Raw genomic sequence first — 113,731 nt, 5'->3', positions numbered from 1 at the left:
CCCGCATGGTGTGGGGGTGCCGGATTTTCCGGGTGACGGGGCTCCGTGGTGCCGGTCGACCGGCCCGGCTCGGCAGCGAGTGTCCGAGCAGGATACGACGCACGCGAGTGATGCGCGCAGGTGTCCGGACAACATGACTGCGGCGAACGGGCGAGCGGCAGGCGGGCCGCGGTGAACGGTCCCTACGCGTCCCGGGCGCGTCGGCGGGTGTGGCCGGAAGCGGCCGTGGCCCGGCGCTGATACCCTGGTACCCCGTGGACCGGTGGCCGTCCCGATACGAGAAGGCCACGAAACCGCAGCGACGGCACCCCCGAATCCGGGTCGGACGCCGGCACGCACCTCACCTCGCGACCACGGGAGCCCCCTCTTGGCGATGCCGCCCAAATCCATGACGACCAAGCACATCTTCGTCACCGGGGGTGTCGCCTCCTCCCTCGGCAAGGGCCTCACGGCCTCCAGCCTGGGCGCGCTGCTCAAGGCACGGGGCCTGCGGGTCACCATGCAGAAGCTCGACCCGTACCTGAACGTCGACCCGGGCACCATGAACCCGTTCCAGCACGGTGAGGTGTTCGTCACCAACGACGGCGCCGAGACCGACCTGGACATCGGCCACTACGAGCGCTTCCTCGACGTCGATCTCGACGGCTCGGCCAACGTCACCACCGGCCAGGTCTACTCGCAGGTCATCGCCAAGGAGCGGCGCGGCGAGTACCTCGGCGACACCGTGCAGGTCATCCCGCACATCACCAACGAGATCAAGTCGCGCATCCGCCGCATGGCCACCGACGACGTCGACGTGGTGATCACCGAGGTCGGCGGCACCGTCGGCGACATCGAGTCGCTGCCGTTCCTGGAGACCGTCCGCCAGGTCCGTCACGAGGTCGGCCGGGACAACGTCTTCGTGGTGCACATCTCACTGCTGCCCTACATCGGCCCGTCCGGCGAGCTGAAGACCAAGCCGACGCAGCACTCGGTCGCCGCGCTGCGCAACATCGGTATCCAGCCGGACGCGATCGTGCTGCGCGCGGACCGTGACGTGCCGACCGCGATCAAGCGCAAGATCTCGCTCATGTGCGACGTCGACGAGGCCGCGGTCGTCGCCGCCATCGACGCCAAGTCGATCTACGACATCCCGAAGGTGCTGCACACCGAGGGCCTGGACGCGTACGTCGTGCGCAAGCTGGACCTGCCGTTCCGCGACGTCGACTGGACCACGTGGGACGACCTGCTGGACCGTGTCCACAACCCCGACCACGAGGTCAGCGTCGCGCTGGTGGGCAAGTACATCGACCTGCCCGACGCCTATCTGTCGGTCACCGAGGCGATGCGCGCCGGCGGCTTCGCGAACAAGGCCCGCGTCAAGGTCAAGTGGGTCACCTCCGACGACTGCAAGACGCAGGCGGGCGCGCAGAAGCAGCTCGGCGACGTCGACGCGATCGTGATCCCCGGCGGATTCGGCGAGCGCGGTGTCGACGGCAAGGTCGGCGCCATCCGCTGGGCCCGCGAGAACAAGGTCCCGCTGCTCGGCCTGTGCCTGGGCCTGCAGTGCATCGTGATCGAGGCCGCGCGCAACCTCGCCGAGATCCCCGACGCGAACTCCACCGAGTTCGACGCGGCCACCGCGCACCCGGTGATCTCCACCATGGAGGAGCAGCTGGCGTACGTGGAGGGCGCGGGCGACCTGGGCGGCACCATGCGGCTCGGCCTGTACCCGGCCAAGCTCGCCGAGGGCTCGATCGTGCGCGAGGTCTACGCGGACCAGCCGTACGTCGAGGAGCGCCACCGCCACCGCTACGAGGTGAACAACGCCTACCGCGCGGAGCTGGAGAAGAAGGCGGGCATCCTCTTCTCGGGCACGTCCCCCGACAACAAGCTCGTCGAGTACGTCGAGTACCCGCGCGAGGTGCACCCCTACCTGGTCGCCACTCAGGCCCACCCCGAGCTGCGCTCGCGCCCCACGCGTCCGCACCCGCTGTTCGCCGGTCTGGTGAAGGCGGCCGTGGAGCGGCAGCAGGCTGCGCGCACGTCGGGCGAGTAACCGCAGGCGATACGGTTGACCGGGGTACGGACCTTGCCGGTCCGTGCCCCGGTTTCCGTTTGTGCGTGGTGGAAGGACGCTTTTGATGACCATCAAGGACACGCCCGAGGTGTGGCGGGTCACCGCGACCGAGACGCCGTTCCGGGGCAACAAGACGAGCGTCCGCACCGACGACGTGGTCATGCCCGACGGATCGGTCGTCAAGCGGGACTACCAGGTCCACCCGGGATCGGTCGCCGTCCTCGCCCTCGACGACGAGGGGCGGGTGCTGGTGCTGCGCCAGTACCGGCACCCCGTCCGCCACAAGCTGTGGGAGATCCCGGCCGGCCTGCTGGACGTGCCCGGCGAGAACCCGCTGCACGCGGCCCAGCGGGAGCTGTACGAGGAGGCGCACGTCAAGGCCGAGGACTGGCGGGTGCTGACCGACGTCTACACCACCCCGGGCGGCTGCGACGAGGCCGTGCGGATCTTCCTGGCGCGCGACCTGTCGGCGGCGGACGGCGAACGCTTCGAGGTCGCCGAGGAGGAGGCGGACATGGAGCTGGCACGGGTGCCGCTGGAGGAGCTGGTCCGCGGGGTGCTCGCCGGGGACCTGCACAACACGTGCCTGGTCGTCGGTGTCCTGTCGGCGGTGGCGGCGAGCGCGGGCGAGGGCTTCGACGCGCTGCGCGAGGCGCAGGCCCCGTGGCCGGCCCGCCCGTTCGAGGCGTGACGCGGCCTCCGTACCGGCCGGGCCGGGGCTGACGGGTACTCAACCCGTCCCATATGAAGATCCGTTGATCCGATCGAGCGATCGCGGCGTCGTCCCCGGCCGCTCCGCACGGTTCGTCGCAGAGCGTGAACTACGCTCGAACCGCCCGTGCGGAACCCGGCGGGCTCGGCTCGTGCGCGGACGGACTGGAGCGTGACCCGTGACGGATCAGGCGCTGGACTTGGGCGGCCCCGACCGGGCGGATGCCGTTCGCTCCGGCCGCGGTGACCGGTTCTTCGGCCGCCAGCGGGAACTGAAGTCACTGCACGCCGACATCGAACACGCCGGACTCGACACCCTCGCGGGCCGCAAGGCCGCCCGTGCCCGCGTCCTCCTCATCGCCGGGCGGCCCGGTTCCGGGCGCACCGCGCTCGCCGAGGAGCTCGCCCGGCAGCTCGCGGACCGGTACCCGGACGGCGTTCTGCGGGTCCGGCTGGCCGAGCCCGGCGGCCGGCCCGTACCCCTCGAGGAAGCCGCCCGGCACCTGCTCGGTGACCTCGGCATCGCCTCACCGCCCGGCGCCGGTGACGACGAACTGACCGAGATGGTCCGCGACGCCCTCTCCGTACGCCGTGCGCTGCTCCTCGTCGACGAGGCCCACGACGCCGAGCACGTCGACCTGCTGCTGCCCCACAACCCCGACTGTCTGGTCGTCGCCGTCTCCGACGGCCCGCTCACCGGCATCCCCGGCGTACGCCCCTGCACCGTCGGCGGCATGGACGCCAAGGCCGCCATCGAGCTGCTCACCGCCTTCACCGGCGAGGTCCGCATCACGGTGGACCCGCAGGCCGCCGAGGCGGTCGCCGAGGAGTGCGGCGGGCTGCCCGCCGCACTGGTCCTGGTCGGCGGCTGGCTGGCCGCCCGGCCCCGGGCGTCGGTCGCCGACGCCGCCAAGCGGCTGCGGGCCCTGCCGGACGACGGCGAGCAGCCACGCGGCGGACGGCCGCTGGCCCGCGCGTTCCGCCTGGTCTACGAGTCCCTGCCGCAGCCCGCCGCGCGGATACTGCGACTGCTCGCCCTGGCCCCCGCCGGTTTCGCCGACGCCCACACCGCCTCCGCCCTGGCCGGCTGCTCGGTGGCCGCCGCCCGGACCACCCTCGACGGTCTCGCCACACTCGGTCTGCTGCGCACCGCCGGGGACGGCTTCGAGGTGCCCGGCTGTCTCACCCCCCTGCTGCGCACGCTGTACGAGGTGAGCGACCGGCCCGCCGAGGTGCAGCTCGCCAGGGCCCGCATGCTGGAGCGGACCGTGCGCCGTCTCCAGGCCTGCCGCGCGATCACCGAGCCCGAGGGGTCACCGGCCCGCAAGAAGCTGGCGGGCCTTCCCCGCGCGCTGCGTTTCACCTCCGTCGGCGAGGCCGACGCGTGGCTGCGGGCGCACCGGTCCGCGCTGCTGGCCTGCGCGCGGCTCGCCGTCGACGACGGCGAGCTGGACACGCTGGCCCGCAGGCTGGTCGCGGCCCTGGTCAGAGCCCTTGCCGCGCACCAGGGCACGGAGGCCGCCGCGTCCGACCTGTACGGACTGCACCGGCTGGTGCTCGACGTCGCCGAGCGCCGCGGCCTGCGCCGGGAGCAGGCCGCGGCGCTGCTGAACCTCGCCGACCTGGACGCCAGGACCGGCCGCACCGAGGACGCACTCGCCCGCTACCGGGCCGCGCTGGACGCGGGCCGGGCCGCGAACGACCCCTATGCGACCGGCCGCGCGATGGAATCCGTCGGCGGTGCCTACCAGGAGCTGGGGGACTGGCAGCGGGCGGCCGACTGGTACGGGCGCGCACTCGCGCAACGCCAGGCGCGCGGCGAGCAGGCCGACGCGGCACGGCTGTACGGACGCCTCGGCACGGCCCACACCTACGCGGGCCGCTACGGAGAGGCGCTGCGCAGCTGGCGGGCGGCGGCGGCCGGATATCGCAGGCTCGGCGACGTCCCGGCCCAGGCACGGGCGCTGAGCGAGGCGGCCCGGATCCAGGAGTACGCGGGACGGCCCGAGGAGTCGCTGCACACCTGCCGCGAGGCCGTGGAATGGGCGCGGCGCGCCGGGGACGTACGCCTGCAGGCCGCGCTGCAGCTCAGACTGGCCGACACACTCGACCGTCTCGGTGATCCGGCCGCGGCGCGGCTGCACCGGCTCACTGCGGAAAGACTGCTTGGAACCGAGGCTTCCACCTACGAAATCCGTAGTGGTCCCGAGGAAGATTGATGCTTTGTAAGGCTAGACAGCGAGAAATCCTTCATTAGACTGGCTGCACCACGTGGTCTCGTGGTGTGTCCCGGTGCGCGCTGTGTGCCTGGGTATCAATGGCATTGACCGAAACATCCCCTGAGTCAAGGACCGTGATCGACGTGAAGGTCGGTATCCCCCGCGAGGTCAAGAACAACGAGTTCCGGGTGGCCATCACCCCCGCCGGCGTGCACGAGCTCGTGCGCTACGGCCACCAGGTGTTCGTCGAGCAGAACGCCGGTGTCGGCTCCTCGATCACGGACGACGAGTACGTCGCCGCCGGTGCGCAGATCCTCCCCACCGCCGACGAGGTCTGGGCCACCGCCGACCTGCTGCTGAAGGTCAAGGAGCCCATCGCCGAGGAGTACCACCGCCTCCGCAAGGACCAGACCCTCTTCACCTACCTGCACCTCGCCGCGTCCCGCGCGTGCACGGACGCCCTCCTGGAGTCCGGCACCACCGCCATCGCCTACGAGACGGTGGAGACCGCGAACCGCGCACTGCCGCTGCTCGCCCCGATGTCCGAGGTCGCGGGCCGTCTGGCCCCGCAGGTCGGCGCCTACCACCTGATGCGCTCGGCCGGCGGCCGCGGCGTGCTCCCCGGCGGCGTCCCCGGTACCCACGCCGGCAGGGCCGTCGTCATCGGCGGCGGCGTCTCCGGCTGGAACGCCACGCAGATCGCCGTCGGCATGGGCTTCCACGTCACCCTGCTCGACAAGGACATCAACAAGCTGCGCGAGGCCGACAGGATCTTCGGCACCAAGGTGCAGACGATCGTCTCCAACACCTACGAGCTGGAGAAGGCGGTCATCGAGGCCGACCTCGTCATCGGCGCCGTCCTCATCCCCGGCGCGAAGGCCCCGAAGCTGGTCACCAACGAGCTCGTCGCCAAGATGAAGCCCGGAAGTGTCCTTGTCGACATTGCGATCGACCAGGGCGGCTGCTTCGAGGACTCCCGTCCGACCACCCACGCCGAGCCGACCTTCCAGGTCCACAACTCGGTCTTCTACTGCGTCGCCAACATGCCCGGCGCGGTGCCCAACACCTCCACCTACGCGCTGACCAACGCCACGCTCCCGTACATCGTGTCGCTGGCCAACAACGGCTGGGTCGAGGCGCTCCGCCGCGACGCCGCGCTCGCCAAGGGCCTCAACACCCATGACGGCAAGGTGGTTTACAAGGAGGTCGCCGAGGCGCACGGCCTCGAGAGCATCGAGCTGAGCGCGCTGCTCGGCTGACGAGTCAACCGACGTCGTCAACGTCACGCATCCGGCCGGACCTTGCCGCAAGGTCCGGCCGGACGCGTGTTCCGACCCGGTTCGCCGCGCTCGCTCAACTCGCCTCGAACGTAACCCTTTAACCGTTTCGCCCGCCGACGAAACCTGTGCTCGGGAGCACGCGGAAAGGGCTCTGCGCCCTTGACAGCGGGGTGTTCGATTGCCGACACATCGGGCCGGGTCCGGCGGATTGTGTTGCTGCGGACCGGTGACACGCCATAGAGTCGCCAACCGTCGGCATGGTGCCACGCTGACCTATCGATAAGTTTCCTGGTCACGTCCAAGGAGGTAAGACGACTTGTGAATGAGTCGATATTTACTCCCGGGGGTGGTCAACCAGGAACGGCTTCTGCGGGCCAGGACCCGTCGAACGGTTTCGAGGCTGTCGGCTCCGTCGCTGTCCGCCCCTTCGCGACGCACCAGCACACGACGCACATGACGACACCCCACACGATGAAGATGATGGACGGCCAACACGTGAACGCCATGGCCGGCAACGAGAGTGGCCGAGAGTCCACCCACTTCGCCGCCTACGAGGAAGTCCCCGAAGGGCACTTCTACGACCCCGACGCCGAGTACGAGCCCGATCCCGAATACGCGGCCACCCTCGCGCCCGACGCTGCCCGCCAGCGCCGCGAGCGGATCGGCCCCACCGGTCGCCCCCTGCCGTACTTCCCGATCCCGGGCCCGCTGACCGATCACGGTCCCGCCAAGATCATCGCGATGTGCAACCAGAAGGGCGGCGTCGGCAAGACGACATCGACCATCAACCTGGGCGCGGCACTCGCTGAGTACGGACGCCGGGTGCTGCTCGTCGACTTCGACCCGCAGGGCGCGCTGTCCGTGGGCCTCGGAGTCAACCCCATGGAGCTCGACCTGACGGTCTACAACCTCCTGATGGAGCGCGGCATGTCCGCGGACGAGGTGCTGCTCAAGACCGCCGTGCCCAACATGGACCTGCTGCCGAGCAACATCGATCTCTCGGCCGCGGAAGTGCAGTTGGTGAGCGAGGTCGCACGGGAGTCGACGCTGCAGCGTGCGCTGAAGCCGCTGATGTCCGACTACGACTACATCGTGATCGACTGCCAGCCCTCGCTCGGCCTGCTGACCGTCAACGCGCTCACGGCGGCTCACAAGGTGATCGTGCCGCTCGAGTGCGAGTTCTTCGCGCTGCGCGGTGTCGCGCTGCTGACCGAGACCATCGAGAAGGTCCAGGAGCGGCTCAACCCCGAGCTGGAGCTCGACGGCATCCTCGCCACGATGTACGACTCCCGGACCGTGCACAGCCGCGAGGTGCTGGCGCGTGTCGTCGAGGCCTTCGACGACCACGTCTACCACACGGTGATCGGCCGGACCGTGCGCTTCCCGGAGACCACGGTCGCCGGTGAGCCGATCACCACGTACGCGTCCAACTCCGTCGGTGCCGCCGCCTACCGCCAGCTCGCCAGGGAGGTGCTCGCCCGGTGTCACGCCGAGTGAGTCTGCCCGGGGCCGACGAGCTGTTCCGTACGACCGGGGGCACGGCGCTGCAGGCGTCGACCCCGCGCAGGCAGGCGAACGGTGAGCCGCGGGTGCCGGCGCCGGCGGGGGAGAGCGACCCGGCGGCGGACGGCACCCCGTCGTCCCGTTCGCAGGAGCACTCCGCGGCTGCCGAGGCGGAGGCTCCCGTCGAGGAACGCAGCCGGGGCACGGAGGTCGCGGAAGCGGCGCCGGGCGCGGCCAAGGGCCGCCGGGCGCCGGCGGGCGAGGAGCCGGCGGCCGGTGCGACGCGCCGACGTGGGCGCGGCGCCAACCGCCGGCCCAGTGGCCGTGAACGGCACGACGAGAAGATCACGGTCTACGTCTCGGCCGAGGAACTGATGGACCTGGAGCACGCGCGGCTCGTGCTGCGCGGCGAGCACGGCCTGGCCGTCGACCGCGGGCGCATCGTCCGCGAGGCGGTGGCGGTGGTGCTGGCCGACCTGGAGCAGCGCGGCGACGCGAGCATCCTCGTGCGGCGTCTGCGCGGACGCTGACGCGGTAGCCTGCGGGCCTGCCCGCCTGCGCCGCTCCCCGTCCTGGACCACGATGCCCCCGACCGACGAAACGTCCCGCCCGTCGCGCCGCCGCGCGCTGGGCCGCGGTCCGGGCACGGGGCCCGCGCCGCGTGACGTGAGCGAGCCCGCGGCGGAGGCTCCGGCCGGGGCGGATCCCGCGGGCGAGTCCCCGGCGTGTGCGCTGCGTGAGGTGGGGGAGCGTGCGGCGGGGGTGGTTGCCCCCACCCCGCCCCTTCCCGAAACCGGGGGCGAGCCCCCGGCGCCCCAGACGCGTGCGCCGCGTGACGCGGGCGAGCCCGCGGCGGAGGGCGTGGCTCCCGGTGGTGCCGCTGAGGCGGAGGGTCCCGACGGGGCGGTCAGGGAGGCGCCGGCCGAGCGGGGCGGTGACGGGCGGTTCACCGTGCGGCTTGCGAACTTCGAAGGGCCCTTCGACCTCCTCCTTCAGCTCATCGCCAAGCACAAGCTCGACGTCACCGAGGTCGCCCTCTCCAAGGTCACCGACGAGTTCATGGCGTACATCCGGGCCATGGGCGCCGACTGGGACCTCGATCAGACCACCGAGTTCCTCGTCGTCGCCGCGACGCTCCTCGACCTCAAGGCCGCCCGGCTGCTCCCCGCCGCCGAGGTCGAGGACGAGGCCGACCTCGCGCTGCTCGAAGCGCGGGACCTCCTCTTCGCGCGGCTGCTCCAGTACCGCGCGTACAAGCAGATCGCCGAGATCTTCGACCGCAGGCTCGACGACGAGGCCCGGCGGTTCCCACGGACCGTGGGGCTGGAGCCGCACCACGCGGAGCTGCTGCCCGACGTCGTCATCAGCATCGGGGCCGAGGGCTTCGCGAGGCTCGCCGTCAAGGCGATGCAGCCGAAGCCCAAGCCGCAGGTGTACGTCGACCACATCCACGCGCCCCTCGTCAGCGTCCGCGAGCAGGCCGAGGTGGTCGTCGCCCTGCTCAGGGAGCGCGGCAGAGCCACCTTCCGCGAGCTGACCGAGGGCGTCGACGACACCCTGACCGTCGTGGCGCGCTTCCTGGCGCTGCTGGAGCTGTACCGCGAGAAGGCCCTCGTCCTGGATCAGGAGGAGGCGCTCGGGGAGCTCACGGTCACGTGGGCGGCCGGGGACGGGGCCGCGGCGGTGACCGTCACCGACGAGTTCGACCAGGTTGTGGAGGAGAAGGAGTGAGCGAGCTCAAGCCCGCGCTGGAGGCCGTCCTCATGGTCGTCGACGAGCCGGCCACCGAGGAGCACCTCGCGAAGGTGCTGGAGCAGCCCCGCAGGGCCGTCGCGGACGCCCTGCGGGAGCTCGCGGACGAGTACACGGTGCAGGGGCGCGGATTCGAGCTGCGGCTCGTCGCGGGCGGCTGGCGGTTCTACAGCCGCCCCGAGCACGCCGCGGCCGTCGAGCGCTTCGTCCTCGACGGCCAGCACGCCCGGCTCACGCAGGCCGCCCTGGAGACGCTCGCGGTCGTCGCGTACCGCCAACCCGTCAGCCGTTCACGGGTCTCCGCGGTGCGCGGAGTGAACTGCGACGGCGTCATGCGCACCCTCCTCCAGCGGGGTCTGGTCGAGGAGGCGGGCACGGAACCCGAAACAGGTGCGATCCTGTACAGGACGACGAACTACTTCCTGGAGCGGATGGGCCTGCGCGGCCTGGACGAGCTCCCGGAGCTCGCGCCCTTCCTCCCCGAGGCGGACGCGATCGAGGCGGAGACGCAGGAAGGGCTCCCGTCGTTCGATCCGGATGCACCGGATCGTGAGGACGCAGACGACAAGACGGAACTTTGATGCGAAGCAGCAGCGGCAGGAACAGCAGCGGAAACAACGGCGGGAGCCGTGGTGGCAACAGCGGCAGCCGCGGCGGCAGCAGCGGCGGGCGCGGCAACCCCCGGGGTGCCGGCAACAACCGCGACGACAAGCAGGGCAGGCCCCGCAAGCCCCGTCCCGAGGAGCGCCGCTACGACGTGGGCACGCCTTCCGAGGGCCCGAAGAAGGGCCGCGGCGGCGCGGCCCGCGGCGGCGCCAAGGGCGGCCCGAAGCAGTCCCCCCAGCGCGGCGGCGGCCGCACCGCTCCGGCGCGCTCGCGCGAGTACGAGGCCCGCGCCGAGCAGCGCAACCGCGAGCGGTACGAGAACAAGCCGCAGATCAAGACCCCCAAGACCTTCGAGGACCAGGAGGGCGAGCGGCTGCAGAAGGTGCTCGCGCGCGCCGGCATGGGCTCCCGCCGTGCCTGCGAGGAGCTGATCGACGCCGGCCGTGTCGAGGTCAACGGCGAGATCGTGATCGAGCAGGGCGTCCGCGTCGACCCCGAGAAGGACGAGATCAAGGTCGACGGCCTGACCGTCGCGACCCAGTCGTACCTGTTCTTCGCGCTGAACAAGCCCGCCGGTGTCGTCTCCACGATGGAGGACCCTGACGGCCGGCAGTGCCTCGGCGACTACGTGACCAACCGTGAGACGCGGCTGTTCCACGTCGGCCGCCTCGACACGGAGACCGAGGGCATCATCCTGCTCACCAACCACGGCGAGCTGGCCCACCGCCTCACCCACCCCAAGTACGGCGTGAAGAAGACGTACCTCGCCGCCATCCAGGGCCCCCTGCCCCGCGAGGTCGGAAAGCGCCTCAAGGACGGCATCCAGCTCGAGGACGGCTACGCCCGGGCGGACCACTTCCGGGTCGTCGAGCAGACCGGCAAGAACTACCTGGTCGAGGTGGTCCTCCACGAGGGGCGCAAGCACATCGTGCGCCGCATGCTGGCCGAGGCGGGCTTCCCGGTGGAGAAGCTCGTGCGGACCGCCTTCGGGCCGATCACCCTCGGCGACCAGAAGTCGGGCTGGCTGCGCCGCCTGACCAACACCGAGGTCGGCATGCTGATGAAGGAAGTCGGTCTGTAACAGCGCAAACCGCCGCAAGGGCCCGCGACCGTTCTCGGTCGCGGGCTCTTGCCGTCTTGTGGCGCGTACCGCGAGACGTTTATAGTCATGATGACCATTAAGGGGGTGGGCATGAGGCTTCCTGCGGACGTCGTCGAACTCGGCTTCGGCAGCGGCGCGCTCTGCGTCTCGCTCGTCGCCCGGCAGCACGCGAACGGGCCGATCGGCATCGCCGGCGGCGGGTGGACCTGGACCCACGGGGGTGGATCAGGTTCCGGCACGCTGCCCGTGCGACGCACACCGATCGGCGAGGGCCGGCACCTTGCCGGTCCTCCCCCCACGCCCTGCGGGCGTGGGGGGACCCCCATGCCGGAGCGGCGCTGATGCAGGGCTACGACCCGGCCGCCTTCCCGCCCTTCGCCGTCACCGTCGACCTCGCCGTCTTCACCGTCCGCGAGGGCGAGTTGCACGTCCTGCTCGTCGAACGGGGGCAGGAGCCCTACCGCGGCGCCTGGGCGCTGCCCGGGGGATTCCTCCTGCCCGACGAGTCCGCCGAGGCGGCCGCCCGCCGCGAACTGGCCGAGGAGACCGGCCTGTCCCGGCACACGGCGGCCGGACTGCACCTGGAACAGCTGCGCACCTACAGCGAACCGGACCGCGACCCGCGGATGCGCGTCGTCTCCGTCGCGTTCACCGCACTCGTACCGGGCCTGCCCGAACCGCGCGGCGGCGGCGACGCCGCCCACGCCCGCTGGACGCCCCTCGGCCGGGCCGGGCCGCTCGCCTTCGACCACGACCGCATCCTCGCCGACGCCCATGACCGGATCGGCGCCAAGCTCGAGTACACCTGCCTGGCCACGGCCTTCTGCCCACCGCAGTTCACGCTCGGCGAACTGCAGCAGGTGTACGAGACGGTCTGGGGCGTCGAGCTCGACCGGCCCAACTTCCGGCGCAAGGTCCTCGCCACCCCCGGCTTCGTCGAGGCCGTCGAGGGCGGACCGCGCCGCACCGGCGGCCGGGGGAAGCCGGCCGCCCTCTACCGGACGGGCACCGCCTGTGCGCTGCACCCACCACTCCTGCGACCGGAAGGACGGCAGCCATGACCACCGCCAAGCGGGCCGCCACGGGATCACTCGTCGGCCTGGCTCTCGGGGACGCGCTGGGCTTCCCCACCGAGTTCAATGACGTGCCCTCGATCCTGGCCAAGTGCGGCCCGTGGCGGGAGATGGCACTGCCGAAGCCCGCCGTCGTGACCGACGACACCCAGATGACGCTCGCGCTCGGCCGGGCCCTGCGCAGCGCCACGGAGCGCGGGCTGCTGGTCGCCTCCCGTCTGCAGCGCCCGCTGCGCGAGGAGTTCGTCGACTGGTACCACTCGCCGGAGAACAACCGGGCCCCCGGCCGGACCTGCCTGGTGGCCTGCCGGAAGCTGGACGGCGACGGCCCCTGGCAGGCGGCGAGCGAGATCGGCTCCAAGGGCTGCGGCGCCAACATGCGCGTCGCGCCGATCGGCCTCGTACCCGGCCTCGACGAGGACCAGCGCGCGGGGGCCGCGCAACTGCAGTCCGGGCTCACGCACGGGCACCCGACGGCACTCGCGGCGAGCGACCTCACGGCACGCGCGGTGCACCTGCTGGCGCAGGGCGCGGAGCCGACCGGCCTGGTCGGACAGCTGCGCTCGTACGCGTACGAGAACCGCGGGCGCTACCACGAGCGCTGGCTCGGCGACCTGTGGACGTACTCCCACGACCCGACACCCGAGGCCTTCATCGCCCGCGGCTGGGACGAGTGCCTGCAGATCCTGGAACGGCTGGCGGCCGCGCTGCGCTCCGCCGAGCCGGAGCTGGACCCGTGCCTGGCGACCGGCGACGGCTGGATCGCGGAGGAAGCCCTGGCGACATCGCTGCTGTGCTTCCTGATGTTCCCCGAGGACCCCCTGACGGCCCTCCGCCGCGCGGCCTGCACCAGGGGCGACTCGGACTCGCTCGCCTGCCTGACGGGCGCCTTCGCGGGCGCGCACCTGGGAGCGGACGCGTGGCCGGACGAGTGGGCGGAGCGCATCGAGTACGGGGAGGAGCTGCTGGCTCTGGGGGCGCTCTGGGACGCTTGATCCATGACCGATCAGCTCGACCTGACCGACCTCGCCACGGCCGTGCCGCCGCAGCCCGGCCACCTCGTCTTCGCCACGGTCTCCGGGGCGCATCTGTACGGATTCCCGTCCCGGGACTCGGACGTGGATCTGCGGGGTGCGCATCTGCTGCCCATCGCCGATCTCGTCGGACTGCACGAGCCGGACGAGACGACCACGCGGATGTGGGAGCGCGACGGCGTCGAGATGGACCTGGTCACGCACGACCTGCGCAAGTTCGTCCGGCTGATGCTGCGGCGCAACGGCTATGTGCTGGAGCAGCTGCTGTCGCCGCTCGTCGTCGTGACGACCGAGGCGCACGCGGAGCTCGTGTCGCTGGCACCCGGTGTACTGACACGTCACCACGCGCATCACTACCGCGGCTTCGCGGGGACACAGTGGCGGCTGTTCGAGAAGACCGGCGAGCTCAAGCCGCTGCTGTACACGTTCCGCGCGCTGCTGACCGGCATTCACGCGATGCGCAGCGGCGAGGTCGAGGCCCATCTGCCCACACTGCTCGGCCATGTGCGCGCGCCGGGGTACGTGCCGGAGCTGATCGCCGCGAAGTCCGAGGCCGAGCACGGCTCGGCCGCCGGCGTCGACGAGGCACGGGTCCGGACGGACGTCGAGGCGCTCCACGCGACGCTGGACGCATCGCAGGACAGGACGGAGCTCCCGGACGAGCCGTCCGCGTTCGCAGCCCTGAGCCGGCTCGTGACCAGGACGCGCATGGCGAACGACCCCGACATCACCATGGAGGTCCTTCGGCGGGTGCGCAGCGGCACCGAGGGCACACCGCTCACGGGCGCCTTGGCGGCCCAGCGGGCCGAAGAGACGTACTGACGCGCCGCCTCACCCGGTCGACGCTCTTCGCGCCCGCACCAGGAAGTCCTCCACCCGGGCGCGGTCCGGTTCCGGTGGGAGCGGGGTGGTGGGGGCCGCCGAGTCGGCCTCCTCGGACAGGCGGGTCATCCACGACTCGACCCGCTCCCACGGCACCTCGCCCCGCCTGACCTCCAGGAGCCGGTCGCGGTCGGCGCCGACGTCGATCACCAGCTCGCCCGTGCGCAGCAGGTCGCGGCAGCTGGTGAGCAGGCGGAGGAGGTGCATGGCGTGCTTCCAGCGGGGCGTGCCGTACTGCCGTACGTCGGCCTCCAGCTTTCTGCGCTGCCCGTCCGCGTACCGCACGAACGTCTCGTGCGCCCGGCGGGAAAGGAACGCTCCGCGCAGGGAGAGCAGTTCGCGGCCCGTGTCGTCGACGTGCTCGACGAGCGGGGAGTGCAGGCACTCCAGGATGTTCGGGTTGGCGCGCAGGGCAAGTTCGAGGAACCTCTCCAGCTCCCACGAGAACTGCTCCTCCGCCGGGCCCTCCACGTGCGTCGGCGGCTTGGCGAACCGCCAGTACAGCGCGGTCGGGGCCAGGAAGACCCCGCGGCGGTCCGTGTCGCTCGACTCCGTCGCCAGTCCGAACGCCCGCGACCCCATGACACAGGAGTAGATCGTGTGATCGCGGACGAGAGCCTCTGGAGTCATGCGCGCGAGGCTACGACACCGCGCCGGCGGTCACATGAGCAGGATGGAGTCCCCCTCGACGGTGATCTGCTTCGCCGGCAGCGGCCGCGTCGCCGGGCCCGCCGCGACCGAGGCGTCCTCGATGCGGAACTTGCTGTTGTGACAGGGGCAGTTGATGAGACCGTCGCTGACCGAGCCCACGGTGCACCGCTGATGCGTGCAGATCGCGGAGAACGCCTTGAACTGCCCGGCCGCCGGCTGAGTCACCACGACCTCCTGCTCCTTGAAGACGGTTCCGCCGCCGACCGGGATGTCCGCGGTCCTGGCCAGTTCCTCGCCGGCCGGCGCCGGAGCCGACGCGCCGTCCGTCGGTGTCGTGGCCCCCTCCGCGGGGTCCTGGGGCGTGGACGCGTCGCCCCCGTCTCCCTCCCCGCAGCCCGTCACCAGCGCGACGGCTCCCGCCGCTCCCGCCGCCAGGACCGACCTTCGGCGCGTGTCCATGTCACTCTCCCTCGGTTCGGAACGCTTCTCGCCCCGACCACCGGGGCACCAGCATCCTTGCGCTCCCGGCACCTGTGGTGAAGCAACCGCGCAGGCATGTCCGTCCGCCGGCCCACCGAAGAGCGCCGGGCGTTCAGACCCAGGGCGTCAGTTCCCGGGCGTGGCCGTCCTCGTCCCGCCGTACGGCGAGCACCCCGGTCACGGCCGCCCGCTCGACCGGGCCGTACACATGCGGGAAGAGCATGTCCCGGGAGCCCTCCCAGCGGACCTCGGCGGTGAGCAGCGACTCGTCGATGACCAGCACCAGCAGGTCCGCCACGTCGCGGTACGGGCCGTCCGCGACGGCGAGCGCGGCGGACTCGTCCGCGGAGCAGTGCACGAAGCCCTCGGACGTGAGGGAGGCCGGGGCGTACGGGCCGGCGACGTCGGCAGTCCACTCGTCCACCGGCACGACATGAAAGAGCATGCGCCAGTTGTAGCGCAGGCGCCGGGGCGCGGGCGTCTCGGGGAGCGGTCGTCGCGGCCCGGCCCGGACGCGCTGACTAGGCTGAACGCAGCAGCCGCCCCCAGACGCCGCACCCCGCTCCGCGTCACCCAGGCAAGGACACCGCAAGGACATGGCCCAGTGAGAACCGCGCTCGTCATCGGAACAGGACTGATCGGCACGTCCGCCGCGCTCGCTCTCGCGGGGCGCGGCGTCGAGGTGCACCTCGTCGACCACGACGCGGCGCAGGCCCGCACGGCCGCCGCGCTGGGCGCGGGCACGGACGAGCCGCCCGAGGGGCCTGTGGACCTCGCCGTCGTCGCGGTGCCGCCCGCGCACGTCGCCACCGCGCTCGCCGAGGCGATGCGCGCGGGCGTCGCGCGCGGCTACCTCGACGTCGCCAGCGTCAAGGGCGGGCCCCGCCGCGAGCTGGAGGCGCTGGGCGCGGACCTGTCGGCGTACATCGGTACGCACCCGATGTCCGGCAAGGAGCGCTCCGGGCCCCTGGCGGCCACCGCCGACCTCTTCGAGGGCCGCCCCTGGGTGCTCACGCCCACACGCGACACCCACACCGAGGTGCTGAACCTCGCACTGGAACTGGTCGCGCTGTGCCGGGCCGTCCCCGTCGTGATGGACGCGGACGCCCACGACCGCGCCGTCGCCCTCGTCTCGCACACCCCACAGCTCATCTCCTCGATGGTCGCGGCCCGCCTGGAGGACGCCGACGACACCGCCGTACGGCTGTGCGGGCAGGGCATCCGGGACGTGACCCGGATCGCGGCGTCCGACCCCCGGATGTGGCTGGACATCCTGTCCGCGAACCCCGGACCGGTGGCCGACGTGCTGGCCGGCGTCGCCGCGGACCTGGACGAGACGGTCCAGTCGCTGCGGGCGCTGCAGGCCGCCGACGAGTCCAAGCGGCGCACCGGTGCGGAGGGCATCGAGGACGTGCTGCGGCGCGGCAACGCCGGCCGCGCCCGCGTCCCCGGCAAGCACGGCGCGGCACCGGCGGCGTACGAGACCGTCGCGGTCCTCATCAGCGACAAGCCCGGCGAGCTTGCCCGCATCTTCGCGGACGCGGGCCGGGTGGGCGTGAACATCGAGGACGTCCGCATCGAACACGCGACGGGCCAGCAGGCGGGCGTCGTGCAACTGATGGTGCAACCGGCGGCGGCCCAGGTCCTCAGCGCCTCCCTCCGCGAGCGCGGCTGGGCACTCCGCCAGTAGCGCGGTCCGCCCGGGCCGCCCAGGCCGCCCCCATCCCGGGCCCGGGGCGGGGGCGGGCAAAGGCGCCGCCCGGTAAAGACGTCGCCCGGCACTCGGTAACCTTGTGGCGGGGCCTTCGGCACTCCCGCCGCCCTCTCCCGCGAACCCGAAAGGTGTCCGACACCGTGGAATCCGTGATCGTCGCCATCGATGGCCCCTCCGGCACGGGCAAGTCGAGCACCTCCAAGGCCGTCGCCTCAACGCTGGGCCTGAGCTACCTGGACACCGGCGCCCAGTACCGGGCGATCACCTGGTGGATGATCAGCAACGGCATCGACGTCGCCGACCCGGCCGCCGTCGCCGCCGTCGCCGACAAGCCCGTCATCGAGTCCGGCACCGATCCGGCCGCGCCGACCATCACCGTCGACGGCTTCGACGCCGCCGGCCCCATCCGTACGCAGGACGTCACCTCCAAGGTCAGCGCCGTGAGCGCCGTGCCCGAGGTGCGCACCCGGATCACCGAGCTGCAGCGGTCCATCGCCGCGGCCGCCGAGAAGGGCATCGTCGTCGAGGGACGCGACATCGGCACCACCGTCCTCCCCGACGCCGACCTGAAGATCTTCCTGACCGCCTCGCCCGAGGCGCGGGCCGCCCGCCGCAGCGGCGAGATCAAGGGCTCCGACGTCGCCGCCACCCGCGAGGCTCTCATCAAGCGCGACACGGCCGACTCCAGCCGCAAGACCTCCCCCCTCGCCAAGGCGGACGACGCGGTCGAGGTCGACACCACCGACCTCACCCTCCAGCAGGTCATCGAGTGCGTCGTGACCCTCGTCGAGGAGAAGCGGGCCGCCAGGTGACCGTCCCCTCGGAGAAGGGCGCGGCCGTCGGGCGGGGCATCGGCATCGGCCTGATGTACGGACTGTGGAGGCCGCGCGTCCTGGGCGCCTGGCGGGTCCCGGCGGCCGGCCCGGTCATCCTCGCGGTGAACCACGCGCACAACATCGACGGGCCGATGCTCATGGGCACCGCCCCCCGGCCCGTGCACTTCCTGATCAAGAAAGAGGCGTTCGTCGGCCCCCTGGACCCGTTCCTGACCGGAATCGGGCAGCTCAAGGTGGACCGTACGGCAGCCGACCGCACCGCCATCGCGGGCGCCTTGGGCGTCCTGGAGAACGGCGGCGTCCTCGGCATCTTCCCCGAGGGCACCAGGGGCGAGGGCGACTTCGCCTCGCTGCGCGCGGGCCTCGCGTACTTCGCCGTCCGCAGCGGCGCGCCCATCGTGCCCGTCGCCGTACTGGGAAGCACGGAGCGCCGCGGACGGTTGATACGGGCACTCCCGCCGCTGCGCAGCAAGGTCGACGTCGTCTTCGGCGACGCCTTCGAGGCCGGGGACAGCGGTGGACGGCGTACGCGCAAGGCGCTGGACGAGGCCACCGTACGCATCCAGGAGCGGCTGACCGCCCACCTGGAAAACGCAAAGCGCCTGACCGGGCGCTAGGCCAGACTTGAGTAATGGGCTGCGGAGCTCGCGGCCCAGTGACGAACGAGGAACGGACTTCATGAACGACCAGCACGACCACGGAGCGCTCGGCGACGCCGAGTACGCGGAGTTCATGGAGCTCGCCGCGGAAGAGGGCTTCGACGTCGAGGACGTCGAGGGCGCGATCGAGGAGGCGGGCCACGGCCCGCTGCCCGTCCTCGCCGTCGTCGGCCGCCCCAATGTCGGCAAGTCGACCCTGGTGAACCGCATCATCGGCCGCCGTGAGGCCGTCGTCGAGGACAAGCCCGGCGTCACCCGCGACCGCGTCACCTACGAGGCCGAGTGGGCGGGGCACCGTTTCAAGGTCGTCGACACCGGCGGCTGGGAGCAGGACGTCCTCGGCATCGACGCGTCCGTCGCCGCCCAGGCCGAGTACGCCATCGAGGCCGCCGACGCGGTCGTCTTCGTCGTCGACGCCACGGTCGGCGCCACGGACACCGACGAGGCCGTCGTCAAGCTTCTGCGCCGCGCGGGCAAGCCCGTCGTGCTGTGCGCCAACAAGGTCGACGGACCGAGCGGCGAGGCCGACGCCACCGCCCTGTGGTCGCTGGGCCTCGGCGAGCCGCACCCCGTCTCCGCGCTGCACGGCCGCGGCACGGGCGACATGCTCGACGCCGTTCTGGAGGCCCTGCCGGACGCCCCGGCGCAGACCTTCGGCAACGTGGTCGGCGGCCCGCGCCGCATCGCCCTCATCGGCCGCCCGAACGTGGGCAAGTCCTCCCTGCTGAACAAGGTCGCGCGCGAGGAGCGCGTCGTCGTCAACGAGCTGGCGGGCACCACCCGTGACCCGGTCGACGAGCTGATCGAACTCGGCGGTGTCACCTGGAAGTTCGTCGACACGGCCGGCATCCGCCGCCGCGTCCACCTCCAGGAGGGCGCGGACTACTACGCCTCCCTGCGCACCGCCGCCGCCGTGGAGAAGGCGGAGGTCGCCGTCGTCCTGATCGACGCGAGCGAGTCGATCAGCGTCCAGGACCAGCGCATCATCACCATGGCCGTCGAGGCGGGCCGGGCCATGGTCATCGCGTACAACAAGTGGGACACCCTCGACGAGGAGCGCCGCTACTACCTGGAGCGGGAGATCGAGACCGAGCTCGGCCAGGTCGCCTGGGCGCCGCGGGTCAACGTCTCGGCTCTCACCGGCCGCCACATGGAGAAGCTGGTCCCGGCGATCGAGACCGCGCTCGCCGGCTGGGAGACCCGTGTCCCCACGGGCCGGCTGAACGCCTTCCTCGGCGAGCTCGTCGCCGCCCACCCGCACCCGATCCGCGGCGGCAAGCAGCCCCGCATCCTGTTCGGTACGCAGGCGGGCACCAAGCCGCCCCGGTTCGTCCTCTTCGCCTCCGGCTTCCTGGAGCACGGCTACCGGCGCTTCGTCGAGCGCCGCCTGCGCGAGGAGTTCGGCTTCGAGGGCACGCCGATCCACATCTCGGTGCGGGTGCGCGAGAAGCGCGGCCGCAAGAAGTGACCTGACACGTCGAAGGGTGCCGTCGCCAGGCGACGGCACCCTTCGACGTGTCGCGGGCCGGGTCACATCCCCCGGCGCGGTGCCGGCGGCAGAGCGGCGGGCTGGGCGCTGTGCCGGCCGACCTGGTAGTACGGCTGCCAATTGCCCTGCTGCGCGGAGGTGTTGCGATGCTCCGTGTGGTCGCCGTCTCCGCTGAAGCCGCCCCGGCCGCTGTGCAGTCCCATCGCCCCGAAGGCCCGGAATCGGAGGTCCTCCTCGCCGCTGCGGTCACCCGGGAGCGCCTTGAACGCCCTCAGGTACTCCGAGTACAGCGCGTCGTAGATCGGGGTGGCCGAGTGGCCCGCCGATCCGTCACGCGCCGGGCGCATCGCGGGAATCTGGCTCTGGTACGGCTGGCGGGAGGGGTCGTATGAGTGCACGTACCCTGCAACGACGCGGGGGTCCTGCGGATGCGGGCTGGGAGCAGCTGCATTCTTCCGGGGGACGAAGGCCCTTGCGGCCGTGCCCGGGCACACGGACGCGCGCCCGGGCGGGATCTCCTCCGGGCGTACGTCCGCGTGCCCGGGCTCGGCCGAGTCGCGGCCTGGCGGGCGGCATGCCGACCGGGGGATCGGCGCCGAACGGTCAGGTGCCCGCGAGCGGCATCGCGGCGGCCACCAGGCGCCCGTTGGCCGCGGCCTTCTCCAGGGCGTCGCGCAGCAGGTCCTCGCGCGGCTGCTGACCGATGGAGCCGACCGGTGCGGCGAACACCAGCACCGTGTGCGTCTTGTTGGCCGCCGTACGCCAGCCGTCCGTGACCTGGAGCGGCTGATGGGCCTGCCACCAGGCGACCTGGCCGCCGCCTCCCGTACCGGGCTGGAGCACGGCGTGCAGTTGCCCCATGGCGACCAGCACCGACCAGCCGGGCAGCTGCCCCGGCACCTGGTTCACGTCGGAGACCGGCTGGAATCCCTGCTCGAGGAGGAGCGGGAGGAACTCGTCTCCGGCCGCGCCCGAGGTGCCGGGACGGGCGATGGGTGCGGTCGGCTCGACCACGAGCGCGGGATGCAGCTCCCCGTTGATCAGGATCAGACCGCTGGTGACACCGAGCACCGCCTGCTCGGGGGCTGTGCCCGCAGTCCGGGGCTCCTCGCCGGTGATGGACCGGACGGCGCCCTGGAGCTGGTCCTCGGCGACCTGGACGACCTGAGAGGGGATGCAGGTGGCGTGGGCGAAGGCGAGAACGGCGGTCTCCTCCCCGACGAACAGCACCGTGCTGGTGCGTTCCTGCTCGGAGTCGCCCGGGGTGCGGCAGGAGGTGCAGTCGTAGCTGCCCGGGGCGTTGTGGCCGGCGAGCAGCCGGTCGGCTTCTTCGTCGCCGATCTCGGCGCGTACGTCCTCGCTGACGTCGAGCATGCGCGGCACGGGAGGCTCCTCGGACTTGATCACGTGTGCCGGGCGGGTCCCGGCTCATAACGGGTCAACGGGTGATATGCGGCAGGGGTCACGCGTGAAGCGGCACCGAATCGCCACCGGACGGGCGCGGCGCGGGCCACCGCCGCACGGCGCCCCGGTTCCTGTACCGGCCCTGACCGGCCAGTACAGTTCAGCCGGGGCCCCCACCGACCCGGGGGAGCGAAGAACATCAGGGGGACGTGGCGCCGTATGCGTTTGTCATTTCTGCTTCACAATGCCTACGGCATCGGGGGAACGATCCGCACGACGTTCAATCTCGCCGAGGCGCTGGCCGAACGGCACGACGTCGAGATCGTCTCCGTCTTCCGCCACCGCGACGAGCCGACGATGGGCGCTCCGGCGGGCGTGACCATGAAGCACCTCGTCGACCTGCGCAGAAAGAGCCCCGGCTACGACGGCGACGACCCGCTCGCGAAGCGGCCCGCGAAGGTCTTCCCGCGCGGCGACGGCCGGCACAAGCAGTACAGCCGCCTCACCGACCTGCGGATCGGGGCGCACCTCGAGTCGCTGGACGCCGACGTCGTGATCGGCACCAGACCCGGCCTCAACGTGCACATCGCCCGGCAGGCGCCGCGCGGTGTCGTGCGGATCGCCCAGGAGCACCTGACACTGGACAGCCACGGTTACCGGCTGCGCCGGGAGATCGGCCACCGCTACGCGGTCCTGGACGCGATCACCACCGTCACCGAGGCCGATGCCCGCGCCTACCGCGAGCGGCTCGACCTCCCGGGCGTCCGTGTCGAGGCGGTGCCCAACAGCGTGCCCGCACCGAAGGTCCCACCCGCGGACTCCCGCGCCAAGTGGGTCGTGGCGGCCGGCCGGCTCACCCGCGTCAAGCGCTACGACGTGCTCGTCGAGGCCTTCGCCAAGGTGGTCGCCGTCCGCCCGGACTGGCGGCTGCGGATCTACGGCAGCGGGGACGCGACCGGCAACGAGAAGAAGGCGCTGCGCGCCCTGATCGAGGAGCGCGGGCTGCACAACCATGTCTTCCTCATGGGCACGGTGAACCCGCTGGAGCCCGAGTGGGTCAAGGGCTCCGTCGCGGCCGTCACGTCCACCCTGGAGTCCTTCGGCATGACCATCGTGGAGGCCATGCGCTGCGGGCTCCCGGTCGTGTCGACCGACTGCCCGCACGGGCCGGGCGAGATCATCGACGACCGTGCCGACGGCCTGCTCGTGCCGGTCGGCGACGTCGACGCCTTCGCCGCCGCGCTGCTCGAACTCATCCAGGACGACGAGCTCCGGCGGCGTACCGGACAGGCGGCGCTCGCCGCCTCCGCGCGGTTCGACCCGGTGCGGATCGCCGAGCGGCACGAGGCGCTGTTCGCCGAACTCGTCGCCCGCGGCGCCCGGCGCAGGGGCAGCGGCGCGGTGCGCGAGGCGCTGCACCGCGGCAGAAGCGCGCTCTATGACGGGGCCTACTCCCTGCGTTATGTTGCCGCGGACGTGATCCGCCGAGGGAAGAAGAGCACATGAGCACGTCCAGCACGGCCGGCGGACGGCGGACCCCGCGGGCGGACTGCGTTGCCGAGGCATCGGGCGACATCGTCTTCGAGGCGGTGGCAGCGGGCGCCGCGCTCGTCCTGCGGCTCACCGGCGGGGGCGGCTCCGGCGACGAGGTGCGGCTGCCGCTGACCGACGCGGGCGACGGCACGGCGCGGGCGGTGCTGGCGGCCGCGACCGAGCTGGCCGAGGGCCGGTGGGAGGTTCTCACCGCCTCCGGGGAGCCCGTCGAGTCCGGTGTCCGCGACCTGCGGGCCCTCGTCGACCTGGTCCCCGAGGCGGACCGGATCGCCGTGCGGGTCCCGTATCCGACGGCCCAGGGCGGGCTCGCGGTCCGCTGCTGGGTCCGCGCCCCGCACGCGGAGGCCGGCGACATCGGCCTCACTCCCGGGCAGGGCACGGTGTCCGTGGAGGGACTGCTGTACGGGGCCTCGCTCGGTGAGGGTGCGGTGGCCGAGGCCCGCCTGAGCTCGGGCGGCCGGGTCCACGAGGTACCCGTGACCGGCCAGGGCCGCGCGTTCGGCTTCACGCTGCCGTACGCGCCGATCGCCGGCTCACCGGGCGGCAAGGAGCAGCTGTGGGAGCTGTGGCTGCGGCCCGCGGCGGACGCCGAGGGCATAAGGATCTCCCGCATACTCGACGACGTCTGGGACAAGAAGGGCATCTTCGTCTATCCGAAGCAGCGGACGCAGAGCCGTCTGGCCGCGCCCTGCTACACGGGTGACAACGACCTCTGCGTGCGCGTCACCGCAGCGGGCTGACGTCCTCGCGCCGGGCGCGCACGCAGAGTCACCGCGGACAGGACCTGTCCGCAAGGGCTGGCAGACTCGGCCGCATGTTGGAGACCTCGGCACGACTCCTGCGCCTGCTCTCTCTGCTGCAGGCCCATCGCGAATGGTCGGGCGCCGACCTCGCCGAACGGCTCGGCGTCACGCCGCGCACCGTGCGCCGTGACGTGGACCGGCTGCGCGAACTCGGCTATCCCGTCAACGCCAGCCCCGGCACGGGCGGCGGCTACCAGCTGGGGGCGGGCGCCGAGCTGCCGCCGCTGCTGCTCGACGACGACGAGGCGGTGGCCGTCGCCGTGGGCCTGCGCACGGCGGCCGGCCAGGGCATCGAGGGCATCGGCGAGACGTCCGTACGTGCCCTCGCCAAACTGGAGCAGGTGCTGCCGGGCCGGCTGCGCCGCCGGGTGAGCGCGCTCAACGCCTTCACGGTGCCGATGCTGCGGACGCCGCAGGCCCGGCTCGACCCGTCCGTCCTGACGGAGCTCGCGAACGCCTGCCGCGACAGCGAACGGCTGCGGTTCGAGTACCTCGACCACGCCGGCTCCGCGACCCGCCGCACGGTCGAGCCGCACCGGCTGGTGTGCACCGAACGGCGCTGGTACCTGGTGGCCTGGGACGTCGACCGGGAGGACTGGCGCACGTTCCGCGCGGACCGGATCACGCCGAAGCCGCCGCACGGCCCGCGCTTCACCCCGCGCACGCCGCCTGCCGACGACCTGGCCGCCTATGTCTCCCGGGGCGTCTCCACCAAGGCGTACGCGGCCCGCGCGGTCATCAGACTCCACACCTCCGCCGAGCGGGCGGCGCAGACGATCGGGCCGTCCGACGGGGTGCTGGAGCCCGTCGACGCGTCGCACTGCCTGCTGCGCACCGGTGCCACCGGCCTGGACGTGCTGGTGATCCACGTGATGCTGATGGGCGTGGACTTCGAGGTGGTGGAGCCGCCGGAGCTGACCGATCGCGTCCGGGAGGTACGCGACCGCCTCTCGCGTGCTCTGGCGTACGAGGCGGATCGCGGCCTGGGAACGGATGATGGGGATTCTGTGAGGGAGTCGTGAATTCTCCCTGCCGTGTCAATTCGGACCGCCGGTGGCTCCGGTAATTCCGCGAGGAAATTCCGCTTGATCGTCAATGGCTCGGTTGAATTATCAGGAGAACGCGCGAGGAGCGCCCGTTCGGGTGAACGGGGTCACGCGGAAGCCCTTCCGGGCAGGTGTCGAGATCCTGTGACAGAAGCGTGACCGGTGAGGTACCCGGGGCTGCTGGGGTGATCGACTTCCCGCCTTCCGTCACCGTCCGCTGCCGCCTACGGTGGAGTGCATGGCACCCATACCGACACCTCCCGAGCAGCCCGACGACGCGCCCGATTCCTATGTCGGCCTCGGCGCGCGGGCGGCCGAGCAGCAGGCCCGCGAGCGCGGCTGGACGACCGTCAGAGCGCTGCCCCCCGGCTCGATCATCACGATGGAGTACGTGGCGGGCCGGCTCAACTTCGAGGTGCGCGACGACGTGGTCATCCGCTGCTGGAAGGGCTGACCGGCGCCCCGGGGCAGACGCGCGAAAGGCCCCGGCACCGATGTGCCGGGACCTTTCCCGTGGCCGTCCCCGCTCAGCCGCCCGTGACGGACCGCGAGTGCGGCGGGCGTCTGCTGCCCGACGCGGTGACCGGCGAGCGCTCGGAGCGCACCGTGTGCGGGCGCTGCGGATGCGTCGCCGTCGGATGCGCCGTGGCCGGGTGTGTCGTCGTCCTCGTACCGGCCGGTGAACCGGGCCGGCTCCCGCCGACAACGGCCACCGGCTCCCGTGACGGATCGTCCGCCGCGGGTGCGGGCACCCGGAGCGGGAACACCGCCTGCCGCGGGCCGCCCGCCGCGACGGGCCGGGAGGGCGACAGCGTCCGGCGCGAGCGCCACTGGTCCCGCAGGCCCAGGACGAACCGCTCGGCGCGGACGATGACCGGCTCGCACCAGGGCAGTCCCAGCAGGATCAGCAGTCCCGCGGCCCAGCCGAGCAGGACGTCGCTCAGCCAGTGCGTACCGAGGTACACGGTGGTCAGCCCCACGCCCAGGGAGACCACGGCCGACAGGGCCGACAGATACCGGCGGGCCCTGGGCGTGGTGGCGAGATAGGCCAGAATGCCCCAGGTCACCACGGCATTGGCGGTATGTCCGGAAGGAAATATATCGCCGCCGGCGAAGAGCTCGGCCGAGCCGATCTGCGTCGCGTAGTGGGGGCCGAGCCGGCCGAGTCCGATCTTGACCGCGCCCACGGTGACGTTCAGCAGCAGCAGGGCCGCGCCGAGCGCCAGCAGGGGCCGGAGGGTGTGCTGACGCCAGGAGCGCCAGCCCAGCCAGGCCGCGACCATGACGGCCGTCGGGCCGCGCTGGCCGAGTACGACGAAGTAGTCGAGAAACGCGTGCTGCTCGGGCCACTGCTCGTAGGGACGGAAGAGCATGAGCTTCCAGTCCAGGGCGACGAGCCACGTCGACGCCAGTACGGCGACCACGATGGCCACGTAGAACGCGGACGTCCCGCCGAAGAGCGCGAGACGTGTGCGGCTCATCCGCGGGATCTCAATCTTCGGCGGTTCCGGCTCCCGGTCCAGCCGGGCAAAGATGTCGGTACGCACCCAATCGACGTTACAGGGAGTGAGTGGCCGGATAGGCCGATCCACTCCTTTCGTGATGCCTATGTGATGTGGAGTTTGTCTCAGATCCCGTTCAATTCACGGCCCGCCAGGAAAGACCGGTGGCCTTGTTCCCTATTTATCGGACGGTCTTCCCGCAGGCATTCCCGGCGGGTGCCGGAAATGGTTCACCGGGGCAGTGCGTGGAATTTCCGTGCCGTTCAGAACGGCTCCGTATCCGCTCCGGGCGCCGGAGCGAGTGGCGTACGCCACACCCGGCCCCGAGCGGAGGTGAGAGATCGGCCACGCGCACCGCGCGGGAACTCGCGTACGCTGGCGCCACTCGCCCGTCGATGCCGGGCCGCCCTGCGGGACCAGCCACCATCACCGTCCCCGGCCGGTCCACCGAGCGCGAGGCTTCACTGGGAGGTTCGTACATGTCCGTGACGACCACGGCCGGGGCACGCCTGCGCGCTGCCGGCGGCGGTGCCAACCGCTGGGTCGTCCTGATAGTCCTCTGCGTCAGCCTGCTGCTGGTCGCCCTGGACGCGACCGTCCTGCACGTCGCCGTCCCCGCGGTCACGGAGGACCTGCGTCCGAGCGGCGTCGAGCTGCTGTGGGTCGTGGACGCCTATCCCCTCGTCTGCGCCTCGCTGCTGATCATGTTCGGCACGCTGGGCGACCGGGTCGGACGCAGACGGCTGCTGCTCATCGGCTACGGCCTCTTCGGCCTGGCCTCCGCCGTCGCCGCCTTCGCGCCCAGCCCCGAGGTGCTGATCGGCGCCCGCGCGTTGCTGGGCGTCGGCGGCGCGATGATCATGCCCGCGACGCTCTCGATCCTGCGGGCCGTCTTCCCCGACCGGCGCGAGCGGGCTACGGCCATCGGCATCTGGACCGCGGTCGCCGCGGTGGGCGCCGCCACCGGACCGGTGCTCGGCGGCTTCCTCGTCGAGAACTTCTGGTGGGGCTCGGTCTTCCTCGTCAACATTCCGCTGATGGCCCTGATCCTGCCCGTCGGCCGCTGGCTCCTGCCCGAGTCCCGCGGCGGGCACGACGGTCCCTGGGACGTGCTCGGCGCGCTGATGGCCGCGGCCGGCGTGCTGGGAATGGTCCTCGGGGTCAAGCGGCTGGGCGCCGGCGAGGGACTGCTCGACATCAGGACCGTGGGGCCGCTGCTCGTCGGCGCCGTCCTGCTCGTGGTCTTCGTGCGCCGCCAGAAGCGGCGCGAGCACCCGCTCATCGACATGCGCATGTTCGCCCGGCCCGCCTTCTCGACCTCCGTCGGCTGCATCGTCCTCGCGATGCTGGCGCTCGTCGGCCTGGAGCTGATAGCGGTCCAGTACCTTCAGCTGGTCCTCGGGCTCAGCCCCCTGGAGACCGGGCTGCGCCTGCTGCCGCTGACCTTCGCGGCGATGGCCGCGGGCGCCACGGGCTCGTACACCCTGCGCCGCGTCGGGCCGCGCCGGATGGTCGGCTGGGGCTTCGTCCTCACGGCCGCCGCCGTACTGCTGCTCGTCCTGATGGGGCAGCACGACCGGCCGCTGCTGCTCACCGGGGGCTTCGTCCTGCTCGGCTTCGGTCTGCAGACCACGCTCTTCGCCGCGTACGAGTCGATGCTCAGCGAGGCGCCGCCCGAGCAGGCCGGGGGAGCGGCCGCCATCGGCGAGACCTCCTACCAGCTCGGCGCCGGCATGGGCATCGCGCTGCTCGGCAGCGTGATGAACGCGGCGTACGGACCGTCCGTGGCCTCCCTCGCCGGGGTGCCCGCGTCCGCGAGTTCCGCCGCCGCGCACTCGCTCGGCGAGGCCTACCAGGAGGCCGAGCGCATCGGCGGCCCCGTCGGTGACCTGCTGCGCACCACCGCGCGGCACTCCTTCGTGAACGGTCTGCACGTCACGCTCCTGGTCAGCGCAGGTCTCCTGCTCATCGGCGCGTTCGCCGCACTGCGGCTGCCGCGGGTGATGGAGTGTGCGCCGGAGGGCCGCCGCGAAGCGGACGTCCCGGCGGCCCGCCGCCCGGAGGTGCCCGCCGCGCGCCGCACGATCGCGACCGCCGAGCCCGTCCCGGCCGGTCGCAGGCCCGAGAGCCCGGCCTGACCCGGCCCGTTCCCGGGTGCGTCGGTGCTGCGGATTTCGTCGGCTTCGGACAGGGGCACGCCGTGGGGGCCGGTGGCTCTGGACGCGCGGGAGACTGGGCCGTAACGTCGCTCCCGTCGTAACTAGCATTGCTAGTTTTCGAGATCCGTCACCAGTGTTCCGCAGCGCCGAGCTGCGGGAGAGCCGCCGGAGGCCACCTCATGTCCGCATCCTCGAAGCTTCCGCCCTTCGACCCGGCCGACCCGCTCGGCATCGACGATCTGCTCGACGCCGAGGACCTCGCTGTCCGCGACACCGTCCGCTCCTGGGCGGCCGACCGCGTCCTGCCGCACATCGCCGACTGGTACGAGCGCGGCGAGCTGCCCGGTATCCGCGAACTGGCCCGGGAGCTCGGCTCCATCGGCGCGCTCGGCATGTCCCTCGACGGATACGGGTGCGCGGGCGCGACGGCCGTCCAGTACGGACTGGCCTGCCTGGAACTGGAGGCCGCCGACTCCGGCATCCGCTCCCTCGTGTCCGTCCAGGGTTCCCTGGCCATGTACGCGATCCACCGCTACGGCTCCGAGGAGCAGAAGCAGCGCTGGCTGCCGGGCATGGCCGCGGGCGAGACCATCGGCTGCTTCGGCCTGACCGAGCCCGACCACGGCTCCGACCCGGCCGCCATGCGCACGTACGCCAAGCGCGACGGCTCCGACTGGGTGCTCACCGGCCGCAAGATGTGGATCACCAACGGCTCCGTCGCCGGCGTCGCGGTCGTGTGGGCACAGACGGACGAGGGCATCCGCGGTTTCGCCGTGCCCACCGACAGCCCCGGCTTCTCCGCGCCCGAGATCAAGCACAAGTGGTCGCTGCGCGCGAGCGTGACGAGCGAACTCGTCATGGACGACGTGCGCCTGCCCGCCGACGCGGTGCTGCCGGAGGTCACCGGCCTGCGCGGACCGCTCAGCTGTCTGAGCCACGCCCGCTACGGGATCGTGTGGGGTGCGATGGGTGCCGCGCGCTCCAGCTTCGAGGCGGCGGTGGAGTACGCGAAGACGCGCGAACAGTTCGGCCGGCCGATCGGCGGCTTCCAGCTCACCCAGGCCAAGCTCGCCGACATGGCCGTCGAGCTGCACAAGGGCATCCTGCTCGCCCACCACCTGGGCAGGCGGATGGACGCCGGGCGGCTCCGGCCGGAGCAGGTCAGTTTCGGAAAGCTCAACAACGTGCGCGAGGCGATCGAGATCTGCCGCACCTCGCGCACCATCCTCGGCGCGAACGGGATCTCCCTGGAGTACCCCGTCATGCGGCACGCGACCAACCTCGAGTCGGTGCTCACCTACGAGGGCACCGTCGAGATGCATCAGCTCGTGCTGGGCAAGGCGCTCACCGGCCTCGACGCCTTCCGGTAGACCGGACACCGGAGAGGGCCGACCGGCGAGTCCCGCGGCTACCGCTGGGTGGGGGTGCCCCTGGACGAGGTCTGGGGGAGCCCCCACGCTCAGCTCTGGTTGAAGAAACCGTCCTGCGAACGACCCGAGGGATCCCCGCTGACGATCAGCGTGTCGGCGGGGGTCAGCAGGAAGACCCGCGTCGCCACGCGCTCGATCGAGCCGCGCAGGCCGAAGGCGAGGCCCGCGGCGAAGTCCACGACGCGCTTGGCGTCGGCGGACTCCATCGCCGTGAGGTTCACGATGACGGGAACGCCGTCACGGAAGAGCTCACCGATGCCCCGTGCGTCCCGGAAGCCGTCCGGGGAGACCGTGGCGATCCGACGGCCCTCCTGCTGGGCGGATTCGGAGGCCACGCGCACCCGCGGGTCGGTGACCCATGCGTCACCCGTCTCCGCGCCCTCGGTGTACTCGTCGTCGTAGTAACGCCCGTCGTTGTCCTCGACGAGTCCCAGCCAGGCGCTCGCCTTGCGTACCGAACCCATGGACGCCTCCTTCCGCTGCTGCAGTGGTCTCACTGCGGTCTCTGTCGTTTCCGCACCCCTATGGTCGTCCATCATGCGGATCGCGCGCCAAGTCGATAGCCGCCGCGCAGAGGATTCGTGACGGTACTGGTGCAGAAGATGTGGCGATTCGTCAAGGTTCCTGCTGCACAGGGGCCATGAGGGGATCAAAATATAAAAGTCGGACCAGACGGGTGACGTTGGGGACGTACGGGTGAACGGCCCGTCGGTACGATTGCCCCCGATCTGTCGAACGACTCCCGGGGGACCTTCTTGTTCGGAATAGTCCGGCCGTGCTCGCACCGGCTCGGTGACGCGCTGAAGACCGAGTGGATGGCGCATCTGTGCGGGCTGTGCCTGGCGCTTCGCGCCGACCACGGCCAGTTCGCCCGCATCGTGACGAACTATGACGGCCTGATCGTCTCGGTCCTGACGGAGGCTCAGACCCAGCGCACCCCCGCACAGCGCCGCACCGCCGGGCCCTGCCCGCTGCGCGCCATGCGCACCGCGCCCGTCGCCCGGGGCGAGGGCGCGAGGCTCGCCGCGGCCGTCTCCCTCGTGCTCGCCTCGGCGAAGGTCCGCGACCACGTCGCCGACAGGGACGGCGTGTTGGCCCGCAGGCCGGTGGCCGCTGCCGCCCGGCGCGTCGCCGCGGGCTGGGACAGGGCGGGCGCACGCTCGGGCGCCGCACTCGGCTTCGACACGGCCGTCCTCGTCGACGCCGTCGACCGGCAGACCGGGATCGAGGCGCTGGCAGGCCCGGGCACCTCGCTGCTCACCGTCACCGAGCCGACCGAGACGGCGACTGCGGAGGCGTTCGCCCACACCGCGGTGCTCGCGGGCCGACCGCAGAACAAGGAGCCGCTCGCCGAGGCCGGCCGGCTCTTCGGACGGCTCGCGCATCTGCTGGACGCCGTGGAGGACAAGGAGGCTGACGATGCGTCGGGCGCCTGGAACCCGCTGACGGCCACGGGCACCTCGCACGCCGAGGCCCGCCGCCTCGCCGACGACGCCGTGCACGGCATCCGGCTCGCCCTGCGCGACGCCGACTTCGTCGACGACAAGCTCGTGCATGTGCTGCTCGCGCACGAACTGCGCAACTCCGTCGACCGGTCCTTCGGCACCACGACCTGCTCGCACCAGCCCGGTCCGTACGCGCCGGGCACCGGCAGTCCGTATGGCCCCGGCAATCCGTACGCCCCCGGCCCCGGCGGCCCGGGCGGCCCCGGCGGACCGCTGCCGCCCGAGCCGCCGCGGCGCGACCGCCGGGGGCTCATAGCCGGCTGCCTGGTGTGGGCCGGTCTGGCCTGCACCTGCCAGATGTGCTGTGGCACCTTCGAGGACCCGTGGAGCCGGGAGCGGCGAGAGGGGCTGTGCAATCAGTGCGACTGCAGCAATTGCGGTGACTGCTGCAGCTGCTGTGACTGCTGCAGCAACTGCGGAGACAGCTGCTGCTGCGACGGGTGCGGCTGCGACTGCTGAACGCACCCGTCGGCCGGCCGGTAGTCGGTGGCCGGCCGACGCATGCCCGGCAGGAGGGGGCCGGGGGCGGAGGAGGGGGTGCCCGGACGTAGAGCGCTGGAACTCGCGCGAAGCGCGGTGAAGTGCGTCCGGGTCCCCGGAGGACCCGGCCCCCCCGCCCGGAGCGGGTCACCTGGTCTCGGGCGGCGAGATCCGCGACCGCTCGATCGCCGCCTCGGCCGTGCCCCACTTCTCCGGGATCCGGTCGTACGTGCCGTTCTGCGGCACGGCGACCCCTTCGAGACCGCGGCCAGGTGGCGGCCCTGTCCGAGTCCAGGGGCCTGTCGATCCGGCAGACGGTCATCGAGACGACGAGCCGGCGGTCGTTCATCGGCACCCCGCGGAGCGTGGCGGCGGCGATGGAGCGGTTCGTGGCCGAGGACGCGGCCGACGGCTTCATCCGAGCACAGCCGGCACGACGATCAGCGGGAGCGGGACTGGCGTACCTGGCACGAACAGTGCGTCGCCCTGGTCTTCGGGCCGTACGGTCCGCTGTCCCTCACGACCCTCCCCTGCCCTCGGCGGAGGCGCCCCCAGGCTTTCCGACCACCCGGAGGGTCGAATTCCGGCCGTGCCGGGGACATGGGCGCAGGACGGGGACGAAGTGGTGCTCATCGCCACCGCCAGAGGACGCTCTCACCGTCGACGGCCGGCCGTTCACCGGCAGCGTCCGGCTCGCCGCCGACCACGCGCCCGACCGCGGGAACCGGGTGGCGCACGGCGACCGGCGTCTGGCCGTCAGGCGCCGCGAAGGGCTGGGGGCCGTACGGGACTTCGGGCCGGACGCGCCCGCCCGCACGGCGTTCCGGGGCATCGAGGCCACCGCGTACGACCCGCGCTGGGTACTGCCCGGGCGCTTGCGTCCGTACGAGGAGCACACCGGCGTCCGGCTCGAGAACGCGGACGGACGCGAGCGCGGCCCCGGCACCGGCGGCGAAATCCTTCCCGCCGCCTGGCAACACCCTGCCCGTGGCGATCGAGGCCGGTGAACGGAACCTCGGGTGCGGCTGACCCGTCCTAGGGGGCGACCCGAGCACAGCAGAGCAGGACCAGCCCCGGCGGCAGACCGCCGGGGCCGGCCGCCGTGCATGTGCACGGCGGCCGAAAGCCGCCCTTGTGCCGTTGGTTGACCCCGCGAATACTCCCGAGCAGCGCTTGTCAGGAGCACGGCATGTTCGGCTTTCGAACGGGCCGCCGCGCTTCATGGCTGCGCCTCACCGGGCCCCGACCCCACGAAAGGGCCCCCTTTCCCCTCGGGAGGAACGACAAGTGAGGATCAAGCGCACCATCCCCCGCACCGCCACCGGCAGACGCACCCGCCTGCTCGCCGTGTCGACCGGCCTGATCGCGGCCGCGGCACTGGCCGTCCCCACCGCCACCGCCAGCGCCGACCAGGCGCAGACCTACAGCACGAGCCAGCTCTCCGCCGCGAGCGACGCCGTACTCGAAGCGGACGTGGCCGGCACCGCCTGGCACGTCGACAAGGCGACGAACACCCTTGTCGTCACCGCCGACAGCACCGTCTCCCCGGCCGAGATCGCCCGGATCAAGCGCGAGGCCGGAAACAACGCCGGCGCCCTGCGCATCGAACGCACCCCGGGCACCTTCTCCAAGCTCATCTCGGGCGGCGACGCCATCTACGCCTCCAGCTGGCGCTGCTCCCTCGGCTTCAACGTCCGCAGCGGCAGCGGCACCTACTACCTCCTGACCGCCGGTCACTGCACCGACGGGGCGGGCACCTGGTACACCAACTCCTCGCGGACGACCACCATCGGCCCGACGGCCGGATCCAGCTTCCCCGGCAACGACTACGGCATCGTCCGCTACTCCAACACCTCGCTGTCCCACCCGGGCACCGTCGGCAGCGTCGACATCACCAGCGCCGCCAACGCCACGGTCGGGATGTCCGTCACCCGTCGCGGCTCCACCACGGGCACTCACAGCGGCAGCGTGACCGGGCTCAACGCTACGGTCAACTACGGCGGCGGAGACATCGTCTACGGCATGATCCGCACCAACGTCTGCGCCGAACCGGGCGACAGCGGCGGACCGCTCTACTCCGGCAGCCGGGCCATCGGCCTGACCTCCGGCGGCAGCGGCAACTGCACCACCGGCGGCACGACGTTCTTCCAGCCGGTCACCGAGGCGCTCAGCGCCTATGGAGTCAGCGTCTACTGACTCGGGTGATCCTGCCAGGGGCAGAAGTCTGAGCCCCCGCTCGGATTTCGGGGCGGGGGCTCGTCCTGTCGCCCGGCCGCCCGCGGTCATGTCATGCCGCGGGCGGCGCCGCGTCCAGGATGCGGCGCCGCCCATCGCGGGCGTGGCGGTGACCATCCCGGCCGACGACGTGGATGCGGAGCAGCGCGGGCGCATCGCCGAACAGGTCGCGCGCACGCGCGCACGGCCGGCGAGCTGAGCCGACGGGTGGGCGGGGTACCGCCCCTGTGAAGAGGCTGTGAAATCACGTGAGTTGTCGTGTGCCCGTCCAAGAGTCGGCCTTGTGTGCGAGTGCGACGCCTCGGAATAGTGGGCGCCCCATCCTCCGTGTCCGGGCACCCCACTTGTCCGGGCGCGGCCCCCACAGGAGGTCATGTCGTGAAGCACCGGCGTATACCCAGGAGAAAAGCGGCAGTTGCGGGCGGCGCGGTCGTCGCCCTGGTCGCCGCGGCCGTCACGTTCCAGAGTGCGAACGCCAGTGACAGCACCGAGCAGCACGCCCTCAAGTCCCTGACGGCACCGGCGGCGGGGACACTCGCCCTCTCGCTGACGGAGGACCTGGGTGCCGACGGTGCCGGGGCCTACTACGACGCCGACGCCAAGGCGCTCGTGGTGAACGTGGTCTCCGAGGACGCGGCGCAGACCGTGCGCGAGGCGGGCGGAAAGGCCCGGATCGTCGAGAACACACTCGCCGAACTGACGGGCGCCCGGCAGACACTGGCCGACAAGGCGCGCATCCCGGGCACCTCCTGGGCGACCGACCCGGTCACGAACAAGCTGGTGGTCACGGCGGACCGCACGGTCGAGGGCGCGGAGCTGACCAAGCTGCGGGAGGTCGTCGAGGGGCTCGGCGCGAAGGCCGAACTCAAGCGGACGGCGGGCGAGTTCAAGCCGTTCGTCGCCGGTGGTGACGCGATCCATTCGGGCGGCGGACGCTGCTCCCTCGGCTTCAACGTCGTCAAGGACGGCGAGCCGCACTTCATCACCGCCGGCCACTGCGGTCAGTCCGGCAGCGAGTGGTCGGACTCGGCGGGCGGCGCGGCCATCGGCACGATGGTCGACTCGCAGTTCCCGGGCAACGACTTCGCGCTGGTGAAGTACAACGGGGACACCGCGCACCCGAGCGAGGTCAACCTCTACAACGGCAGCGCACAGGCCATCGCCAAGGCGGGTGACGCGACCGTCGGCATGCAGGTGCAGCGCAGCGGCTCCACGACGCAGGTCCACGACGGTGAGGTCACCGCACTCGATGCGACCGTGAACTACGGCAACGGCGACATCGTCGAGGGCCTCATCCAGACCACGGTCTGCGCCGAGCCGGGCGACAGCGGCGGTTCGCTCTCCGCGGGCGACACGGCGATCGGTCTGACGTCGGGCGGCAGCGGTGACTGCTCGTCGGGCGGCGAGACGTTCTTCCAGCCGGTGACGGAGGCGCTGTCGACGTTCGGCGCGGAAATCGGCTGACCCCGGTGTGACCAGGGGCCCGGGGGCGCTGCCCCCGGGCCCCTTGCGCTTGAGCCCCACGCCGGCTCCTTGCGCGCGCCCCCTCGTCGGGCTCTGCCCCGGGGCCCGCGCCTCAAGCGCCGACGGGGCTGGAGGTGTCCGTCGTCTGGGGTCGCCTGTGTGTGGTGGCCCCCCCGCGCGGTTCCCCCGTGCCCAGCGCCTCAATCCCGGCGGGGCTGGGAGTGTCCGTCGTCGGGGCCGCTCCCGACTGCGGTCGTCGGGGCTGGCCGGCGTCTTGCACGCGTGTGGTGGCCTCGTGCCCCGCGCCCCTCTTGTCGGGGCGCTGCCCCGAGCCCGCGTCTGCATCGCGCGGCAGGGCTGGAAGTGCCCCTCGTAAGGGCCGCCCCGACAGTGGCGTCGGCACCCGACTCCCTGCGAGAAGCGCGGTGCCGGGCCGCGCCCGCCAGCACCCAGGGGCCATGGGGTCCGGGGCGGAGGCCCGGTTCGGGAAGGGGCGGGGTGGGGGAGAGACTCCCGTACCCCCACAGGCCCACCGCGCCGTTCCCCCGGAAGTGCGCGACCGAGCGCGCGCTCGCGCCCGGAGAGCCCTCGCCGGGTGGTCCGTCGCCCGTCCATGCCATGGCCCGACGCCCGGCGGGGCCCGGTGTTCCCGCAGGTGGGACGGTGTCGAACGACTGAGGGACGGCCCGGGGCGGGCACGGTCGGCACGTGTCGTACGACTGTCGTACGGGTGTTCGAAATTTGGTCTATGGTGGAAAGGACAGGGGAGGTGAGACGGGCTGATCCAGGAGGTGCGGATGCCGGGCTTCACGCATCTGCACACCGTTTCCGGGTTCTCCGTGCGCTACGGGGCCTCCCACCCGGAGCGGCTTGCCGAGTGTGCTGCCGAGCGGGGCATGGACGCCCTCGCGCTGACGGACCGCGACACCCTCGCGGGGACGGTCCGCTTCGCCGAGGCGTGCTCCGGCGCGGGCGTACGGCCGCTGTTCGGTGTGGACCTCGCGGTGGGGGAGCGCGAACACCGGGAGGGGCCCGCCGAACGCCGCCGTACACCGGTCCGCGGAGGCGCGTTCATCGACGAATCCGCGCCCCGGACCGTCTTCCTCGCCCGCTCCCGCCAGGGCTGGGCCGACCTGTGCCGGATGATCACCGCCGCTCATGCGGCCGACCGGGAGAGCCCGCTGCTGCCGTGGCAGGACAACCACGGCGACGGACTGACCGTGCTCCTCGGCCCCTCCTCCGAGGTCGGACGCGCGCTCGCCGCCGGCCGCCCCGACCGCGCCGCCGGGCTGCTCGGCCCCTGGCGGGAGCGGTACGGCGACCGGCTGTGCCTGGAGGTCGTCCACCACGGCCGCACCGGCACCGGCCCCGGCTCGCTGCGGCACGCCGCCCGTGCCCTCGGCCTCGCCGCCGACCAGGGCGTACGGGCCGTCCTGACCAACGCCGTCCGGTACGCGGACCCCGGCCAGGGCCCGGTCGCCGACGTCCTCGACTCGGCCCGCCGGCTCGTGCCCGTGGACCCGCGCAAAGAACTCGACAGCGGCGAGCGCTGGCTCAAGGACCCGACCGCCATGGCCCGTGCCGCCGAGCGGGTCGCCGAGGCCGCCGGCTTCCGGCGTGACACCGCGCACCGGCTGCTCGCCATGACCGAGGAGACGGCCGCGGCCTGCCTGGTCGACCCCGAGGACGACCTGGGGATCGGCAGCGTGCACTTCCCGGAGCCCCGCCTCGTCGGCGCGGAGCACCGCACCGCACAGCGGGTGCTCGCCTCCCGTGCCGCGGCCGGCATGGTGCTGCGCGGCTACGAGGGCCGGCGCGCCTACTGGGAGCGGATGCACCACGAGCTGGACATCATCGCCCACCACGGATTCGCCTCCTACTTCCTGACCGTCGCCCAGGTGGTCGACGACGTGAAGCGGATGGGTGTCCGGGTCGCCGCGCGCGGCTCCGGGGCCGGGTCCCTCGTCAACCACCTCATCGGCATCGCGCACGCCGACCCGGTAGAGCACGGGCTGCTGATGGAGCGCTTCCTGTCCAAGCGCCGGCGGGTGCTGCCGGACATCGACATCGACGTCGAGTCCGCCCGCCGCCTCGACGTCTACCGCGCGATCATCGGCCGCTTCGGCGAGGAGCGGGTCGCGACCGTCGCCATGCCCGAGACCTACCGGGTGCGCCATGCCGTACGGGACGTGGGCGCGGCCCTGTCGATGGACCCGGCCGAGATCGACCGGATCGCCAAGTCCTTCCCGCACATCCGGGCCCGCGACGCGCGCGCCGCGCTCGACGAGCTGCCCGAACTCCAGCCGGTCGCGAAGGAGTTGAAGCGGCACGGACGGCTGTGGGAGCTGGTCGAGGCGCTGGACGCGCTGCCGCGCGGTGTCGCCATGCACCCGTGCGGTGTGCTGCTCTCCGACTCCTCGCTGCTCGCCCGTACCCCCGTGGTGCCCACGAGCGGCGAGGGCTTCCCCATGTCGCAGTTCGACAAGGACGACGTGGAGAGGCTCGGGCTGCTCAAGCTCGACGTCCTCGGCGTGCGGATGCAGTCGGCGATGGCGCACGCGGTCGCCGAGGTGCGCCGGGTCTCGGGGGAGGAGGTCGATCTCGACTCCCTGCCGCCGGGGGACCCGGACACCTACCGGCTCATCAGGTCCACCGAGACGCTGGGCTGCTTCCAGATCGAGTCCCCGGGCCAGCGCGACCTGGTCGGACGGCTGCAGCCGGAGAACTTCCACGACCTGGTCGTGGACATCTCGCTGTTCCGCCCGGGGCCGGTCGCGGCCGACATGGTCCGGCCGTTCATCGAGGCCCGGCACGGCCGCGCGCCCGTCCGCTACCCGCATCCCGATCTGGAGGGGCCGCTGAAGGAGACGTACGGGGTGGTCGTCTTCCACGAGCAGATCATCGAGATCGTGAACATCATGACCGGCTGCGGCCGGGACGAGGCCGACCGGGTGCGGCGCGGGCTCTCCGATCCCGAGTCGCAGGGCAGGATCAAGGTCTGGTTCGCGCAGCGCGCCGGGGTCAAGGGGTACGGGCCCGAAGTGGTCGCCCGCACCTGGGAGATCGTCGAGGCGTTCGGCTCGTACGGCTTCTGCAAGGCGCACGCGGTCGCCTTCGCGGTGCCCACGTACCAGTCGGCCTGGCTCAAGGCGCACCACCCGGCGGCCTTCTTCGCCGGGCTGCTCACGCACGACCCCGGGATGTACCCGAAGCGGCTGCTGCTGGCGGACGCGCGGCGGCGCGGGGTGCCCGTGCTGCCGTTGGACGTCAACCGGTCGGGCGCCGCCCATCGAATCGAACTGGTGTCTGGTGGTGAGGGCGGTGCGGCGTCCGGGAGGTGGGGCCTGCGGCTCGCCCTCGCGGACGTCCACGGCATCAGCGAGGCCGAGAAGTCCCGCATCGAGTCCGGGCAGCCCTACTCCTCGCTCCTGGACTTCTGGCAGCGCGCCCGCCCCGGCCGGCCCGTCGCCGAACGGCTCGCCCAGGTCGGCGCCCTCGACGCCTTCGGCGCCAATCGCCGCGACCTGCTGCTGCACCTCGCCGAACTCCACCGCGGCGGACGCGGAGCGGCGTCGTACGGCAGCCAGCTCCCGCTCGCCCACGGGCGGGAGACCGCTTCCGTCGGCCTGCCCGATCTCGGTGACGCGGAACGCCTCAGCGCCGAGCTGGGCGTGCTCGGCATGGACGCCTCCCGCCACCTGATGGAGGATCACCACGCCTTCCTGGCCGAGCTGGGCGTGCTCTCCGCCCAGCGGCTGCGCGGTGCACGGCACGGCCAGACGGTGCTCGTCGCGGGCGCCAAGGCGGCCACCCAGACGCCGCCGATCCGGTCCGGCAAGCGGGTCATCTTCACCACGCTCGACGACGGCACCGGCCTGGTCGACCTCGCCTTCTTCGACGACAGCCACGCCGCCTGCGCCCACACCGTCTTCCACTCCTGGCTGCTGCTGGTACGCGGAGTGGTGCAGCGGCGCGGACCGCGCAGCCTCAGCGTGGTGGGCGCGGCGGCCTGGAACCTGGCCGAACTGGCGGAGCTGCGCCGCACCGGCGGCCTCGACGCGGTCGCGGCCCGGCTGGCGGCCCCGGCCGCGCACCCGGACGGCGACGCCGCGGGCGGCCGCCGGATCCAGCTTCCGACGGGCTACGAGATGAACCCGTGGGCCGACCTGCGGCCGGCCGGTGACACGGCCGCCACCGGAAGGAAGCTGTGGCACCAGAGCCCGGGGAGCGCCGGATGATCCTCCATGTACGTTTCCTGCTGCCCCCGGCGTCCGAAGAGGCCGGGGCCGAGGCGATGCTGACCGCCCTGCTCGGGGTGGCCGGGAACATCAGTCCTGTCGTCCAGGCGCTGCCGCCCGACGCCGCGCTCGTCGACGTCCGGGGCGCGGAACGGTACTTCGGCCGGGACACGGCCGAGCTCGCCTCGCTGCTGCGGGTGCGGGCGCTGGCGCACTGCGGGGTGGACTGCGTCATCGGCGCCGGCCCCGGCCCGATGCTCGCCCGGATGGCGGCGAGGGAGGCCGTGCCCGGTACGACCCTGGTGGTCGCGGAGGGCGAGACCGCCGCCTTCCTGGCGGACAAGCCGGTCGCCGCGCTCGACGGCGTGGGGCGCGCGACGGCCCGCACCCTGTGCGCCTACGGCCTCGACTCCGCAGGACGCGTCGCCGACGCGCCGCTCGCCGTGATCCAGCGGATCCTGGGCGCGCGGGCGGGTCGTGAGGTGTGGGAGCGGGCGCGCGGCATCGACCGTACGACGGTCGTCCCGGGCGCCCTCTCCTCTTCGGTCGCCGCCGAACGGAGATTTCCTCTCGACGAGTTGGACCAGACGCGGCACCGCAGGGCGCTGCTCTCGCTCGCCGAGGAGCTCGGCACGCGGATGCGCGGCGAGCACGAGGCGTGCCGTTCCCTGACCCTCACCGTGCGCTACGCCGACCGGTCCACGACCGTCCGCACCCGCACCCTGGGCGAGCCGACCGCTCACTCCGCGGCACTCACCGGCGCCGCGTACGCGCTGTACGCGTCGCTGGGACTGCAGCGGGCCAGGGTGCGCGGGCTGTCGCTGCGCGCCGAGGGCCTGATGCCGGCCGAACGCGCCGCCCGGCAGCTGTCGTTCGACCCGGCCGACGAACGGGCGCGCCGGATCGAGGCCGTGGCGGACCGGGCCCGCGCCAGGTTCGGTCCGAGGGCGGTCGTGCCGGGGTCGCTGGCCGCATAGGACACCGGGCCGCACAGGCGACGGGCGGCGGTGATCGGCGGCGACGGACGTGGTGCCGACCGCTATTGACGAAGAGTCAGTCTTTACCGACGCGTCACTTCCCTGTGCGGTTACCCGTCCGTAAGTTGTTGTGTGCACGGCAAGCACATTCAGCCATCGCAACTCCCTTGAGCCGCAAGGAGACCGATCGATGCTGCCTTGGAAACGTGCGCTCCGACCACTGTCAGCCTTCCTGCTGGCCGTCGCCGTCGCTCTCGTCCCCACTGCCACCGCAACCGCCGACACCACCGCCACTGCCCCCACCAGTGGCTGGAACGACGACACCTGCAAGCCCTCCGCCGCCCATCCCCGCCCCGTTGTCCTCGTCCACGGAACCCTCGGCAACTCCGTCGACAACTGGCTCGCCCTCGCCCCGTACCTGGTGAAGCGCGGCTACTGCGTCTTCTCCCTCGACTACGGTCAGCTCCCCGGCGTGCCCTTCTTCCACGGCCTCGGTCCTGTCGACAGGTCGGCAGAGCAACTCGACGCCTACGTCGACCGGGTGCTGGCCGCCACCGGCGCCCCCGAGGCCGACATCGTCGGCCACTCCCAGGGCGGCATGATGCCGCGCTACTACCTCAAGTACCTCGGCGGAGCGGACAAGGTGAACGCCCTCGTCGGCATCGCGCCGAGCAACCACGGCACCACCCTGGGCGGGCTCACCAAGCTCCTGCCGTACTTCCCGGGCGCCGCCGACCTCCTGAACGAGCACACCCCCGCACTCGCCGACCAGGTCGCCGGATCCGCCTTCCTCACCAAGCTCAACGCGGGCGGTGACACCGTCCCCGGCGTGCGCTACACGGTCATCGCCACCCGCTACGACCAGGTCGTCACGCCCTACAGGTCGCAGTACCTCAGCGGGCCGAACGTCCGCAACGTCCTGCTCCAGGACCTGTGTCCCGTCGACCTGTCCGAGCACGTCGCGATCGGCGTGTTCGACCTGATCGCCTACCACGAGGTGGCGAACGCGCTCGATCCCGCGCACGCCAAGCCCACCACCTGCGCCTCCGTCTTCGGCTGACCCACCGGACGAGGCGGCCGTCCGCTCGCGGGAGCGGACGGCCGCCTCGGGCCTCGGGAAGTGTCAGCGGCTGTGGCGTCCGCCCGACGCCGCGGGCCGGTGACGGCCCAGCCCGAACAGTGCCGTGGCGCCGACGGCGAGAGCGGCGGCGCCGCCGATCGCGATGTACGTGGTGCTGCTGTCACCGCCCGTCTCGGCGAGGTTCTCGCCCGAGGGCCCCGGGGCGGCGGACGGCGTACCGGCGCCCTTCGCCTCGGGGGCGTTGTCGGCGGGCTCGGGCGACGGCGCCGCGTCGGGCTTCTCGGCGGGAGCGGCCGCACCCGCCGCCTGCGCGTGGTCGTCACCGCCGTGACCGCCGTGGTCCACCGTCGACTTGTCCGCGCCCTGTGCGATCTCCTGGTCCGAGGGCGCGGAGGCTGCCGGCGCGGGAACACCGCCGCTGTCCTTGCCGAACACCACGTCGGAGCACGTGTAGAACGCCTCCGGGGAGTCCGAGCGCTGCCAGATCGAGTAGACCAGGTGCCGTCCCGACCGGTTCGGCACGACGCCGTCGAAGACGTACGCGCCGTTCTCCAGCTTCGGGTTCGTGACCTTCGCGAACGGCTTCTCCTCCAGGTCGGACCACTTCAGCGGCTTCGTCGGGTCGTAGCCGTCCTTCGTCAGGTACAACTCGAAGGCGCCCTTGTGCGGAGCGGTCGCCTTGTACCGGAAGGTGTGGTTCCCCGAGGCGAGCGGCGAGGAGGGCCAGTCGGCGCGGGGCAGGTCGAGCCCCTGGTACTTGTCACGGCCCGCGCTGCACAGCTCGCCGTCCGGGATCAGCTGCCGGTGGTTGCCCGCGGCGTTGGCGATGTTGACCTCGTTCCAGTCGTAGAACGCCTGCGTGCCGCTCGCCGCGACCGCCGCCTTGCACGCCTGCGACACCGGACTCTCCGGCCCCTCGGCGAAACAGGCGGACACCCGGCTGACCGGATCCGTCATCGACCCGTGGGCGGCCGCCGGACCGGCGGCCAGGCCGGCCAGCGCGACCGGGGCGAGACCGAGTGCGGCGACCGTGGCGGCCCTGCGGCGAGCGGTCATGGTGACGTTCTCCTTCGAATGGCGGCGGAGGCGTGAGGGGCGGGGCCCGGCTCGAACCGGCGGTGCGGCCCCCCGTAGGACTACGGCGCCGACTGCTCGAACCGGCCCCGGCGATCAGCAAGCTAGCCCCTGATCACCGCGAAATCGCCTGCTGGGAGCGGGGAATGGCGATCCTTATGCTCCGTTTAAGGTGACGCTAAGAAGGGGCACAGGAACCGGGCCGCTTCGGCTCGTCTGACCACTCGTATCGAGCGCGTCTCGTCCGCGTTCGTCCATGGAGAGTCACCTCGTGTCGCCTCGGGTGGCTCCCCACGTGGCCCCCGCTGGCACCTGCCCTCTGAGGGCGCGTGCTCAGACGCAGGTGATGCGCAGACCTCTGCCTCCGGCGCCGTCGTTCAGTCGGCGATGTCGACCCCGTATCCGCGTACCAGGACATCGAGGCCGTGGTCGTAGCCCTGGCCGACGGCGCGTAGGCGCCAGACCGGACCCCTGCGGTAGATCTCCGCGAGCAGCATGGTGCGCTCGGTGGTGGCGGCATCCAGGGTGGCCCGGGCAAGAGGGGCCCCGCTGCTGCCGGGAGCCGCGCCGATCTGGATCGCCCCGACCGACCCGAAGGTGGCGGCGCCGTCGATGGCCGCAGCGACGACGACTTTGTGCGTCGCGGGCGGCAGGGAAGCCAGGTCGAGGGCGATGGTCTGTTCGGCCGGGCCGCCGGTCAGCAGCCGCACAGTCCCGGCCGGGCTCTCCGGAGCTCCGTAGAAGATGAAGTCTCCGTCGAAGGCGACCTGTTCGTCCTCGTCGAGGAGGAAGGCGACGACGTCGATTTCGTAGCCGGACTGCGGGGCCCAGCCGGCGGTGACATACCACTCCGGCGCGGGTCTGCCGTGCGGCATGGGCAGGTCGATGACCCCGCCTCTCGGCATTACGTGCGGCTGCTGAAGCCGGAGAGCCGCCTCGGCCGGGGAAGCGGCGGTCGGAGCGGTGAGCCAGTGGAGGTCGTGCACGGGGAGCCCGAGGGCGGTGATGCGGCTCATGCGCCGGTCATCCTCCCCTCCCGGCAGGAGCACGACGTCGGTGACGCTGGCGGACAGGTTGACCGCTGCGGACCCGCCCAGCCCGACGATGCCGGTACGAGTCGCCGCGGCATCGGCATGGGCACCACCGAGGACCAGCACGCGGCGCCCCGCCAGAGGCTTGTCCAAGGTGCCGACGGAGGGCTCCGCTTGGCGCGGAGCGGGTACTGACACATCGGGGGCGGCCGTAGGGAGGGGTGCTGCTTCCGGAACGGGTGCGGCAGAGGTTGCGGTCGGGACCCGGTCCACGGGTCCGACGACTGGTTCTGCTTCCGGCTCAGCCACTGGGACGACAGCGACGGCCGTCGCCTCATGCGCTGTCCCCGGCCGTACGTCGGCCAACAGCCGTAGGAAGGTGTGCTCGTCGATGACCGGCACGCCTTCGGCGAGCGCGCGTCGGGCCTTCGCCGAATCGGACTCCGGTTCATTGGTGACCAGCAGGCTGGTGTGCCGGCTCACGGAGGTCATCATGTTCAGCCCAGTGGCAACCGCCCGCCCGACCAGCTCCGCTCGGGCATGGGCGGTCTCACCGGTGATCGCGACCTTCATCCCCTGCTGGAGAGGTCCGCCGGGAGCCAGCCGTCCCGGATTGCGGTACGCGCAGGGAGTCTTCGGCGGCTTCGGCGTGAACTGGGACTCTGCCCGGGGCGGGCAGGTCACCAGCGGTAGGGGAAGATCGAGCCGCGCTGCCTCGCGCAGTGATGCGCACAGGATCCCGGCCAGCACACGGGTGTCGTCCAGCGCATCGTGAGCACGCTGCTGGGGGACGCCGTAATGGGCGGCGATGGTGCCGAGCTTCATGTCCTCCGCCGGCGGATCCACCTGGCGATTCAGCGCCAGTGTGCACAGCCGCTGCGACACCGGCAGCCACATCCGCGCACGGGCGAACTCGTAGGCCAGGAAGTCGTAGTCGAACTGGGCGTTGTGGGCGACCAGGACCCGGTCCTGGAGCATCGCTCCGATTCGCCCGGCGACCTGGTCGAAGGTCGGCGCCCCATGCAGTCGCTCGACGGTCAGCCCGTGCACCTCCACCGGCCCCGGATCGCACCCCGGATTGAGCAGCGTCGAGAACTCGCCGGTCTGCTCGCCGTCCGGACCGATCGTGATCACTGCTACGGACAGTACGCGGTCTCGCCGAGCTATGAGCCCCGAGGTCTCCACATCGACCAGGGCCCAGTCGTAGGCGTAGTCGCCCATGAAGGGCACGTCCAAGGAGGTGGAGACAAGACTCATGGTGGCAAGGATGATCTGATATGCGGCCCTCCTTCAACCTGCATGACGATTTGTCATCCTCTGGGTGCTCAGTCTTCGTCGTCGCATCGTTCCAAGACCAGCCCGATGGATCCATCGCTCAGACCATTGCTGTCCTCAAGGTGCAGATGGCTCCCGTCGGGGACGCCGTCCTTGGCGAGGGTGGGTAGGTGACCGGCCGGCGCCCTGCGCGACACCATCAGTCTCAACCGTGACCTGTGTGGTCTCGGCAGGGGCGCTGCCGGGTTCGGTGCTCGGGAGAGCTGCCTCGTGCCGCCCGGTGTGGCTCCCTGCTCGCAGAGAGCGGGTCCCCGAGAGCCACAGGCCGGAGTGGACGAGCACGTCGACGTGCGACTGGGCGCGCTCGTAGGGACGGTCACCGGCCTGCTGTTCCCACCGTCAACCATGCGGCTCAACCGGCGTCATTCGGTCAGCTCATCAGAAGTGGAAGGGATCGGTTGCCCGCAAAGAATGGAACGGTACCCCGGAAGTCTCCGGGGCCAATCGACAAGGGAGCGTTATATGCATGCTCGAGGCAGAGCCGTATCGCCGCCGCTGCGCCGTTCGCGGTGGGCGACGCGGCTGGCAATGGGCGCGGGCACCTCGCTGGCCGCCGTCGCGCTGGTTGGGACGATGGGTACGGTACCGGCGGCAGCTCAGGGCCTGGGCGCCGAACCTGTGCCGACCTTTGCCACCGGGTTGGAAGCCTTCTACACGACGGCCCCCGAACCCGGCAGTGACAGGGACAAGGACAAGGACAAGGACAAGGACAAGGACAAGGACAAGGACAAGGACAAGGACAAGGACAAGGACAGGCCCGGCGACGGTGACGGGTGCTTCGAGATCGACACCGTCCGCCAGGAAGCAGGCGAAGGGTTCTACGCGGCGACCAGTGGCGGAATCGCCTACGTCGGAGACGAGATCACCCCCCTCGGGACCATCGACTGGGACGACCTCTCCGATGAGGGAGGAGACGTACCCGAGGGCGCCTGCGGAGTGTCCATCGGCGTCGGCCCCGTCGATGGCAGTGACATCGTCATCGACGTGATCACCACAGCCGGGACCGTGCACACCATTGTCTGCGAGCGCACTGGCGGTGTGATCGACGAGTGCGGCACCTGGGAGGAGCGCGACGCGCCGACGCCTGGCGCCACGTCGTTCCCGTAAACCGGAAGCTCCCCCCTCAGGGACGTGAGGTGCCGTGCCCGGCGAGAGCCGGGCACGGCACCTCAAGCGCTCCAGCCACCGGCGGCGTCCGGCGGAACAACCACGGATCAGCCCACACGGCGGTAGCGGCGTTCCGGGCGGCCCGTGCCCCCGTAACGCAGCGTCACCTCGGCGCGGCCCGTCTCCGCGAAGTACTCCAGGTAGCGGCGGGCGCTCACACGGGACAGCGAGCCCGCCTCGGCGCACTCCGAGGCCGACAGGTCGCCCGGGTGGTCGCGCAGGATGCGTTCGACCAACTCCGCCGTGTGCAGGGCGAGCCCCTTCGGCAGCTCGCGCGACCCCGGCGGGCGGGTGCCGAAGATCTGGTCCACGTCCTCCTGGCGTGCCTCGTCCAGCCGCTCCAGCCGAGAACGCAGTGACGCCACGTGCCGCAGCTGTTCCTGGAGCGCCGCCTGGTTGAACGGCTTGATCAGGTAGTGCAGCGCCCCCGCCCGCAGCGCGGACCGCACCACCGCCGCATCCCGTGCGGCCGTGATGAACAGTGCGTCCGCGCTCACCCGGTCCGGGTCGCCCGCCTCGGCCGCCCGCAGTTCGCGCAGCACACGGATCCCGTCCATGTCGGGCAGATACACGTCGAGCAGCACGAGATCGGGCCGCAGCCGCTCCGCGGCGCGCAACGCCTCCGCACCGCTGTGGGCCACGCCGACGACCGTGAATCCCTGCGTCGCGGACACATAGCGGCTGTGCAGCTTGGCGACCATGAAGTCGTCGTCCACCACCAGCACCTTGGTCACGCCGCCACGCTAGGCCGCGACCACAAGGACCACAACGTCCGTTGATTCCGGAAGAGAGACAGCTTCTTAACGCGCAGGCAACATGTGGGCCACCTCACAGCTCCTACTCACCGCTCATGAGAGGCCTCACGTGCGATTGCGCACCTCCATCGCCCTGCTCGGGGCCGCGCTCCTGGTGTTCGCCGTGCCGCCGCTGCTCTCCACGGACGGCGGCACCGACACCGGCACGCAGATCCCCGGCCTGCGTTTCATGGTCCCCAACACCCCCGGCGGCGGCTACGACATCACCGCCCGCACCGCCTCCAAGAACGCCGAGGACGCCGGGCTCACCCACGGCATCGAGGTCTTCAACCTCCCCGGAGCCGGCGGCACCGTCGGGCTCACCCGCCTCGTCGGTGAGCACGGCAACGGCAAGCTCGCCATGTCCATGGGGCTCGGTGTCGTCGGCGCCGTGCACACCAACAAGGCGCCCAAGACCCTCGCCGACACCACACCGATCGCCCGGCTCACCGAGGAGCAGGACATCGTCGTGGTCGCCAAGGACTCCCCGTACAGGACGATCGGCCAGCTGGTCGACGCATGGAAGAAGAACCCGGGCAAGCTCGCCGTCGGCGGCGGCTCCTCGCCCGGCGGCCCCGACCACCTCGCGCCCATGCTGATGGCCCGGGCCGCCGGCATCGAGCCCAAGTCCGTCAACTACGTCCCCTTCGACGGCGGCGGCGAACTGCTCGCCTCGATCCTCGGCAACAAGGTCGCCTTCGGCGTCTCCGGCGTCGGCGAGTACCTCGACCAGATCAAGTCCGGAGAGCTGCGGCTCCTGGCCGTCACCGGCCCGATGCGCGTCCCCGGACTCGACGCCCCCACTCTGCGCGAGGCCGGCCTCGACACCGACTTCACCAACTGGCGCGGCATCGTCGCACCGCCCGGACTGAGCGACGCGGAGCGCGACAAACTCATCCGGCTCGTCACCGAGTTGCACAAGTCGAAGCAGTGGCAGGAATCCCTGAAGAAGAACGGCTGGGACGACGCCTTCCTCACCGGCGATCTCTTCGGCGACTTCCTCGAGGAGCAGGACGACGAGGTCGACTCGGTGCTGAAGGAGCTGGGACTGTGAGCGCCGAGACCCCCGACACCACCCGTACCGCCGACGGCCGCAGCTCCTGGCTGCGCGAGCACTCCGAACTCGGCGTGAGCCTGCTGCTCCTCGTCATCGGCGTCCTCGTCCTCACCGACGCGCTGACCATGAACGTCGACATCGCCCAGCGCGGACCCGTGGGACCCAGGACCGTCCCCGTCGTCGTCGGCTGCGGCCTGCTGGTCGTCGCCGTCCTCCTCGCGGTCGACGTCCTGCGCGGCGGCCGCGGCGAGGCCGAGGGCGGCGAGGACATCGACCTGAGCGAGCCGAGCGACTGGCGCACGGTCCTGCTCCTCGGCGGCGTCTTCCTCGCCTTCGCCGCGCTCATCGGCCCGCTCGGCTTCCCCGTCGCCGGAGCGCTGCTCTTCTGGGGCTCCGCCTTCGCGCTCGGCAGCAGACACCACGACCGTGATCCGCTCATCGCGGCGGTCCTGTCCGTGGTCACCTACTTCGTGTTCAACAACCTGCTCGGCGTCCCGCTGCCCGGCGGCCCGCTGATGGGAGTGCTCTGATGGATTCCCTGAACTCCCTTCTCGACGGCTTCGGCACCGCGCTGACGCCCGTCAACCTGCTCTGGGCCGCGATCGGCGTGCTGCTCGGCACCGCGATCGGCGTCCTGCCCGGCATCGGCCCGGCGATGGCGGTGGCGCTGCTGCTGCCGGTGACGTACGGACTGGAGCCGACAGGCGCGTTCATCATGTTCGCCGGCATCTACTACGGCGCGATGTTCGGCGGTTCGACCACCTCCATCCTGCTCAACACCCCGGGCGAGAGCGCGGCCGTCGTCGCCGCGCTGGAGGGCAATCCGATGGCGAAGGCCGGACGGGGCGCCCAGGCGCTCGCCGCCGCCGCCGCCGGCCACTTCACGGGCGGCATGATCGGCACGATCCTGCTCGTCGCGCTGGCCCCCACGGTCGCCGACCTCGCCGTCGACATCGGCGCGCCCGACTACTTCGCCATCATGGTGCTGGCCTTCATCGCCGTCACCTCGGTGCTCGGCTCCTCCCGCATCCGCGGACTGGCCTCCCTGCTGATCGGCCTCACCATCGGCCTCGTCGGCCTGGACCAGATGACCGGCCAGCAGCGCCTCACGTTCGGCTCGCTCCAGCTCGCGGACGGTATCGACGTCGTCATCGTCGCCGTCGGTCTCTTCGCGATCGGCGAGGCCCTGTGGGTCGCCGCCCACCTGCGCCGCACGGCGGGCGAGCCCATCCCCGTCGGCCGCCCGTGGCTGGCCGGCTCCGACGTGAAGCGCACCTGGAAGGCATGGCTGCGCGGGCCGGTCATCGGCTTCCCGTTCGGTGCGATCCCGGCCGGCGGCGCGGAGATACCCACCTTCCTTTCCTACGTGACCGAGAAGCGGCTGTCCCGGCACAAGGACGAGTTCGGCCGCGGCGCCATCGAGGGCGTCGCCGGACCCGAGTCGGCGGCCTCCGCGTCGGCCGCGGGCACGCTCGTGTCGATGCTGACGCTCGGCCTGCCGACCACCGCCGTCGCCGCCGTGATGCTGGCCGCCTTCCAGCAGTACGGCATCCAGCCCGGACCGCTGCTCTTCGAGCGCGAACCCGACCTCGTGTGGGGCCTGATCGCCTCCCTCTTCGTCGGCATGGTGCTGCTGCTCGCGCTCAACCTGCCGCTCGCGCCGGTCTGGGCGAAGCTGCTGCGCATCCCGCGGCCGTACCTCTACGCGGGCATCCTGTTCTTCGCCGCGGTCGGCGCGTACGCCGTCGGCGGTGAGGCACTCGACCTGGTGATCCTGCTGGTCATCGGCCTCATAGGGTTCGGCATGCGGCGCTACGGACTGCCCGTGCTGCCCGCGGTGATCGGCGTCATCCTGGGCCCGGCCGCCGAACAGCAGCTGCGCCGCGCCCTGCAGATCAGCGACGGCAGCGTCACGGGACTGGTCAACACCCCCTTCTCCGTGACCGTGTACGCGGTGATCGTGACCCTGCTGGCGTGGCCGCTGCTGAAGAAGGTGATCGTCCGCCGCCGTACCGTGTCGGCATGACACCGGACATCCTCCCCCTACGCCCCTGCGGGCGCGGGGGGACCCCCAGCGCAGACCGACGACGTTCCGCGGGTGAAGGCCGTGACCGACGCGGCCTATCACCACTACATCGAGCGGATCGGTCTCGTACCGGCCCCGATGGAGGCCGACCACGCGGCCGACGTGGCAGCGGGTCGGGTGTTCGTGACCGGGGAACCGGTGGTCGGCCTCGTGGTCCTGCGGACCGAGGCCGACCACCTCTGTCTCGACAACATCGCCGTCCACCCTGATGCCCAGGGCACCGGCCTCGGCCGCCGCCTGCCGGCCTTCGTGGAATCGCGCGCACGGCAACTCGGCCTGCCCGAGGTGCGGCTGCTGACCAACGCGAAGATGTGGGAGAACCAGAAGCTGTACGAGCGCTACGGCTACGAACTGGTGGAGCGCCGGGTCGACGGGCAGTACGACCGCTTCCACTACCGCAAGCCGCTGACATGAACAGGAGCCGATGAGGGGCCCGTTGTCAGTGGCGGCTGCGACGATCGGACCATGACGACGATCGACTGGAACGCCCTGGCGGGCACCTTCGACCAGGAGCCCGACCACGGCCTCGCGGACCCCCTGGTCCGGCGTGCCTGGGCGGACCGGCTCCGGCAGTGGCTGCCGCCGCACCCGTCCGACGTGCTCGACCTCGGCTGCGGCACGGGCAGTCTGTCCCTCCTCGCCGCCGAGCAGGGCCACCGGGTGACCGGCGTCGACCTCTCGCCCGGCATGGTCGCGCGGGCACGGGCCAAGCTCGCCGGCACGGGCGCCGAGATCATCGAGGGCACCGCGGACCGGCCCCCGGTCGGCGAGCGCCGGTTCGACGTCGTCCTCGCCCGGCACGTCGTGTGGCTGCTGCCCGATTTTGAGGCCGTCCTGCGCCACTGGGCCTCGCTCCTGCGCCCGGGCGGCCGGCTCGTCCTCGTCGAAGGCGTCTGGGGCGGCGACGGACTGCCGGCCGAGCGGCTGACCGAGGCCCTCGCACCGCTGGCCGAGCGGATCCACCACGAACCCCTGTCGCAGGACCCGGCCCTGTGGGGCAAGGCCGTCGACGACGAGCGCTACGCGCTGGTTGCGTGCACGGCAGCGCCCCGCCGGCACACCGAGGTGATCGACGTGCACCTGGTGCTGCGCCGCGGGGACGAGGTGCTGCTCGCCCGCCGCGCGAACACGGGCTACGGCGACGGCCTGTGGAACGGACCGTCGGGCCACGTCGAGGACGGCGAGGACGTGCGCGCCGCGATGGTGCGCGAGGCGGCCGAGGAGATCGGCGTCGAGCTGGCGCCCGGCGATCTGCGGGCCGCCCTGGTCATGCAGCACCGCGGCCCGGGCGGGCGGCCGCGCACCGGCTGGTTCTTCGAGGCCGACCACGAGGCGGCCGGTGAGCCGTACAACCGCGAGCCGGACAAGTGCTCCGAGATCGCCTGGCACCGGCTGGACGCCCTGCCCGGCGACATGGTCGCCTACTGCCGGGCAGGGCTGGAGGCCTACCGCGCCGGGGAGAGGTTCGTCGTCCACTGGCACGAGGACGGCGACTCCGTCGCGTACGACGCGGACGGGCCGGACCGGGCGGTGGTGCTTCCGGTCAGCCGAGGAGGTCGCTGAAGGAGCCGCCGCGGGCGAGGAGTTCGAGTTCGTCGAGAGCGCGCACGGCCTCCTCCGCCGCCTGCGGGTCCCGGTCGGCGAGGCCGCTCTCGGCGAACTCGTCCTCATCGAGACGCAGGACCGTCCGCCCGTCCGCAGACACCCACAGGTCCAGGTCAAGGTCCTCGACGACCACCTCGCCGCCGCCGGCCACGGCGGGCCGGGTGATGTCGCAGTACCAGCCCTTGAGCACACCCGCGCCCGTGCGGACCTCCTTCACCGAGTACCACCGGTCGCGCCAGTAGTGCTCGGTGAACACATCCCCCGGCTCGAACCGCACGAAGCCGAAGTCACGGACCCCCGGGGCGGCCCACGGTGCCCGCACCACCAGATGCGTGCCGTCGTCGGAGAGCAGCTCCGCCGGGTAACGGATCTTCGTCGCCCCGGCCTTGACCAGGCGGACCTCAGCCGAGAGTACGGACATGCCGGACCTCCGAGGCGCAGATCTCGTACCCGAACCACCGGTTGACCGCCAGCATGGGACCGTTGTCGGCGTCATTGCTCGTGAACGCGTCCGTGAAACCGGCCTGCCTGGCCCGGCGCAGCGAATCCGTCTTGGCGAGCTTCGCGAAGCCCTTGCCCCGGTGGGCACGCATCGTGCCCGTCATGCCGCTCAGATAGCGGGTCTCGCGGTCGGTCATGGCCGCGGTGAACGCGGCGATCCCACCGTCCACGACGACCACCGTGGACAGGCCGCGGTCGAGCAGCGGGTTCTCCCAGGTGTGACGGATCCAGTCGTCGTAGTCGGTGAAGTCCGCACCGACGTCGCTCGGCTCGTCGGACGTCGCCTCGGCGTCCGCGTGGAACAGGGGGCGCGGGTCGTCCTCGTAGTCCGCGGCCGTCCGCAGCTCGACCCCGGCCGGCAGGGGCGGCAGGCCGGGCAGCGTCCCGGCCGCCAGGCCGAGGCGCAGGAAGTGCGCCGCGCGGCTGGGACGGAAGCCGCGCTTCTCGGCGAACGCCCGGCACGCGGGGGTGTCCTCGACCCAGGAGAACAGGGAGCGAGCGCCTTCGCCGGCGAGATGCTCCTCGGCCGTGCGCAGGAGCAGCCCTCCCGCGCCCTGCCCCCGGTGCTCGGGGTGCACGACCGGGTTCGCGTACGCGAGTGAGGGCTCGGCGGCGTCGTAGGCGATGCCGACGTGCGACATGCCGATGACGGCGCCGTCCCGCTCGGCCACCAGCAGGCGGTACCTCTTGGCCGGGTTGGCGGTGCGCACGCCGAAGAGGACCGACTCGGGGGTGGTCACGTCGAACGGGAGCACCACACGCCGGATCCGGGTCACGGCCTCGGCGTCCTCCGGGCTGTCGGCACGGAGATCTCGGACGATGACAGTCATGGGGCCGCACGCTACGTGCCGCCGTGCCGCCGCGCCTCCCAATATCGGCGCGGTGGGGGACAATCGCGCCGTGACCTTGAACATCACCATCGATCCGGAAGGCGCCGGCGCGCCGTACGAGCAGGTGCGCGCCCAGATCTCCGAACGGGCCCGCTCGGGCGAGCTGCCGGTGGGCTACCGGCTGCCGACCGTCCGCGGCCTGGCCGAGGAACTGGGCCTCGCGGCCAACACCGTGGCCAAGGCGTACCGGGCACTCGAGAGCGACGGCGTGATCGAGACCCGCGGCCGCAACGGTACGTTCGTGGCGGCGGCGGGCGACGCGGCGGCCCGTCAGGCCGCGGCGGCGGCGGCGACGTTCGCGGCGGAGGTGCGCCGCCTCGGCCTCTCGCACGAGGCGGCGCTGGCCGCCGCCCGCGAGGGCCTGCGCGCGGCGTACGACCGGACGGAGTGAGGGTCCCCACCCCGCCCCTTCCCGTAACCGGGGGCAAGCCCCGGACCCCGTACCGCGCTTCGCGCGGTGTCCTCAAGCGCCGGACGGGCTGATTTCGCGCAGCGAAATCCAGCCCCGCCGGCGCTTGAGGCGCGGGGGCCCGGGGGCGGAGCCCCCGGTTACGGGAAAGGGCGGGGTGGGGAAAGGCTCCGCGCAGCGGCCCCGCCCCGCCCCCTCGCCGCCCTCAGAGGTACAGCCCCGCGTCCGCGCCCGCCGACTGCGACGGCACCGACGCCGGAGACGTCCCGCGGCGCAGCGCGAACAGCTCCGCCAGCGTCGCACCCTCGCGCCCCACGCCCTCCTCCGTGCCGAGCCAGGACACCGCCTCGCCGCGCGTCAGCGGGCCCACCTCGATCCGGGCCAGGCAGCGGCCCGGGCGGACGACGGCCGGATGGAGGCGCTCCAGGTCCTCGTTGGTCGTGACGCCGACCAGGACGTTGCGGCCCTGGCCCAGCAGACCGTCCGTCAGGTTGAGCAGGCGCGACAGCGCCTGGCCCGCCGTGTGCCGCGCCTCCCCGCGGATCAGCTCGTCGCAGTCCTCCAGCAGGAGCAGCCGCCAGCGGCCCTTCGCCGTGCCCTCGTCCTCGCCGATGGCGATGTCCATCAGGTAGCCGACGTCGTTGAACAGCCGCTCCGGATCCAGCACGCAGTCCACCTGGCACCAGTCGCGCCACGAGCGAGCCAGCGTGCGCAGCGCCGACGTCTTGCCCGTGCCGGGCGGGCCGTGGAGCAGCAGCAGCCGGCCGGCGATGTCGTCCGGGGTGACCTTCATCAGCCGGTCCATCGCGTCGGCCACCGGCGCCGTGTAGTTGGGCCGGATCTCCTCCCACGTGCCGGCGGAGATCTGACGGGTCGTGCGGTGCGGACCGCGCCGCGGTGAGACGTACCAGAAGCCCATGGTCACGTTCTCCGGCTGCGGTTCGGGCTCGTCGGCCGCGCCGTCCGTCGCCTCGTCGAGCACCTTCTGGGCCAGCTCGGAACTCACGGCGGTGACCGTGACGTCCGCGCCCCGGTTCCACCGCGAGACGAGCAGCGTCCAGCCCTCGCCCTCGGCGAGCGTGGCGCTGCGGTCGTCGTCACGGGCCGACCGCAGCACGGCGGCCGAGGGCGGCAGCAGCGTCGCGCCGGGCTTGACGCGGTCGATCGTCGAACTGTGCGAGTACGGCTGCTCACCCGCCGCGAAGCGGCCGAGGAACAGCGCGTCGACGACGTCCGACGGCGAATCGCTGTCGTCGACGTTGAGCCGGATCGGCAGGGCGTCATACGGGTTGGCAGACATACGCCCATGATCCGGCACGGTCCGGGGCGCTGCACCGTGTTTTGCCCGGTGCGGCGTCACGTGGTGTCCCCGGCGTATCCGGCCCACGGCCCGGCCGGCCCAAGCAGCCGGTCTCGGCCCTTCATTTGCGACGGTTGCCGCGTTCCGAGGCGGAACCTTCCATTCACTCGCTCGTTTCGCTTTTCGACCGATGACCCGTCAGTAACATCTTTGGCATGGACACTTCCGGTCAAGTCCCTGCGCTGCTACGAAAGTTGAGGCAGAGATCCTGCTCAAGGGAGGTTCCATGAAACTGTCCCGAGTCGCGGCACTCTCATCCTCACTCCTCCTCGGCGCTGTTCTCGCTCTCACGGGAGCGGGCCCGGCGCAGGCCGATTCCACCGTCCAGGCCGTGGACTACGTGGCACTCGGCGACTCCTACTCCTCCGGTGTGGGAGCGGGCAGTTACGACAGCACCAGCGGCAACTGCAAGCGCAGCACCCGCGCCTATCCCAAGCTCTGGGCCGCAGGCAATTCCCCCTCGTCGTTCGCGTTCACCGCCTGCTCGGGCGCCCGCACCGGCGATGTGACCGCCGGTCAGCTCGGGCCGCTCAGCTCGGCGACCGACCTCGTCTCCATCACGGTCGGCGGCAACGACGCGGGCTTCGCCGATGTGATGACCACCTGCGTCCTGAGTTCCGACGCCGAGTGCCTGGCCCGGATCGAGGAGGCCAAGCGCTACGTCGACACGACCCTGCCCGGCAAGCTCGACCAGGTGTACTCGGCGATCCGGGCCAAGGCACCCGCCGCCCGGGTCGTCGTCCTCGGCTATCCGCGCTTCTACAAGCTCAGCGGCAGCTGCTCGGCCGGTATGAGCGAGACCAAGCGGTCCGCCATCAACGGGGCGGCCGACTACCTCAACACGGCGACCGCCAAACGCGCGGCCGACCACGGATACACCTTCGGCAGTGTCGTCGGCACGTTCACCGGGCACGAGATCTGCTCAGGGGCCGCCTGGCTGCACAGCGTCAACTGGTTCAACATGAGCGATTCGTACCACCCCACGGCGTCCGGACAGTCCGGCGGCTATCTGCCCGTCTTCGCCTCGCACGCCTGAGCCGGAAATCCGCCCGGCGCGTCAGGGCCGGACGGCGTCCACCGCCACCGTGCGTACGCAGGCCCTGCCGGCCGTCCCGCCGGCAGGGCACTGCCGCGTCACCCGCCCAGCGCCGCCCAGAGCAGTGCCGCGACCGCCAGGAGAAGCAGCACCACGCCTGCCGCCAGCACCGCCGCGGCACGTCGCGGCTCGTCGGCGGACGGCGACGGGCTCGCGGACGGCCCCGGGCCGCCGGCGTGCGCGTCCCGTTCGGCATCGCCCCGGCCCGCCGGGGGCTGCGACGGCGGCGGTGCGCTCGCACGCGGGGCGCCGCCCGCGCTCGCCAGCCGCAGCCGGTGCTCGGCCTCCGACGCCGGCATCCGCTCCGCCGCGTCCCGCCGCATCAGCCCCGAGATGACCGGTGCCAGCGCGCCCGCCCGCTCCGAGGGCCGGACCTCCTCGCCCGCGCCGGGGGAGCGGCCCTCGACCGCCGTGTAGAGCAGGGCGCCGAGCGACCACAGATCGGCGCCGGCGCCCGGCTCGACGTCCGGTGCGAACTCCGGGGCCATGCCGAAACCGGTCAGCATCACCCTGCCGTCGTTGCCGACGAGGACGTTGGCCGCCCTCACGTCGTGGTGCGCCACACCCGCCGCGTGCGCCGCGCGCAGGGCGGCGACGGCCTCCGCGCCGATGTGCGCGGCGCGCGCGGGCGGCAGCGGTCCCTCCGCCTCCAGTACGTCCGACAGGGCGAGGCCGCACACGAGTTCCATCACGATCCATGGGCGGCCGCCGTCGGTGACCACGTCGTGGACGGCGACCACATTGCGGTGCGAGACACGGCCCGCGGCCCGCGCGGCCCGCTCCAGCCGTCCGTACAGCCCGCGCGCCGCTGTGGCGTCGAGACCGGCCGGAGCGCGGACCTCCTTGACCGCGACGTCGCGGCCCAGCAGTTCGTCGCGGGCCAGCCACGCCACGCCCGTACGGCCCTCGCCGAGCGGCCCGATCAGGCGGTAGCGCTCCGCGATCAGCCGGTCGGTTCCCGGTGGTCCGCTCATGCCGTGCCTCCTGTCCGCAACCAGCCGCAACACGGTGGAAACCCCTCGAATCTAGCTCAACTGCTCGTGGCCTGACATAGATTGACCAGCCATCAGTTCTTCCGGCCTGCCGAGAGGGTTGCCACGATCGCCCAACTCGCCCTGGGATCAGCTGTATTCGGAGAGTAACCGTCAACCCCCGTACGAGTGTGGTGAATCATGCGGGCGGGATACACGGGTGTCCCGTCGGGGAGATAGGCTTAATGTGCCCGGGCCGGGTGTCTCGTACGGGTGGGGAGTGACATGGATCAGATAACAGTTCGCAGCAGGGCCCGCGTGCCTGCCATCACCTGCGGAAGCGTCGCGACGAGTTCGCGTCTCGACCGCCACCTCTCGGTGCTCGGCGGCCCTGCCGTCCCGCAGGGCGAGGCCGCCGAGGCGACCCTGCTGATGCAAGAGCTGACCTCGCGCGACGTGCGGCACGGTCGCGGGAGCAAGAGCGCGCGCGTCTCGCTGTTCGCCCCGCTGCGGCGGCTGCGGCGCTCCCTGTTCGGCAGCCGCGGCTGACCGACCCCGTCCCACCCCTTCCTCGCGCGACCGCTCAGGCGACCACACCGTCCCGGCGCAGCGCCGCCGCGGCCTCATCCGTCATCCCCAGGGCCCGCAGCAGCGCGTCGGTGTGCTCGCCGAGCGAGGGAATCGCCCCCATCCGCGCCGGGGCCCCGCCCGGCAGCGTGATCGGGGGCAGCAGCGCCCGAAGCGGCCCGGCCGGCGAGTCGACCTCGCGCCACCGGTCACGGGCGGCCAGCTGCGGATGTCCGGCCACGTCCGTCACGGTGTTCAGGCGCGCACAGGCGATGCCCGCGGCCTCCAGCCGGTCGATCGCGTCCTGCGTCGTCAGCCCCACCAGGGCCTTGGCCACCACCGCGTCCGTACGCGCCCGGTTCGCGGTGCGCGCGGTGTTCGTGGCGAAGTCCGGGTCGTCCGCCAAATCCGGTCGCGCCAGCACACTCTCGGCGAGCCGGCGCCATTCGCGGTCGTTCTGCACCGACAGGAGCACCTGGCCGCCGTCGGCCGTGTCGTACGCGTCGTAAGGGGAGATGACGGCGTGCGCGACACCTGTGCGCGCCGGGGCCGCACCTCCGTGCATCCCGTGGTGGAGCGGGTGGCCCATCCACTCGGCCAGCGACTCCAGCATCGAGATCTCGACCGGGCCGCCGCGGCCGGTCGTACCGCGCCGCAACAGCGCCGCCAGCACCCCCGAGAAGGCGTACATCGCGGCGGCGATGTCGGCCGCCGGGACGCCCGCCTTCACCGGCTCGGTCGCCGTCCCCGTCACCGACACCAGACCGGCCTCGCACTGCACGAGCATGTCGTACGCACGCTTGTGCGCGTACGGGCCTGTCGAGCCGTAGCCCGAGATGTCGACGGCGATCAGCCGCGGGTGCCGCGCGCACAGGGCCGCGGCGTCCAGACCGAGCCGGGCCGCCGCGCCCTGCGCGAGGTTCTGCACGAACACGTCGGCGTCCGCGACGAGCCGGTGCACGATGTCCAGTCCGCGCGGGTCCTTGAGGTCGACGGCGATGGACTCCTTGCCGCGGTTGCACCAGACGAAGTGCGAGGCGAGCCCGCGGGCCGCGGTGTCGTAGCCGCGCGCGAAGTCACCGCCGTCCGGGCGCTCGACCTTGATCACGCGGGCGCCGAGGTCGGCGAGCTGGCGCGTGGCGAACGGTGCGGAGACGGCCTGCTCGACGGCGACGACCGTGATGCCGTCCAGGGGCAGTGGCTGTTGGCTCATAGGCCGTGTCTAATGTGTAACCGCCATCTTGTCACCCCTGGGGATCATGAAAACGCCGGGCCGACTTGGCCACGGCGTCCCCTTGACGCGGTTGCCGCTGCGCTTCTCGGGGGCGCTGCGGCCGGACGCTGCGCTTCTCCGGGGCGCTGCCCCCGAGCCCCTGTCTCAAGCGCCGGCGGGGGCTTCCTGTGCCGGGACGCCCTTGTCGGGGCTCCGCCCCGAACCCCGCGCCTCAAACGCCGGCGGGGCTGGCGTTGCCCCGGGCCGGCGGACTCGCGAGCCGCACGCCCGCGTCGGGGCCCGGTCAGGGAAGGGGCGGGGTGGGGGGAACGTCACAGCAGAGCGAACTGGCCCTCCGGGCCTTCCTCCGCGTGGTCCAGTACCGACGCCGGCCGGCGCGCCGGCCCCGGCGGCGGCAGCACTCCAGCCGCCCGCAGCTCCGCCGCCCCGATCCGGGCGCACTCGCCCAGCCTCTTGCGCTCCGGCTCCAGTTCCGCCAGCAGTGCCAGCACCGTGATCAGTTCCAGGAGCTCGGACGTCCACTCCTGAGGCCAGGACGCCGGCCGCACCGCCTCCAGGGAGCCCGGTTCCCCGCCCGCCGCGCGCCGTGCGAACCAGAGCTCCAGCACCCGGACGCCGCCCGCCTCGAACTCCCACGCCGCGCGCGGCACCGGCGCGACACGGCCGCTGTCGCCGATGGTCAGCGTCTCCTCGTCCGCGTCGTACGCGAGCGCGTCCGGCCGCGCGGGCAGGGCCGCCCGCACATAGGGGCGCCGGCCGCCCGGCAGCCTGGGGCGCTCCCCGCCGTGCGCGCCGCGCAGCTCGATCCGCATCGCCCGCCGGCCCAGCTCCACCCCCGCCGCCCACACAGTGGCGTCGGCAGGCAGCGGGACCACGCACCCCGCGGGGCCGGCGACGGCCGACGCCAGAGCCCAGCAGACCAGGTCCTCGGCAGCCACCCCGTGCCCGTACCGGTCCGCGAGGAGGTCCAGCAGCCCCGGCGAGACGTTCGGCTCCCGCGCGCCCGGCCTGCGGTACAGGGGACGGATCCGGCCCTGGCGTCCCGCCGGCGAGCGCCCGTCCGGCAGCAGCGCCGTCACGACGAGCGCGGGCCCCGTCGCCTTGGGGACATGGCCCTGTTCGACGACGAAGAGCTGCCGCCCGTCCCGCACCCGCCACAACTCCGGCCGGGCCGCGTCGATCAGCCGGTGGTCCGGTATCAGCCACTGCTCGTCGAACGCGCCGTGCAGCACGCGCACCGGCTCGGGGCAGCGGCCCCGCTCGCGGGCCATCCGCCCGGTCCCGGTCGCCTGCCCCGGCAGCTGCGCGACCGCGCTGTGCGCAGTACGTGCCCGGGTGGGCCCGAACAGGGCCTCGCGCTCGGCGCCGTCCGCCCGGACGAGCGCGTCCCAGCGGGCCCGCAGGGACGCGGCGTCCGGCGCCATCACCCAGCCCCGGCCCAGCCGCAGCGGCGCCACGGACCAGGGCATGAGGTCGTCGAGCAGCGGCGCGTCGTCCTCGGTGTGAGCAGTCACCGTCCGCATGCTAGTCACCTTCTCGGCCGTGAACGACCGCGCTTGACTGCCCGGTCGTTCGCACCTCGTCGCGCTCCCGACTGCCCCCTACGACAGGGCGGTCACGGGTCGCATCTCCCCTCTCCCGGGCCTGTTCAGGCCGTGGCGGGGACGGGCATGGTGACGAATGCCCACGCCGAGCGTGCACGGTCGCGCACGTTGACCCCGGCGACGACGTCGGCGGGCCCAGCGAGGCCACACCGACGGCAGGAAAAGTGGTCCCGATTGGGCCGGTTGGCCTTCTCGGTATGGCCGCAACGCGGGCAGCGCTGCGAGCTATAGGCCGCATCCACCTCCAAGAACGCCACTCCAGCCTGTCTCGCTTTGTAGGTGAGGTGCTGTCCGAGCTGGTGGAAGGGCCAGGAGGAGAGGGCGCCCCGCTGGTCGCGTCGAAGCCGTACCCGCTCCCGGATGCCGTCGAGTACCTCGACGGCCACTCCGCGACCGGTGCGTTGCGCAACGGACACGATCTCCTTGCTGATGCGGTGATTCATGTGGGTGGCATGGCGCTGTTCCTTCTTGGCGCGGCGCGCCAGGCGGCGGGTGGACGAGCGAGTTTGCTTCTGCTGCAACTCCGCGCGCTTGCGGGCACACCAGTTGCGGTAGCGGGCCAAGCCACGGCCCTGGTAGTTCGTGCCGTCAGAGGTGGTGGCGAGATTGACAATGCCGCGGTCCACACCGATCCAGTCGACCGGCTCGGACACCTCCGGTTCGGGAACCTCGCAGGTGGCGATCAGGAACCATTTCCCGCCCTGCTGCACAAGATCGGACTCGCCCCTGCGGTACTCGGCCAGCACCTTCAACTGATCCGCGGCGCCGGTGTAGCGGACGCCACGCATCCGGCCGTCCACCGTCCAGATCGACACGGTGCAGGCATCGGTCTGCCAGGACAGGCACCGGTCGTCGAACGGCTGTGCCGCCTCCGGCCGGAAGGCGACTGGGCTGCCCATCGCCTTGCGGTAGCGCCTGGACGTGGTCTTACCCAAGAGCCCGGCCTTGGCCTGCGCGGCCAGCGTGCTGTAGGCATCCACGACCTTCTTGACGACCCGCACCGCCGGCTGCGCTGACAGCCCGAACGTGGCCTTGACGTCCGTGTACAAGAGCTTCTGCAGCCCGTTGCGGTCCTTCACGCCCCGCTTGAATGCGACCGTCGACACGTAGGTGGCGGCTCGGTTGCAGGCGCGCAGGGTCCTCTCCAACGCCGCCGCCTGCTCGGGTGACGGCAGCAGCTTGATCTGCACCACCAACTTCACAACACCGACCGTAGGCATCCCCGCTCACACGCGTGCACGGTTCTCGCGCACGCGTACGCGAACCAGCGACACCCTGGACGGGTGTTCGCATCGGCCCGGCTTCGCCGGGCGGCAGGGGGCGGGCGCTCCGCGCTCCGGTTGGTGCGGGATGGCGCGACGCGCGTCGCCAGGACGGGAGACGATTCCTCCCCGGCATGAACGCCGGAGCCGCCTCGGAAAGACAGGTGAAGCCGTTCAGTCCGCGGCATCCACGGTCACCGAGAAGGAGAAGCGGTCGCCGCGGTAGCGGATGCGGGCCACGTCGACGACCCGGCCGTCCTCGTCGTACGTCACCCCCGTGTAGTGGAGGATCGGGCTGAGCAGCGGCACCCGCAGCAGCTCCGCCGTCTGCGGGTCGGCCAACCGTGCCTCCACCGTGTCCGTGATCCGGCTGATCCGCACGCCCAGCACGTCCCGCAGGACCTTCGTCATCGGCCAGCGCTCCAGGTCGGTGCACTCCACACGCCCCGCGAATTCGGGGCGCAGGGCGTTCTCCGCCCAGTTCGTGGGCTCGCCGCTGTCGCCGTCGCAGCGCAGTCGCCGGAAGACCACGACCTCGTCCTCGTCCGGGAAGAACTCGGCCAGCTCACCCGGGACCGGCTGCGGACCGTGGCCGAGGACCGTGGTGCGCTCGCCCGACTGCTGGGCCACGATCGCGTCGATCGAGCCCAGCAGCCGCCTGGGCGCGCTCCTGCGCGCCCCCGGCTCGATGAAGGTGCCGCGTCTGCGGTGGCGGGTGATCAGCCCCTCCTCCTCGAGCTCTTTCAGCGCCTGGCGCATGGTGAGCACGCTCACCCCGTAGTGCTGGGCGAGCTGTTCCTCGGTGGGCAGCCGCAGAGACGCCTCGGGCGCACGGCCCAGTATCGAGGCGCGCAGCGACTGCGAGACCTGGTACCACAGCGGCAGCTTGCGGTTCAGGACGAGCGAGTCCGGGGCGAAGGAGGTCACGGCATCTCCGTACTACGGCCGGAAGTGGCGCTCAAGACCCTGCCATACGGTGTCGTAGCCCTTCTGCAGGTGGTCGGCGTTCGCCGCCTGCTCGGTCGCGATCACCGGCCAGCGGGTCTCGAACATGAAGGCGAGGCCGTTGTCGACCTTCTGCGGCTTCAGCTCGACGGAGCTCGCCCGGTCGAAGGTCTCCCGGTCGGGGCCGTGCGCCGACATCATGTTGTGCAGCGAGCCTCCGCCGGGGACGAAGCCTTCGGCTTTCGCGTCGTAGGCGCCCTCGATCAGGCCCATGTACTCGCTCATCACGTTGCGGTGGAAGTACGGCGGGCGGAACGTGTCCTCGCCCACCAGCCAGCGCGGCGCGAAGACCACGAAGTCGACGCCGGCGAGACCGGGGGTGTCGGACGGCGAGGTCAGCACCGTGAAGATGGACGGGTCGGGGTGGTCGTACGAGATCGTGCCGATGACGTTGAAGCGGCGCAGGTCGTAGACGTAGGGGACGTGGTTGCCGTGCCAGGCGACGACGTCGAGCGGCGAGTGGCCGTACGTCGCGGTCCACAGGTTCCCGCAGAACTTGTTGACCACCTCGATGGGGCCTTCGACGTCCTCGTACGCCGCGGCCGGGGCGAGGAAGTCGCGGGGGTGCGCGAGGCCGTTGGCGCCGATCGGGCCGAGGTCGGGCAGCTGGAACGGCTGCCCGTAGTTCTCGCAGACGTAGCCGCGGGCGCTGTGGTCGAGCAGCTCCACGCGGAAGCGGACGCCGCGGGGGATCAGCGCGATCTCGCCGGGCCGCGCGGGCAGCAGGCCGAACTCGGTCACCAGCAGCAGGCCGCCGCGCTCGGGGACGATCAGCAGTTCGCCGTCCGCGTCGCTGAACACCCGCTCCATGGAGGCGTTGGCGTGGTACAGGTGCACGGCCATGCCGGTGCGCTGGGCCACGTCGCCGTTGCCGCCGAGCGTCCACAGGCCCGCGAGCCAGTCCGTGCCGGGCGCGGGCTCCGGCAGCGGGTTCCACCGCAGGCGGTTGGGGTCGGGAACCGTCTCGGTGAACGGGGCTGTGCGGATGCGGCCGTTGTCGGCGCGGACGAACGCCGGGTGCATGGCCGAGGGACGGATGCGGTACAGCCAGGAACGGCGGTTGTGGGCGCGGGGCTCGGTGAAGGCGGTGCCGCTGAGCTGTTCCGCGTAGAGACCGAGCGGGGCGCGCTGCGGTGAGTTCCGCCCGTGGGGGAGGGCGCCGGGGACCGCCTCCGAGCTGTGCTCGTTGCCGAAGCCGGACAGGAACGACTCGTCGCCGAGTCCCTCCACAAGTTTGCGCGTCTCGTCGATACCGCTCATCGCCCGCTCCTGGTGCCGAGGGATTTCCGTTCCCGTACCCATTCCTATGGATAACCGTAGGATTGCAGGACCGTCCCGTCAACGGCAACGGGGCGGCATCATGGACGGCGTGTCCCAGCCACCTCTGCGCCGTGCGCCCGTGCAGCAGCGCAGCGCCGACCGTCTCGCGCGCATCCTGGACGCCTGCGCCGAACTCCTCGACACCTGCGGCTACGAGGAACTGTCCACGCGCGACGTGGCGGCGCGGGCCGGCGTCCCGATCGGCTCCGTCTACCGCTTCTTCGGCAACAAACGGGCGCTCGTGGAGGCGCTGGGGCACCGCAATCTCGACCGCTACGCCGAGCGGGTCGCCGGGCTCCTCGTCCGGCTGCCGGCGGGGGACTGGCGCGGCGCCGTCGACGTCATGCTCGACGAGTACCTGGCGATGAAGCGCGCGGTCCCCGGCTTCGCGCTGATCGACTTCGGCGCCCAGGTCCCGGTCGGCGCCCCGGTCGCCGGCCCCAACGACGAGGTCGCCGACCGGCTCGTCCGCCTGCTCGCCGCCCACCAGGGGCGTGAGCCGGACGCGCGGCTGCGGCGCGCGGTCCTGGTCGCGGTCGAGGCGGCGGACGCGCTGCTGCAGCTGGCCTTCCGGGTGAGCGAGACGGGGGACGAGGGGATCGTGGGCGAGACGCGGCTGCTGCTGCGGGCGTACCTCGCGGATGTGCTGGACGCGCCTCCACAGGGGGCGTGAAGGGCGGGCCCTTCGGTTTCCCGTGCCCGCGTCCTTGCCGAGAGTGGTCCCTTGGCCTCCGGACGTCGTACCCCTCCCGCCCATGCATACCGGTCGGTATGCTCGACGGGCCACCCGTCACCGTGCCACCCGCCCCGGGGGAGGACCCGTGTCCCGCACCGCACCTGCCGCTCTTACCGCGACCAATCCGCCGCCCGCCGATCGAGGCGCCCGCACCGCACCGCGCATCTGCCCGCTGTGCGAGGCCACCTGCGGGCTCACCCTGACCATCGAGGGCACCCGGGTCACCGGTGCGCGCGGTGACCGGGACGACGTCTTCAGCGAGGGCTTCATCTGTCCCAAGGGCGCCTCGTTCGGCGAGCTCGACGCCGACCCCGACCGGCTGCGCACCCCGCTCGTGCGCGAGAACGGCCGCCTGCGCGAGGCGAGCTGGGAGGAGGCGTTCGATCTCGTCGCCGCCCGCATACGACCGCTGATCGAGCAGCACGGACCCGACGCCGTCGGTGTCGTCCTCGGCAACCCCAACGTGCACACCATGGCCGGCGGCCTCTACCCGTCGGTCCTGCTGTCCACCCTGCGCACGCGCAACGTCTTCAGCGCCTCCACCCTCGACCAGATGCCCAAGCACGTCTCCAGCGGACTGCTCTACGGCAGCGCCGTCGCCATTCCCGTCCCCGACCTGGACCGCACCGCCCACCTGCTCCTCCTCGGCGCCAACCCGCTCGAGTCCAACGGCAGCCTGTGCACCGCACCCGACTTCCCCGGCAAGCTGAGGGCACTGCGCCGCCGCGGCGGCACGCTCACCGTCGTCGACCCCCGCCGCACCCGCACCGCCCGGCTCGCCGACCGGCACGTCGCGATCCGCCCCGGCACCGACGCGCTCCTGCTCGCCGCCCTCGCCCACGTCCTGTTCGAGGAGGAACTGACCGACCTCGGCGCTCTCGCCGGGCACGTGGAGCAGGTCGGCGACGTCGAGGCGGCGGTGCGGGACTTCACCCCGGAAGCCGTGGCCGCCGCCTGCGACATGGACGCCGAGGAGATCCGTACGATCGCCCGCGAGCTCGCCGCCGCGCCGTCCGCTGCCGTCTACGGGCGCATCGGGAGCTGCACCGTGGAGCACGGCACCCTCGCGAGCTGGCTCGTCGACGTCCTCAACATCCTCACCGGCAACCTGGACCGGCCGGGCGGCGCACTCTTCCCCCTCGCCGCCACCGACAAGGCCCCGCGCCCGGCCGGCCCGGGCAAGGGCTTCGCCCTCGGCCGCTGGTCGAGCCGTGTCGGCGGACACCCGGAGGCCAAGGGCGAACTCCCCGTCGCCGCACTCGCCGAGGAGATCGAGACACCGGGCGACGGGCGGATCCGAGCCCTCATCGCGATCGCCGCCAACCCGGTGCTCTCCGCCCCCGACGGCGACCGCCTCGACGCGGCGCTGAGCGGTCTGGACTTCATGGTCAGCGTCGACCCGTACCTGAACGAGACGTCACGCCACGCCGACGTGGTGCTGCCCCCACCGCCCCCCTCCCAGAGCGCCCACTTCGACTTCGCCTTCAACGCCCTCGCCGTACGCAACCAGGTCCGCTACACGCCCGCCGCCGTCCCCCTGGAGGACGGGCTGATGGACGAGTGCGAGATCCACGCCCGGCTGGTCCTCGCGGTCGGCGGCATGCACGGCGCCGAACCGTCCGCCGTCGACGACATGGTCGTCCAGCGCTCCCTCGCCAAGGCCGTCGCCGACCCCCACTCACCCGTGCACGGCCAGGACGCGGCCGAGCTCGCCGCCGAACTCACCGGCGGCAGCGGAGCCGAGCGCCGCCTGGACCTGATGCTGCGCCTCGGCCCGTACGAGCTCACCCTCGCCAAGCTCCTGGAGAACCCGCACGGCATCGACCTCGGGCCCCTCCAGCCGCGCGTCCCGCAGGTGCTCAGGACCCGCAGCGGGCGCATCGAGCTGCTGCCCGCGCCGATCGCCGCCGATCTGCCGAGGCTCCGCAGCGCCCTCGACCGGCGTCCCGACGGGCTCGTGCTGGTCGGCCGCCGCCATCTGCGCTCCAACAACAGCTGGCTGCACAACGTGCCGGCACTGGGCGGCGGCTCCAACCGCTGCACCCTGCACGTCCACCCCGACGACGCGGCCCGTCTCGGCCTCACGGACGGCGCGACGGCCGCGGTCACCGCGGACGGCGGCCGGGTGGAGGCACCCGTGGAGATCACCGCGGACGTCCGCCCGGGCGTCGTGAGCCTGCCGCACGGCTGGGGCCACGACAGGCCGGGTACCCGGCTCTCGGTGGCCTCCGCCCGGCCCGGAGTCAACGTCAACCAGCTGCTCGACGGCTCCCGGCTGGACCCCCTGTCGGGCACGGCAGTGCTCAACGGCTTCCCCGTCGAGGTCGCACCCATGGACTGACCTGGGGTTTTGCTCGTATTGCTCACGTGTCAACATCTTGTTAACGGCAATTGACGACACCTAACGTCATCCGAACCGCCGCCCCGGTGGAGTTCAAGGATGAACGTTAGGTGTCCCCATGCTGACAATCCTCGGCTTCGCCATGATCGCGACCTTCCTGGTCCTGATCATGATGAAGAAGATGTCGCCGATAGCGGCGCTGGTCCTCATCCCCGCACTCTTCTGCGTCATCGTCGGAAAGGGTGCGCACCTCGGGGACTACGTCCTCGAGGGCGTCGGCAATCTCGCGCCCACGGCCGCGATGCTGATGTTCGCGATCGTCTACTTCGGCGTCATGATCGACGTCGGCCTGTTCGACCCGATCGTCCGGGGCATCTTGCGCTTCTGCAAGGCGGACCCGCTGCGCATCGTGATCGGTACGGCACTCCTGGCCGCCATCGTCTCGCTGGACGGTGACGGCTCGACGACCTTCATGATCACGGTTTCGGCGATGTATCCGCTCTACAAGCGCCTCAAGATGAGCCTGGTCGTCATGACCGGTATCGCCGCGACCGCCAACGGCGTCATGAACACGCTGCCCTGGGGCGGCCCGACCGCCCGTGCGGCGACCGCGCTGAAACTGGACGCGGGCGACATCTTCGTCCCGATGATCCCGGCCCTCGGCGTCGGCCTCCTGTTCGTGATGGTCCTCGCGTACGTCCTCGGCCGTCGCGAGCGCAAGCGCCTCGGCTTCCTCTCCCTGGACGAGGTCCTGGAGCCGCACACCGAGACCGTGCTGGTGAAGACGGGCGGCGGCGACCGGACGAAGCCGGCCGCGGGCCGCGGCCCCGGTGCGGGGGCATCGGACACCGGGAGCAAGGACGCCGCCGAGGGCGACGACGAGGGCTTCCAGGGACTCGACCCCCACCGCGCCACGCTGCGCCCCAAGCTCTACTGGTTCAACCTCGGGCTCACCGTCGTTCTCCTCGCCTCCATGATCATGGAGCTGCTGCCCATCCCGGTCCTCTTCCTGCTCGGTGCGGCCCTCGCCCTCACGGTCAACTTCCCCCGGATGACCGACCAGAAGGCCCGGATCGCCGCCCACGCCGACAACGTCCTCAACGTCGCCGGCATGGTCTTCGCCGCCGCCGTCTTCACCGGCGTCCTCACCGGCACCGGCATGGTCGAGCACATGGCCGACTGGCTCGTCGGGGCGATCCCCGAGGGCATGGGCCCGCACATGGCCGTCGTCACCGGCCTGCTGAGCCTCCCGCTCACGTACTTCATGTCCAACGACGGCTTCTACTTCGGCGTGCTGCCCGTCCTCGCCGAGGCCGGCGCCGCCCACGGCGTCTCCCCGCTGGAGATCGCCCGCGCCTCGCTCGTCGGCCAGGCACTGCACATGTCGAGCCCGCTGGTGCCCGCCGTGTACGTCCTGGTCGGCATGGCCAAGGTCGAGTTCGGCGACCACACCCGCTTCACCGTCAAGTGGGCCGCGCTCACCTCGCTGGTGGTCCTCGGCGCCGGAATCCTCTTCGGAATCATCTGACGTGACGGAGTCCCGGAGCTGGCTGCTGCGCCTCGTCATCGCGTTCTCCCTCGCCCAGGGCGCGGTGTCGATGGCGCGGCCCGCCGTCTCCTACCGCGCCCTCTCGCTGGGCGCGGACGAGCGCGCCATCGGCGTCATCGCCGGTGTCTACGCGCTGCTTCCCCTGTTCGCCGCCGTACCGCTGGGGCGCAGGACGGACCACGGGCGGTGCGCACCCCTGCTGCCCGTCGGCGTCGTCCTGATGTCCGGCGGATGCGCCCTCAGCGCTGCGGCGGGCTCCCTCGCGGCGATGGCCGCGTGGAGCGGCGTCATGGGGCTCGGCCACCTCTGCTTCGTCATCGGCGCCCAGTCGATCGTCGCCCGGCAGTCCGCACCCGCCGAACAGGACCGCAACTTCGGCCACTTCACCATCGGCGCCTCGCTCGGCCAGCTCGTCGGGCCCGTCGCCGCCGGCGCCGTGATCGGCGGCGACCTGGCCCGTACGAGCGGATACGCGCTGCTCGCCGCGGCGGCCGTGGCCGCCGCGTCTCTCGCCTCGCTGTGGCGCATCGAGCACCGCACCCCGCCCCGGCCGCGCGAGGATCGCACGACGGTGCCCGTACGCAGCATCCTGCGCACCCGCGGCGTCCCCGCCGGAATCCTCATCAGTCTCGCGGTGCTCTCCGCGACCGACATCCTCACGGCGTACCTGCCGGTGATCGGCGAACACCGGGGCATCGCGCCCGCCGTCGTCGGTGTGCTGCTCAGCCTGCGGGCCGCGGCCACCATCGCCTGCCGGCTGGTGATGACCCCCATGATCCGGCTCATGGGCCGCAGGGGTCTGCTGACCACGACCTGCCTGATCGGCGGGCTGCTGTGCGGCGGCATCGCGCTGCCCGTTCCGCTGTGGGCGCTCGCAGCGATGCTGATCCTGCTGGGCTTCTGCCTCGGCGCCGGCCAGCCGCTGTCGATGACGACGGTGGTGCAGGCGGCGCCGGCCGACGCGCGGTCGACCGCGCTCGCCCTGCGCCTGACCGGCAACCGCCTCGGCCAGGTGGCCGCACCGGCGGGCGCCGGCCTGGTCGCCGGCCTCGCCGGCGCCGCCACGCCGTTCGTCCTGACCGGGGCGCTCCTGGCGCTGTCGTCGGCGGCGGCCCTCCGACGCCCCCGCCCCGCAGGCCCCCCGGAGGCCTCTTCGGTGCCCGGGTCACGCCCCGGGCACCCTGCCGAGCAGGGGAACCGGCACGCATAGCTGTCCTGCCCGCCGATCACCCCGAAAGGTGTGACGCGCCCATGTCGCGGAACTGGCGGCCGCATGCCCGAAAGCCTTTCTGTGCCGCCTTGGCCCGAGCGGCTTCTGAGCGAGCGGCTCTGCCCGTGTGGCTCCCGGGGTCTGCCGGTCGGCGGGCCTGCCGTGTGGCGCGGGGCGCCGCGCTGTCCGTGCACGCCCGCGCGGTGAGCGGCAGGGACGCTCCCGTACGCCGGCCGGACACGTCTCCCCGTTACGCTCCACCCGCCCGGCTGCCTCTGGCGCGCGAAAACTAACAGCGCTAGTTTGGGCCCGGACACGACCACGAAGCGTGGAGGAGAGCGATGAAGGCTCACGACGGCATGTACATCGGCGGCCAGTGGCGGCCCGCGGCCACCACCGACACCATCGCGGTGGTCAACCCGGCGGACGAGCAGGTCATCGGCCATGTGCCGGCCGGCACCGCCGAGGACGTCGACGCCGCCGTACGCGCGGCCCGCGCCGCGTTCCCCGCCTGGGCGGCCACACCGCCCGCCGAGCGCGCCGCCCTGCTCACAGCCCTGCGTGACGAACTGGCACACCGCCAGGACACCATCGCCGCCACTGTCACCGCCGAGCTCGGCGCCCCGCCCGCGCTCGCCCAGGCCGTGCACACCGGCATGCCGCTGCTGGTCGCCGGCTCGTACGCCGAACTCGCCGCCGACTACTCCTTCGAGGAGACGATCGGCAACTCCACCGTCCTCATGGAGCCCGCCGGCGTCGTCGCCGCGATCACGCCCTGGAACTATCCGCTGCACCAGATCGTCGCCAAGGTCGCTCCCGCGCTCGCCGCCGGTTGCACCGTCGTCCTCAAGCCCGCCGAGGACACCCCGCTGACCGCACAGCTCTTCGCCGAGGCCGTCCACGACGCGGGCGTACCCGCCGGAGTGTTCAACCTCGTCACCGGCCTCGGGCCGGTCGCGGGCCAGGCCCTCGCCGCGCACGAGGACGTCGACCTCGTGTCCTTCACCGGCTCGACGGCCGTCGGCAGGCAGATCGGCGCGACCGCGGGCGCCGCGGTCAAGCGCGTCGCCCTGGAGCTCGGCGGCAAGTCCGCCAACGTCATCCTGCCCGGCGCCGACCTCGCGAAGGCCGTGAACGTCGGCATCGCCAACGTGATGTCCAACTCCGGCCAGACCTGCAGCGCCTGGACCCGGATGCTCGTACACAAGGACCGGTACGACGAGGCCGTCGCGCTGGCCGCCGCCGCGGTCGCCAAGTACGTCCCCGGAGACAGGGTCGGCCCGCTCGTCAACGCCAAGCAGCAGCAACGGGTCCGCGGCTATATCGAGAAGGGCATCGCCGAGGGCGCCCGCGTCGTCGCCGGCGGCCCCGACGCGCCGCTGGAGACCGGCTACTACGTCAGCCCGACCGTCTTCGCCGACGTGACCCCCGGCATGACCATCGCCCAGGAGGAGATCTTCGGCCCGGTCGTCTCGATCCTGAAGTACGAGGACGAGGACGACGCGCTCGCCATCGCCAACGGCACCGTCTACGGTCTGGCCGGCGCCGTCTGGGCGCAGGACGAGGCCGAGGCGGTCGCGTTCGCCCGCCGCATGGACACCGGGCAGGTCGACATCAACGGCGGCCGGTTCAACCCTCGTGCTCCCTTCGGCGGTTACAAGCAGTCCGGGGTCGGCCGCGAGCTCGGTCCGCACGGCCTCGCCGAGTACCTCCAGACCAAGTCCCTCCAGTTCTGAGCCGGGAGACATCATCGTGGTCCGCGCCGCAGTCCTGCCCGCCGTCGGCTCCCCCCTGGAGATCGCCGAGATCTCGTTGCCCGAGCCCGGCCCCGGCCAGGTCCGGGTCCGCCTCGCCGCCGCCGGGGTGTGCCACTCCGACCTGTCCCTGTCCAACGGCACCATGCGCGTGCCCGTGCCTGCCGTCCTCGGACACGAGGGCGCCGGCACCGTCGTCTCCGTCGGCGAGGGCGTCGCCCACGTCGCGCCCGGCGACGGCGTGGTCCTCAACTGGGCCCCTTCCTGCGGCAGTTGCCACGCCTGCTCGATCGGGGAGGTCTGGCTGTGTGCCGACGCCCTGACCGGCGCGGGGCGGGTCCACGCCGTCACCGCGGACGGCACCGAACTGCATCCCGGGCTGAACGTGGCCGCGTTCGCCGAGGAGACCGTCGTCGCGGCGAACTGCGTGCTCCCCGCGCCCGAGGGCGTGTCCCTGACCGACGCGGCGCTCCTCGGCTGCGCCGTGCTCACCGGGTACGGGGCCGTCCACCACTCCGCCCGTGTACGCGAGGGGGAGTCGGTCGTCGTCCACGGTGTCGGAGGGGTGGGCCTCGCCACGCTCCAGGCGGCCCGGATCGCCGGCGCGGCCACGGTCATCGCGGTCGACGTCTCGCCCGAGAAGGAGGAACTGGCCCGCCGGGCGGGCGCCACGGAGTACGTGGTCGCGTCCGACACCACGGCGAAGGAGGTGCGCCGGCTGACCGGCGGGCGGGGCGCGGACGTCGCGATCGAGTGCGTCGGACGCGCGACCACGATCCGCACGGCGTGGGACTCGACCCGCCGCGGCGGCCGCACCACGGTCGTCGGCATCGGCGGCAAGGACCAGCAGGTCACCTTCAACGCCCTGGAGCTCTTCCACTGGGGCCGAACGCTCTCGGGCTGCGTCTACGGCAACTCCGACCCGGAGCGCGACCTCCCGGTCCTCGCGACCCACATCCGCGAGGGCGGCCTCGACCTGAGCGCGCTCGTGACGGACCGCATCGGCCTGGAGGACATTCCGGCGGCGTTCACGGCGATGCGCGAGGGCCGTGGCGGGCGGTCGCTGGTGGTGTTCTGACCTTTCCCCCACCCCGCCCCTCGGTCTCCGCCCGGACCCGGCCCCGCGCCCTACCGGGCGCGGGCTCCGGGGCTTTGCCCTCGCCCTGTGCGGGGCGGGTGCTGCGTGTGGCGGATGCGGATTTCGGTCCCCGGTGCGGACCCCGTGGCCCTGCGGCCTGCGTTGCGCCCTGCCGGGCGCGGGTTCCGCGTGCGCGCATGCGGGTTTCGGGGGCTTGGCTGGGACCCCATGGCCCCGCGGTCTGCCGGGCGTGGGCTTCGGGGCTTCGGCCCCCCGCTCTGTTCGGGCGGATTCTGCGCCCTGCCTGGGCGCAGGCCCCGGGCCCCGCCTGGCCCTGTGGCCTGCCCGGGCGCGGGCTTCGGGGCTTCGCTCTCGCCCTTGTTCGGGGCGGCGTCTGGCCGCGGGCGGATGGGGGTTCGGGGCTTCCGTCCGGACCCGTGGCCCTGCGGCCTGCGTTCTGTGCCCTGCACGGGCGCGGCGTCGGGGTCCCCGGGTCCTCGGCCCACGTCGGTCTCTGCGGACCCCAGGCTGCGCCCTGCCGACCCACGGCCCCGGCGGCCTGGCCGGGCGCACGCTTCGGGCGTGCCGGGCCGCCTAACGCTCTTGGGCGGGGGCCTCCAGCTTCCCCGACGCCGGGGCCCCCGAAGGAGCCCGGGGCGGGCCCGCGCCCCGGACGCCGGTGGGCTGCGCATGCAGCCCGTCTGGGGGCCCTCCACGGCCGCCAGGCGGTAGGACACTGCGCCGAGCGCGGTACGGGGTCCGGGCGAAGCCCCAGTTCGGGAAGGGGGCGGGGTGGGGAAGGGCCCGCCCGGAGGGCACCGACGCCCCCGGGCCCTTCGGGCTGTCCGCTCCCGCCACCCCTCCCCGGGGCCCATCTCTGCGCAACCCGTTGACTCCATACCCACCGGTCGGTACGGTCCCCGCACTCCTCCTCCCCGCACCCATGGAGTGCACGCATGGACACCGCACCCCCGTCCCCCGCCACCTCGAACCGCCGGCGCGTCGCCACCGCCGCCGCTCTCGCCTCCGCCGTCGAGTGGTACGACTACTTCGTCTTCGGCATCGCCGCCGCCCTCGTCCTCGGCGATCTCTACTTCCCCGCCGGCAGCTCCTCCGCCGGCGTCCTCGCCGCCTTCGCCACCTTCGCGGTGGGCTTCCTCGCACGGCCCGTCGGCGGCATCATCGCCGGCCAGCTCGGCGACAAGCGCGGCCGTAAGCCCATGCTGGTCCTCGCGCTGACGCTGATGGGCGTCGCCACCGCGGGAATCGGGCTGCTTCCCACGTACGAGACGATCGGCATCGCCGCACCCGTCGTCCTCGTGCTGCTCCGGATCGTCCAGGGCATCGCCGTCGGCGCCCAGTGGGGCGGCGCGATGCTGATGGCGACCGAGTACGCCCCCGAGGGCAAGCGCGGTCTGTACGGCAGCCTCGTCCAGCTCGGTGTCCCCATCGGCGTGGTCACCGCCAACACCGTCTTCCTCGTGGCCGGCTCCGTCACCGACGACGCAGCCTTCGCCTCCTGGGGCTGGCGCGTCCCGTTCTTCGTCGGGTTCCTCGTCCTCGGCCTCGCCTGGTACATCCACACCCGCGTCGAGGAGACCCCCGCGTTCCGCGAGGCCGAACGCGCCCTCGCCGCACAGGAGAAGACCGAAAAGCGTTCGCCGCTGCGCACCATCCTGCGCAGCCACCTCGGCACCGTCTTCCTCGCCGGCGGCTCCTTCGCCGTCAACACCGCGACGTTCTACATCATCATCACCGGCGTGCTCGACTACGCGACCCGCGAGCTCGAGATGGAGCGCAGCGCGGTGCTGGCCGTCTCCCTGTGCGTCAGCCTCACCCAGCTCGTCATGATCCCCGCGGCGGCGTCGCTGTCCGACCGCATCGGGCGGCTGCGCATCTACGCCGCGGGCGCGGTGGGCCTGCTGCTGTGGGCGGTGCCGATGTTCCTGCTCATCGACACGGCCTCGCTGCTGTGGCTCGGCGTCGGCACGTTCGTCACGAGCTGTTTCCTCAGCATCATGTACGGGCCCCAGGCCGCCCTGTTCGCCGAGCTGTTCACCGCCGAGATGCGCTACACCGGCGCGTCGCTCGGCTACCAGATCGCCGCTGTCTTCGGCGGCGGCCTGGCGCCGTTCATGATGGTGCTGCTGCTGGAGGCCACCGGCACGTCGATGGCCGTCTCCGGCTACATCATCGGGCTGGCCGTGATCGCCCTGATCTCGATCAAGATTCTCGCCTCGCGGGCCGCGAAGGCGGCCGCCCCGGCGACGCCGGAGGCGAAGCAGCCGACTCCCGCGGAGTGACGGGTGTCCCGGCCGCGGACCCCTTCCGCGGCCGGGACCGCGACACCGCCACCCCCGCGAGGCACAGCGCACCGCCCGCGAGCGTCAGCAGCGCCGGCACCTCGTCCAGCACCAGCCAGGACATCAGCACCACGAGGGCCGGGACGGCGTACGTGGTCGCTCCCATCCGGCCCGCGGTCGTACGCGCCAGGGCATAGGCCCAGGTCGTGAAGGCGAGCGCGGTCGGGAACACACCGAGGTAGACCATGTTCAGCGTGGCGGACACCGGGGCGCGGGCCGCCTGGTCCGCCAGCTGCCCCGCGAACGGCAGGCACGCCACCGCACCGACCAGGCATCCGAACGTCGTCACCTGCAGCGCGCTCGCGTGCGCCAGCGCCGGCTTCTGCGCCACGACGCCGCCCGCGTAGCCGACGGCCGCGAGCAGACACAGCAGCACGCCCAGCGTGGACGCGCCGCCCTCGCCGGACATCGACAGGCCGACTGTGACCGCGCCCGCGAACGACAGGGCCATGCCCGCCAGCAGCCGGGGCGGCACCGCCTCGCCCAGCAGCCGCGCGCCGAGCAGGGCGATGAGCACGGGCCCGATGTTGACGACCATCGCCGCCGTGCCCGCGTCGACCTCCTGCTCGCCCCAGTTGAGCACCACCATGTAGACGCCGAACCAGAGCAGCCCGGACACCGCGATGCCGGGCCACGCGGCCCGGGGCGGCAGCCCCTCACGGCGCACCAGCAGCACGCAGCCCAGCGCGAGGGACCCGGCGAGCAGGCGGCCGAGGGCGAGGGCTCCGGGGGAGTAGGCCTCGCCGGCGCTGCGGATGGACACGAAGGCGGAGGCCCACAGCACGACGGTGACGCCCGCGGCGACCAGAGCGGGCCACTGCGCGTGCCGGGTGCGGCGTTTCGGGTTCGTCATGGGGCGACCGTACGGCCCGGACCCTTCGGCGCTCACCGCAATATCCCGGGCTCGATGCCGAGCAGCAGGCCGAGAGCCCGCTCGCCCTCCGCCGTCACCTTCACCGCCCGTTCCGAGCCGATGCGCACGCACCAGCCGGCGTCCAGGACGTGGCGGCACAGCCGTGCCCCTGCGAGCCCGGCGAGGTGCGGCTTGCGCTCGGTCCAGTCCAGGCAGCCCCGTACGAGCGGGCGCCGCCCGGTGCGCTCCAGCGGCACCCCGAGCTCGTCGAACCACCGCGCGCCCCGCTCCGTGAGGGCGAACCCGGCGTCCTGGCTGAGCAGTCCGCGCTCGGTCATGGCCCCGGTGATCGTGATGCCGAGTCTGCCGGCGAGATGGTCGTAGCAGGTGCGGCCGCGCGCCATGGCGGCGGCGACGGTCGACTCGCGCAGTCCGCGCGCCGGCCGCGCCGGCCCTTCCGGCGCGGCGTACGCGGCCAGTTCCTCGACGAGGTGCGCCACGCGGTCGTCGGCGAGCCGTACGTAGCGGTGCCGGCCCTGGCGCTCCTCGGCGAGCACCCCGCCGGCGACGAGCTTGCCGAGATGCTCGCTGGCGGTCGACGCGGCGACCCCGGTGTGCCGTGCGAGTTCTCCGGCGGTCCAGGCCCGCCCGTCGAGCAGCGCGAGGCAGATCCCGGCACGGGTCTCGTCCGCGAGGAGCGCGGCGAAGGCGGCGAGGTCACGCGAGGAGGTCATGCCTCCCAGGATGCGTCAGCGACGGTTCGGCGCGGGCCGAAGCGTCTCGTACTGGATCGCGAGACCGTCGAGCAGTGCCCGCAGCCCGGTCTCGAACGCGCCCTCGTCCACCTGCTCCTGCCGGTCGGCCAGCAGGTGGGCCTGGCCCAGGTGCGGGTAGTCGGCCGGGTCGTACGCGGTCGCGTCGTCGACGAAGCCGCGGGCGAACGAGCCGAGCGCCGAGCCGGTGATGAAGTAGCGCATCAGGGCGCCGATGTGGGTGGCCTGGGCCGGGGGCCAGCCCGCGCGGACCATCGCGCCGAACACCGTGTCGGCCACCTTGAGGCCTGCCGGCCGGCGCCTCGGGCCGCGGGCCAGCACGGGGACGGTGTGGGGGTGGGCGGTCAGCGCGGCCCGGTAGGAGACCGCGTAGTCGTGCAGGGCCGTGCGCCAGTCGCGGGGGTCGTCCTCCCGGAACATCGACAGGTCGACCCGGGCGCTGACCGCGTCGGCGACGGCGTCGAGGATCTCGTCCTTGTTGCGGAAATGGTTGTAGAGCGAGGGGCCGCTCACGCCGAGCTCGGCGGCGAGGCGGCGCGTGGACACCGCGTCGAGTCCCTCGGCGTCCACGAGCGCGCTCGCCGTCTCGACGATGCGTTCTCTGCTGAGCAGGGGCTTGCGCGGTCGGGCCATGCGGCACATAGTAGGCCTGCCAAAAAGAAACTAGCACTGGTAGTTAAAGTGGGGTGGACGCACATGGACCTGGAGATCGGCGAGGAGCAGGCGGCCGTACGGCAGCTCGCCCGGGACTTCGTCGCCCGTGAGATCACCCCGCACGTCGTCGCGTGGGACCGCGCCGAGAGCGTCGACCGGGGCATCGTGAAGAAGCTCGGCGCGCTCGGCTTCCTCGGGCTCACCATCGACGAGGAGTACGGCGGCTCCGGCGGCGACCATCTCGCGTACTGCCTGGTCACCGAGGAGCTGGGCCGCGGTGACTCCTCGGTGCGCGGCATCGTCTCCGTCTCGCTCGGACTGGTCGCCAAGACCGTGGCCGCGTACGGCACCGAGGAGCAGAAGCGCCGGTGGCTGCCGCGCCTGACGGCGGGCGAGTCCGTCGGCTGCTTCGGTCTCACCGAGCCCGGCACCGGCTCGGACGCCGGGAACCTGGCCACCAGGGCCGTGCGCGACGGCGGCGACTACGTGATCAACGGCGCCAAGATGTTCATCACCAACGGCACCTGGGCCGATGTCGTGCTGCTCTTCGCCCGGACCGGCGACGCCCCCGGGCACAAGGGCGTCTCCGCCTTCCTGGTCCCCACGGACACGCCCGGACTGACCCGCCGCACGATCCACGGAAAGCTCGGACTGCGCGGCCAGGCCACGGCCGAGCTGGTCTTCGAGGACGTCCGGGTGCCGGCCGGCGCCCTGCTCGGGCGCGAGGGCAAGGGCTTCTCCATCGCCATGTCCGCGCTCGCCAAGGGCAGGATGTCGGTCGCCGCGGGCTGCGTCGGCATCGCGCAGGCCGCGCTGGAAGCGGCCGTCGGATACGCGGGTGAGCGCGAGCAGTTCGGCAGGCCCATCGCCCACCACCAGCTGGTCCAGGAGCTGATCAGCGACATCGCCGTCGACGTGGACGCCGCCCGGCTGCTGACCTGGCGGGTCGCCGGTCTCGTCGACCGCGGCGAGGACTTCGCCACCGCCGCGTCCAAGGCGAAGCTCTTCGCCTCCGAGGCCGCGGTCCGGGCCGCCAACAACGCCCTCCAGGTCTTCGGCGGCTACGGCTACATAGACGAGTACCCGGTCGGCAAACTGCTGCGCGACGCCCGGGTGATGACCCTCTACGAGGGCACCAGCCAGATCCAGAAGCTGATCATCGGCCGCGCGCTCACCGGCGTCTCCGCGTTCTGAACGGGCCGGCGGGACGTGAGTACGCGATCTGAGTACCAGCGCGCATGTGGCCCGCCGGCCGGGGAGCGACGCTGTGCCCATGAGTGAGACACCGGTCAAGCAGCAGAACACCGCGGCGTACTACGGCCAGGCCGTCGCCTCCTTCGCCGTCGCGCTCGGAGCGGTCGCGCTCGGCATCTTCACCATGGACGCCGACCCCTGGGTGCGCGCCTTCCTCGGCATCGCCGTCCTGTACCTGACCACCTCGGCCTTCACCCTCGCCAAGGTGGTCAGGGACCGGCAGGAGGCCGGGCAGATCGTCAGCCGGGTCGACCAGGCCAGGCTGGAGAAGCTCCTCGCCGAGCACGACCCCTTCCAGAAGCTCTAAGCGCCCGCTCACTGTCACGGTATGGTGTTCGCCTGACCAGGGAAGGGACGAGCGATGAGTGCGGCGGACCAGACGGCCGAAGACGAGAAGCCGTGGGACGAGGTCACCCCGGAGGCGGCCCGGAAGTTGCTGGTCGCCGCGGTCGAGGCGTTCGCGGAGCGCGGCTACCACGCGACCACGACGCGTGACATCGCGGGCCGGGCGGGCATGAGCCCGGCGGCGCTCTACATCCACTACAAGACCAAGGAAGAGCTGCTCCACCGGATCAGCAGGATCGGCCACGACAAGGCCCTGGAGATCCTCTCGGGGGCGTACGAGGGTGAGGGCACGCCCACCGAGCGGCTCACCGAAGCCGTACGGTCCTTCGTCCGCTGGCACGCCGGCCGGCACGCCACGGCGCGGGTCGTGCAGTACGAACTGGACGCGCTCGGCGACGTTCACCGTACCGAGATCATCGAGCTGCGCCGCGAGACCGACGCCGTGGTGCGCCGACTGCTCGAGGAGGGCGTGGCGGCGGGCGAGTTCGACGTGCCGGACGTGCCCGGCACCGCCGTCGCCGTGCTGTCGCTCTGCATCGACGTGGCGCGCTGGTTCAACACGCAGGGGCGGCGGACGCCCGACGAGGTCGGCGTGTTCTACGCCGACCTCGTCCTGCGGATGGTGGGGGCTCAGAAGAAGTAGCGGGACACGGACTCCGCCACGCAGACCGGCTTGTCGCCGCCCTCGCGCTCGACGGTGACGAGGGCGGTCACCTGTACGCCGCCGCCCGCCTCCTCCACGTTCTGCAGGACGGCCGTGGCCCGCAGCCGTGACCCGACCGGCACAGGGGCGGGGAAGCGCACCTTGTTGGCGCCGTAGTTGATGCCCATCTTCATGCCCTCGACCCGCAGCACCTGCGGCACCAGGGCCGGCAGCAGCGACAGCGTCAGATAGCCGTGGGCGATCGTGGTGCCGAAGGGGCCGTTCGCCGCCCGCTCGGCATCGATGTGGATCCACTGGTGGTCGCCGGTGGCGTCGGCGAAGAGGTCGATCCGCTTCTGGTCGACCTCCAGCCAGTCGCTGTGTCCGAGCTGCTCGCCGACCCCGGCGAGCAGCTCCTCGGGGGAGGTGAAGATCCTCGGCTCTGCCATGTTCCTGCTCCCTGCCTCTCACATCTCCGAAAGCCCATGTCTAAGCGCTTGCTCAGCATGGTGGGGGAGTGCCGCACTTGTCAACGGACGACCAGTAGGCTCCGAGGGGTGCCACAGATTCCCGAGAAGATCCACGAGCTCACGGTCGGCCAGCTCGCCGCGCGCAGCGGCGCGGCCGTGTCGGCCCTGCACTTCTACGAGTCCAAGGGCCTCATCAGCAGTCGCCGCACCGCCGGGAACCAGCGTCGCTACAGCAGGGACGCGCTGCGCCGCGTCGCGTTCGTACGGGCCGCGCAGCGCGTCGGCATCCCGCTCGCCACGATCCGCGACGCGCTCGCCGAACTGCCCGAGGGACGCACCCCCGACCGCGAGGACTGGGCCCGCCTGTCGGCGGCGTGGCGCAGCGAACTCGACGAGCGCATCAAGCAGTTGAGCCGTCTCCGGGACCATCTGACGGACTGCATCGGCTGCGGCTGCCTCTCGTTGCAGACATGCGTGCTGTCCAACCCGGACGACGTCTTCGGCGACCGGTTGACCGGCTCCCGCCTGCTGCCGGAGCGGCGCAGCGCGAAGACCGAGCGGGCCTGAGCCACGGACGGCGCCGCGGGCGCGGGCGCGGGGCGCGTGCACCAGCACCCGCCCCGTGCCCGAGACGCCGTGCAGGGCGGGAGCGGTCGGCACGATCGACCTCCGCCCCCGCCCTGTCGGGCCTGCTCCTACTCGAACTCCGTGCCGCCCTTGCGGGTCAGGTACGCCGGGCTCACCGCCTTCGCGATCGCGCGCCCGCCGGTGACCGGGCTGTACCGCTCCACCGCCGGCCGGACGACGACGCCCTCTCGCAGATGCAGCTGCCGCCCCGACACCGTCTCGCGGCCGCTCGCCAGCTCCAGCACCTTGTCCGCGTCGTACGGACCCGCGAACAGCCGGGGCACGACCGGCAGTTCGCCGCCGAGCACGGCTGCCGGGTCCAGCCAGCGGACCTGGCCGTCGATCTCCGCCGAGATGTCGAACACGGCATAGCCCAGCCCGTTCTCCGCCCGGGCGTCCTTGCCGTAACCGAGGTCCTGGACGCCGGCGCCGTACACCTCGGCGAACACCCCGACCCGGCTCGCACCGAGCCGCTCGGCGAGGCGCGCCGCGATCTTGGGCACGCCGTTCCCGAGCACCGCCCGCCAGTAGAGGTTGGCCGGGTCCTCCTTGATGGCGAGCCCCTTGGCGCCGAAACCCTTGGACGAGACCCGCACCCGTCCGCCGTCCGCCGTGGAGTACGTCGCCAGACAGGCCGAGCCGTGCAGCTTCTCGGTGATCACGACCGCCTCCCCGGGCTCGAAGATGCCGGGATAGCGCTGCAGGTTCTCGATGTCCACCCACGGCAGCAGATCCGGTGCCGCCTCCACGTCGCCGCTCATCCGGGGCGGGATCGGCGGGGCCCACTTGGTGATCGCGAGCCGCTCCGCGAAGTCGGTGCCGTCCGCGGCCGCCTTCGCCAGGTCGACGTCCGCGAGCGCGCGCGGCCGGCACACGATGCCCTGCGACAGCTCGCCGCGCAGCCGGACCGCCTTGACCCGGTTGGCCTCGCCACCCGCGAGCCGGCCGGTCAGACCGAGCTCGTCGATCAGCGCGGCCGGGAGCACGGCCTGTTCGGGGATATAGACCGCGGCGTCACCCGTGCGATAGACGCCCTTGGCGACGACGGCGCGGTACAGGCCCACCTGGGCCAGCTCCAGCGCGTCGGCGTTCGGGTGCTCGTGCACGGTCAGGACTTCGGCGGTGACGCGCAGCGTCGACATCGGGGCTCCTCGGTCGTGGTTCTCAGCGCTCCCACTCTCGGCAGCGAAATCCCGCTGGGCCACGGGATTTCGCGTCTGGTAGCGTCCGGATCCTCGTCCGGCCGCGAGCCGCCAACGGACTCCTCGACGGGACGTCGCGCACATGGCCTCCCCAGCACTCACCGCGGCGGTGGACCGCGTCCGCGCGGTCTTCGCGGGCATGACCGGCCACCACGAGACGGGCTGCGGCCTCCGTCATCTCCCCGCGGAGACGGCGCTGTTGGGCGCGCCCGACGTGGCCCTGCCCGACCGGGCCCTGCGGATGTACGCGCACGAGGTGCCGGACCACTTCGACGGCCACCCCGCCGCGATGCGTCGGATCCTTCCGCAGGTCGCCGAGCAGCCGGCCGCGCGCCGGTGGACGGCGTTCAACGTTCACGACCTGACTGGCCTCGGACGTTCGGGCCCGCGGACCCGGCCCACGGAACAGGCCGACGCGATCCGCGCGTTCCGCGACGCCGTCTGGGACGCGGCGCCGCCCGCGCGATGAGGGACGCCGGTCCCGGGCCCCCGGCCCGGGACCGGCGTCCCTCATGCGACCGAGGCGAGCTCCCGGCGCCCCGCGCGCTTCGCCGCGGTCACCGCCTCCAGTGTGAGGACGGGCTGCGGCACCACGATCCCGCAGCCGGTGCAGACCGGGCCGAAGAAGGGCTCGTGCTCCAGGTCCTGTCGCCACACGATGTGCGTTCCCCTGCACACCGGGCACGCGTCCCCGGGCTCCGTCTCCAGCGCGCCGATCAGCCTGCGCAGCACCTCGTCCAGCGGCTCGGAGGGATGTGTCCCGGGGCTGTCGCAGCGCGCGACCCCGTTCCCGCCCCACGTCCTGCGGTGCCAGTCGTCGATGTGTCCGGGCCGCCGCAGCCCCTCGTGCTTCTCCCGTTTACGGCGGTCCGCGAAGTTCTCCTCGTACGCGAGCCATACCGCCCGCGCCCGCTCCAACTCCTCCAGTGCGGCCACCAGCCGCGCCGGATCGGGGGCCCTGTCCTCGGGCTCGATGCTGTGCCTCGCGCACAGATGGTTCCAAGTGGCCCGATGCCCATAAGGGGCGAACCTCTCCAGGCACTTGCGCAGTGAGTAGCGCCGCAGCGCCAGGTCACACCGCACGTCACGCACCTGTCTCGCAAGACTCCGGAAACCGGCCATCGCGTCGACACCTCCGTCGCTGGTACATCGGCGTTGAAGAATGGACGTAGGAGTGCCCGTTTCGGCTCCATCGAAAATCGGGACGTGTCATGTCGACCGGATCACGCCCCTGTTTCAGCGGCCGACCCGCCCCGCCGACAACACCACCCGGGCCAGTTCCTCATGGCAGATGTCACTGTGCGCACCCGCAGGCGGCCCGCCCCTCCGCACCACCTGCGCCGCGTCCACGCTGACGCATCCCGAGTCCGGCAGGCCGTCGCGCAGCGCCTCCTCCAGCGTCAGCCGCGACGTGCCCGCGACGGCCTGAATGCCGTCGTGGCCCATCGCCCACCACCGCCGGTCGCCACCGGCCGCCGACGCCGAGTCCCCGGCGAGGGCAGAGGCCAGCGGGTAGAACACGCCGAGCGCACTGTCGTGCCGCGAGTAGCAGGCGACCACCGGCCCGTCGACCCGCTCCTGCACAGCGGCGAGCGCGCCCGCGCTGTGCGGGGCGTGCGGCAGGCCGCACGCGAACGCGTAGTGCGACAGGGCGCCTTGGAGCAGCGTCACCGACTTCACGTTGTCCGCGCCCTCCGGCAGCCCCCGCAGCGCGAACGCCACCAGCCGCGCCCCCTGGCTGTGCCCGACGAGGTGCACCCGCAGCCGCGGCGCCGAACGGGCCAGCAGGCCCAGCAGCGGCCCGAGCCCCAGCTCGCCGACCGTCCCCGCGCGGCGCTTCATCGCGTAGTACGTCGTCTGCCGCAGCAACTCCTTCGCGCCCCGCCACGCGCAGCGCAGTCCGCCGCCGAACGGCAGCGCGCCGTACAGCGACCCGGACTCCGCCTCCAGGGCGGCGGCCAGCCTGCGGCACAGGGTGAGCGTGTCCTCGTACAGCACCGCGGGCGGGCTCTGCTCGTCGTGCGGCAGGTCCTCGGCGAAGCCCGCCTCCATACCGCCGGGCGGCGTGGCCGCCAACTCCCGCGCCAGCCTGCCGAACTCGGCGAAGGCGGCCCGCGACTCCGGCTGCTCGTCCAGCAGTCGCGCGAGCCGCTCGACGGTCTCGCGATGCCCGGGGAACAGCTCGGCGAGCACCGCGCGGGTCGCCCCGTCCAGGCCGGGGCCCGACGGCTGGGCACCGGCGGCCGGTGGTTCGACGTCGGGGATCGGCTCGTCCGAGAACCGCATCGAGGGCCAGACGACGCCCGCGTACCCCAGCCGTGCCTGCGGGGTCTGCGCCACCAGCTTGGGGAACGGAGCGAAGAACGACGCGTAGAGCCGCCGGGCCGTGCCCGGGGAGTTGTTCCACCCGTGGGCGAACATCACCAGGTCGGTGACGTCCTGTTCCATGAGCGCGCCGTACGGCCCCAGCACATCGCCGTCCGCGTCGAAAGTGATCTCCCGGTACGGTCGCACACCTGTCCCCGACATGGCCCGCCCCTCCCCTTGGCCCGTCACCACAGGATCCTGCGCAAGGGGAGAAACGGCCATACCCCGGAAGCGGTCGGAGCCGGTCGGCCGCCCCGGCCCGGTGCGGACCGATCAGGACGTCGTACGACGTGCCCCAGCCGCACGGGCTCGGGCTCGGCCGGCCACGCGCTGCCGATGCTCCTCGTCGGACGGGTCACTCCCGGCCACTCGCGGGCCGTGCGAGGCGCGGTGCGCATGTCCGGGCGCCCTTCCCGGTGGGGCGATGCCCACCCGCCGCGTGCTCAGTACCGCAGATAGCGCCGCCGTACCGCGCGGAACGCGGCCAGTTCGTCCCGCCACGCGCCCACCACCTCGTCGGTGTCCGCCCCCGCGTCGATGAGCGTGCGCACCTTGGTGGAACCGGTCAGCTTGTCGATCCAGTTGTCGGCGCGCCAGGCGAATCCGCTCCAGCTGCGCTTCGCCGTCACCAGCAGCGCGATGCCGGTGCGGACGGGGTCGAAGGACTCCCGGTCGTGGACGAGGAGTTGGACGCCGCCGATCGTCCTGCCCTGGAACTTGGAGAACGTGGGCGCGAAGTACGCCTCGCGGAAGCGGACGCCGGGCAGGTCCGTCGCGTTCACGGCCTCGGCCCAGCGGCGGTCGACGCCCTCCGCGCCCAGGAGCTCGAAGGGGCGGGTGGTGCCCCGGCCCTCGGACAGGTTCGTGCCCTCGAACAGGCAGGTGCCGGAGTAGACGAGGGCGGTGTCGGGTGTGGGCATGTTGGGGCTCGGCGGCACCCAGGGCAGCCCGGTCTCGTCGTAGAAGTCGGAGCGGCGCCAGCCGGTCATCGTCACGGTCTCCAGTGCGACCGGTCGCGTGAGGAACTCCGCGTTGAAGAGCAGCGCCAGTTCGGCGACGGTCATGCCGTGCGCCTGCGCGATCGGCTCACGGCCCACGAAGGTCGCGAACGCCTTGTCGAGCACGGGTCCCAGCGCCGCCCGGCCGGTCACCGGATTCGGCCGGTCGAGCACCACGAACCGCTTGCCCGCGAGCTCGGCGGCCTGCATGCAGTCGAAGAGGGTCCAGATGTAGGTGTAGAAGCGGGCCCCGGCGTCCTGGATGTCGAAGACGACCGTGTCCACACCGGACGCGGTGAAGATGTCGGCCAGCGGCCGGCCGCTCTTCAGGTACGTGTCGTAGACCGGCAGGCCGGTCGCGGGGTCGTCGTAGCGTCCCTCGGAGCCGCCCGCCTGCGCCGTGCCGCGGAAGCCGTGCTCGGGTCCGAAGACCGCGACCAGGTTCACGCGGTCGTCGGCGTGCATGACGTCCACGATGTGCCGGACGTCGCGCGTGATGCCGGTCGGATTGGTGACCACGCCGACCCGTTCGCCGGCCAGGAGCGCGTATCCGTCGGCGGCCAGCCGCTCGAAACCGGTGCGCACGCGGCCGCGGCCCGTATGGGCGGCGGCGGGCGTGGCGGATGTCGCGGCCAGGGCCCCCACCGCGCCGCCGGCGGCCAGCAAACCCCGTCTGGAAAGGCTCATCGAGCTACCTCCGTGATCGCCGTCTGTCATGGCCACGCACGCTAGCGCTCCTGACGCCCTGGGGGAACGACCCGGGCACGGCCGTCGGGCCGCCCCCTTCCACCGGGGCATACCGACCGGTTAGTCTGCCTGAACAGCCGGGACGCTGCGAAAGGCGGAGCTTGATGAGCACGGTGCGGGGCGCAGGGGTCGTTGTCACGGGAGCGGGCGGCGGAATCGGGGCCGCCCTTGCCCGCCGGTTCGCCGCCGAGGGCGCCCGGGTCGTGGTCAACGACATCGACGCGGACAAGGCCAAGGCCGTCGCCGACGAGATCGGCGGCACCGCCGTACCCGGCGACGCCTCCTACGTCGTCGACGAGGCCCGGGACGCCCTCGGCGGCGTCGTCGACGTCTACTGCGCCAACGCCGGCCTCGGCTCGGGCGGCGACGCCTTCGCGGACGAGGACGTCTGGGCCTCCGCCTGGGACGTCAACGTCATGGCACACGTCCGGGCGAGCCGCGCCCTGCTGCCCGACTGGCTGGAGCGCGGCAGCGGCCGCTTCGTCTCCACCGTCTCCGCCGCCGGGCTGCTCACGATGATCGGGGCCGCGCCCTACAGCGTCACCAAGCACGGAGCGCTCGCCTATGCCGAGTGGCTCTCTCTGACCTACCGCCACCGCGGCCTCAAGGTCCACGCCATCTGCCCGCAGGGCGTACGCACCGACATGCTCACCGCCACCGGATCGGCCGGCGACATCGTCCTCAAGCCGACCGCGATCGAGCCCGAGGACGTCGCCGACGCCCTGTTCGCCGCGATGGACGAGGACCGCTTCCTCGTCCTGCCGCACCCGGAGGTCGCCGGCTACTACGCGGCGCGCGCCACCGAGACCGACCGCTGGATCGCCGGAATGAACCACATCCAGCAGAAGTGGGAAGAGGCGGGCCGATGAGCTCCCCCTACGCCGCGCAGCCGTGGCTCGGGCAGCTGACCGAAGCGCAGCGTGCCCCCGTCACCCCGCTCCCGACCGTCGTGCACTCCTTCCGCGCGGCCGTCGCCCGCGCCCCGGAACACCCCGCGCTCGCCTACTTCGACGGCCGGCTGAGCTACCGGGAGACCGACGACCTCTCCGACTCCGTCGCCGCCCACCTCGCCGAGCGCGGTGTCGCCCGCGGCGACCGCGTCGCCCTCATGCTCCAGAACAGCCCGCAGTTCGTCATCGCGCTGCTCGGCGCCTGGAAGGCCGGCGCGACCGTCGTCCCGCTCAACCCGATGTACAAGACGGGCGAGGTCGCCCATGTCCTCGCCGACTCCGGGGCCACCGCGCTGATCTGCTCCGACCGGGCATGGGAGGCGTACCTGCGCGACTGCGCCGCCGCCTCTTCCGTGCGCGTCGTGCTCACCGCCTGCGAGCTCGACCTCCAGACGCGGCACGACGAGCGCGTCCTCTCCTTCGAGCGGGCTCCGCGGGCCGAGGACGCCGACGACCTGCTCAGCGTCGCCCGCCGGCGCCTCCCGGCGCCGACCGGACGCGAACTCGGTGCCACGGACGTCGCCTTGATCAGCTACACGTCGGGCACCAGCGGCACCCCCAAGGGGGCGATGAACCTCCACGGCGGCATCACCTACAACGCCGAACGCCAGCGCACCGGCCACCCCGTCCCCGAAGGCGCCTGCTACTTCGCCCTCGCGCCCCTCTTCCACATCACCGGCATGGTCTGCCAGCTCGCCGTCTGCATCGCCAACGCGGGCACCCTCGCGCTCGCCTACCGCTTCGAGGCGGGCGTCGTCCTCGACGCCTTCGCCGAGCACAGGCCGGCGTACACCGTCGGCCCGTCGACCGCGTTCATGGCCCTGGCCGCGCATCCCGCCGCCACCCGCGAGCACTTCGCCTCCTTCGCCGTGATCTCCTCGGGCGGCGCGCCCGTGCCGCCCGCGCTGGTGGAGAAGTTCCGCGCCGGTTTCGGGCCGTACATACGCAACGGCTACGGGCTCACCGAGTGCACCGCGCCCTGTGCGTCCGTGCCCCCGGAGAAGGAGGCGCCGGTCGACCCGGCCTCCGGCACCCTGTCCGTGGGCCTGCCCGGCCCCGACACCGTCGTGCGGATCGTCGACGAGAAGGGCGACGAGGTGCCCCTCGGCGAACAGGGCGAGATCGCCGTGCGCGGCCCGCAGGTCGTGCCCGGCTACTGGCGGCTCCCCGAGGCCACCGCCGCGGCGTTCCCGGACGGCGAACTGCGCACCGGCGACATCGGCTTCATGGACGCGGACGGCTGGCTCTACGTCGTCGACCGCAAGAAGGACATGATCAACGCCTCCGGGTTCAAGGTCTGGCCCCGCGAGGTCGAGGACGTCCTCTACACGCACCCGGCGGTCCGCGAAGCGGCCGTCGTCGGCGTGCCGGACTCCTACCGCGGGGAGACGGTCAAGGCGTACGTCAGCCTGCGCCCGGGGGCGGACGTCGGGCCCGACGAGCTGTCGTCCTACTGCGAGCAGCGGCTCGCCGCCTACAAATACCCCAGGGAAGTAGCGATCCTGCCGGAGCTCCCCAAGACCACAAGTGGGAAGATCCTCAGGCGGGAACTGCGTTCCCGGGTTTAGAACACGATGTTTCGGCAGGAAGGGCAGGTGGCGGCGATGGCCAGGACGACGGACGGGGAGGCGGCCCCCGTACCGCAGAGGCTGCTGGCCGCCGCCACCCGCCTGTTCGCCGAGCGGGGATACGACCGCACCTCGGTCCAGGAGATCGTGGAGGCGGCGGGCGTCACCAAGGGGGCGCTCTATCACTACTTCGGTTCCAAGGAGGACCTCCTGCAGGAGGTCTACTCCCGGGTGCTGCGCGTCCAGCAGGAGCGGCTGGACGCCTTCGCGGGCGCGGACGAGCCCGTGGAGGACCGGCTGCGCGAGGCGGCGGCGGACGTCGTCGTCACCACCATCGACAACCTGGACGACGCGGCGATCTTCTTCCGCTCCATGCACCACCTGAGCCCGGAGAAGCACAAGCAGGTGCGGGCCGAGCGGCGCCGCTACCACGAGCGGTTCCGGGCGCTGGTGGAGGAGGGGCAGCAGAGCGGCGTCTTCTCCTCGGCGACGCCGGCGGATCTGGTGGTGGACTACCACTTCGGGTCGGTCCACCACCTGTCGACGTGGTACCGCCCGGACGGCCCCCTGACGAAGCAGCAGGTCGCGGACCACCTGGCGGACCTCCTCCTCCGAGCGCTCCGCCCCTGACTGCGCGGACCCCGTCGGGGCGCTCCGGTCGTGCGCGCGGCGCTCCGGTTGGGGCTCTGCCTTGAGCCCAGCGCCTCAACGGCCGGCGGGGCTCTGCTTCGTTCGCGCGGCCCGGCTGTCTGGCCTTCGGCCCGGGCCCGCGGTTCTTTCGCCGGCGGGGCTGGTTTCCCGCGGGACTCTGCCTCGTCCGCGCAGCGCAACTGTCTGACCTTCGGTCCGAGGCCCGCGGTTCTCTCGTCGCCGGGGCTGGTTTTCGGCCGCGTCGTCCGCGCGGCGCTCACGTTGGGGCTCTGCCCCGAGCCCCGCGCCTCAACGGCCGGCGGGGCTCTGCCTCGTCCGTGCGGCGCGGCTGTCCGGCCTTCGGCCCGGGGCCCGCGGTTCGCTCGCCGGCGGGGCTGGTCTTGCCTCGTCCGCGTGGCGCGCCTCGTCGGGGCGCTGCCCAGGATGCCGGGCGCCGGCCTCCACCCCAAGCCCCGCGCCTCAATCGCCGGCGGGGCTGGTTCTCCGGTGGCGGCCCGCGGCGCGGAGCTGCCGCCGTGGAGGGGGATGGGGGCGTCAGCCCCCATATCGCTTCCCCCGTCAGGGGGTCTGGGGGCGGAGCCCCCAGTTACGGGAAGGGGCGGGGTGGGGGAGACCCCCCACCCCGCCCACCCCTCACACGTACCTCTTCAGCTCCCGCCTCGCCAGCGACCGCTGATGCACCTCGTCCGGCCCGTCCGCCAGCTTCAGCGTCCGCGCCGCCGCCCACAGTTCCGCCAGCGGGAAGTCCTGGCTCACGCCGCCCGCGCCGTGGACCTGCACCGCCTTGTCCAGGATGTCCACGACCGCCCGCGGCGTCGCGATCTTGATCGCCTGGATCTCGGTGTGCGCGCCACGGTTGCCGACCGTGTCCATCAGCCACGCGGTCTTCAGCACCAGCAGCCGCAGCTGCTCCACGGTCACCCGCGCGTCCGCGATCCAGTTCTGCACGACGCCCTGCTGGGCGATCGCCTTGCCGAACGCCTCGCGGGACACCGCCCTGCGGCACATCAACTCGATCGCCCGCTCGGCCATGCCGATCAGCCGCATGCAGTGGTGGATACGGCCCGGTCCGAGCCGCGCCTGGGCGATGGCGAAGCCGCTGCCCACCTCGTCGATCAGGTTCGACGCGGGCACCCGTACGTCGGTGAAGACGACTTCGGCGTGGCCGCCGTGCGAGTGGTCCTCGTAGCCGTAGACCTGCATGGCGCGGCGGACCTCGACGCCCGGGGTGTCCCGCGGGACCAGGATCATCGACTGCTGACGGCGGATGTCGTCGCCGTCCGGGTCGGTCTTGCCCATCACGATGAAGATCTGGCAGTTCGGGTTCATCGCACCGGAGATGTACCACTTGCGACCGTTGATGACGTAGTCGTCGCCGTCGCGGTCGATCCGGGTCCGGATGTTCGTCGCGTCCGACGAGGCGACCTCGGGCTCGGTCATGGCGAACGCCGAGCGGATCTCACCGGCGAGCAGCGGCTCCAGCCACTGCTTCTTCTGCTCGTCGTTGCCGAACTGCGCGAGGACCTCCATGTTCCCCGTGTCCGGGGCCGCGCAGTTCAGTGCCGTCGGCGCCAGGTGCGGGCTGCGTCCGGTGATCTCGGCGAGCGGCGCGTACTGCAGGTTCGTCAGGCCCGCGCCGTGCTCGGCGTCGGGCAGGAAGAGGTTCCACAGCCCCTGCTTGCGCGCCTCGGCCTTCAGCTCCTCGACGATCGCCGGGGTGTCCCACGGTGACGCCAGCCGCGCACGCTGCTCGTGCTCGATCTGCTCGGCCGGGTAGACGTGCTCGTCCATGAACGTGAGCAGTCTGGCGCGGAGTTCTTCCGTACGGGCGTCGAATGCGAAGTCCATGAGGTACTCAGCCTTCCTGGAGGGTGGTGAGGCCGTGCTCGATGAAGACGGGGACGAGATCGCCGATGCGGTCGAAGCCGGCGCCGACGGTCTGGCCGAGTGTGTAGCGGTAGTGGATGCCCTCGAGGATCACGGCGAGCTTGAACCAGGCGAACGCCGTGTACCAGGAGATCGCCGAGGTGTCCCGGCCGGAGCGCCCGGCGTACCGCTCGATCAGCTCGTCGGGGGAGGGGTGGCCGGGCGCGCTCGCGGTGGTGCTGATGGGGGAACCGGGCAGATCCAGCGGGCGGCTGTACATCACCAGCAGTCCGAGGTCGGTCAGCGGATCGCCGAGCGTGGACATCTCCCAGTCCAGTACGGCCGTGATCCGGTCGTCCGCGCCGATCAGGACGTTGTCGAGGCGGTAGTCGCCGTGGATGACGGCGGCCGCGGGGGACGGCGGCAGCGAGCGCCCGAGGGTGGCGTGCAGCTCGTCGATGCCGGGCAGCTCCCGGTTGCGCGAGGCGTCCAGCTGCTTGCCCCAGCGGCGCAGCTGCCGGTCGAGGAAGCCCTCGGGGCGCCCGAAGTCGCCGAGCCCGACCGACTCGGGATCCACGGCGTGCAGGTCGACGAGCGTGTCGACGAGGGAGAGCACCGCGTCGCGGGTGCGTGCGGGACCGAGAGCGGCGAGCTGTTCGGCGGTGCGGTAGGGCGTGCCGTCGACGAACTCCATGACGTAGAACGGCGATCCCATGACCGACTCGTCCTCGCACAGCAGCACCGGCCGCGGGACCGGTACCTCGGTCGGCGCGAGCGCGCTGATCACCCGGTGCTCGCGCTTCATGTCGTGGGCGGTCGCCAGGACGTGGCCGAGCGGGGGCCGGCGGACGACCCAGTGGCTGGTGCCGTCGGTGACCGTGTAGGTGAGGTTGGAGCGGCCGCCCTGGATCAGCCGTGCGCTGAGAGGTCCGCTCACCAGCCCCGGCCGCTCGCGGTCGAGATGTCCGCGCAGCTGCTCGGGATCGAGGCCCTGTGGGGCTGGGCTCATGGTGCGCACCTCCGGAGGCGGTCCTGGTCGTGGTCCTGACGATCGCGTTCATGATGACCGACCAGTCGGTATGTCGTCCAGTGCGCCCGTGGAACCGATGCGTGGATCACACACGAGAACGCGCCCGCCCCGGGCTGAGATCCGTGGAGGCGGGCGCGTTCGGCCTGCGGACGCAGGCGGGACGGGTGCGTTCCGGCGAGGTGAGCGGAGTTCGGCGAACGGGCCGAGGTCCGCCCCGCGCGCCGTCTCCAGAAGGGGGGGAGCCCCTGCTGTACCGGCAGGTGCACCACCGTGTCACCCGGTGCATGGGCCGCGCCGCCGGGGGTGGATCAGCCGTACCTCGACGTCCGACACGGACGGTGAACCGGTCGGCTCTAAATGACGCCCCGAGCCCGCCGGGTGGCTCGCGTCCCGGGGGGCGGCCGGGTGGGTCAGGGGATCAGTGGTCGTCCCAGTGGCCGTCGTGCTGGGCGTGCCGGTGTCCGTCGTGGACGTAGTCGACGTGGTCTCCGTGCACCACGGCGGGGTGCCCGCATCCGGCGCCGTGCTCATGGGTGTGGCTGCTGTGCGAGACGTGCTCGCCGGGCTCGCATTCGTCCCAGTGCCCGGAGTGCTTGCGGTGGAGATGGCCGTCGTGCGCGTAGTCGACGTGGTCACCGTGCGGGATCTCGGCGTGTCCGCAGGACGGTCCGTGCGTGTGCTCGTGGGCGGGGTGCTCCTGGTGGAGGACGGTCATGACACTCCCCTTGAAGTCCGGATTGTGGTGATCTGCACCCTCCAGGCTAGTGGCCGCTCCCCGACCGGTCCGGGCACCGGGCCGCGCCGCCGGCAGGCGACCGCCCCGGGCCGGCTGCGCCCGGCCCTGCGCGGCGGCGCCGGGGCGCCGGCAGCCTCAGGTCACGACCGCGACGGCGAACGCCGCGAGCGCCAGGACGCAGCCCACCGCCGCGACGGCGCCCCGCAACGACAGCGTCGGCGGCCGGGCCGCGTCCATCGCGCCGATGCGCCGGTGCGCCACGGCCAGGAAACCCAGCCACGCGGCCAGGCTCAGCCCGACCGCGGGCCACGCGTCCCCGCTCGCCTGCCGGGCGGCGAGCACCGCCACCACCGTGCAGGCCAGGGTGGTCCGACGCCACGCCAGGCGGGTCCGCTCGGGCTGCAGCCCGGGATCCCGCTCGGGCGCCGTCACACGTCGCCCCAGGACACGACGACCACCATGGCGACGGACACGACCGCGACCACCAGCGCCAGCAGCGCGGGGAAACGGGACACCGGCAGATCCTCACCACGGCGCATCGCCCGCTCGCAGCGGACCCAGTGGTTCACGGCGCGCACGGCGCACATGGCGCCCGCCCCGATCAGCGCGAGCGCGAGACCCGCCCGTACGCCCCAGCGCAGATCCGGCAGGAACTGGTCGACGGCGAAGCCGCCGCCGATGAGCGCGAGCGCCGTGCGGATCCACGCCAGGAACGTGCGCTCGTTGGCGAGCGAGAAGCGGTAGTCGGGGGTCTCGCCCTCCTCCCGGAGCCGCCGGGGCGCGAACCACAGGCGCAGGCTCTGTACGAAGTCGCTCACGCCGGGCACCCTACCCGCGCCGTCACACCGACCGGTGGGCCCTGAGCCGCTCCCACGCCGCGAGGCCGTCCGGTACCCACTCCCACTCGCGCAGGCGCTCCTCCAACTCGCTCACCGTGAGGAAGCCGTGCCAGGCGACCTCCTCGGCCTGCGGTTCCACCGGGAGCGTGCAGCACACCTCGTAGACGGAGGACCACCAGGTCTGCGCGGGATCGCCGGCGCCCTCGTACAGGAACGTGAACACCGGTACGGGGCGCGGCAGTCCGCTCACCCCGAGCTCCTCCTCGGCCTCGCGCAGGGCGGCGTCGTCGTACGTCTCGCCCGCGCCGACGACACCGCCGACGAACATGTCGTGCAGCGAGGGGAAGACGAGCTTGGTCGCGGTCCGCCGGTGTACGAAGACGCGTCTCTCCGCGTCGCGTACGAGGACGAACACGCACCGGTGGCGCAGCCCGCGCGCGTACGCCTCGCCGCGCGGTGCCTGCCCGATCACCCGGTCCTGTTCGTCGACGATGTCGAGGAGCTCGTCCGCGGAATTGCCTGCCGGAGTCATGGCAGCCATACAAGCATCACGCGAGGCCGCACCGGGCACCCGGTGCGGCCTCGCGGGTCCGTCAGCGGAACGTGGCCCGCACCGGGTCCCGGGCGGTCTCCACGCCCGGTTCCACGAGACGGACCACGCAACGGGCCGCCGGTGCGGTGTGCGGCATCAGCCCTGGCCCCACTTCTGCGCGCACGCCTTCAGATCGGCCTTGACCTGCTGGCCCCGGTCCACGACGACGGGCACGCGTTCCAGGACCTGCCCGTTCTTCTCGCATGTCAGGGTCCAGTTCTCGATCAGGCCGCCCGTCTGCTGCTCCGTGGCGTCGTACAGGGATGCGGTGAGCGTCCACGACGGCGTGACGGAGGCCCAGTTCTCCACCCGCAGCACATAAGTGCCCTGCTCCGGGTCCTGGAGCAGCACCCGTTCCTTCTCGCCGACCGAGCCGGCGGAGCTGCCGACCTGGGTGAGGCTGCCGTCGGCGTTCCTGCGCAGCACGTACAGATCGAGATCGTCCGGCGTCGGCCAGTCGAGCTTCACCTCGAGGACGTCGGCGGCCCGGTCGACGGTGAACTCCTGCTCCGTCCGCTGCGCCGGTGCGGTCGTGCCCGTGTAGGTCTGCCGCTTCAGCGGCTCGGAGGAGATCACCTGGATCTGGCGGGCCTTGACGACGGGCCGGGTGGAGGGGTTCACGTGCCAGGTGTACGCGCCGCCCCGGCCGACGGTCATGGTCGTGTCCAGGGTGTCCGAGACACTGCCCGACCAGGTGGGAGTGGCGAAGGTCTTGCGCAGCCGCAGGGTCGCGCCCGCGGGCGCCTTGCCGCCGATCACCGCGTGGGTCCGCGGGTCCACGGCGCTCTCCAGCGCGAGGAGGTACGCCTCACGGTTGCCCTTGCCGGCGAACTCGCCCGCGCCGAGGTACTCGTCGACGACCTCCGGGAACGGCGGGTGGAACTCGTCGGGGCCGATCTCGAACGTGTAGCCGTAGCCGCCGGTCGCGTTGTACGACCAGTCCTCGGTGGTGCCGGTGGTGTCGTACAGCTCCCAGCTGTGCTGGCTCGTGTAGCCGTTCTGGGCGGCCATCCGGTCGCCGAGCTCCGTCAGCGCGGCGTCGTCCGGCGGATCGCCGACGGGCCGCCCGTCGGGTCCGATCGTGTCGGGCGCGACCCCGCCGGGACTCAGCACCAGGTTGGAAAAGGTGTGGTTGGTGATCAGACCGGTCACCTGACGGCTGCTGATCAGCTCGCGGATGTTCTGGGTCTCCGGCTCCGAGAACGGCGCGGCGCCGCGGTACGTGGCCTGGACCGGCTCGGCGGCCGCTCCCGGACCGCCCCAGTACGCCCCGTAGTTGCGGTTGAGGTCGACGCCCGCGCCGAAGCCGCCGGGGCTGCTCGCGAGGGCGCACTCGTTCAGGAGCGGGGACAGCCCGTCGACGATCCGGCAGTTCTTGCGCTTGTACGCGTTCCCGGGAGTGGCCAAGATCGAGCCGGTGCCGCCCTCGTCGACGGGGCGCAGGTCGATCAACTGCCCGTCGTCGTAGGACTTCTGGAAGCCGTCGACGTTGACGACCGGCACGACGACGACCCGGGCCTTCCTCAGGAGCGCGGTGATGCGCGGGTCGCTGCCGTAGTTCTTCACCAGGTCGTGGGCGAACTCGATGGTGTGCTCGCCCGAGGGCCATTCGCGGGCGTGGTGCAGGCCGAGCATGAGGAAGACGGGGCGGCCGTCCTGCGCGGCGGTGACGTCGTGGGCGATCTCCACGCCGTGCACGGGCTTGCCCTCGAGGCTCCGGTGCCGCAGCGTGATCTTCTTGGCCAGGCCGGGGTGTGCTGTGGCGAGCCGGTCGAGATCGGCGTTGTAGTCGCTCAGGCTGCGGTAGCTGTCACGCCCCGACGGCAGGGGCGAGGCGGCGGTCGCGGCCGCGTAGGCGCGGTTGGCCGCGTTGATCTCGGACTCCCGCTGGACGAGGTCCGGGATGCGCGCCTGCCAGGTGAAGCCGGCGGCGCGCAGTGCGAGCGCGTCGCCGAGCCCGTGCAGGACGACCTCGCTGTGGCCGGGCGTCGCGTGCTCGATCAGGTCGAGCCCGAGCAAGGCCAGTCTGTTTCTGTCCGCTCGGGTGGGGGTGTCCACCGTCACGAGCTGCGGCCTGAACTCCTGGTCTTCCGCCGCCGCGGCGGAAGAAGCCGGGGCGAGGGGAAGCAGCGCGCCCGCAGCGGCGGCGATCAACGCGCAGGCGATCGCGGTGCGCCTGCGGGACCGTGGGAGGGAAACGACCACGTGAACTCCTTCTCAAAGGAGCTCTGTCCCGGCGGCCGGCTCGCCCTCGTGGGGCCGCGCGGCCTCGGCGGGACATCGCCCTGTCCGTGGTGGGGGGAGGCTGACCGGGAACGTAGCAGAGGCGATGGCATGTACACGAGAGGGCAGGAAGGGAATCGGAGGACCCTGCTCCGCCCGGTCCGGCGGCGCTCCCGCGCACACGGGCCCGGGCCGTGCGACGCCCGGTCGGCGGGGGGTGTGACGGAAGTCTGACGTATCGCCCGTTTCCCTGGCCCTCGCGCCGGTCACGTGCTCGAATCGAAGAGTGACCTCACACGACGGTGACGCGGAGCGCACCGAGCACACCGGCCCCGCCGGGCCGGCCGAGCGCGACGAGGGGACGGCCGGCACGCCCCTCGGCCGCCGGCTGGTGCTGGGCATGCTCGGCGTCGGAGCCGCCTCGGTCGCCGCCGCACCCCAACTCCAGCGCGCGCTCGAGTCGTTCCTCGGCTCCGCCGCCGACAAGGACCCCACCGGCCTCACCGGGCTGCTGCCCAACGGCGGCGGCTTCCGCTACTACTCGGTCGCCTCCTCCGTCCCGCGCCGGAACGGGACGAACTACCGCCTCACCGTCGACGGCCTCGTCGAACGCCCCGCCGCCTACACGCTCGCCGACCTGCGCGCCCTCCCGCAGACCCGGATCGTGCGCGACGTGCAGTGCGTGACCGGCTGGCGCGTGCCCGACACCCCGTTCGAAGGCGTGCGGCTGTCGCTGCTTCTGGACGCGGCCGGGATACGCCCCGAGGGCACGGCCGTCCGGTTCACGTGCTTCGACGGCACGTACAGCGAGAGCCTCACCCTCCCGCAGGCCCGTCGCGACGACGTCCTCGTCGCCCTGCGCATGCAGGACAAGCCGCTCAGTCACGCCCACGGCGGCCCCGCCCGGCTCTACGTCGCGCCCATGTACTTCTACAAGTCGGCGAAATGGCTCTCCGGGATCACCGTCACCTCCCGTGTACGGCCCGGCTACTGGGAGGAGCGCGGTTATGACGTCGACGCCTGGGTCGGCCGGTCCAACGGCCGCAGCGACACCCCCACCGTCTGAACCGCCCACCCGCGTGCGCCGGTTCAGCCGGGCCGAACGCTGGGTGCACCGCACCACCGCCGCCCTGATGCTCACCTGCGTCGCGACCGCCGCCGCCCTGTACGTACCGCAGATCGCCGAGCTCGTCGGCCGCCGCCATCTCGTGGTCACCGTCCACGAGTGGGCCGGCGTGCTGCTGCCGGTGCCGTTCCTGCTCGGCCTCGCGTCCCCGGCCTTCCGCGCCGACCTGCGCCGGCTCAACCGCTTCCGCCCGCACGACCGCACCTGGCTGCGTGCCGTACGCCGCCGGGACCACCGGCTCCCGTCCCGCCCGGCGGGGAAGTTCAACGCCGGGCAGAAGATCTACGCGGCCTGGATCGCGGGCGCGGCCCTGGTCATGCTCGGCACCGGACTGCTGATGTGGTTCACGGACCTCGCCCCGCTGGTGTGGCGCACCGGCGCGACGTTCGTGCACGACTGGCTGTCGCTGGCCATCGGCATCGTGCTGGCCGGGCACATCGGAATGGCGCTCGCCGACCCGGAGGCACGCCGTGGCATGCGCACCGGGTCGGTCGAGCGCCAGTGGGCCCGCGACCACCACTCCGAGTGGCTACAGGACGAGTGACAGCAGCAGCACGATGACGATGCCGACGACCGAGATGATGGTCTCCATCACCGACCAGGTCTTGATCGTCTGGCCGACGTTCATGCCGAAGTACTCCTTCACCAGCCAGAAGCCGGCGTCGTTCACGTGGCTGAAGAACAGCGAACCGGCGCCGATCGCGAGGACCAGCAGGGCCGCGTGGGAGGTCGACATGTCGGCAGCGAGCGGCGCGACCAGTCCGGCCGCGGAGATCGTCGCGACCGTCGCCGAACCGGTCGCCAGCCGGATCGCCACCGCGATCAGCCAGGCGAGCAGCAGCGTCGGGATGGCCCAGCCCTTGGAGAAGTCCAGGATCATCTGGCCGACACCGATGTCGATCAGCGTCTGCTTGAAGCCGCCGCCGGCGCCGACGATCAGCAGGACGCCCGCGATCGGGGCGAGCGACTTCTCGACCGTCGAGCCGATCCGCTCCTTGGTGAACCCTGCGGCGCGGCCCAGGGTGAAGATGCCCACCAGCACCGCGGCGAGCAGGGCGATCAGCGGCGAGCCGATGACGTCCGTGACGCGCTGGAGGCCGTTCTCGGGGTCGTCCACGATGATGTCGACGAGCGCCTTGGCCATCATCAGCACGACGGGCAGCAGCACCGTGGCGACGGTGGCGGCGAAGCTGGGCCGCTTGTCCAGGTCGTCGGAGGCGCGCTGCGGGATCATTTTCTCCGGCGCGGGGATGTCCACCCACCGGGCCGCGAACTTCGAGAACACCGGGCCCGCGATGATCACCGTCGGTATCGCGACGACCAGGCCGAGGGCGAGGGTCACACCCAGGTTGGCGCCGATGGCGTCGATCGCGACGAGCGGGCCGGGGTGCGGCGGGATCAGGCCGTGCATGACGGACAGGCCGGCGAGGGCCGGGATGCCGATCCGCATCAGCGAGTAGTTGCCGCGCTTGGCGACCATGAGCACGACCGGGATCAGCAGGACGATGCCGACCTCGAAGAACAGCGGGAGTCCGATGATCGAGGCGATCAGCACCATCGCCCACGGCATCGCGCGTCCGCCCGCCTTGGCCAGGATCGTGTCGACGATCTGGTCGGCGCCGCCCGAGTCGGCGAGCAGCTTGCCGAGTATCGCGCCCAGGGCGATGAGGACGCCGACGCCGGCGACAGTGCTGCCGAGGCCGGTGCTGAAGGAGGCGATGGCCTTGTCGAGCGGCGCCCCGGCGAACGCGCCGAGGGCGAGCGAACCGATGGTCAGGGCCAGGAACGCGTGCAGTTTGAACCTGGTGATCAGCAGGACGATGACGGCGATACCCGCCAGGACGGCGATACCCAGCTGAGCGTTACCCGCCGAGGTGATCGGCTCGACGGTGTCCGCTGCCAGCATCTCGACGCTGAGACTGGTCACGGTGATTCCTTGTCACGGAAGGGGAGGGGGACGGGGGTACGGGGACGGAGGTCAGGAAGGGAGTGCGCGCAGCGCGGCGACGGCCCGCTCGGTGATCTCCTCGGGGCTTCCGGACACGTCGACGGCGACACCCGCCTCGTCGTCACCCAGCGGCTGGAGGGTGGCGAACTGGGAGTCGAGGAGCGCGGTCGGCATGAAGTGCCCCTTGCGCTCCGTCATGCGCCTCTCGATGAGCGCGCGGTCGCCGGTGAGGTGGAGGAAGACGACTCCGGGCGCGGCGGCCCTGAGCCGGTCGCGGTACACGCGCTTGAGCGCCGAGCTGGAGACCACGCCGCCGTGTCCGGCCCGCTCATGGGCCCAGGCTCCGATGGCGTCCAGCCACGGCCGGCGGTCGTCGTCGTCCAGCGGGGTGCCGGCCGACATCTTGGTGATGTTGGCCGGAGGGTGGAAGTCGTCGCCCTCGGCGTACGGGACGCCCAGGGCGGCGGCGAGCAGGGGGCCGATCGTGGTCTTGCCCGTGCCTGCCACGCCCATCACCACAACGACGTGAGGGGTGCTCATTACGTGCCTCGCTGTCTTCTTCGACATCCGACATCCGTCCGTCGCGCTACTGAAACCCATTAGGTACGACTTATTCAAGAGCCTGAGACGTAAACGTCATACTTTTTGTTCCCGGGTCCCCTCGGCTCCCTCCCGTGGCCCACCCGTAGGCTTTGCCCATGACCACAGAAGGCCGAGGGCTTCACACGCAGGTGCTCGACACCCTCGGCCTGGCGATCACCGCGGGCGCATACCCCGCGGGCAGCGTCCTGCGCACCGACGAGGTCGCCCAGCGTTTCGACGTCTCGCGCACCGTCGTCCGGGAAGTGGTCCGGGTCCTGGAGTCCATGCGCCTCGTGGAGTCACGGCGCCGTGTCGGCGTGACCGTACGGCCCACCGAGGAGTGGAACGTCTACGACCCGCGCGTCATCCGCTGGCGCCTCGCCGGCGCCGACCGGCCGCGCCAGCTGCGCTCCCTGACCGTGCTGCGCTCCGCGATCGAACCGGTCGCGGCCTCCCTCGCCGCCGTCAACGCCACCCCGGAGCAGTGCGCCGCCCTCACCCAGGAGGCCATCGGCATGGTCGCCACCTCCCGGGGGCACCAGCTGGAGGGCTACCTCGAGCACGACATCGCCTTCCACCGGATCGTGCTCAACGCCTCGGGCAACGAGATGTTCGCCCGGCTCGGCGACGTCGTCGCGGAGGTCCTCGCGGGCCGGACCCACCACCACGTGATGTTCGACGACCCGGACCCGGCGGCCGTGACGCTCCATGTGCAGCTCGCCGAAGCCGTTCGCGAAGGCGATGCGGCGCGTGCGGAGAGGCTCACCCGGGAGATCGCTGCCGGAGCCCTGGAAGAGCTGGATGTCCTCGCGCCCTGAACCGCAGGGCATCCTTGCTTCACATTGGCGAAACCTCTGAAATACCTCAGATCTATGTCTGAGTGAGGTTGACCACTGCCAAAATCCCAGGGTTGCCCTGACTATGAGCCATCAGGCTCTTTGGGCACCCACGCCGTGCCGCGGCACACCGCACAGAGCCGCCGGCGCACAAGGCCGGGTACCGCACACCCCCTCACGAAGGCGAACACCTCAATGAGTGACCGCACCATGGCTGCGGCCGACACGCCTGTCGCCGCCGCGACGGGCGCCCCCCACGTAGACGCCGGTGACGCCGGGTACCGCAAGGACCTCAAGTCACGTCACATCAACATGATCGCCATCGGCGGCGCCATCGGTACGGGGCTCTTCCTCGGCGCCGGCGGCCGTATGGCCAACGCCGGTCCGTCCCTCTTCATCGCATACGCCGTGTGTGGCGTCTTCGCCTTCTTCGTCGTCCGCGCGCTCGGCGAGCTGGTGCTCTACCGGCCCTCCTCCGGCGCCTTCGTCTCCTACGCCCGTGAGTTCATGGGCGAGAAGGGCGCCTACACGGCCGGCTGGCTGTACTTCCTCAACTGGTCGACCACCGCGATCGCCGACATCACCGCCGCCGCGACCTACGCCCACTTCTGGGCCATGTTCAGCGACATCCCGCAGTGGGTCCTCGCCCTGATCGCCCTCGCCGTCGTCCTCACCGCCAACCTGATCTCGGTGAAGTACTTCGGCGAGATGGAGTTCTGGTTCGCGATCATCAAGGTCGCCGCGCTCGTCGTGTTCATGCTCGTCGGCATCTTCCTCGTCGTGACCTCGCACGACATCGGCGGCCACACGCCGGGCCTCGCCACCATCTCCGACAACGGCGGCATCTTCCCGAGCGGCGTCATGCCCATGCTGCTGCTGATCCAGGGTGTCGTCTTCGCCTACGCCTCCGTCGAGCTGTGCGGCGTCGCCGCGGGCGAGACCGAGAACCCCGAGAAGATCATGCCCAAGGCGATCAACTCGATCATGTGGCGTGTCGGTCTCTTCTACGTCGGCTCGGTCGTGCTGCTCGCCCTGCTGCTGCCGTACACCGCGTACTCCGGCGACGAGAGCCCCTTCGTCACCGTCTTCGACAAGCTCGGCATCCCGGGCGCGGCCGGCGTCATGAACCTCGTCGTCCTCACCGCGGCCCTGTCCAGCCTGAACTCCGGCCTGTACTCGACCGGCCGCATTCTGCGCTCGATGTCCATGTCCGGTTCCGCGCCGAAGTTCACCGGCGTCATGAACAAGGGCGGCGTGCCCTACGGCGGCATCCTGCTGACCGCCGCCTTCGGTGTCCTCGGTGTCGGCCTGAACTACGTCATGCCGGGCGACGCCTTCGAGCTCGTGCTGAACTTCGCCTCCATCGGCATCATCGGCACCTGGGCGATGATCATGGTCTGCTCGCTGCTGTTCTGGCACCGCTCCAAGGACGGCCGGGTCACCCGCCCCGGCTACCAGCTGCCCTGGGCCCCCTACACCCAGCTCGTCACGCTGTTCTTCCTCGCCTCCGTCCTCGTCCTGATGTGGATGGACGGCGGCATCGCCCGCACCACCGTCAACTGCCTGCCGCTGATCGCGGCCGCGCTGGTCGGCGGCTGGTACGTCGTCCGCAAGCGCGTCGGCCGCATCGAGGCCGAGCGCGAGGACGTCCGCGCCTGATCGCGGCGAAGGCCGGGCCCGCGGGACGTCCCGCGGGCCCGGCCTTCGCCGTACCTCAGCCGTGGTGGCCGCCGTGGCCCGCGCCGTGGTCGAACCTCAGCGCCTCCTTCGGCATGACCACGAACGGGCGCATCATCCCCATGTCTTCGTGCTCCAGCAGATGGCAGTGGTACATGAACCGCCCGTGTGCCCCGTCGAACCGGCCCATCACCTTCACCAGCTCCGCCTCCGCGACCTGGAAGACGTCCTTCCAGCCCTGCTCGTTCGCCGGTACCGAGAGCGTGCGGTCCGGGTCGGGCGCGACCGGCGTCCGCGTACCGCCGAGCTCCGGGTCGAAACCGTCCACCCGATACGCCTCCCGGCTCATGACCTGGAAGTCGGCGAGGTGGATGTGCATCGGGTGCGCGGGCGCGCCCAGGTTGAGGAACGACCACTGCTCGTACGAGCCCTCGCCGATCGTGAAGCCGAGCGCGTCGTTGAACGTCCGCGAGGTGCGCCGGTAGGTCCGCACCGTGCCGTCCGTGCTCCGGAGCTGGATCACCCCCTCCGCCGGCACCCGGACGCCGGCGTCCTTCACCTCCGTCATCTCCCAGATCTCCGGATGACCGCCGCCGCCGACGGTCTGTGGCGGCGTCAGCACGATCAGCCGGTGCCCGTGGTCGACCAGAGCGTGGTCGTACCGGCGGAACGACCCGGACAGCACCGGCGGCAGCACGAACGGATCCGGCTCGCACGTCTCCTGCACCCGGAACTCCATCACCTGCGGATACGGCACGCTGTCGGCCAGGTCCGGCACGCCCGCCGGCGCGTTGCGCCCCTTGTTCACCAACCGCACCCGGCGGCCGGCCAGCGCCCGGAAGTCGATCAGTAGATCGAACCGCTCAGCGGGGGCGATGGTCAGCGGCTGCCCGCCCGGGAAGTCCACCGGCACCGGCCGCGGCAGCAGCCCCCCGTCGCTGCCGATCTGCCGCACCACGCCGGGCACCGGACGGTCGTGCTCGTCCACCAGCACCAGGTTGTAGATCCGGGCGTTGGAGGCGTTCACCAGCCGGAAGCGGTACCAGGCGTCGTCCACGTCGAGGTGTGGCCAGATCGTCCCGTTGACCGTGGAGTACGGCCCCAGAAACGGCAGCGACACCGGCTTGCCTGTTTCCGGATGGCTCGAGATCAGCACCGAGGTCTTGTGCAGCAGGCGGCCGTTCAGCCGCCCGTCCTCGTCCGTGTCGAGGTTGCGGTCGGCGAGGATCAGCGGCATCTCACGCGCGCCGGACGGCAGCCCCAGCGCGTCCTCCTCGTCGTCGCGGACGAGGTACGTGCCCACCAGACCGGCATAGACGTTCCACCGGGTGATGTTCATGGCGTGGTCGTGGTACCACCACTGCGCCGCGTGATGGTCGTTCGGGTACTCCGCCAGTTGCGCGTCCCCGTAGGTGACGGCATTGTCAGCCCAGCCGTCGTTGCCGCCGCCGGTCTGTGCGCCGTGCAGATGCGTCACCGACCACGCGGGCAGGGCCGCCACGCGCTCGTCCGGCTTCACGCCCTCGCGCCCCGGACGGTTGTGGGGCAGCGGCTGTCCCGCGGGCGTCGGGCCGACCTCCACCGCAGTGACGGGGTACTCACTGCCCGGCGGGATGCGGTTGGTCCAGGCGACCCTGATCCGCTGCCCGCGACGCACGTCGATGGTGGGCCCCGGGACGCTGCCCTCGTATCCCCACATCAGCGTCGGAGGCAGCTGGGAGTGCATCCGCACCCAGGTGGGGCGCAGCGCGATCTCTATCTCCTGACGGACATCGGCCACGTCGGGCCGCAGCACCGGCGGAATCGTCAGCGGGTCGGCGTAGGGCGTCAGCGCGCCGGGCCGGCCGGGACGGCGCCCGACCTCCACCATCGCTTCGGCCGCGGCGGCGCACTCAATGATCTCGGTCAAGGTTTCTCCCCCGTACAGCACTTCTGTGCGGACCCCCTCCTGCACCCGGTAGGACTCTGCGCCTTCCTCCGTAGTTGCCGTATCCGTGTCCTCTGGCCGAAATTGCCCGCTTGGGCGGCGTCTTCGGCATACCGTGCGGGCCATCGCGGCGCGCCGCCGTGACAGGCAGTGGCGGTCAGGACGCCACGTCGAGGAAGGGCAGGTCCTGCGATGCCCCAGCAGGTGCAAGGTGTGATCGCACCCGGGAAGAACGAGCCGGTGCGGGTCGAGACGATCACCGTCCCCGACCCCGGGCCGGGCGAGGCGGTCGTGCGGGTGCAGGCGTGCGGCGTCTGCCACACCGACCTGCACTACAAGCAGGGCGGGATCAACGACGAGTTCCCGTTCCTGCTGGGCCACGAGGCGGCCGGAGTCGTGGAGTCCGTCGGCGACGGCGTCACCGACGTCGCGCCGGGCGACTTCGTGATCCTCAACTGGCGCGCCGTCTGCGGACGGTGTCGCGCCTGCCTGCGCGGCAGGCCCTGGTACTGCTTCGACACGCACAACGCCCGGCAGCGGATGACGCTCACCGCCTCCGGCACCGAACTGTCACCCGCCCTGGGCATCGGCGCCTTCGCCGAGAAGACCCTCGTCGCCGCGGGCCAGTGCACCAAGGTCGACCCCGCGGTCTCCCCGGCCGTCGCCGGACTGCTCGGCTGCGGGGTCATGGCGGGCATCGGCGCCGCCGTCAACACGGGCGGGGTGGGCCGCGGCGACACGGTCGCCGTCATCGGCTGCGGCGGCGTCGGCGACGCGGCCGTCGTCGGCGCGCACCTCGCCGGAGCGGCGAAGATCATCGCCGTCGACATCGACGACCGCAAGCTGGAGACCGCCCGCTCCATGGGCGCCACCCACACCGTCAACTCCCGCTCCGCGGATCCCGTCGAGGCGATCCGCGAACTCACCGGCGGCTTCGGCGCGGACGTCGTCATCGAGGCCGTCGGCCGCCCGGAGACGTACCGGCAGGCCTTCTACGCCCGCGATCTGGCCGGCACGGTCGTCCTCGTCGGCGTGCCCACCCCCGACATGAAACTCGAACTGCCCCTGCTCGACGTCTTCGGCCGCGGCGGAGCCCTCAAGTCGTCGTGGTACGGGGACTGCCTGCCCTCCCGCGACTTCCCGATGCTCATCGACCTCCACCAGCAGGGCCGCATCGACCTCGGCGCGTTCGTGACGGAGACCATCGGCATCGGCGATGTCGAGGCGGCCTTCGCCCGGATGCACGAGGGCGACGTGCTGCGCTCGGTCGTCCTCCTGTGATCACCGCCGATCGCCGCTGATCACCACGCCGCCAGCCGCAGCCGGCTCTCGAAACGGCACGCCTCACCCGTCACCGGATCGGTGAACTCCAGGACACGGGCCAGGAGCTGCAGCGGCCGGGTGTAGTCCTCGGGCCCCGGCTCCCGTACCTCCGGATAGACCGGGTCGTACAGGATCGGCAGCCCCAGGGCGTTCATGTGCACCCGCAGCTGGTGCGTTCGGCCGGTGGCCGGCAGCAGCCGGTACCGGCCGAGCGCGCCGCGTGCCTCCAGCAGCTCGATCCGGCTCTCGCTGTTCGGCTCGCCCGGCGTCTCCCGGGCCGCGATCACTCCGCGCTCCTTCTCGATCCGGCTGCGTACGGTACGGGGGAGGGCGACCGACGGGTCGTACGGCGCGATCGCCTCGTACTCCTTGCGCACCCGCCGGTCCCGGAACAGCGTCTGGTAGGCGCCCCGGTCCCCGGGCCGTACGACGAACAGCACCAGCCCCGCCGTCAGCCGGTCCAGCCGGTGCGCCGGTTGCAGCTCCGGCAGCCCCAGATCGCGGCGCAGCCGCGCCAGCGCGGTCTCGGTGATGTGGCTGCCGCGCGGGACGGTGGCGAGGAAGTGCGGCTTGTCGGCGATCACCAGGCGCTCGTCGCGGTGCACGATGCCCACCTCGAAGGGCACCCGCTCCTCGGCGGCGAAATCCCGGTGGAAGAACAGATACCGCCCCGCCTCGTACGGCTCACCGGCCGTGACCGGGCCGTCCGCCGAGACGATACGGCCCTCGTCGAGCATGGCGTCGACCTGCTCGGCCCCGATGGCGTTCGCGTACCGCTCCACGAGATGGTCCCGCACGGTGGCCCACAGGCCGTCCGGATCGGCCGGCAGCCGCAGCCGCACCGGGTCGATCCCGTCGCGCTGGGGGAGCGGCGACCGCGGGGCCCTGTGTCTGCGTCTCACGACGAGACTGTATGCCCACCGCGCCCAAGTCCCCGCCTCAGTGCTCCATTCCACCGCCGAGGTACATCACCGCGACGCCGATCATGACGAGCGCGACCCCGATCAGCGTCGCGGGTCTGACGGGTTCGTCGAAGAGCCAGACGCCGCCGAGGAACGCCCCGACCGTCCCGACCCCCGACCACACCGCGTACACAGGACCGACATTCAGGGTCTTGAGCGCCTGCGCCAGCATCACGAACGCCGCGCCGTATCCGACGACCACCAGCACGCTCGGACCCGGTCTGTTCAGCCCGTGCGAGGCGCGCAGCGCCAGAGTGGCCATCACCTCGGAGACGATCGCTCCCGCGACCAGCAGGAAACCCATCAGCACCTCCCCGGAAGACACGAAGATCCCCACGGCACGCCGTGGGGATCTCACTGGTGTCCGAGGGGGGACTTGAACCCCCACGCCCGATAAAGGGCACTAGCACCTCAAGCTAGCGCGTCTGCCATTCCGCCACCCGGACAAGGTGTCTGTCTCGCGGCCCTGGGCCGTTCCGACGTGGAAAACCATAGCAAACATTCGGCCCCCCTCGATCACACCCCCGGTTCCGTGAACCCCCCGTGACGTCCGGAGGCCGCCCTTGGGCAATGACCGGTATGGCGGGAGGATGAGGGCTGACCACCAGCAGCGACAGTGGGAGGAATCAGCGTGAGCGAGTCGAACACGGCCCGGGGCGTCTCGGGTGAGGACGAGGTCGTCGACCTCTGTCGCGAGCTGATCCGGATCGACACCAGCAACTACGGCGACCACTCGGGCCCCGGCGAGCGCGCCGCGGCCGAGTACGTCGCCGAGAAGCTCGCCGAGGTGGGGCTGGAACCGCAGATCTTCGAGTCGCACAAGGGCAGGGCCTCCACCGTGGCCCGCATCGAGGGCGAGGACCCGTCCCGGCCGGCGCTGCTCATCCACGGCCACACCGACGTCGTCCCGGCCAACGCCGCCGACTGGACGCACCACCCGTTCTCGGGCGAGATCGCGGACGGCTGCGTCTGGGGCCGCGGCGCGGTGGACATGAAGGACATGGACGCGATGACGCTGGCGGTCGTACGCGACAGGCTGCGCAGCGGTCGCAAGCCGCCGCGCGACGTCGTCCTGGCGTTCCTCGCCGACGAGGAGGCCGGCGGCACCTACGGCGCCCGCCACCTGGTCGACAACCACCCCGACCTCTTCGAGGGCGTCACCGAGGCGATCGGCGAAGTCGGCGGATTCTCCTTCACCGTGAACGAGAACCTGCGCCTCTACCTGGTCGAGACGGCGCAGAAGGGCATGCACTGGATGCGCCTGACCGTCGACGGCACGGCGGGCCACGGCTCGATGACCAACAACGACAACGCCATCACCGAGCTGTGCGAGGCCGTCGGCCGCCTCGGCCGCCACCAGTGGCCGGTCAGGGTGACCAAGACCGTCCGGTCCTTCCTCGACGAGCTGTCCGACGCGCTCGGCACCCCGCTCGACCCCGAGGACATGGACGCCACGCTCGCCAAGCTCGGTGGCATCGCCAAGATGGTCGGGGCGACCCTGCGCAACTCCGCCGCCCCCACCATGCTCGGCGCCGGCTACAAGGTGAACGTCATCCCCGGTCAGGCGACCGCGCACGTCGACGGGCGCTTCCTGCCGGGCTACGAGGAGGAGTTCCTCACGGACCTGGACCGGCTGCTCGGCCCCCGGGTCAGGCGCGAGGACGTCCACGGCGACAAGGCACTGGAGACCAGCTTCGACGGGGCACTCGTGGACGCCATGCAGGTGGCGCTCAAGGCCGAGGACCCGATCGCACGGGCCGTGCCGTACATGCTCTCCGGCGGGACGGACGCCAAGTCCTTCGACGACCTCGGTATCCGCTGCTTCGGCTTCGCGCCGCTGAAGCTTCCCCCGGAGCTGGACTTCGCGGGCATGTTCCATGGCGTGGACGAGCGGGTCCCGGTGGACGGCCTGAAGTTCGGGGTCCGCGTGCTCGACCGATTCCTCGACCAGTGCTGACACACCACTGCCGACCGAAAGAGCGCCGAAGCGATGGAACGACGCTCTCATAATCGCCCGAATGTGCGGCGGTGACCGGAAAGAGTGAATGGAGGTTTCGACTCGTAGCCCCCATGCGCCCTCCTCGTTACAGGTGATGCGGTCCGCGGCTGGGGCCGTATTGCCAACAAGGAGGAATAATGATCAAGAAGGTCGTCGCTGCTGCGGCTGCCACTGGCGGTCTGGTGCTCGCAGGCGCGGGCGTGGCCATGGCCGACTCCGCTGCCCAGGGCGCTGCCGCGCAGTCCCCCGGCGTGCTCTCGGGCAACGCTGTCCAGGTGCCGCTCCACGTGCCGGTGAACCTGTGCGGCAACACGGTCGACGCCATCGGGCTGCTGAACCCCACCTTCGGCAACGAATGCGCCAACCTCTGAGCGCTGTGACTCGACCCGGGAGGGCCCGGGTTTGATTCCGGGCGGCTCGGGAGTGCGTGCCCGCACTCCGGAGCCGCCCGGGTTCTTCCAGCTCCGGGAAGCACACCGGGGCATTCTGACAGCTGCTGGAAGGCAGGAAACATATGCGACAGGTCACGCGCAAAGGTCTGATCTCCGTAGCGGCCGCGAGTGGCGTACTCGCGCTCGGCGGGGGTTACGCACAGGCGGATTCGGTGGCGACCGGCGGAGCGTCGAATTCACCCGGCGTACTGTCCGGGAATTCACTCCAGGCGCCGGTGCACGTTCCGGTGAACGTCTGCGGGAACACCGTGGACGTCATCGGACTTCTCAACCCCGCCGTGGGCAACATGTGCGCCAACGGGTCCGGCGGCGACTCCGGTGCGGGCAGCCAGGCCGGCAGCGCGCAGGCGAGCGGCACAGCGAGCGACTCACCGGGCATCCTCTCGGGCAACCAGGTACAGGCGCCGGTCGCCGTGCCCGCCAACGTGTGCGGGAACAGCGTCACGATCATCGGCGCTCTCAACCCGTCGTCCGGGAACTGCGGGAACGGCTCCGAGGGCTCCACGCCCGCCGAGCCGGGCAACCCGCAGGAGCCCGCCGAGCCGGGCAACCCGCAGACGCCGGAGCAGCCGGGTAACCCCCAGACTCCGGAGCAGCCGGGTAACCCCCAGACTCCGGAGCAGCCGGGCACCCCGCAGACGCCGGAGCAGCCGGCCACGCCCGAGACGCCGGCGACGCCCAGCACGCCGTCGAACCCGCAGGAGCCGAACGCTCCCGGTGCGCGGGCCGTCACGGGCGCCCAGCTGGCCGAGACCGGTATGGACGCGCTCGACGTGCTCGCCCCGGCCGGTGTCGGACTGCTGCTCGCGGGCGCGGTCCTCTACCGGCGGGCCCGCGCGTCGGCCTGATCGGTCGGGCTGAGGCGGTACACGAAGGAGCGGGCCCGCAGGCCCGCTCCTTACGTCTGCGCCCGGCTCGTGTCTGCGCCCGTGGATCGGGCCCGGACCGTTGCCGGTGCGCTCACCAGGTGGCGCGCACCTGTCGGATGATGCGCCGGCGCAGCCGCACACGACGGCTGCCGTCCCGGTGCAGGGTCAGTCGGTCCAACTCCCAGTGTCCGTACTCGGCATGGTCGGTCAGCAGACGGGTCGCCTCCTTGCGGGAGACCCCGCGAGGGACGTACACGTCGACGAATTCGTATTCCGGCATCGCATCTATTGTGCGGGCAGCGGCCCGGTACGGATAGCGTCTGCCCTATGTCTGATGCTGCGCAGCCCACCGCTGCCGAGGTACGTGCCGCCGCCGAGGCGGTCAAAGCCGCACTGGACCGTCACCTCGCGGCGGTCGAGAACCGCACGGGTGAGGACGACCCGGCCGTCTACGACGCCTTCAACGCGCTCGCCACGGCGGCGGAGGCCTACGACGAGAGGCTCTACGACCGCTACGACGAGGTGACTCCCTTCGAGATTCCCGGCGCCGACGACTCGCTGCCGCCGTACGCCGGTCCCGAGGAGCCGAACGCTCTCACCGTGCTGATCCGCCGCGACTACGCGGTGGCGGAGCCGCAGCGGCTGCTCGCCCAGGCACAGCGCATCGCCGATCTCGATCCGGACGCGGCGGACCGGCCCACGAACGCGCCGGTCGTCGGCGCGAGCGTGCACGCGGCGCTCGGTGTGCTCTTCGGGGAGTACGAACCGGACGAAATCGCATCACGGCACAAGGAGTTCGGCTTGGAGGAGGGGGACTCCACGCTCTGGGTGTCCGCCGCGGACGAGCTGCCCGAACCGGGCGAGTGGCTGAGCCTCCCGTTCGACCAGGCGGACCCCGGGCGGGTCGTCTGCCGCTTCGACGTCAGCTCGGTCTTCGACGAGGAGGAACTGGTGGAGGATCTCGACCAGGAGGAGTGACGGCGGGCGCCGGGCGCCTCTCGGCGCTGTCCGGCCCGATGCCATGCCCTTGCCCCTGCGGCTCCGGCACGCTGCCGCGGCCCGGGACGACGCGATGCCGTCGTCCCGGGCCGCGGCCGTGCTAGGACTCGGGCCGGGCCGCCAGCAGGCCCTCCAGCAGCGAGCGCAGCCGGGTCGTACGCTCCGCGCCCGGCACCTCCGCCACGGCGCGGGCGAGGGCCTGGTCGACGCCGTGCACGACGGACAGATGACGCTCCGCGCGGCCGAACGCGGTGTACACCCACGGCCTGCTCAGCACCTGCGCCGCGTCCCCGGGCAGGACCACGACCACGGCCGGCCAGCGCATGCCCGCCGCCTGGTGCGCCGTGAGCGCCCAGCCGTGGCGGACCTCCGACTCGACCCGCTCCTTGGGGACGACCGTCCTGGCCCCCTCGCAGTCCAGACGCAGTCCCTGCGCGTCCGCCGAGACCACGGTTCCGGTCAGCGTCCGGCCGGGTGCCTGGGCGTAGGCGACACGGTCACCCGGGTCGAAGCCGCCGAACCGGCCGGGGCCCGGGTTCAGCCGCTGCTTGAGGGCCGCGTTGAGCGCACGGGTGCCCGCCGGGCCGCCGTGGCCGACAGTGATCACCTGCGTCCGGTCGGCCGGTACGCCGATGGCCCGCGGCACCGAGTCGGCGACGAGCTGCACCGTGCGGTGGATGGCCTCCCCGGCGTCACGCACCGGCACGATCACGATCTCCTTCTCCGGCGCCGGCACCTGGTTGAGCTCCCCGACGCCGATGCCGGACACCAGCTCGCCGAGCGGGCCGGGGTCGGGCGTGCGCGAGGCGATCTGCGGGCACACGCGCGCGGCGATGAGGTCGCCGAACACGCGGCCCGCTCCGGCCGACCCGAGCACACCGGGGTCGCCGCTCAGCACCAGGCGGCTTCCGTCGGGCATGGACTCGACGAGCATCGCTGCGGTCTCCACGTCCAGCTGCGGCGCGTCGAGGACGACCAGGACGTCGAGCGCCAGCGCGCCGTCCTCGTCCCGGCCCGGTCCGGCCGCGCCCGAGAGCAGAGCCGCGACCGTCACGGCGCCGGCCTCGGCACCGAGCCTGCGGCTGCCGTTCTCCCCGTGTGTGGCCACGACGGTGCGCAGGCCGAGCCCACGGGCCCTCGCCGCGAGGGCGACCGGCTCGGCGCGGGCGGCCTCGCCGCCGGTGTGCACGACGAGCCCGTGCGCGCCGGCGGCCCGGACCAGCTCGGGGCCCTCCCAGTCGTCGGACGGACCGGTCCTGACGAGCCGGGCGAGCCCGTCGGCCAGGCTCTCCTCGGCCATGGCGTAACGGTCGAGGCCCAGCAGGACGGTGACCGGCTCGGTGTCCTGCTCGTCCTCCACGCCCTCCTGAAAGACGAGGACGGCACCGTCGGCGACGGCTTGGTGGACGGCCTCGTCCGGATCGGGCACCTTGCGCTCGGCGAGTGCGGCGCGCACGGCGGAGGCGTCCTGGGCGGTGTGCCCCTGGAGCGCCGCCCGCTCCAGCAGCCAGGCCACGAGCGCCGAGGCGCGCCGCTCGTCACCGGGTCCGCACGCGTCACCGAGCAGCGCCCGCGCGAAGCCGTCCGCCTGCTCCGGCCCGACGCCGGGCACGGACAGCAGCTGCCAGGGGTCGTCGGCGAGCAGGTCCGCGGCGGATTCGCCGAGGGTCTCGGCGACCCGGACGGCCAGTGCCTCGGGCGCGCCGCCCCGCACGAGCACGGCCCGGACGGCGGCCAGGGTCTCGGGCGTGACCTCCGGCGCGCGCGCCGGCGCCCGGACGGGCGCGGAGGGTGCGGGCGCGGGGACCGGCGCGGGCCGCCGAGGCACGGGCGGCGCCGCGTCGAAGAACTCCGCCCCGGCGGCGTCGCCGCTCTCCACGGCCCGTACGGCGGCGAGCAGATCGGCGGCCTTCCCGCTGAGCTTGGCCCCGCTGTCAATGGGCCCGCCTCGCTCGGCCTTCCGCTTCTCGATCCGCGCCCGCATTTCCCGCTGCGCGGCAATCTCCGCCTCGACCTCGTCCTTGCCCTCGGCGGCGTCGCCTGCCGGGGGCGCGGCCTCGGGCCCATCGGCGTCGCCGCCCGTGGCGGGTGCCGCGCCCGCGGCCGACCCCTCCGCCGGGCCAGGGGCGTCGTCTTCGGCGGCTGAGGCACCGGTGCCGTGGCCGCCGTCCGCGGGGCTCGAGCCGTCGTCCCCGCCGGCCGTCGCTGTGCCCGGCTTGCTCGCGGACTGGCGAACGTCGTCCTCTTCGGCGCCGGTGCCGGCGGCTGCGTCGCTCACGTCGTGACCGCCGCCCGCCGGGTCCGAAGCATCGGCCC

Annotated in this window: 102 protein-coding genes, 1 tRNA gene and 3 pseudogenes; 63 read left to right on the top strand and 43 right to left on the bottom strand. The window is 72.2% G+C overall.

The annotated features are described in order from the left end of the window. Positions 1-373: 373 nt before the first annotated feature. From HW130_RS20670 to HW130_RS20610, 13 genes and pseudogenes are all read left to right on the top strand, one after another. On the top strand, positions 374-2,038 hold the full coding sequence (locus HW130_RS20670) for a CTP synthase (protein WP_177151133.1): 1,665 nt from the start codon (positions 374-376) through the stop codon (positions 2,036-2,038). Between the two features lie 85 nt (positions 2,039-2,123). Continuing rightward, complete coding sequence (locus HW130_RS20665; protein WP_177151132.1) at positions 2,124-2,750, top strand: NUDIX hydrolase; 627 nt, start codon at positions 2,124-2,126, stop codon at positions 2,748-2,750. A 199-nt stretch (positions 2,751-2,949) separates the two neighbouring features. Further along, the gene (locus tag HW130_RS20660; RefSeq protein ID WP_177151131.1) at positions 2,950-4,989 is read left to right on the top strand and encodes a tetratricopeptide repeat protein; all 2,040 of its coding nucleotides are present in this window, start codon (positions 2,950-2,952) and stop codon (positions 4,987-4,989) included. A 143-nt stretch (positions 4,990-5,132) separates the two neighbouring features. Next, positions 5,133-6,248 (top strand): alanine dehydrogenase, encoded by a 1,116-nt coding sequence (ald, locus tag HW130_RS20655; protein ID WP_177151155.1) that lies wholly within the window; start codon positions 5,133-5,135, stop codon positions 6,246-6,248. Between the two features lie 351 nt (positions 6,249-6,599). Continuing rightward, positions 6,600-7,766, top strand: a complete 1,167-nt coding sequence (locus HW130_RS36015; RefSeq protein WP_177151154.1) for a ParA family protein — start codon at positions 6,600-6,602, stop codon at positions 7,764-7,766. Beyond that, positions 7,751-8,302 carry a hypothetical protein gene (locus HW130_RS20645; RefSeq protein WP_177151130.1) on the top strand — a complete coding sequence of 184 codons (552 nt, stop codon included), beginning with the start codon at positions 7,751-7,753 and terminating at the stop codon, positions 8,300-8,302. The genes HW130_RS36015 and HW130_RS20645 overlap by 16 nt, the downstream gene beginning before the upstream one ends. 52 nt (positions 8,303-8,354) lie before the next feature. Next, positions 8,355-9,503, top strand: coding sequence for a segregation/condensation protein A (locus HW130_RS20640; protein WP_177151129.1), 1,149 nt, complete (start codon positions 8,355-8,357; stop codon positions 9,501-9,503). After that, positions 9,500-10,105 carry an SMC-Scp complex subunit ScpB gene (gene scpB, locus HW130_RS20635; RefSeq protein ID WP_177151128.1) on the top strand — a complete coding sequence of 202 codons (606 nt, stop codon included), beginning with the start codon at positions 9,500-9,502 and terminating at the stop codon, positions 10,103-10,105. The genes HW130_RS20640 and scpB overlap by 4 nt, the downstream gene beginning before the upstream one ends. Then, on the top strand, positions 10,105-11,211 hold the full coding sequence (locus HW130_RS20630) for a pseudouridine synthase (protein WP_177151127.1): 1,107 nt from the start codon (positions 10,105-10,107) through the stop codon (positions 11,209-11,211). Before scpB ends, HW130_RS20630 begins: the two co-directional genes overlap by 1 nt. A 90-nt stretch (positions 11,212-11,301) precedes the next feature. Continuing rightward, positions 11,302-11,490 (top strand): annotated as a pseudogene (locus HW130_RS20625) (nicotinamide riboside transporter PnuC); the annotation flags it as partial. A gap of 83 nt (positions 11,491-11,573) precedes the next feature. Next, positions 11,574-12,293, top strand: a complete 720-nt coding sequence (locus tag HW130_RS20620) for an NUDIX domain-containing protein (protein ID WP_177151126.1) — start codon at positions 11,574-11,576, stop codon at positions 12,291-12,293. Next, entirely contained in the window at positions 12,290-13,300 is a 1,011-nt protein-coding gene (locus HW130_RS20615) for an ADP-ribosylglycohydrolase family protein (RefSeq protein WP_177151125.1), read from the top strand. Before HW130_RS20620 ends, HW130_RS20615 begins: the two co-directional genes overlap by 4 nt. A gap of 3 nt (positions 13,301-13,303) precedes the next feature. Further along, complete coding sequence (locus HW130_RS20610) at positions 13,304-14,161, top strand: DNA polymerase beta superfamily protein (RefSeq protein ID WP_177151124.1); 858 nt, start codon at positions 13,304-13,306, stop codon at positions 14,159-14,161. A 9-nt stretch (positions 14,162-14,170) separates the two neighbouring features. Here HW130_RS20610 and HW130_RS20605 read toward each other — a convergent pair whose 3' ends face one another. The 3 genes from HW130_RS20605 to HW130_RS20595 all read right to left on the bottom strand — a co-directional run bounded on the left by HW130_RS20605 (position 14,171) and on the right by HW130_RS20595 (position 15,797). Continuing rightward, positions 14,171-14,851, bottom strand: a complete 681-nt coding sequence (locus HW130_RS20605; RefSeq protein ID WP_177151123.1) for a DNA polymerase beta superfamily protein — start codon at positions 14,849-14,851, stop codon at positions 14,171-14,173. Positions 14,852-14,881: 30 nt separating this feature from the next. After that, positions 14,882-15,331, bottom strand: coding sequence for a Rieske (2Fe-2S) protein (locus tag HW130_RS20600; protein ID WP_177151122.1), 450 nt, complete (start codon positions 15,329-15,331; stop codon positions 14,882-14,884). 133 nt (positions 15,332-15,464) lie between these two features. After that, positions 15,465-15,797, bottom strand: coding sequence for a DUF952 domain-containing protein (locus HW130_RS20595; protein ID WP_177151121.1), 333 nt, complete (start codon positions 15,795-15,797; stop codon positions 15,465-15,467). Positions 15,798-15,956: 159 nt separating this feature from the next. Between HW130_RS20595 and HW130_RS20590 the strand changes: the two genes are divergently transcribed. From HW130_RS20590 to der, 4 genes are all read left to right on the top strand, one after another. Then, positions 15,957-17,042, top strand: a complete 1,086-nt coding sequence (locus HW130_RS20590) for a prephenate dehydrogenase (RefSeq protein ID WP_177151120.1) — start codon at positions 15,957-15,959, stop codon at positions 17,040-17,042. Positions 17,043-17,194: 152 nt separating this feature from the next. Continuing rightward, positions 17,195-17,878 (top strand): (d)CMP kinase, encoded by a 684-nt coding sequence (gene cmk, locus HW130_RS20585; protein WP_177151119.1) that lies wholly within the window; start codon positions 17,195-17,197, stop codon positions 17,876-17,878. Beyond that, positions 17,836-18,519, top strand: coding sequence for a lysophospholipid acyltransferase family protein (locus HW130_RS20580; RefSeq protein ID WP_177151118.1), 684 nt, complete (start codon positions 17,836-17,838; stop codon positions 18,517-18,519). Before cmk ends, HW130_RS20580 begins: the two co-directional genes overlap by 43 nt. A gap of 61 nt (positions 18,520-18,580) precedes the next feature. Then, positions 18,581-20,029 (top strand): ribosome biogenesis GTPase Der, encoded by a 1,449-nt coding sequence (der, locus tag HW130_RS20575; protein WP_177151117.1) that lies wholly within the window; start codon positions 18,581-18,583, stop codon positions 20,027-20,029. Positions 20,030-20,091: 62 nt separating this feature from the next. On the opposite strand, the gene HW130_RS20570 is transcribed toward der, so the two are convergent. Both HW130_RS20570 and HW130_RS20565 read right to left on the bottom strand, forming a co-directional pair. After that, positions 20,092-20,397 (bottom strand): hypothetical protein, encoded by a 306-nt coding sequence (locus HW130_RS20570; protein ID WP_218183769.1) that lies wholly within the window; start codon positions 20,395-20,397, stop codon positions 20,092-20,094. A gap of 256 nt (positions 20,398-20,653) precedes the next feature. Then, positions 20,654-21,433 (bottom strand): hypothetical protein, encoded by a 780-nt coding sequence (locus tag HW130_RS20565; protein ID WP_177151115.1) that lies wholly within the window; start codon positions 21,431-21,433, stop codon positions 20,654-20,656. A 240-nt stretch (positions 21,434-21,673) separates the two neighbouring features. Here HW130_RS20565 and HW130_RS20560 point away from each other — a divergent pair, with 240 nt between their 5' ends. From HW130_RS20560 to HW130_RS20545, 4 genes are all read left to right on the top strand, one after another. Next, positions 21,674-22,960, top strand: a complete 1,287-nt coding sequence (locus HW130_RS20560; RefSeq protein WP_177151114.1) for a glycosyltransferase family 4 protein — start codon at positions 21,674-21,676, stop codon at positions 22,958-22,960. After that, a complete protein-coding gene (locus tag HW130_RS20555) occupies positions 22,957-23,748 on the top strand; it encodes a hypothetical protein (RefSeq protein ID WP_177151113.1) in 792 nt (263 codons plus the stop codon). The genes HW130_RS20560 and HW130_RS20555 overlap by 4 nt, the downstream gene beginning before the upstream one ends. A 74-nt stretch (positions 23,749-23,822) precedes the next feature. Next, positions 23,823-24,833 (top strand): YafY family protein, encoded by a 1,011-nt coding sequence (locus tag HW130_RS20550; protein ID WP_177151112.1) that lies wholly within the window; start codon positions 23,823-23,825, stop codon positions 24,831-24,833. A 262-nt stretch (positions 24,834-25,095) separates the two neighbouring features. After that, complete coding sequence (locus tag HW130_RS20545) at positions 25,096-25,311, top strand: I78 family peptidase inhibitor (protein WP_177151111.1); 216 nt, start codon at positions 25,096-25,098, stop codon at positions 25,309-25,311. 73 nt (positions 25,312-25,384) lie between these two features. Here HW130_RS20545 and HW130_RS20540 read toward each other — a convergent pair whose 3' ends face one another. Then, complete coding sequence (locus tag HW130_RS20540; RefSeq protein ID WP_177151110.1) at positions 25,385-26,404, bottom strand: phosphatase PAP2 family protein; 1,020 nt, start codon at positions 26,402-26,404, stop codon at positions 25,385-25,387. Between the two features lie 434 nt (positions 26,405-26,838). Between HW130_RS20540 and HW130_RS20535 the strand changes: the two genes are divergently transcribed. Beyond that, on the top strand, positions 26,839-28,497 hold the full coding sequence (locus tag HW130_RS20535; protein WP_177151109.1) for an MFS transporter: 1,659 nt from the start codon (positions 26,839-26,841) through the stop codon (positions 28,495-28,497). A 200-nt stretch (positions 28,498-28,697) separates the two neighbouring features. Next, entirely contained in the window at positions 28,698-29,888 is a 1,191-nt protein-coding gene (locus tag HW130_RS20530) for an acyl-CoA dehydrogenase family protein (RefSeq protein WP_177151108.1), read from the top strand. 89 nt (positions 29,889-29,977) lie between these two features. Here HW130_RS20530 and HW130_RS20525 read toward each other — a convergent pair whose 3' ends face one another. Continuing rightward, positions 29,978-30,412, bottom strand: coding sequence for a cell division protein SepF (locus tag HW130_RS20525; protein WP_177151107.1), 435 nt, complete (start codon positions 30,410-30,412; stop codon positions 29,978-29,980). A 291-nt stretch (positions 30,413-30,703) separates the two neighbouring features. Between HW130_RS20525 and HW130_RS20520 the strand changes: the two genes are divergently transcribed. Then, the gene (locus HW130_RS20520; RefSeq protein WP_177151106.1) at positions 30,704-31,912 is read left to right on the top strand and encodes a DUF5685 family protein; all 1,209 of its coding nucleotides are present in this window, start codon (positions 30,704-30,706) and stop codon (positions 31,910-31,912) included. A 168-nt stretch (positions 31,913-32,080) separates the two neighbouring features. On the opposite strand, the pseudogene HW130_RS37000 reads toward HW130_RS20520, so the two are convergent. Continuing rightward, positions 32,081-32,173, bottom strand: a pseudogene (locus HW130_RS37000) (ABC transporter substrate-binding protein); the annotation flags it as partial. A 246-nt stretch (positions 32,174-32,419) separates the two neighbouring features. Here HW130_RS37000 and HW130_RS20515 point away from each other — a divergent pair. The 6 genes and pseudogenes from HW130_RS20515 to HW130_RS20490 all read left to right on the top strand — a co-directional run. Beyond that, positions 32,420-32,892: pseudogene (locus HW130_RS20515) on the top strand (hypothetical protein); the annotation flags it as partial. Positions 32,893-33,220: 328 nt separating this feature from the next. Further along, the gene (locus tag HW130_RS20510; protein ID WP_177151105.1) at positions 33,221-34,129 is read left to right on the top strand and encodes a S1 family peptidase; all 909 of its coding nucleotides are present in this window, start codon (positions 33,221-33,223) and stop codon (positions 34,127-34,129) included. 417 nt (positions 34,130-34,546) lie between these two features. Continuing rightward, positions 34,547-35,632 carry a S1 family peptidase gene (locus HW130_RS20505; protein ID WP_177151104.1) on the top strand — a complete coding sequence of 362 codons (1,086 nt, stop codon included), beginning with the start codon at positions 34,547-34,549 and terminating at the stop codon, positions 35,630-35,632. Positions 35,633-36,429: 797 nt separating this feature from the next. Then, complete coding sequence (locus tag HW130_RS20500; RefSeq protein WP_177151103.1) at positions 36,430-39,870, top strand: DNA polymerase III subunit alpha; 3,441 nt, start codon at positions 36,430-36,432, stop codon at positions 39,868-39,870. Next, positions 39,867-40,847, top strand: coding sequence for a hypothetical protein (locus HW130_RS20495; RefSeq protein WP_177151102.1), 981 nt, complete (start codon positions 39,867-39,869; stop codon positions 40,845-40,847). Before HW130_RS20500 ends, HW130_RS20495 begins: the two co-directional genes overlap by 4 nt. Before the next feature lie 190 nt (positions 40,848-41,037). Beyond that, a complete protein-coding gene (locus HW130_RS20490) occupies positions 41,038-41,907 on the top strand; it encodes a triacylglycerol lipase (protein WP_177151101.1) in 870 nt (289 codons plus the stop codon). Positions 41,908-41,970: 63 nt separating this feature from the next. On the opposite strand, the gene HW130_RS20485 is transcribed toward HW130_RS20490, so the two are convergent. Both HW130_RS20485 and HW130_RS20480 read right to left on the bottom strand, forming a co-directional pair. Continuing rightward, positions 41,971-42,984, bottom strand: coding sequence for a lytic polysaccharide monooxygenase (locus HW130_RS20485; RefSeq protein WP_177151100.1), 1,014 nt, complete (start codon positions 42,982-42,984; stop codon positions 41,971-41,973). A 395-nt stretch (positions 42,985-43,379) separates the two neighbouring features. Further along, positions 43,380-45,290 (bottom strand): TerD family protein, encoded by a 1,911-nt coding sequence (locus HW130_RS20480; RefSeq protein WP_177151099.1) that lies wholly within the window; start codon positions 45,288-45,290, stop codon positions 43,380-43,382. A gap of 348 nt (positions 45,291-45,638) precedes the next feature. On the opposite strand from HW130_RS20480, the gene HW130_RS20475 reads away from it, so the two are divergent. After that, the gene (locus tag HW130_RS20475) at positions 45,639-46,475 is read left to right on the top strand and encodes a hypothetical protein (protein ID WP_177151098.1); all 837 of its coding nucleotides are present in this window, start codon (positions 45,639-45,641) and stop codon (positions 46,473-46,475) included. A 107-nt stretch (positions 46,476-46,582) separates the two neighbouring features. Here HW130_RS20475 and HW130_RS20470 read toward each other — a convergent pair whose 3' ends face one another. Beyond that, on the bottom strand, positions 46,583-47,269 hold the full coding sequence (locus HW130_RS20470; RefSeq protein WP_309140498.1) for a response regulator: 687 nt from the start codon (positions 47,267-47,269) through the stop codon (positions 46,583-46,585). A 130-nt stretch (positions 47,270-47,399) separates the two neighbouring features. On the opposite strand from HW130_RS20470, the gene HW130_RS20465 reads away from it, so the two are divergent. From HW130_RS20465 to HW130_RS20445, 5 genes are all read left to right on the top strand, one after another. Beyond that, entirely contained in the window at positions 47,400-48,383 is a 984-nt protein-coding gene (locus tag HW130_RS20465; protein WP_177151097.1) for a tripartite tricarboxylate transporter substrate binding protein, read from the top strand. Then, positions 48,380-48,916 (top strand): tripartite tricarboxylate transporter TctB family protein, encoded by a 537-nt coding sequence (locus HW130_RS20460; RefSeq protein ID WP_177151096.1) that lies wholly within the window; start codon positions 48,380-48,382, stop codon positions 48,914-48,916. Before HW130_RS20465 ends, HW130_RS20460 begins: the two co-directional genes overlap by 4 nt. Further along, positions 48,916-50,412 (top strand): tripartite tricarboxylate transporter permease, encoded by a 1,497-nt coding sequence (locus HW130_RS20455; RefSeq protein ID WP_177151095.1) that lies wholly within the window; start codon positions 48,916-48,918, stop codon positions 50,410-50,412. Before HW130_RS20460 ends, HW130_RS20455 begins: the two co-directional genes overlap by 1 nt. A 72-nt stretch (positions 50,413-50,484) precedes the next feature. Next, positions 50,485-50,886 (top strand): GNAT family N-acetyltransferase, encoded by a 402-nt coding sequence (locus HW130_RS20450; RefSeq protein ID WP_309140497.1) that lies wholly within the window; start codon positions 50,485-50,487, stop codon positions 50,884-50,886. 51 nt (positions 50,887-50,937) lie between these two features. Continuing rightward, positions 50,938-52,035 carry a methyltransferase domain-containing protein gene (locus tag HW130_RS20445; protein WP_177151094.1) on the top strand — a complete coding sequence of 366 codons (1,098 nt, stop codon included), beginning with the start codon at positions 50,938-50,940 and terminating at the stop codon, positions 52,033-52,035. On the opposite strand, the gene HW130_RS20440 is transcribed toward HW130_RS20445, so the two are convergent. Both HW130_RS20440 and HW130_RS20435 read right to left on the bottom strand, forming a co-directional pair. Beyond that, positions 52,016-52,498: a DUF402 domain-containing protein gene (locus tag HW130_RS20440; protein ID WP_177151093.1), complete on the bottom strand. Its 483-nt coding sequence runs from the start codon at positions 52,496-52,498 to the stop codon at positions 52,016-52,018. The genes HW130_RS20445 and HW130_RS20440 overlap by 20 nt on opposite strands. After that, positions 52,479-53,408 carry a GNAT family N-acetyltransferase gene (locus HW130_RS20435; protein ID WP_177151092.1) on the bottom strand — a complete coding sequence of 310 codons (930 nt, stop codon included), beginning with the start codon at positions 53,406-53,408 and terminating at the stop codon, positions 52,479-52,481. The genes HW130_RS20440 and HW130_RS20435 overlap by 20 nt, the downstream gene beginning before the upstream one ends. A gap of 70 nt (positions 53,409-53,478) precedes the next feature. Between HW130_RS20435 and HW130_RS20430 the strand changes: the two genes are divergently transcribed. Further along, the gene (locus HW130_RS20430) at positions 53,479-53,859 is read left to right on the top strand and encodes a GntR family transcriptional regulator (RefSeq protein ID WP_177151091.1); all 381 of its coding nucleotides are present in this window, start codon (positions 53,479-53,481) and stop codon (positions 53,857-53,859) included. A 223-nt stretch (positions 53,860-54,082) separates the two neighbouring features. Here HW130_RS20430 and HW130_RS20425 read toward each other — a convergent pair whose 3' ends face one another. Continuing rightward, positions 54,083-55,177, bottom strand: a complete 1,095-nt coding sequence (locus HW130_RS20425) for a DUF5925 domain-containing protein (protein ID WP_177151090.1) — start codon at positions 55,175-55,177, stop codon at positions 54,083-54,085. A 286-nt stretch (positions 55,178-55,463) separates the two neighbouring features. Between HW130_RS20425 and HW130_RS20420 the strand changes: the two genes are divergently transcribed. Then, positions 55,464-56,273, top strand: a complete 810-nt coding sequence (locus tag HW130_RS20420) for an SGNH/GDSL hydrolase family protein (protein WP_177151089.1) — start codon at positions 55,464-55,466, stop codon at positions 56,271-56,273. A gap of 98 nt (positions 56,274-56,371) precedes the next feature. Here the strand turns inward: HW130_RS20420 and HW130_RS20415 are convergent, their stop codons facing one another. Continuing rightward, the gene (locus HW130_RS20415; RefSeq protein ID WP_177151088.1) at positions 56,372-57,307 is read right to left on the bottom strand and encodes a serine/threonine-protein kinase; all 936 of its coding nucleotides are present in this window, start codon (positions 57,305-57,307) and stop codon (positions 56,372-56,374) included. 282 nt (positions 57,308-57,589) lie between these two features. Between HW130_RS20415 and HW130_RS20410 the strand changes: the two genes are divergently transcribed. Continuing rightward, positions 57,590-57,853, top strand: a complete 264-nt coding sequence (locus HW130_RS20410; protein WP_177151087.1) for a hypothetical protein — start codon at positions 57,590-57,592, stop codon at positions 57,851-57,853. A gap of 34 nt (positions 57,854-57,887) precedes the next feature. Here HW130_RS20410 and HW130_RS20405 read toward each other — a convergent pair whose 3' ends face one another. From HW130_RS20405 to hmgA, 5 genes are all read right to left on the bottom strand, one after another. After that, positions 57,888-59,084 carry a CaiB/BaiF CoA-transferase family protein gene (locus tag HW130_RS20405; protein ID WP_177151086.1) on the bottom strand — a complete coding sequence of 399 codons (1,197 nt, stop codon included), beginning with the start codon at positions 59,082-59,084 and terminating at the stop codon, positions 57,888-57,890. A 332-nt stretch (positions 59,085-59,416) separates the two neighbouring features. Beyond that, positions 59,417-60,628 (bottom strand): type ISP restriction/modification enzyme, encoded by a 1,212-nt coding sequence (locus HW130_RS20400; protein ID WP_177151085.1) that lies wholly within the window; start codon positions 60,626-60,628, stop codon positions 59,417-59,419. Positions 60,629-60,753: 125 nt separating this feature from the next. After that, the gene (locus HW130_RS20395; protein WP_309140496.1) at positions 60,754-61,911 is read right to left on the bottom strand and encodes a transposase; all 1,158 of its coding nucleotides are present in this window, start codon (positions 61,909-61,911) and stop codon (positions 60,754-60,756) included. A gap of 234 nt (positions 61,912-62,145) precedes the next feature. Beyond that, positions 62,146-62,898: a GntR family transcriptional regulator gene (locus tag HW130_RS20390; RefSeq protein ID WP_177151084.1), complete on the bottom strand. Its 753-nt coding sequence runs from the start codon at positions 62,896-62,898 to the stop codon at positions 62,146-62,148. A 12-nt stretch (positions 62,899-62,910) separates the two neighbouring features. Further along, positions 62,911-64,236 carry a homogentisate 1,2-dioxygenase gene (gene hmgA / locus HW130_RS20385; RefSeq protein WP_177151083.1) on the bottom strand — a complete coding sequence of 442 codons (1,326 nt, stop codon included), beginning with the start codon at positions 64,234-64,236 and terminating at the stop codon, positions 62,911-62,913. 100 nt (positions 64,237-64,336) lie between these two features. Between hmgA and HW130_RS20380 the strand changes: the two genes are divergently transcribed. From HW130_RS20380 to HW130_RS20350, 7 genes are all read left to right on the top strand, one after another. After that, positions 64,337-64,969, top strand: coding sequence for a TetR/AcrR family transcriptional regulator (locus tag HW130_RS20380; RefSeq protein WP_177151082.1), 633 nt, complete (start codon positions 64,337-64,339; stop codon positions 64,967-64,969). Between the two features lie 148 nt (positions 64,970-65,117). Further along, positions 65,118-67,373, top strand: a complete 2,256-nt coding sequence (locus HW130_RS20375; protein ID WP_375256558.1) for a molybdopterin oxidoreductase family protein — start codon at positions 65,118-65,120, stop codon at positions 67,371-67,373. Between the two features lie 118 nt (positions 67,374-67,491). Then, entirely contained in the window at positions 67,492-68,901 is a 1,410-nt protein-coding gene (locus HW130_RS20370) for a CitMHS family transporter (protein WP_177151080.1), read from the top strand. A gap of 1 nt (position 68,902) precedes the next feature. Continuing rightward, on the top strand, positions 68,903-70,132 hold the full coding sequence (locus tag HW130_RS20365) for an MFS transporter (RefSeq protein WP_309140495.1): 1,230 nt from the start codon (positions 68,903-68,905) through the stop codon (positions 70,130-70,132). Between the two features lie 341 nt (positions 70,133-70,473). Continuing rightward, positions 70,474-71,868 (top strand): aldehyde dehydrogenase family protein, encoded by a 1,395-nt coding sequence (locus HW130_RS20360; RefSeq protein ID WP_177151079.1) that lies wholly within the window; start codon positions 70,474-70,476, stop codon positions 71,866-71,868. 16 nt (positions 71,869-71,884) lie between these two features. Then, a complete protein-coding gene (locus tag HW130_RS20355) occupies positions 71,885-72,964 on the top strand; it encodes a zinc-binding dehydrogenase (RefSeq protein ID WP_177151078.1) in 1,080 nt (359 codons plus the stop codon). 956 nt (positions 72,965-73,920) lie between these two features. Next, positions 73,921-75,267, top strand: a complete 1,347-nt coding sequence (locus HW130_RS20350) for an MFS transporter (protein WP_177151077.1) — start codon at positions 73,921-73,923, stop codon at positions 75,265-75,267. Here the strand turns inward: HW130_RS20350 and HW130_RS20345 are convergent. The 3 genes from HW130_RS20345 to HW130_RS20335 are packed head-to-tail and all read right to left on the bottom strand — an operon-like array spanning position 75,188 to position 77,586. Continuing rightward, positions 75,188-76,180: a DMT family transporter gene (locus tag HW130_RS20345; protein WP_177151076.1), complete on the bottom strand. Its 993-nt coding sequence runs from the start codon at positions 76,178-76,180 to the stop codon at positions 75,188-75,190. The genes HW130_RS20350 and HW130_RS20345 overlap by 80 nt on opposite strands. 32 nt (positions 76,181-76,212) lie before the next feature. Beyond that, entirely contained in the window at positions 76,213-76,914 is a 702-nt protein-coding gene (locus tag HW130_RS20340; protein ID WP_177151075.1) for a helix-turn-helix transcriptional regulator, read from the bottom strand. 15 nt (positions 76,915-76,929) lie between these two features. Further along, positions 76,930-77,586 (bottom strand): TetR/AcrR family transcriptional regulator, encoded by a 657-nt coding sequence (locus HW130_RS20335; protein WP_177151074.1) that lies wholly within the window; start codon positions 77,584-77,586, stop codon positions 76,930-76,932. Between the two features lie 63 nt (positions 77,587-77,649). Here HW130_RS20335 and HW130_RS20330 point away from each other — a divergent pair, with 63 nt between their 5' ends. The 3 genes from HW130_RS20330 to HW130_RS20320 all read left to right on the top strand — a co-directional run bounded on the left by HW130_RS20330 (position 77,650) and on the right by HW130_RS20320 (position 79,849). After that, the gene (locus tag HW130_RS20330) at positions 77,650-78,801 is read left to right on the top strand and encodes an acyl-CoA dehydrogenase family protein (RefSeq protein ID WP_177151073.1); all 1,152 of its coding nucleotides are present in this window, start codon (positions 77,650-77,652) and stop codon (positions 78,799-78,801) included. A gap of 79 nt (positions 78,802-78,880) precedes the next feature. Next, positions 78,881-79,168, top strand: a complete 288-nt coding sequence (locus HW130_RS20325) for a YiaA/YiaB family inner membrane protein (protein WP_177151072.1) — start codon at positions 78,881-78,883, stop codon at positions 79,166-79,168. Between the two features lie 54 nt (positions 79,169-79,222). Next, positions 79,223-79,849, top strand: a complete 627-nt coding sequence (locus tag HW130_RS20320; RefSeq protein ID WP_177151071.1) for a TetR/AcrR family transcriptional regulator — start codon at positions 79,223-79,225, stop codon at positions 79,847-79,849. On the opposite strand, the gene HW130_RS20315 is transcribed toward HW130_RS20320, so the two are convergent. Next, entirely contained in the window at positions 79,837-80,298 is a 462-nt protein-coding gene (locus tag HW130_RS20315) for a MaoC family dehydratase (protein WP_177151070.1), read from the bottom strand. The genes HW130_RS20320 and HW130_RS20315 overlap by 13 nt on opposite strands. A 108-nt stretch (positions 80,299-80,406) precedes the next feature. Here HW130_RS20315 and soxR point away from each other — a divergent pair, with 108 nt between their 5' ends. After that, entirely contained in the window at positions 80,407-80,886 is a 480-nt protein-coding gene (gene soxR, locus HW130_RS20310) for a redox-sensitive transcriptional activator SoxR (RefSeq protein WP_177151069.1), read from the top strand. A gap of 128 nt (positions 80,887-81,014) precedes the next feature. Here soxR and HW130_RS20305 read toward each other — a convergent pair whose 3' ends face one another. After that, positions 81,015-82,088: an RNA ligase (ATP) gene (locus tag HW130_RS20305; RefSeq protein ID WP_177151068.1), complete on the bottom strand. Its 1,074-nt coding sequence runs from the start codon at positions 82,086-82,088 to the stop codon at positions 81,015-81,017. Positions 82,089-82,230: 142 nt separating this feature from the next. Between HW130_RS20305 and HW130_RS20300 the strand changes: the two genes are divergently transcribed. Then, positions 82,231-82,617: a hypothetical protein gene (locus HW130_RS20300; protein WP_177151067.1), complete on the top strand. Its 387-nt coding sequence runs from the start codon at positions 82,231-82,233 to the stop codon at positions 82,615-82,617. A gap of 41 nt (positions 82,618-82,658) precedes the next feature. Here HW130_RS20300 and HW130_RS20295 read toward each other — a convergent pair whose 3' ends face one another. From HW130_RS20295 to HW130_RS20285, 3 genes are all read right to left on the bottom strand, one after another. Further along, positions 82,659-83,270: a hypothetical protein gene (locus HW130_RS20295; protein ID WP_177151066.1), complete on the bottom strand. Its 612-nt coding sequence runs from the start codon at positions 83,268-83,270 to the stop codon at positions 82,659-82,661. Positions 83,271-83,384: 114 nt separating this feature from the next. Continuing rightward, on the bottom strand, positions 83,385-84,677 hold the full coding sequence (locus tag HW130_RS20290; RefSeq protein ID WP_177151065.1) for a serine-threonine protein kinase: 1,293 nt from the start codon (positions 84,675-84,677) through the stop codon (positions 83,385-83,387). 281 nt (positions 84,678-84,958) lie between these two features. After that, a complete protein-coding gene (locus HW130_RS20285; RefSeq protein ID WP_177151064.1) occupies positions 84,959-86,200 on the bottom strand; it encodes an exo-beta-N-acetylmuramidase NamZ domain-containing protein in 1,242 nt (413 codons plus the stop codon). Between the two features lie 164 nt (positions 86,201-86,364). Between HW130_RS20285 and HW130_RS20280 the strand changes: the two genes are divergently transcribed. The 3 genes from HW130_RS20280 to HW130_RS20270 are packed head-to-tail and all read left to right on the top strand — an operon-like array spanning position 86,365 to position 89,408. Further along, positions 86,365-87,129: an SDR family oxidoreductase gene (locus tag HW130_RS20280; protein WP_177151063.1), complete on the top strand. Its 765-nt coding sequence runs from the start codon at positions 86,365-86,367 to the stop codon at positions 87,127-87,129. Then, positions 87,126-88,778 carry an AMP-binding protein gene (locus HW130_RS20275; protein WP_177151062.1) on the top strand — a complete coding sequence of 551 codons (1,653 nt, stop codon included), beginning with the start codon at positions 87,126-87,128 and terminating at the stop codon, positions 88,776-88,778. The genes HW130_RS20280 and HW130_RS20275 overlap by 4 nt, the downstream gene beginning before the upstream one ends. Before the next feature lie 36 nt (positions 88,779-88,814). After that, positions 88,815-89,408, top strand: a complete 594-nt coding sequence (locus tag HW130_RS20270; protein ID WP_177151061.1) for a TetR/AcrR family transcriptional regulator — start codon at positions 88,815-88,817, stop codon at positions 89,406-89,408. Positions 89,409-90,062: 654 nt separating this feature from the next. Here HW130_RS20270 and HW130_RS20265 read toward each other — a convergent pair. The 7 genes from HW130_RS20265 to HW130_RS20235 all read right to left on the bottom strand — a co-directional run bounded on the left by HW130_RS20265 (position 90,063) and on the right by HW130_RS20235 (position 96,697). Further along, a complete protein-coding gene (locus tag HW130_RS20265; protein WP_177151060.1) occupies positions 90,063-91,277 on the bottom strand; it encodes an acyl-CoA dehydrogenase family protein in 1,215 nt (404 codons plus the stop codon). 7 nt (positions 91,278-91,284) lie between these two features. After that, a complete protein-coding gene (locus tag HW130_RS20260) occupies positions 91,285-92,304 on the bottom strand; it encodes a phosphotransferase family protein (protein ID WP_177151059.1) in 1,020 nt (339 codons plus the stop codon). 439 nt (positions 92,305-92,743) lie between these two features. Continuing rightward, positions 92,744-93,040 (bottom strand): hypothetical protein, encoded by a 297-nt coding sequence (locus tag HW130_RS20255; RefSeq protein WP_177151058.1) that lies wholly within the window; start codon positions 93,038-93,040, stop codon positions 92,744-92,746. Positions 93,041-93,196: 156 nt separating this feature from the next. Then, on the bottom strand, positions 93,197-93,493 hold the full coding sequence (locus HW130_RS20250; RefSeq protein WP_177151057.1) for a DUF202 domain-containing protein: 297 nt from the start codon (positions 93,491-93,493) through the stop codon (positions 93,197-93,199). Next, on the bottom strand, positions 93,490-93,879 hold the full coding sequence (locus tag HW130_RS20245) for a DUF202 domain-containing protein (RefSeq protein ID WP_177151056.1): 390 nt from the start codon (positions 93,877-93,879) through the stop codon (positions 93,490-93,492). Before HW130_RS20245 ends, HW130_RS20250 begins: the two co-directional genes overlap by 4 nt. A gap of 22 nt (positions 93,880-93,901) precedes the next feature. After that, positions 93,902-94,432 (bottom strand): NUDIX hydrolase, encoded by a 531-nt coding sequence (locus tag HW130_RS20240; protein WP_177151149.1) that lies wholly within the window; start codon positions 94,430-94,432, stop codon positions 93,902-93,904. A 156-nt stretch (positions 94,433-94,588) separates the two neighbouring features. Next, on the bottom strand, positions 94,589-96,697 hold the full coding sequence (locus HW130_RS20235; protein ID WP_177151055.1) for a M14 family zinc carboxypeptidase: 2,109 nt from the start codon (positions 96,695-96,697) through the stop codon (positions 94,589-94,591). Positions 96,698-97,115: 418 nt separating this feature from the next. Between HW130_RS20235 and HW130_RS20230 the strand changes: the two genes are divergently transcribed. Both HW130_RS20230 and HW130_RS20225 read left to right on the top strand, forming a co-directional pair. After that, positions 97,116-97,781: a molybdopterin-dependent oxidoreductase gene (locus HW130_RS20230; RefSeq protein ID WP_177151148.1), complete on the top strand. Its 666-nt coding sequence runs from the start codon at positions 97,116-97,118 to the stop codon at positions 97,779-97,781. After that, complete coding sequence (locus tag HW130_RS20225; RefSeq protein WP_177151054.1) at positions 97,723-98,385, top strand: cytochrome b/b6 domain-containing protein; 663 nt, start codon at positions 97,723-97,725, stop codon at positions 98,383-98,385. The genes HW130_RS20230 and HW130_RS20225 overlap by 59 nt, the downstream gene beginning before the upstream one ends. On the opposite strand, the gene HW130_RS20220 is transcribed toward HW130_RS20225, so the two are convergent. Together HW130_RS20220 and HW130_RS20215 are read right to left on the bottom strand one after the other, a co-directional pair. Further along, a complete protein-coding gene (locus HW130_RS20220; RefSeq protein ID WP_177151053.1) occupies positions 98,371-99,768 on the bottom strand; it encodes a gluconate:H+ symporter in 1,398 nt (465 codons plus the stop codon). The two genes, HW130_RS20225 and HW130_RS20220, sit on opposite strands and share 15 nt — an antisense overlap. Before the next feature lie 51 nt (positions 99,769-99,819). Continuing rightward, positions 99,820-100,329, bottom strand: coding sequence for a gluconokinase (locus HW130_RS20215; RefSeq protein ID WP_177151052.1), 510 nt, complete (start codon positions 100,327-100,329; stop codon positions 99,820-99,822). A 158-nt stretch (positions 100,330-100,487) separates the two neighbouring features. On the opposite strand from HW130_RS20215, the gene HW130_RS20210 reads away from it, so the two are divergent. Together HW130_RS20210 and HW130_RS20205 are read left to right on the top strand one after the other, a co-directional pair. Continuing rightward, positions 100,488-101,189, top strand: a complete 702-nt coding sequence (locus HW130_RS20210; RefSeq protein ID WP_177151051.1) for a FadR/GntR family transcriptional regulator — start codon at positions 100,488-100,490, stop codon at positions 101,187-101,189. Positions 101,190-101,402: 213 nt separating this feature from the next. Then, positions 101,403-102,866 carry an amino acid permease gene (locus HW130_RS20205; protein ID WP_177151050.1) on the top strand — a complete coding sequence of 488 codons (1,464 nt, stop codon included), beginning with the start codon at positions 101,403-101,405 and terminating at the stop codon, positions 102,864-102,866. A 55-nt stretch (positions 102,867-102,921) separates the two neighbouring features. On the opposite strand, the gene phsA is transcribed toward HW130_RS20205, so the two are convergent. Beyond that, positions 102,922-104,754, bottom strand: coding sequence for an O-aminophenol oxidase PhsA (gene phsA / locus HW130_RS20200; RefSeq protein ID WP_177151147.1), 1,833 nt, complete (start codon positions 104,752-104,754; stop codon positions 102,922-102,924). Positions 104,755-105,003: 249 nt separating this feature from the next. Between phsA and HW130_RS20195 the strand changes: the two genes are divergently transcribed. Beyond that, positions 105,004-106,092 carry an S-(hydroxymethyl)mycothiol dehydrogenase gene (locus HW130_RS20195; RefSeq protein ID WP_177151049.1) on the top strand — a complete coding sequence of 363 codons (1,089 nt, stop codon included), beginning with the start codon at positions 105,004-105,006 and terminating at the stop codon, positions 106,090-106,092. Positions 106,093-106,112: 20 nt separating this feature from the next. On the opposite strand, the gene HW130_RS20190 is transcribed toward HW130_RS20195, so the two are convergent. From HW130_RS20190 to HW130_RS20180, 3 genes are all read right to left on the bottom strand, one after another. Further along, positions 106,113-107,036, bottom strand: a complete 924-nt coding sequence (locus HW130_RS20190) for a pseudouridine synthase (protein WP_177151048.1) — start codon at positions 107,034-107,036, stop codon at positions 106,113-106,115. A gap of 37 nt (positions 107,037-107,073) precedes the next feature. Beyond that, positions 107,074-107,421 carry a multidrug efflux SMR transporter gene (locus tag HW130_RS20185; protein WP_307716284.1) on the bottom strand — a complete coding sequence of 116 codons (348 nt, stop codon included), beginning with the start codon at positions 107,419-107,421 and terminating at the stop codon, positions 107,074-107,076. A 33-nt stretch (positions 107,422-107,454) separates the two neighbouring features. Continuing rightward, a tRNA-Leu gene (locus HW130_RS20180) sits at positions 107,455-107,542 on the bottom strand. Between the two features lie 185 nt (positions 107,543-107,727). On the opposite strand from HW130_RS20180, the gene HW130_RS20175 reads away from it, so the two are divergent. The 3 genes from HW130_RS20175 (at position 107,728) to HW130_RS20165 (ending at position 110,395) form a co-directional block, all read left to right on the top strand. Further along, a complete protein-coding gene (locus HW130_RS20175) occupies positions 107,728-109,053 on the top strand; it encodes a M20/M25/M40 family metallo-hydrolase (protein ID WP_177151047.1) in 1,326 nt (441 codons plus the stop codon). Between the two features lie 179 nt (positions 109,054-109,232). Beyond that, complete coding sequence (locus tag HW130_RS20170) at positions 109,233-109,466, top strand: chaplin (RefSeq protein ID WP_177151046.1); 234 nt, start codon at positions 109,233-109,235, stop codon at positions 109,464-109,466. Positions 109,467-109,609: 143 nt separating this feature from the next. Beyond that, positions 109,610-110,395 carry a chaplin family protein gene (locus HW130_RS20165; protein ID WP_177151045.1) on the top strand — a complete coding sequence of 262 codons (786 nt, stop codon included), beginning with the start codon at positions 109,610-109,612 and terminating at the stop codon, positions 110,393-110,395. A gap of 112 nt (positions 110,396-110,507) precedes the next feature. Here HW130_RS20165 and HW130_RS20160 read toward each other — a convergent pair whose 3' ends face one another. Next, positions 110,508-110,696 (bottom strand): DUF5703 family protein, encoded by a 189-nt coding sequence (locus HW130_RS20160; RefSeq protein ID WP_100106356.1) that lies wholly within the window; start codon positions 110,694-110,696, stop codon positions 110,508-110,510. Positions 110,697-110,743: 47 nt separating this feature from the next. On the opposite strand from HW130_RS20160, the gene HW130_RS20155 reads away from it, so the two are divergent. Further along, the gene (locus HW130_RS20155) at positions 110,744-111,394 is read left to right on the top strand and encodes a hypothetical protein (RefSeq protein ID WP_177151044.1); all 651 of its coding nucleotides are present in this window, start codon (positions 110,744-110,746) and stop codon (positions 111,392-111,394) included. Between the two features lie 121 nt (positions 111,395-111,515). Here the strand turns inward: HW130_RS20155 and HW130_RS20150 are convergent. Continuing rightward, positions 111,516-113,731 (bottom strand): helix-hairpin-helix domain-containing protein (locus tag HW130_RS20150; protein WP_256356206.1); only part of this gene is annotated, 2,216 nt, incomplete at its 5' end.

Origin of the sequence: Streptomyces sp. PKU-EA00015, assembly GCF_013387495.1 — a bacterium.
In the GTDB taxonomy this organism is placed as follows: domain Bacteria; phylum Actinomycetota; class Actinomycetes; order Streptomycetales; family Streptomycetaceae; genus Streptomyces.
This window is presented reverse-complemented; position numbering and strand designations above follow the sequence as displayed.

What these genes read in the sequence shown, in the direction of transcription:
- HW130_RS20445 (WP_177151094.1), top strand. Translation starts at nt 50,938, where the DNA reads ATGACGACGATCGACTGGAACGCCCTGGCGGGCACCTTCGACCAGGAG.
- HW130_RS20530 (WP_177151108.1), top strand. Translation starts at nt 28,698, where the DNA reads ATGTCCGCATCCTCGAAGCTTCCGCCCTTCGACCCGGCCGACCCGCTC.
- HW130_RS20615 (WP_177151125.1), top strand. Translation starts at nt 12,290, where the DNA reads ATGACCACCGCCAAGCGGGCCGCCACGGGATCACTCGTCGGCCTGGCT.
- HW130_RS20550 (WP_177151112.1), top strand. Translation starts at nt 23,823, where the DNA reads ATGTTGGAGACCTCGGCACGACTCCTGCGCCTGCTCTCTCTGCTGCAG.
- HW130_RS20330 (WP_177151073.1), top strand. Translation starts at nt 77,650, where the DNA reads ATGGACCTGGAGATCGGCGAGGAGCAGGCGGCCGTACGGCAGCTCGCC.
- HW130_RS20455 (WP_177151095.1), top strand. Translation starts at nt 48,916, where the DNA reads ATGGATTCCCTGAACTCCCTTCTCGACGGCTTCGGCACCGCGCTGACG.
- HW130_RS20345 (WP_177151076.1), bottom strand. Translation starts at nt 76,180, where the DNA reads ATGACGAACCCGAAACGCCGCACCCGGCACGCGCAGTGGCCCGCTCTG.
- HW130_RS20210 (WP_177151051.1), top strand. Translation starts at nt 100,488, where the DNA reads ATGACCACAGAAGGCCGAGGGCTTCACACGCAGGTGCTCGACACCCTC.
- HW130_RS20305 (WP_177151068.1), bottom strand. Translation starts at nt 82,088, where the DNA reads ATGTCGACGCTGCGCGTCACCGCCGAAGTCCTGACCGTGCACGAGCAC.
- HW130_RS20370 (WP_177151080.1), top strand. Translation starts at nt 67,492, where the DNA reads ATGCTGACAATCCTCGGCTTCGCCATGATCGCGACCTTCCTGGTCCTG.
- HW130_RS20240 (WP_177151149.1), bottom strand. Translation starts at nt 94,432, where the DNA reads ATGACTCCGGCAGGCAATTCCGCGGACGAGCTCCTCGACATCGTCGAC.
- HW130_RS20525 (WP_177151107.1), bottom strand. Translation starts at nt 30,412, where the DNA reads ATGGGTTCGGTACGCAAGGCGAGCGCCTGGCTGGGACTCGTCGAGGAC.
- HW130_RS20275 (WP_177151062.1), top strand. Translation starts at nt 87,126, where the DNA reads ATGAGCTCCCCCTACGCCGCGCAGCCGTGGCTCGGGCAGCTGACCGAA.
- HW130_RS20610 (WP_177151124.1), top strand. Translation starts at nt 13,304, where the DNA reads ATGACCGATCAGCTCGACCTGACCGACCTCGCCACGGCCGTGCCGCCG.
- HW130_RS20600 (WP_177151122.1), bottom strand. Translation starts at nt 15,331, where the DNA reads ATGGACACGCGCCGAAGGTCGGTCCTGGCGGCGGGAGCGGCGGGAGCC.
- HW130_RS20665 (WP_177151132.1), top strand. Translation starts at nt 2,124, where the DNA reads ATGACCATCAAGGACACGCCCGAGGTGTGGCGGGTCACCGCGACCGAG.
- HW130_RS20335 (WP_177151074.1), bottom strand. Translation starts at nt 77,586, where the DNA reads ATGGCCCGACCGCGCAAGCCCCTGCTCAGCAGAGAACGCATCGTCGAG.
- HW130_RS20415 (WP_177151088.1), bottom strand. Translation starts at nt 57,307, where the DNA reads ATGAGCGGACCACCGGGAACCGACCGGCTGATCGCGGAGCGCTACCGC.
- HW130_RS20195 (WP_177151049.1), top strand. Translation starts at nt 105,004, where the DNA reads ATGCCCCAGCAGGTGCAAGGTGTGATCGCACCCGGGAAGAACGAGCCG.
- HW130_RS20435 (WP_177151092.1), bottom strand. Translation starts at nt 53,408, where the DNA reads ATGACTGTCATCGTCCGAGATCTCCGTGCCGACAGCCCGGAGGACGCC.
- HW130_RS20325 (WP_177151072.1), top strand. Translation starts at nt 78,881, where the DNA reads ATGAGTGAGACACCGGTCAAGCAGCAGAACACCGCGGCGTACTACGGC.
- HW130_RS20165 (WP_177151045.1), top strand. Translation starts at nt 109,610, where the DNA reads ATGCGACAGGTCACGCGCAAAGGTCTGATCTCCGTAGCGGCCGCGAGT.
- HW130_RS20225 (WP_177151054.1), top strand. Translation starts at nt 97,723, where the DNA reads ATGACGTCGACGCCTGGGTCGGCCGGTCCAACGGCCGCAGCGACACCC.
- phsA (WP_177151147.1), bottom strand. Translation starts at nt 104,754, where the DNA reads ATGGTGGAGGTCGGGCGCCGTCCCGGCCGGCCCGGCGCGCTGACGCCC.
- HW130_RS20425 (WP_177151090.1), bottom strand. Translation starts at nt 55,177, where the DNA reads ATGTCTGCCAACCCGTATGACGCCCTGCCGATCCGGCTCAACGTCGAC.
- HW130_RS20640 (WP_177151129.1), top strand. Translation starts at nt 8,355, where the DNA reads ATGCCCCCGACCGACGAAACGTCCCGCCCGTCGCGCCGCCGCGCGCTG.
- HW130_RS20320 (WP_177151071.1), top strand. Translation starts at nt 79,223, where the DNA reads ATGAGTGCGGCGGACCAGACGGCCGAAGACGAGAAGCCGTGGGACGAG.
- der (WP_177151117.1), top strand. Translation starts at nt 18,581, where the DNA reads ATGAACGACCAGCACGACCACGGAGCGCTCGGCGACGCCGAGTACGCG.
- HW130_RS20255 (WP_177151058.1), bottom strand. Translation starts at nt 93,040, where the DNA reads ATGACCGTCCTCCACCAGGAGCACCCCGCCCACGAGCACACGCACGGA.
- HW130_RS20595 (WP_177151121.1), bottom strand. Translation starts at nt 15,797, where the DNA reads ATGCTCTTTCATGTCGTGCCGGTGGACGAGTGGACTGCCGACGTCGCC.
- HW130_RS20270 (WP_177151061.1), top strand. Translation starts at nt 88,815, where the DNA reads ATGGCCAGGACGACGGACGGGGAGGCGGCCCCCGTACCGCAGAGGCTG.
- HW130_RS20380 (WP_177151082.1), top strand. Translation starts at nt 64,337, where the DNA reads ATGGACGGCGTGTCCCAGCCACCTCTGCGCCGTGCGCCCGTGCAGCAG.
- HW130_RS20410 (WP_177151087.1), top strand. Translation starts at nt 57,590, where the DNA reads ATGGATCAGATAACAGTTCGCAGCAGGGCCCGCGTGCCTGCCATCACC.
- HW130_RS20350 (WP_177151077.1), top strand. Translation starts at nt 73,921, where the DNA reads ATGGACACCGCACCCCCGTCCCCCGCCACCTCGAACCGCCGGCGCGTC.
- HW130_RS20495 (WP_177151102.1), top strand. Translation starts at nt 39,867, where the DNA reads ATGATCCTCCATGTACGTTTCCTGCTGCCCCCGGCGTCCGAAGAGGCC.
- hmgA (WP_177151083.1), bottom strand. Translation starts at nt 64,236, where the DNA reads ATGAGCGGTATCGACGAGACGCGCAAACTTGTGGAGGGACTCGGCGAC.
- HW130_RS20620 (WP_177151126.1), top strand. Translation starts at nt 11,574, where the DNA reads ATGCAGGGCTACGACCCGGCCGCCTTCCCGCCCTTCGCCGTCACCGTC.
- HW130_RS20290 (WP_177151065.1), bottom strand. Translation starts at nt 84,677, where the DNA reads ATGTCGGGGACAGGTGTGCGACCGTACCGGGAGATCACTTTCGACGCG.
- HW130_RS20260 (WP_177151059.1), bottom strand. Translation starts at nt 92,304, where the DNA reads ATGAGCCCAGCCCCACAGGGCCTCGATCCCGAGCAGCTGCGCGGACAT.
- HW130_RS20420 (WP_177151089.1), top strand. Translation starts at nt 55,464, where the DNA reads ATGAAACTGTCCCGAGTCGCGGCACTCTCATCCTCACTCCTCCTCGGC.
- HW130_RS20230 (WP_177151148.1), top strand. Translation starts at nt 97,116, where the DNA reads ATGCTCGGCGTCGGAGCCGCCTCGGTCGCCGCCGCACCCCAACTCCAG.
- HW130_RS20400 (WP_177151085.1), bottom strand. Translation starts at nt 60,628, where the DNA reads ATGCGGACGGTGACTGCTCACACCGAGGACGACGCGCCGCTGCTCGAC.
- HW130_RS20315 (WP_177151070.1), bottom strand. Translation starts at nt 80,298, where the DNA reads ATGGCAGAGCCGAGGATCTTCACCTCCCCCGAGGAGCTGCTCGCCGGG.
- HW130_RS20545 (WP_177151111.1), top strand. Translation starts at nt 25,096, where the DNA reads ATGGCACCCATACCGACACCTCCCGAGCAGCCCGACGACGCGCCCGAT.
- HW130_RS20360 (WP_177151079.1), top strand. Translation starts at nt 70,474, where the DNA reads ATGAAGGCTCACGACGGCATGTACATCGGCGGCCAGTGGCGGCCCGCG.
- HW130_RS20155 (WP_177151044.1), top strand. Translation starts at nt 110,744, where the DNA reads ATGTCTGATGCTGCGCAGCCCACCGCTGCCGAGGTACGTGCCGCCGCC.
- HW130_RS20300 (WP_177151067.1), top strand. Translation starts at nt 82,231, where the DNA reads ATGGCCTCCCCAGCACTCACCGCGGCGGTGGACCGCGTCCGCGCGGTC.
- HW130_RS20560 (WP_177151114.1), top strand. Translation starts at nt 21,674, where the DNA reads ATGCGTTTGTCATTTCTGCTTCACAATGCCTACGGCATCGGGGGAACG.
- HW130_RS20340 (WP_177151075.1), bottom strand. Translation starts at nt 76,914, where the DNA reads ATGACCTCCTCGCGTGACCTCGCCGCCTTCGCCGCGCTCCTCGCGGAC.
- HW130_RS20500 (WP_177151103.1), top strand. Translation starts at nt 36,430, where the DNA reads ATGCCGGGCTTCACGCATCTGCACACCGTTTCCGGGTTCTCCGTGCGC.
- HW130_RS20485 (WP_177151100.1), bottom strand. Translation starts at nt 42,984, where the DNA reads ATGACCGCTCGCCGCAGGGCCGCCACGGTCGCCGCACTCGGTCTCGCC.
- HW130_RS20555 (WP_177151113.1), top strand. Translation starts at nt 22,957, where the DNA reads ATGAGCACGTCCAGCACGGCCGGCGGACGGCGGACCCCGCGGGCGGAC.
- HW130_RS20285 (WP_177151064.1), bottom strand. Translation starts at nt 86,200, where the DNA reads ATGAGCCTTTCCAGACGGGGTTTGCTGGCCGCCGGCGGCGCGGTGGGG.
- HW130_RS20170 (WP_177151046.1), top strand. Translation starts at nt 109,233, where the DNA reads ATGATCAAGAAGGTCGTCGCTGCTGCGGCTGCCACTGGCGGTCTGGTG.
- HW130_RS20405 (WP_177151086.1), bottom strand. Translation starts at nt 59,084, where the DNA reads ATGAGCCAACAGCCACTGCCCCTGGACGGCATCACGGTCGTCGCCGTC.
- HW130_RS20280 (WP_177151063.1), top strand. Translation starts at nt 86,365, where the DNA reads ATGAGCACGGTGCGGGGCGCAGGGGTCGTTGTCACGGGAGCGGGCGGC.
- HW130_RS20265 (WP_177151060.1), bottom strand. Translation starts at nt 91,277, where the DNA reads ATGGACTTCGCATTCGACGCCCGTACGGAAGAACTCCGCGCCAGACTG.
- HW130_RS20570 (WP_218183769.1), bottom strand. Translation starts at nt 20,397, where the DNA reads ATGCGCCCGGCGCGTGACGGATCGGCGGGCCACTCGGCCACCCCGATC.
- HW130_RS20490 (WP_177151101.1), top strand. Translation starts at nt 41,038, where the DNA reads ATGCTGCCTTGGAAACGTGCGCTCCGACCACTGTCAGCCTTCCTGCTG.
- HW130_RS20535 (WP_177151109.1), top strand. Translation starts at nt 26,839, where the DNA reads ATGTCCGTGACGACCACGGCCGGGGCACGCCTGCGCGCTGCCGGCGGC.
- HW130_RS20160 (WP_100106356.1), bottom strand. Translation starts at nt 110,696, where the DNA reads ATGCCGGAATACGAATTCGTCGACGTGTACGTCCCTCGCGGGGTCTCC.
- HW130_RS20480 (WP_177151099.1), bottom strand. Translation starts at nt 45,290, where the DNA reads ATGAGTCTTGTCTCCACCTCCTTGGACGTGCCCTTCATGGGCGACTAC.
- HW130_RS20630 (WP_177151127.1), top strand. Translation starts at nt 10,105, where the DNA reads ATGCGAAGCAGCAGCGGCAGGAACAGCAGCGGAAACAACGGCGGGAGC.
- HW130_RS20440 (WP_177151093.1), bottom strand. Translation starts at nt 52,498, where the DNA reads ATGTCCGTACTCTCGGCTGAGGTCCGCCTGGTCAAGGCCGGGGCGACG.
- HW130_RS20295 (WP_177151066.1), bottom strand. Translation starts at nt 83,270, where the DNA reads ATGGCCGGTTTCCGGAGTCTTGCGAGACAGGTGCGTGACGTGCGGTGT.
- HW130_RS20205 (WP_177151050.1), top strand. Translation starts at nt 101,403, where the DNA reads ATGAGTGACCGCACCATGGCTGCGGCCGACACGCCTGTCGCCGCCGCG.
- HW130_RS20605 (WP_177151123.1), bottom strand. Translation starts at nt 14,851, where the DNA reads ATGACTCCAGAGGCTCTCGTCCGCGATCACACGATCTACTCCTGTGTC.
- HW130_RS20670 (WP_177151133.1), top strand. Translation starts at nt 374, where the DNA reads ATGCCGCCCAAATCCATGACGACCAAGCACATCTTCGTCACCGGGGGT.
- HW130_RS20215 (WP_177151052.1), bottom strand. Translation starts at nt 100,329, where the DNA reads ATGAGCACCCCTCACGTCGTTGTGGTGATGGGCGTGGCAGGCACGGGC.